This is a genomic window from Pseudomonas sp. 1912-s, from assembly GCF_029269205.1.
Taxonomy (GTDB): Bacteria; Pseudomonadota; Gammaproteobacteria; order Pseudomonadales; family Pseudomonadaceae; genus Aquipseudomonas.
Window position 1 is genome coordinate 57,672 of record NZ_JARIXR010000016.1, and the last position, 100,301, is coordinate 157,972.

The 100,301-nt window shown below is 62.0% G+C and carries 105 protein-coding genes and 1 pseudogene (1 of these 106 only partly in view); 25 read left to right on the forward strand and 81 right to left on the reverse strand.

Annotation, left to right across the window (positions count from 1 at the left end; genetic code table 11):
- Both P3C29_RS19835 and P3C29_RS19840 read left to right on the forward strand, forming a co-directional pair.
- Positions 1 to 1,021: the 3' portion of an MFS transporter gene (locus tag P3C29_RS19835; RefSeq protein ID WP_169385930.1), read on the forward strand. Its footprint begins 176 nt before the window's first position; 1,021 of the gene's 1,197 nt are visible here — the last part of the coding sequence; its start codon lies beyond the left edge, outside the window; the stop codon is at positions 1,019 to 1,021.
- A gap of 239 nt (positions 1,022 to 1,260) precedes the next feature.
- Complete coding sequence (locus tag P3C29_RS19840; RefSeq protein ID WP_275965264.1) at positions 1,261 to 2,139, forward strand: LysR family transcriptional regulator; 879 nt, start codon at positions 1,261 to 1,263, stop codon at positions 2,137 to 2,139.
- 3 nt (positions 2,140 to 2,142) lie between these two features.
- Here P3C29_RS19840 and P3C29_RS19845 read toward each other — a convergent pair whose 3' ends face one another.
- Complete coding sequence (locus P3C29_RS19845; RefSeq protein ID WP_275965265.1) at positions 2,143 to 3,252, reverse strand: cytochrome P450; 1,110 nt, start codon at positions 3,250 to 3,252, stop codon at positions 2,143 to 2,145.
- Between the two features lie 74 nt (positions 3,253 to 3,326).
- Here P3C29_RS19845 and P3C29_RS19850 point away from each other — a divergent pair, with 74 nt between their 5' ends.
- Complete coding sequence (locus tag P3C29_RS19850) at positions 3,327 to 4,013, forward strand: metalloregulator ArsR/SmtB family transcription factor (RefSeq protein WP_201125005.1); 687 nt, start codon at positions 3,327 to 3,329, stop codon at positions 4,011 to 4,013.
- A gap of 66 nt (positions 4,014 to 4,079) precedes the next feature.
- Here P3C29_RS19850 and phnP read toward each other — a convergent pair whose 3' ends face one another.
- The 13 genes from phnP to phnC form a co-directional block, all read right to left on the reverse strand.
- Entirely contained in the window at positions 4,080 to 4,829 is a 750-nt protein-coding gene (gene phnP / locus P3C29_RS19855; RefSeq protein WP_275965266.1) for a phosphonate metabolism protein PhnP, read from the reverse strand.
- The gene (gene phnN / locus P3C29_RS19860) at positions 4,820 to 5,383 is read right to left on the reverse strand and encodes a phosphonate metabolism protein/1,5-bisphosphokinase (PRPP-forming) PhnN (protein ID WP_275965267.1); all 564 of its coding nucleotides are present in this window, start codon (positions 5,381 to 5,383) and stop codon (positions 4,820 to 4,822) included. Before phnN ends, phnP begins: the two co-directional genes overlap by 10 nt.
- Positions 5,383 to 6,531, reverse strand: coding sequence for an alpha-D-ribose 1-methylphosphonate 5-triphosphate diphosphatase (locus tag P3C29_RS19865; protein ID WP_275965268.1), 1,149 nt, complete (start codon positions 6,529 to 6,531; stop codon positions 5,383 to 5,385). Before P3C29_RS19865 ends, phnN begins: the two co-directional genes overlap by 1 nt.
- Positions 6,521 to 7,243 carry a phosphonate C-P lyase system protein PhnL gene (phnL, locus tag P3C29_RS19870; protein WP_275965269.1) on the reverse strand — a complete coding sequence of 241 codons (723 nt, stop codon included), beginning with the start codon at positions 7,241 to 7,243 and terminating at the stop codon, positions 6,521 to 6,523. The genes P3C29_RS19865 and phnL overlap by 11 nt, the downstream gene beginning before the upstream one ends.
- Positions 7,240 to 8,013, reverse strand: a complete 774-nt coding sequence (gene phnK, locus P3C29_RS19875) for a phosphonate C-P lyase system protein PhnK (protein WP_010166179.1) — start codon at positions 8,011 to 8,013, stop codon at positions 7,240 to 7,242. The genes phnL and phnK overlap by 4 nt, the downstream gene beginning before the upstream one ends.
- Positions 8,010 to 8,876: an alpha-D-ribose 1-methylphosphonate 5-phosphate C-P-lyase PhnJ gene (locus P3C29_RS19880; RefSeq protein ID WP_010166177.1), complete on the reverse strand. Its 867-nt coding sequence runs from the start codon at positions 8,874 to 8,876 to the stop codon at positions 8,010 to 8,012. Before P3C29_RS19880 ends, phnK begins: the two co-directional genes overlap by 4 nt.
- Entirely contained in the window at positions 8,869 to 9,945 is a 1,077-nt protein-coding gene (locus tag P3C29_RS19885) for a carbon-phosphorus lyase complex subunit PhnI (protein ID WP_275965270.1), read from the reverse strand. Before P3C29_RS19885 ends, P3C29_RS19880 begins: the two co-directional genes overlap by 8 nt.
- The gene (gene phnH / locus P3C29_RS19890; RefSeq protein ID WP_275965271.1) at positions 9,945 to 10,535 is read right to left on the reverse strand and encodes a phosphonate C-P lyase system protein PhnH; all 591 of its coding nucleotides are present in this window, start codon (positions 10,533 to 10,535) and stop codon (positions 9,945 to 9,947) included. The genes P3C29_RS19885 and phnH overlap by 1 nt, the downstream gene beginning before the upstream one ends.
- Entirely contained in the window at positions 10,535 to 10,972 is a 438-nt protein-coding gene (gene phnG / locus P3C29_RS19895) for a phosphonate C-P lyase system protein PhnG (RefSeq protein WP_201125008.1), read from the reverse strand. Before phnG ends, phnH begins: the two co-directional genes overlap by 1 nt.
- A gap of 11 nt (positions 10,973 to 10,983) precedes the next feature.
- Positions 10,984 to 11,688 (reverse strand): phosphonate metabolism transcriptional regulator PhnF, encoded by a 705-nt coding sequence (gene phnF, locus P3C29_RS19900; protein ID WP_201125009.1) that lies wholly within the window; start codon positions 11,686 to 11,688, stop codon positions 10,984 to 10,986.
- Between the two features lie 36 nt (positions 11,689 to 11,724).
- Complete coding sequence (gene phnE / locus P3C29_RS19905) at positions 11,725 to 12,507, reverse strand: phosphonate ABC transporter, permease protein PhnE (RefSeq protein ID WP_010166166.1); 783 nt, start codon at positions 12,505 to 12,507, stop codon at positions 11,725 to 11,727.
- Positions 12,508 to 12,656: 149 nt separating this feature from the next.
- A complete protein-coding gene (gene phnD / locus P3C29_RS19910) occupies positions 12,657 to 13,658 on the reverse strand; it encodes a phosphonate ABC transporter substrate-binding protein (RefSeq protein ID WP_169385943.1) in 1,002 nt (333 codons plus the stop codon).
- Between the two features lie 32 nt (positions 13,659 to 13,690).
- Positions 13,691 to 14,524, reverse strand: coding sequence for a phosphonate ABC transporter ATP-binding protein (phnC, locus tag P3C29_RS19915; RefSeq protein ID WP_201125010.1), 834 nt, complete (start codon positions 14,522 to 14,524; stop codon positions 13,691 to 13,693).
- 372 nt (positions 14,525 to 14,896) lie between these two features.
- Here phnC and P3C29_RS19920 point away from each other — a divergent pair, with 372 nt between their 5' ends.
- Both P3C29_RS19920 and P3C29_RS19925 read left to right on the forward strand, forming a co-directional pair.
- Entirely contained in the window at positions 14,897 to 15,319 is a 423-nt protein-coding gene (locus P3C29_RS19920) for an NUDIX domain-containing protein (RefSeq protein ID WP_201125011.1), read from the forward strand.
- A gap of 298 nt (positions 15,320 to 15,617) precedes the next feature.
- A complete protein-coding gene (locus tag P3C29_RS19925) occupies positions 15,618 to 15,971 on the forward strand; it encodes a DUF6124 family protein (protein ID WP_275965272.1) in 354 nt (117 codons plus the stop codon).
- A 209-nt stretch (positions 15,972 to 16,180) separates the two neighbouring features.
- Here P3C29_RS19925 and P3C29_RS19930 read toward each other — a convergent pair whose 3' ends face one another.
- Positions 16,181 to 17,077: a LysR family transcriptional regulator gene (locus P3C29_RS19930; RefSeq protein WP_275965273.1), complete on the reverse strand. Its 897-nt coding sequence runs from the start codon at positions 17,075 to 17,077 to the stop codon at positions 16,181 to 16,183.
- A gap of 137 nt (positions 17,078 to 17,214) precedes the next feature.
- Between P3C29_RS19930 and P3C29_RS19935 the strand changes: the two genes are divergently transcribed.
- On the forward strand, positions 17,215 to 18,414 hold the full coding sequence (locus P3C29_RS19935; RefSeq protein ID WP_275965274.1) for an MFS transporter: 1,200 nt from the start codon (positions 17,215 to 17,217) through the stop codon (positions 18,412 to 18,414).
- 185 nt (positions 18,415 to 18,599) lie between these two features.
- On the opposite strand, the gene P3C29_RS19940 is transcribed toward P3C29_RS19935, so the two are convergent.
- From P3C29_RS19940 to ccmA, 10 genes are all read right to left on the reverse strand, one after another.
- A complete protein-coding gene (locus P3C29_RS19940) occupies positions 18,600 to 18,992 on the reverse strand; it encodes a hypothetical protein (RefSeq protein WP_134327105.1) in 393 nt (130 codons plus the stop codon).
- A gap of 15 nt (positions 18,993 to 19,007) precedes the next feature.
- On the reverse strand, positions 19,008 to 20,201 hold the full coding sequence (ccmI, locus tag P3C29_RS19945) for a c-type cytochrome biogenesis protein CcmI (protein ID WP_275965275.1): 1,194 nt from the start codon (positions 20,199 to 20,201) through the stop codon (positions 19,008 to 19,010).
- Complete coding sequence (locus tag P3C29_RS19950; RefSeq protein WP_275965276.1) at positions 20,194 to 20,667, reverse strand: cytochrome c-type biogenesis protein; 474 nt, start codon at positions 20,665 to 20,667, stop codon at positions 20,194 to 20,196. The genes ccmI and P3C29_RS19950 overlap by 8 nt, the downstream gene beginning before the upstream one ends.
- Positions 20,664 to 21,200 carry a DsbE family thiol:disulfide interchange protein gene (locus P3C29_RS19955; RefSeq protein ID WP_010166147.1) on the reverse strand — a complete coding sequence of 179 codons (537 nt, stop codon included), beginning with the start codon at positions 21,198 to 21,200 and terminating at the stop codon, positions 20,664 to 20,666. Before P3C29_RS19955 ends, P3C29_RS19950 begins: the two co-directional genes overlap by 4 nt.
- On the reverse strand, positions 21,197 to 23,185 hold the full coding sequence (locus tag P3C29_RS19960; protein ID WP_010166145.1) for a heme lyase CcmF/NrfE family subunit: 1,989 nt from the start codon (positions 23,183 to 23,185) through the stop codon (positions 21,197 to 21,199). Before P3C29_RS19960 ends, P3C29_RS19955 begins: the two co-directional genes overlap by 4 nt.
- Positions 23,186 to 23,188: 3 nt before the next feature.
- On the reverse strand, positions 23,189 to 23,644 hold the full coding sequence (ccmE, locus tag P3C29_RS19965) for a cytochrome c maturation protein CcmE (RefSeq protein WP_008434786.1): 456 nt from the start codon (positions 23,642 to 23,644) through the stop codon (positions 23,189 to 23,191).
- Positions 23,641 to 23,817, reverse strand: coding sequence for a heme exporter protein CcmD (gene ccmD / locus P3C29_RS19970; protein WP_008434788.1), 177 nt, complete (start codon positions 23,815 to 23,817; stop codon positions 23,641 to 23,643). Before ccmD ends, ccmE begins: the two co-directional genes overlap by 4 nt.
- On the reverse strand, positions 23,814 to 24,569 hold the full coding sequence (locus P3C29_RS19975; RefSeq protein WP_093207520.1) for a heme ABC transporter permease: 756 nt from the start codon (positions 24,567 to 24,569) through the stop codon (positions 23,814 to 23,816). Before P3C29_RS19975 ends, ccmD begins: the two co-directional genes overlap by 4 nt.
- Before the next feature lie 82 nt (positions 24,570 to 24,651).
- Positions 24,652 to 25,320 (reverse strand): heme exporter protein CcmB, encoded by a 669-nt coding sequence (ccmB, locus tag P3C29_RS19980; protein ID WP_003210635.1) that lies wholly within the window; start codon positions 25,318 to 25,320, stop codon positions 24,652 to 24,654.
- Positions 25,317 to 25,952 (reverse strand): cytochrome c biogenesis heme-transporting ATPase CcmA, encoded by a 636-nt coding sequence (gene ccmA, locus P3C29_RS19985; RefSeq protein WP_201125018.1) that lies wholly within the window; start codon positions 25,950 to 25,952, stop codon positions 25,317 to 25,319. Before ccmA ends, ccmB begins: the two co-directional genes overlap by 4 nt.
- A gap of 198 nt (positions 25,953 to 26,150) precedes the next feature.
- On the opposite strand from ccmA, the gene P3C29_RS19990 reads away from it, so the two are divergent.
- The 4 genes from P3C29_RS19990 (at position 26,151) to P3C29_RS20005 (ending at position 29,777) form a co-directional block, all read left to right on the forward strand.
- On the forward strand, positions 26,151 to 27,734 hold the full coding sequence (locus P3C29_RS19990) for a flagellar hook-length control protein FliK (protein ID WP_275965277.1): 1,584 nt from the start codon (positions 26,151 to 26,153) through the stop codon (positions 27,732 to 27,734).
- Positions 27,731 to 28,060 (forward strand): EscU/YscU/HrcU family type III secretion system export apparatus switch protein, encoded by a 330-nt coding sequence (locus P3C29_RS19995; RefSeq protein ID WP_168232867.1) that lies wholly within the window; start codon positions 27,731 to 27,733, stop codon positions 28,058 to 28,060. The genes P3C29_RS19990 and P3C29_RS19995 overlap by 4 nt, the downstream gene beginning before the upstream one ends.
- A 125-nt stretch (positions 28,061 to 28,185) precedes the next feature.
- Complete coding sequence (locus tag P3C29_RS20000; RefSeq protein WP_169385951.1) at positions 28,186 to 28,530, forward strand: Rap1a/Tai family immunity protein; 345 nt, start codon at positions 28,186 to 28,188, stop codon at positions 28,528 to 28,530.
- An 83-nt stretch (positions 28,531 to 28,613) separates the two neighbouring features.
- Positions 28,614 to 29,777 (forward strand): hypothetical protein, encoded by a 1,164-nt coding sequence (locus P3C29_RS20005; protein WP_010166135.1) that lies wholly within the window; start codon positions 28,614 to 28,616, stop codon positions 29,775 to 29,777.
- Positions 29,778 to 29,810: 33 nt separating this feature from the next.
- On the opposite strand, the gene P3C29_RS20010 is transcribed toward P3C29_RS20005, so the two are convergent.
- The 14 genes from P3C29_RS20010 to flhA all read right to left on the reverse strand — a co-directional run bounded on the left by P3C29_RS20010 (position 29,811) and on the right by flhA (position 44,127).
- On the reverse strand, positions 29,811 to 30,206 hold the full coding sequence (locus tag P3C29_RS20010; protein WP_275965278.1) for a DUF2802 domain-containing protein: 396 nt from the start codon (positions 30,204 to 30,206) through the stop codon (positions 29,811 to 29,813).
- On the reverse strand, positions 30,207 to 30,692 hold the full coding sequence (locus tag P3C29_RS20015) for a chemotaxis protein CheW (RefSeq protein WP_003210641.1): 486 nt from the start codon (positions 30,690 to 30,692) through the stop codon (positions 30,207 to 30,209).
- Positions 30,693 to 30,764: 72 nt separating this feature from the next.
- On the reverse strand, positions 30,765 to 31,580 hold the full coding sequence (locus P3C29_RS20020; protein ID WP_275965279.1) for a CheW domain-containing protein: 816 nt from the start codon (positions 31,578 to 31,580) through the stop codon (positions 30,765 to 30,767).
- A 151-nt stretch (positions 31,581 to 31,731) separates the two neighbouring features.
- Positions 31,732 to 32,520 carry a ParA family protein gene (locus P3C29_RS20025; RefSeq protein WP_003210643.1) on the reverse strand — a complete coding sequence of 263 codons (789 nt, stop codon included), beginning with the start codon at positions 32,518 to 32,520 and terminating at the stop codon, positions 31,732 to 31,734.
- Between the two features lie 51 nt (positions 32,521 to 32,571).
- The gene (motD, locus tag P3C29_RS20030) at positions 32,572 to 33,459 is read right to left on the reverse strand and encodes a flagellar motor protein MotD (RefSeq protein WP_275965280.1); all 888 of its coding nucleotides are present in this window, start codon (positions 33,457 to 33,459) and stop codon (positions 32,572 to 32,574) included.
- Between the two features lie 15 nt (positions 33,460 to 33,474).
- A complete protein-coding gene (locus tag P3C29_RS20035) occupies positions 33,475 to 34,215 on the reverse strand; it encodes a flagellar motor protein (RefSeq protein WP_010166125.1) in 741 nt (246 codons plus the stop codon).
- Positions 34,215 to 35,342, reverse strand: coding sequence for a chemotaxis response regulator protein-glutamate methylesterase (locus P3C29_RS20040; RefSeq protein WP_275965281.1), 1,128 nt, complete (start codon positions 35,340 to 35,342; stop codon positions 34,215 to 34,217). Before P3C29_RS20040 ends, P3C29_RS20035 begins: the two co-directional genes overlap by 1 nt.
- 49 nt (positions 35,343 to 35,391) lie before the next feature.
- Positions 35,392 to 37,614, reverse strand: a complete 2,223-nt coding sequence (locus P3C29_RS20045; RefSeq protein ID WP_275965282.1) for a chemotaxis protein CheA — start codon at positions 37,612 to 37,614, stop codon at positions 35,392 to 35,394.
- An 11-nt stretch (positions 37,615 to 37,625) separates the two neighbouring features.
- Positions 37,626 to 38,414 (reverse strand): protein phosphatase CheZ, encoded by a 789-nt coding sequence (locus P3C29_RS20050; protein ID WP_010166122.1) that lies wholly within the window; start codon positions 38,412 to 38,414, stop codon positions 37,626 to 37,628.
- An 18-nt stretch (positions 38,415 to 38,432) separates the two neighbouring features.
- Positions 38,433 to 38,807 carry a chemotaxis response regulator CheY gene (locus tag P3C29_RS20055; RefSeq protein WP_005790040.1) on the reverse strand — a complete coding sequence of 125 codons (375 nt, stop codon included), beginning with the start codon at positions 38,805 to 38,807 and terminating at the stop codon, positions 38,433 to 38,435.
- A 170-nt stretch (positions 38,808 to 38,977) separates the two neighbouring features.
- Positions 38,978 to 39,718, reverse strand: coding sequence for an RNA polymerase sigma factor FliA (gene fliA, locus P3C29_RS20060; protein ID WP_010166121.1), 741 nt, complete (start codon positions 39,716 to 39,718; stop codon positions 38,978 to 38,980).
- Entirely contained in the window at positions 39,715 to 40,548 is an 834-nt protein-coding gene (gene fleN, locus P3C29_RS20065) for a flagellar synthesis regulator FleN (protein ID WP_003192912.1), read from the reverse strand. Before fleN ends, fliA begins: the two co-directional genes overlap by 4 nt.
- Positions 40,549 to 40,669: 121 nt before the next feature.
- The gene (gene flhF, locus P3C29_RS20070) at positions 40,670 to 41,986 is read right to left on the reverse strand and encodes a flagellar biosynthesis protein FlhF (RefSeq protein ID WP_169385956.1); all 1,317 of its coding nucleotides are present in this window, start codon (positions 41,984 to 41,986) and stop codon (positions 40,670 to 40,672) included.
- An 11-nt stretch (positions 41,987 to 41,997) separates the two neighbouring features.
- A complete protein-coding gene (gene flhA, locus P3C29_RS20075; protein ID WP_201125024.1) occupies positions 41,998 to 44,127 on the reverse strand; it encodes a flagellar biosynthesis protein FlhA in 2,130 nt (709 codons plus the stop codon).
- Between the two features lie 395 nt (positions 44,128 to 44,522).
- Between flhA and P3C29_RS20080 the strand changes: the two are divergent.
- Positions 44,523 to 44,741, forward strand: a pseudogene (locus P3C29_RS20080) (hypothetical protein); the annotation flags it as partial.
- Between the two features lie 137 nt (positions 44,742 to 44,878).
- Here P3C29_RS20080 and flhB read toward each other — a convergent pair.
- The 35 genes from flhB to P3C29_RS20255 form a co-directional block, all read right to left on the reverse strand.
- Positions 44,879 to 46,015 (reverse strand): flagellar biosynthesis protein FlhB, encoded by a 1,137-nt coding sequence (gene flhB / locus P3C29_RS20085; RefSeq protein ID WP_063028108.1) that lies wholly within the window; start codon positions 46,013 to 46,015, stop codon positions 44,879 to 44,881.
- A gap of 3 nt (positions 46,016 to 46,018) precedes the next feature.
- Positions 46,019 to 46,795, reverse strand: a complete 777-nt coding sequence (gene fliR, locus P3C29_RS20090) for a flagellar biosynthetic protein FliR (RefSeq protein ID WP_275965295.1) — start codon at positions 46,793 to 46,795, stop codon at positions 46,019 to 46,021.
- 13 nt (positions 46,796 to 46,808) lie between these two features.
- Positions 46,809 to 47,078: a flagellar biosynthesis protein FliQ gene (fliQ, locus tag P3C29_RS20095; protein WP_003214552.1), complete on the reverse strand. Its 270-nt coding sequence runs from the start codon at positions 47,076 to 47,078 to the stop codon at positions 46,809 to 46,811.
- 3 nt (positions 47,079 to 47,081) lie between these two features.
- Complete coding sequence (fliP, locus tag P3C29_RS20100) at positions 47,082 to 47,825, reverse strand: flagellar type III secretion system pore protein FliP (RefSeq protein WP_003214554.1); 744 nt, start codon at positions 47,823 to 47,825, stop codon at positions 47,082 to 47,084.
- A complete protein-coding gene (gene fliO / locus P3C29_RS20105) occupies positions 47,825 to 48,259 on the reverse strand; it encodes a flagellar biosynthetic protein FliO (RefSeq protein WP_029615726.1) in 435 nt (144 codons plus the stop codon). Before fliO ends, fliP begins: the two co-directional genes overlap by 1 nt.
- A gap of 1 nt (position 48,260) precedes the next feature.
- Positions 48,261 to 48,728 carry a flagellar motor switch protein FliN gene (gene fliN, locus P3C29_RS20110; RefSeq protein WP_010166093.1) on the reverse strand — a complete coding sequence of 156 codons (468 nt, stop codon included), beginning with the start codon at positions 48,726 to 48,728 and terminating at the stop codon, positions 48,261 to 48,263.
- A gap of 34 nt (positions 48,729 to 48,762) precedes the next feature.
- Positions 48,763 to 49,731 carry a flagellar motor switch protein FliM gene (gene fliM / locus P3C29_RS20115; protein WP_010166091.1) on the reverse strand — a complete coding sequence of 323 codons (969 nt, stop codon included), beginning with the start codon at positions 49,729 to 49,731 and terminating at the stop codon, positions 48,763 to 48,765.
- A 9-nt stretch (positions 49,732 to 49,740) separates the two neighbouring features.
- Positions 49,741 to 50,241 (reverse strand): flagellar basal body-associated protein FliL, encoded by a 501-nt coding sequence (gene fliL, locus P3C29_RS20120; RefSeq protein ID WP_169385958.1) that lies wholly within the window; start codon positions 50,239 to 50,241, stop codon positions 49,741 to 49,743.
- Positions 50,242 to 50,490: 249 nt separating this feature from the next.
- Positions 50,491 to 51,855, reverse strand: a complete 1,365-nt coding sequence (locus P3C29_RS20125) for a flagellar hook-length control protein FliK (RefSeq protein WP_275965283.1) — start codon at positions 51,853 to 51,855, stop codon at positions 50,491 to 50,493.
- Between the two features lie 928 nt (positions 51,856 to 52,783).
- Positions 52,784 to 53,131, reverse strand: coding sequence for an Hpt domain-containing protein (locus P3C29_RS20130; protein WP_201125026.1), 348 nt, complete (start codon positions 53,129 to 53,131; stop codon positions 52,784 to 52,786).
- 30 nt (positions 53,132 to 53,161) lie between these two features.
- Positions 53,162 to 54,880 carry a fused response regulator/phosphatase gene (locus tag P3C29_RS20135; protein ID WP_275965284.1) on the reverse strand — a complete coding sequence of 573 codons (1,719 nt, stop codon included), beginning with the start codon at positions 54,878 to 54,880 and terminating at the stop codon, positions 53,162 to 53,164.
- The gene (locus tag P3C29_RS20140) at positions 54,877 to 55,182 is read right to left on the reverse strand and encodes an STAS domain-containing protein (RefSeq protein ID WP_010166062.1); all 306 of its coding nucleotides are present in this window, start codon (positions 55,180 to 55,182) and stop codon (positions 54,877 to 54,879) included. The genes P3C29_RS20135 and P3C29_RS20140 overlap by 4 nt, the downstream gene beginning before the upstream one ends.
- 88 nt (positions 55,183 to 55,270) lie before the next feature.
- The gene (gene fliJ / locus P3C29_RS20145) at positions 55,271 to 55,720 is read right to left on the reverse strand and encodes a flagellar export protein FliJ (protein ID WP_008434833.1); all 450 of its coding nucleotides are present in this window, start codon (positions 55,718 to 55,720) and stop codon (positions 55,271 to 55,273) included.
- Between the two features lie 3 nt (positions 55,721 to 55,723).
- Positions 55,724 to 57,082, reverse strand: a complete 1,359-nt coding sequence (gene fliI / locus P3C29_RS20150) for a flagellar protein export ATPase FliI (protein WP_010166057.1) — start codon at positions 57,080 to 57,082, stop codon at positions 55,724 to 55,726.
- Positions 57,072 to 57,836 carry a flagellar assembly protein FliH gene (gene fliH, locus P3C29_RS20155; protein ID WP_275965285.1) on the reverse strand — a complete coding sequence of 255 codons (765 nt, stop codon included), beginning with the start codon at positions 57,834 to 57,836 and terminating at the stop codon, positions 57,072 to 57,074. Before fliH ends, fliI begins: the two co-directional genes overlap by 11 nt.
- 10 nt (positions 57,837 to 57,846) lie before the next feature.
- On the reverse strand, positions 57,847 to 58,866 hold the full coding sequence (gene fliG / locus P3C29_RS20160; RefSeq protein WP_010166053.1) for a flagellar motor switch protein FliG: 1,020 nt from the start codon (positions 58,864 to 58,866) through the stop codon (positions 57,847 to 57,849).
- A complete protein-coding gene (fliF, locus tag P3C29_RS20165) occupies positions 58,859 to 60,634 on the reverse strand; it encodes a flagellar basal-body MS-ring/collar protein FliF (protein WP_010166051.1) in 1,776 nt (591 codons plus the stop codon). Before fliF ends, fliG begins: the two co-directional genes overlap by 8 nt.
- Positions 60,635 to 60,648: 14 nt before the next feature.
- A complete protein-coding gene (fliE, locus tag P3C29_RS20170; RefSeq protein ID WP_010166049.1) occupies positions 60,649 to 60,981 on the reverse strand; it encodes a flagellar hook-basal body complex protein FliE in 333 nt (110 codons plus the stop codon).
- Between the two features lie 129 nt (positions 60,982 to 61,110).
- Entirely contained in the window at positions 61,111 to 62,493 is a 1,383-nt protein-coding gene (locus P3C29_RS20175; protein ID WP_275965286.1) for a sigma-54 dependent transcriptional regulator, read from the reverse strand.
- Positions 62,494 to 62,499: 6 nt separating this feature from the next.
- Positions 62,500 to 63,711 (reverse strand): ATP-binding protein, encoded by a 1,212-nt coding sequence (locus tag P3C29_RS20180; protein WP_207202025.1) that lies wholly within the window; start codon positions 63,709 to 63,711, stop codon positions 62,500 to 62,502.
- A 110-nt stretch (positions 63,712 to 63,821) separates the two neighbouring features.
- Complete coding sequence (locus tag P3C29_RS20185) at positions 63,822 to 65,297, reverse strand: sigma-54 dependent transcriptional regulator (protein WP_010166043.1); 1,476 nt, start codon at positions 65,295 to 65,297, stop codon at positions 63,822 to 63,824.
- Between the two features lie 172 nt (positions 65,298 to 65,469).
- On the reverse strand, positions 65,470 to 65,766 hold the full coding sequence (locus tag P3C29_RS20190; RefSeq protein ID WP_201125029.1) for a flagellar protein FliT: 297 nt from the start codon (positions 65,764 to 65,766) through the stop codon (positions 65,470 to 65,472).
- Positions 65,767 to 65,790: 24 nt separating this feature from the next.
- Positions 65,791 to 66,180: a flagellar export chaperone FliS gene (fliS, locus tag P3C29_RS20195; RefSeq protein WP_026077955.1), complete on the reverse strand. Its 390-nt coding sequence runs from the start codon at positions 66,178 to 66,180 to the stop codon at positions 65,791 to 65,793.
- 143 nt (positions 66,181 to 66,323) lie between these two features.
- Positions 66,324 to 67,721, reverse strand: coding sequence for a flagellar filament capping protein FliD (gene fliD / locus P3C29_RS20200; RefSeq protein ID WP_275965287.1), 1,398 nt, complete (start codon positions 67,719 to 67,721; stop codon positions 66,324 to 66,326).
- Positions 67,722 to 67,801: 80 nt separating this feature from the next.
- Positions 67,802 to 68,164 carry a flagellar protein FlaG gene (locus tag P3C29_RS20205; RefSeq protein WP_275965288.1) on the reverse strand — a complete coding sequence of 121 codons (363 nt, stop codon included), beginning with the start codon at positions 68,162 to 68,164 and terminating at the stop codon, positions 67,802 to 67,804.
- Between the two features lie 75 nt (positions 68,165 to 68,239).
- Positions 68,240 to 69,685, reverse strand: coding sequence for a flagellin (locus P3C29_RS20210; protein WP_275965289.1), 1,446 nt, complete (start codon positions 69,683 to 69,685; stop codon positions 68,240 to 68,242).
- A 268-nt stretch (positions 69,686 to 69,953) separates the two neighbouring features.
- Positions 69,954 to 70,883 carry a ketoacyl-ACP synthase III gene (locus P3C29_RS20215; RefSeq protein WP_003214601.1) on the reverse strand — a complete coding sequence of 310 codons (930 nt, stop codon included), beginning with the start codon at positions 70,881 to 70,883 and terminating at the stop codon, positions 69,954 to 69,956.
- Positions 70,884 to 71,186: 303 nt separating this feature from the next.
- Positions 71,187 to 72,770 carry a flagellar hook-associated protein 3 gene (locus P3C29_RS20220; protein WP_201125033.1) on the reverse strand — a complete coding sequence of 528 codons (1,584 nt, stop codon included), beginning with the start codon at positions 72,768 to 72,770 and terminating at the stop codon, positions 71,187 to 71,189.
- 14 nt (positions 72,771 to 72,784) lie between these two features.
- Positions 72,785 to 74,818 carry a flagellar hook-associated protein FlgK gene (gene flgK / locus P3C29_RS20225; protein WP_275965290.1) on the reverse strand — a complete coding sequence of 678 codons (2,034 nt, stop codon included), beginning with the start codon at positions 74,816 to 74,818 and terminating at the stop codon, positions 72,785 to 72,787.
- Between the two features lie 10 nt (positions 74,819 to 74,828).
- Positions 74,829 to 76,088 (reverse strand): flagellar assembly peptidoglycan hydrolase FlgJ, encoded by a 1,260-nt coding sequence (gene flgJ / locus P3C29_RS20230; protein ID WP_010166030.1) that lies wholly within the window; start codon positions 76,086 to 76,088, stop codon positions 74,829 to 74,831.
- 4 nt (positions 76,089 to 76,092) lie between these two features.
- The gene (locus tag P3C29_RS20235; RefSeq protein ID WP_169389231.1) at positions 76,093 to 77,181 is read right to left on the reverse strand and encodes a flagellar basal body P-ring protein FlgI; all 1,089 of its coding nucleotides are present in this window, start codon (positions 77,179 to 77,181) and stop codon (positions 76,093 to 76,095) included.
- Positions 77,182 to 77,208: 27 nt separating this feature from the next.
- Entirely contained in the window at positions 77,209 to 77,904 is a 696-nt protein-coding gene (gene flgH / locus P3C29_RS20240) for a flagellar basal body L-ring protein FlgH (RefSeq protein ID WP_010166028.1), read from the reverse strand.
- A gap of 53 nt (positions 77,905 to 77,957) precedes the next feature.
- Positions 77,958 to 78,743 carry a flagellar basal-body rod protein FlgG gene (flgG, locus tag P3C29_RS20245; protein ID WP_017477441.1) on the reverse strand — a complete coding sequence of 262 codons (786 nt, stop codon included), beginning with the start codon at positions 78,741 to 78,743 and terminating at the stop codon, positions 77,958 to 77,960.
- A gap of 61 nt (positions 78,744 to 78,804) precedes the next feature.
- The gene (locus tag P3C29_RS20250; protein WP_003214611.1) at positions 78,805 to 79,545 is read right to left on the reverse strand and encodes a flagellar basal body rod protein FlgF; all 741 of its coding nucleotides are present in this window, start codon (positions 79,543 to 79,545) and stop codon (positions 78,805 to 78,807) included.
- Positions 79,546 to 79,851: 306 nt separating this feature from the next.
- Entirely contained in the window at positions 79,852 to 81,417 is a 1,566-nt protein-coding gene (locus tag P3C29_RS20255) for a sigma-54-dependent transcriptional regulator (protein ID WP_275965291.1), read from the reverse strand.
- A 266-nt stretch (positions 81,418 to 81,683) separates the two neighbouring features.
- Here P3C29_RS20255 and phhA point away from each other — a divergent pair, with 266 nt between their 5' ends.
- The 3 genes from phhA to P3C29_RS20270 all read left to right on the forward strand — a co-directional run bounded on the left by phhA (position 81,684) and on the right by P3C29_RS20270 (position 84,133).
- On the forward strand, positions 81,684 to 82,475 hold the full coding sequence (gene phhA / locus P3C29_RS20260) for a phenylalanine 4-monooxygenase (protein ID WP_169385970.1): 792 nt from the start codon (positions 81,684 to 81,686) through the stop codon (positions 82,473 to 82,475).
- Positions 82,476 to 82,580: 105 nt separating this feature from the next.
- Positions 82,581 to 82,937, forward strand: coding sequence for a 4a-hydroxytetrahydrobiopterin dehydratase (locus P3C29_RS20265; RefSeq protein ID WP_010166022.1), 357 nt, complete (start codon positions 82,581 to 82,583; stop codon positions 82,935 to 82,937).
- Positions 82,937 to 84,133: an amino acid aminotransferase gene (locus P3C29_RS20270; RefSeq protein WP_169385971.1), complete on the forward strand. Its 1,197-nt coding sequence runs from the start codon at positions 82,937 to 82,939 to the stop codon at positions 84,131 to 84,133. Before P3C29_RS20265 ends, P3C29_RS20270 begins: the two co-directional genes overlap by 1 nt.
- A gap of 125 nt (positions 84,134 to 84,258) precedes the next feature.
- On the opposite strand, the gene P3C29_RS20275 is transcribed toward P3C29_RS20270, so the two are convergent.
- Positions 84,259 to 85,068 (reverse strand): UDP-2,3-diacylglucosamine diphosphatase, encoded by an 810-nt coding sequence (locus tag P3C29_RS20275; protein ID WP_003214618.1) that lies wholly within the window; start codon positions 85,066 to 85,068, stop codon positions 84,259 to 84,261.
- Positions 85,069 to 85,201: 133 nt separating this feature from the next.
- Between P3C29_RS20275 and P3C29_RS20280 the strand changes: the two genes are divergently transcribed.
- From P3C29_RS20280 to P3C29_RS20290, 3 genes are all read left to right on the forward strand, one after another.
- The gene (locus P3C29_RS20280) at positions 85,202 to 85,999 is read left to right on the forward strand and encodes an AraC family transcriptional regulator (RefSeq protein ID WP_275965292.1); all 798 of its coding nucleotides are present in this window, start codon (positions 85,202 to 85,204) and stop codon (positions 85,997 to 85,999) included.
- Positions 86,000 to 86,157: 158 nt separating this feature from the next.
- The gene (locus P3C29_RS20285) at positions 86,158 to 87,039 is read left to right on the forward strand and encodes a DMT family transporter (protein WP_169385973.1); all 882 of its coding nucleotides are present in this window, start codon (positions 86,158 to 86,160) and stop codon (positions 87,037 to 87,039) included.
- Between the two features lie 131 nt (positions 87,040 to 87,170).
- A complete protein-coding gene (locus P3C29_RS20290; RefSeq protein ID WP_275965293.1) occupies positions 87,171 to 87,452 on the forward strand; it encodes a hypothetical protein in 282 nt (93 codons plus the stop codon).
- Between the two features lie 35 nt (positions 87,453 to 87,487).
- Here P3C29_RS20290 and P3C29_RS20295 read toward each other — a convergent pair whose 3' ends face one another.
- Positions 87,488 to 87,775 (reverse strand): SelT/SelW/SelH family protein, encoded by a 288-nt coding sequence (locus tag P3C29_RS20295; RefSeq protein WP_010166010.1) that lies wholly within the window; start codon positions 87,773 to 87,775, stop codon positions 87,488 to 87,490.
- Between the two features lie 83 nt (positions 87,776 to 87,858).
- On the opposite strand from P3C29_RS20295, the gene P3C29_RS20300 reads away from it, so the two are divergent.
- On the forward strand, positions 87,859 to 90,048 hold the full coding sequence (locus tag P3C29_RS20300; protein ID WP_010166008.1) for a patatin-like phospholipase family protein: 2,190 nt from the start codon (positions 87,859 to 87,861) through the stop codon (positions 90,046 to 90,048).
- Between the two features lie 166 nt (positions 90,049 to 90,214).
- Here the strand turns inward: P3C29_RS20300 and P3C29_RS20305 are convergent, their stop codons facing one another.
- Positions 90,215 to 90,649 (reverse strand): MarR family transcriptional regulator, encoded by a 435-nt coding sequence (locus P3C29_RS20305; protein WP_010166006.1) that lies wholly within the window; start codon positions 90,647 to 90,649, stop codon positions 90,215 to 90,217.
- A gap of 121 nt (positions 90,650 to 90,770) precedes the next feature.
- Positions 90,771 to 92,897: a DNA helicase RecQ gene (recQ, locus tag P3C29_RS20310; protein WP_169385975.1), complete on the reverse strand. Its 2,127-nt coding sequence runs from the start codon at positions 92,895 to 92,897 to the stop codon at positions 90,771 to 90,773.
- Between the two features lie 276 nt (positions 92,898 to 93,173).
- On the opposite strand from recQ, the gene P3C29_RS20315 reads away from it, so the two are divergent.
- Together P3C29_RS20315 and P3C29_RS20320 are read left to right on the forward strand one after the other, a co-directional pair.
- The gene (locus P3C29_RS20315) at positions 93,174 to 93,761 is read left to right on the forward strand and encodes a YecA family protein (RefSeq protein WP_004371163.1); all 588 of its coding nucleotides are present in this window, start codon (positions 93,174 to 93,176) and stop codon (positions 93,759 to 93,761) included.
- Between the two features lie 20 nt (positions 93,762 to 93,781).
- Complete coding sequence (locus P3C29_RS20320; protein WP_201125039.1) at positions 93,782 to 94,165, forward strand: YbaN family protein; 384 nt, start codon at positions 93,782 to 93,784, stop codon at positions 94,163 to 94,165.
- 147 nt (positions 94,166 to 94,312) lie between these two features.
- On the opposite strand, the gene P3C29_RS20325 is transcribed toward P3C29_RS20320, so the two are convergent.
- A complete protein-coding gene (locus P3C29_RS20325; RefSeq protein ID WP_004371166.1) occupies positions 94,313 to 94,999 on the reverse strand; it encodes an HAD-IA family hydrolase in 687 nt (228 codons plus the stop codon).
- 103 nt (positions 95,000 to 95,102) lie between these two features.
- Positions 95,103 to 95,951, reverse strand: a complete 849-nt coding sequence (locus P3C29_RS20330) for an oxidoreductase (RefSeq protein WP_201125040.1) — start codon at positions 95,949 to 95,951, stop codon at positions 95,103 to 95,105.
- Positions 95,952 to 96,048: 97 nt separating this feature from the next.
- Between P3C29_RS20330 and P3C29_RS20335 the strand changes: the two genes are divergently transcribed.
- Complete coding sequence (locus tag P3C29_RS20335) at positions 96,049 to 96,945, forward strand: LysR family transcriptional regulator (protein WP_010165995.1); 897 nt, start codon at positions 96,049 to 96,051, stop codon at positions 96,943 to 96,945.
- 24 nt (positions 96,946 to 96,969) lie between these two features.
- Positions 96,970 to 97,326 (forward strand): DUF2784 domain-containing protein, encoded by a 357-nt coding sequence (locus tag P3C29_RS20340; RefSeq protein WP_010165993.1) that lies wholly within the window; start codon positions 96,970 to 96,972, stop codon positions 97,324 to 97,326.
- On the opposite strand, the gene P3C29_RS20345 is transcribed toward P3C29_RS20340, so the two are convergent.
- Positions 97,313 to 98,281, reverse strand: coding sequence for an SDR family oxidoreductase (locus tag P3C29_RS20345; protein ID WP_201125042.1), 969 nt, complete (start codon positions 98,279 to 98,281; stop codon positions 97,313 to 97,315). The genes P3C29_RS20340 and P3C29_RS20345 overlap by 14 nt on opposite strands.
- A gap of 95 nt (positions 98,282 to 98,376) precedes the next feature.
- On the opposite strand from P3C29_RS20345, the gene P3C29_RS20350 reads away from it, so the two are divergent.
- The 3 genes from P3C29_RS20350 to P3C29_RS20360 form a co-directional block, all read left to right on the forward strand.
- Positions 98,377 to 99,261, forward strand: a complete 885-nt coding sequence (locus P3C29_RS20350; protein ID WP_169385978.1) for a LysR family transcriptional regulator — start codon at positions 98,377 to 98,379, stop codon at positions 99,259 to 99,261.
- Positions 99,262 to 99,315: 54 nt separating this feature from the next.
- On the forward strand, positions 99,316 to 99,894 hold the full coding sequence (locus P3C29_RS20355; RefSeq protein WP_275965294.1) for a DUF4337 domain-containing protein: 579 nt from the start codon (positions 99,316 to 99,318) through the stop codon (positions 99,892 to 99,894).
- 284 nt (positions 99,895 to 100,178) lie between these two features.
- A partial coding sequence (locus P3C29_RS20360) for a transposase (RefSeq protein ID WP_275965296.1) occupies positions 100,179 to 100,301 on the forward strand: 123 nt, incomplete at its 3' end.

Sequence of the window (100,301 nt, forward strand, 5' to 3'; positions counted from 1 at the left end):
GATCGGCTATGCCTTGGGCCTGTTCTTCCTGGTGCCGCTGGGCGACCTGCTGGAAAATCGCCGGCTGATGATCATCACCACCGTGGTGGCCATCGCCAGCTTGCTGGGCGCAGCCTTCACCGAACAGCCGAACCTGTTCCTGCTGGTGTCGCTGCTGATCGGCTTCAGTTCGGTGTCGGTACAAATCCTGATTCCCCTGGCGGCGCACCTGGCACCGGCGGAATCCCGTGGCCGAGTGGTCGGCAGCATCATGGGCGGTTTGCTGCTGGGTATCCTGCTGGCCCGGCCTGTGTCCAGCGTGGTGGCTGACCACTTCGGCTGGCGCGCCATGTTCATGGCTGCCGCAGCCCTGATGGCGTTTATCAGCGTGGTGCTGATGCTGACCATCCCCAAGCGCCAACCCGATCATGCCGCCAGCTACGGCCAATTGCTGGGCTCCCTGGGCACCTTGCTGCGCCGCCAGCCGGTGCTGCGCCAGCGGGCGTTTTACCAGGGCTGCATGTTCGCGACCTTCAGCCTGTTCTGGACCGCTGCCCCACTGGAACTGTCCCGCAACCATGGCCTGAGCCAAAGCCAGATCGCCCTGTTCGCCCTGGTGGGTGCCCTCGGCGCCATCGCCGCCCCCATTGCCGGGCGCCTGGCGGATGCCGGCCACACCCACCGCGCCTCACTGCTGGCGATGCTGTTTGCGGCGCTGAGCTTCCTGCCCGCCTTCGTGCACCCGCTGTACAGCGTGATTGGCCTGGCGGTCACCGGCGTGGTCCTGGACTTCTGCGTGCAAATGAACATGGTCCTCGGCCAACGCGCCATCTACGCCCTCGACGCCAACAGCCGCAGCCGGCTGAACGCGCTGTACATGACCAGCATCTTCATCGGCGGCGCCTTCGGCTCGGCGATTGCCAGCAGCGTGTACGAACACGGCGGCTGGCTGGGGGTGATGCTGGTGGGCAGCGCGTTCCCGCTGGTGGCATTGTTGCGGTTCCTGAGTGCATCGCGCCAAGGGGCGGTGGCCACCGCCTAGTCAAACTTACAACCGCACCAACTTCTCCAAAGCCGCATCCGCCAGAAATGACGAGCGGCTTTTTACTTTGTGCTCGACAGAACCTCTATTCCCTCAGGGCATAAATCCTATGCCAACCGACTGTCTTCTACCCTAATCTCCAAGACACCATCATTCCCGCCAGCCATCCCGATAAACCCGGATTAAACTCATCCTGGCGATGCTGCACGCCTTGCCCCACCAATCCACAAGGACACCCAATGGACCGCCTCACCGCCATGGAAACCTTCGTCCACGTCGTCGAGACCGGCTCGTTTTCCGCGGCCGCAAAACGCATGGGCATTGGCCAGCCCGCCGTGTCCAAAGGCATTGCCCAACTGGAGGCCCGGCTGGCGGTCAGGCTGCTGATGCGTTCCACCCGGGGACTGACGCCCACCGAGGCGGGCCTGGCGTTTTTTGAGAAGGCCAAGCGCGCGGTCGACGAGGCCAACGATGCCGACGACGCCGCCCGGGGCGCCAGCAATGGTCTGTCGGGCACCCTGCGCATCAGCGCGGGCGTGACTTTTTGCCGTTTGCAGATCATTCCCAACCTGGGGCCGTTCCTTGAGCAACACCCCGGCCTGAACGTCGACGTCGTACTCGACGACCGCCTGCTCAATCTGGTGGAAGAAGGTATCGACGTCGCACTGCGCATCGGCAACCTGAGTGACTCCGGCCTGACGGCCCGCAAGATTGGCCAAAGCCCCTGCCGGATTTTCGGCACGCCCGCCTACTTTGAACGCCATGGCGAACCCCGCTCCCCGGCAGACCTCCTGCACCACCAGGCGGTGATCTATAGCTTGAGCGAAAGCACCTGCTGGACCTTCACTCAAGGTGCCCATCAATACCCGGTGGTCGCTCACGGACGCCTGCGCGTCACGTCCTCCGAAGGTATTCGCGCTGGTGTGCTGTCCCACCATGGCGTGGCGATGACCGCCGAATGGATGTTCATGCCGGAGATCGCCAGTGGCGAGGTCAAGGCAGTCCTCACCGACTGGGAACTGCCGCCACGGGACTTGTGGGCCGTGTTGCCCACAGGCCGAATGGTCAGTGCCAAGGCCCGGGCGTTTATCGAGTTTATGGAGGGTGTGTTGCGCTGATCCTTACCCGTGAAAGCGCGGAATGCGCCCATTCAGAGACGGCCAGTAACTGAACGCACACGGGCTGCTCAGCACACCTTGCTGACGACGCTGTAAATCCTGGATCGCCTGCGCGGCAATGCTGAGCGCGATTTTTTGACCCGGACACTGATGCCTTCCCAAGCCGAAACTGAAGGTTTGTCGTTGCTGGCGCTCGAGTAAAAATCGGTCGGGTTCCGGGTTCGCCGCAGGATCCCGATTGGCCGACGCCAGCAACACCAGCACAGTGTCTCCAGCCTCCAGAGTGCGGTCGCCAATGGTGCAGCGGCTGGCCACGAATCGTCGGGTGTTCTGCACCGGAGAATCGTAGCGAGCGACCTCCTCGACCAACGCAATGGTGAGGGGCGGCCTACGCTGGACGAGTTCCAGCAGATCGGGGCGCCGATGCAGTGTGACCAAGGTGTTGCCGATAAGACCTGCACTGGCTTCGCAGGTCTGTGACAGCAGCCCGATCAGGTTGGCGATCAATGCGTCAGGGGCTTCCCAGCTACTGGCTTCGTAGTTGCGAAGGATGTGCTCCCGCAACCCTGTTTGCGCCAGCAACCCGCTGAACATTTCCCTTAGCCGGCTCGCCCCGGTGTGCGCATCGCGGATCTGAGTCTCACTGCTCAGCGGTGAAAGGCAGGCGACAAAATCACGTGTCATCCGGGCGACTTCCCCCAGTTGGTCGCCTGGAAAACCCAGCCAATGCGCGACCGCCGACACCGGTAACGTGAACATAAATTCGTTCAAATCAGCCGCCGGGGGACCGATGCGGGTTATGACATCCGCAGTCACCACCGAAGCCAGCGCCGGCTCAATGACCGCCCTGGGGCACCGATGGCCCGCGCCTTCATTCATGCGCATCAATGACGCAAACACCTGCCCCGCCGCGCCTTGCGCAATGGCCGCAGGCACCGGCTCGTGCAGTGGCCGCACCCGGCAATCGGGATGCGCCAGCACCGCCTCGACCATCCTGGCAGTGCTGGCGATCCATAGCCCGAGACCTTCATCGAACAGCAGCTCGCCGTTGAGCCTCAAGCCTGCGTAATACTCATAAGGGTTGTTGTGTGTCGCAGCTTCCAGCGGGGTCATTCAGTACATCCTGTGCCTAAAGAACCGCTACTATCTGCCACCGCACACGGCAACGATTCGTTCAGGAACGAAATATGAATGCCCACCAAGAAGACTCTGCCCTCTCCCGGGTCGCTGGCGCGATTGCGGAACCTGCACGGACCAAAATGCTTTGCGCACTGATGGACGGCCATGCGCGCACCAGCACCGAAATGGCAGTCATCGCCGAGGTCAGCGCCTCCACCGCCAGCGCCCACTTGGCCAGGCTCAAGGATGACGGGCTGGTGAAGCTGCATACTCAGGGCCGGCATCGGTATTACAGCCTCGCAGGCCCTCACGTTGCCCAGGTGATTGAAGCGCTGATGGTGATCAGCCAAAACACTGCAACGGCGTTCGTTGCAACCACGCCCAATCGCTTGCAGTTCGCACGGACCTGCTACGACCACATGGCCGGGACGTTGGCCGTGCGCCTGCATGACCATTTCATCGAGGCCGGCTGGCTGATGGGTGACGGCACCTACCAACTCACGCAAGCCGGTGTAAAAGCGATGACCGAATTGGGTGTTGATGTGCAAGCGCTTCGCGTCCAGCGGCGTCGTTTCGCCTGCTCGTGCCTGGACTGGAGCATGCGCCGCCCGCATTTGGCCGGGGCGCTGGGGGCGGCTTTTCTGCAAAGCGTGATCAGCCGCCAGTGGGTCACCCAGGACCTGGATAGTCGTGCGCTTGGGCTTACGCCAAAGGGGCGAAAAGCACTGACAGGCCAGTTTGGAATAAAGCTTTGAGAACGATGAAGGCTCAATGTGGGAGCGGGCTCCCACATTGGATCTGCGGCGAGTTCAAGAGTTGGGTTAAATCACCCTGCCATCCCAGCCCACGGTGACGTTGCGGGGCAACTCGCGCCGGTGCTGCATCAGCCACGCATCCAGCGTATGCCCCACATGGGTCAGCACGCCCAACTCGGCGCCGACGTCCTCAATGCACTGCAACGCCAGCGTCAAATCATTGTGATTACGGGGCGCCTGCGGCTGGGGCGGCATGGAGCAGTCGAGTACCAGCACATCCAGCGGCTCGCGTTGCAGCCAGTCGCGGGTGGCGGTTGGCAGGCCGACGGTGTCGGTGAGGTAGGCAATGCGCCGCCCTTCGCCTTCCAGCAGATAACCCAGGGTGGGTTTGGAATGCAGCAGCGGCAACGCGGTGACGCTCAGTTCACCAAACCGGCGGGTTTCAAACTCGCCAAACGGCTGGCTGAAATCCAGGATGCCGGGGTGCTTGTACAGGTCGGACAAACCTTGCGCATCCACCGGCCCATGCACCGGAATCACCAGGCCCTGACCCCAGCGCAAGTGCAGCAGGCCTTGGGCGTGATCGGCATGGTAATGGGTCTGGAAAATCCCGTTGAAGCTGCGCGGCGGGAAGCGTTCGGTGAGGTCGGGCAAGCCGCTGTCGATCAACCAGCGCTGGTCGCCGCACTCGATCAACGCGCTGCACGGGCGGCGCCGCAGGCTCTCGTCACTGCGGGCCAGACCACAAGCGGCGCACTCACAGCCATACACCGGGACTTGTCGCGCGTCACCGGTGCCCAGCAGCGTCAGGCGCATGCGGATTGCCCGTCGAGGCAGCGAAGCAGGCGCTCGACCGTGTGTTCCAACTGGCCGGAGTTGTCGAGCAGGAACACGTCCGGTGCACTGCTCAAGCCCTCGGCGAATCGCGCATTGCGCGCCAGCCGCTGATCGATATCGTCCAGGGATTCGCGGCCCCGCGCCAACAAGCGCTGGCGCAACACCGCCTGGTCCACCGTCAGCAACACCACCAGCAGGTTCGGGTAACGCAGCCGGGTCTGCGCCAGATGGCCACGGGAGCCGTTGACCAGCACGTCGTGCCCCGCCGCCAGCCACTCATCAATCTCCCGGGGGATGCCATAGGACAAGCCGTTGGCGTGCCAGCAGAGGGCAAACGCGCCCTCGGCCTCCATCGCGGCAAACTGCGCCGGGCTCACACCCTGAGCGGCTTCGCCCACCGCTTCTGCCGAGCGGGTGATGACCCGCCGCACGATGCGGCAGCCACGCTCGGCCAAACGCGGTCGTGCGGCATCCAGCAGGCTGTCCTTGCCCGAACCCGATGGTCCGATGAGATAGATCAACCTGCCTGCCATCAAAACACCCTCTTCGCTTGTCGCCAGACTTGTTGGACCACGGGCAGTCCGTCGCGGCTTTTTTTCGCTTGCACCAGGTCGGCCCGCAGGCCCAGGGCGATTTCGCCGCGATCGTCCAGGCCCGCGGCGTGTGCCGGCGCCAGGCTGATCATCTTCACCGCCCGGGAAAGATCGCCGCCGTCCTGCTGATCGGCCAGCACGAACGCCGCCTGCAGCAGGCTGGCCGGGTAGTAGTCACTGGAAAGTATATCCAGCAATCCCTCGGCAGCCAGGCCGGCGGCGGCCACATTACCCGAGTGGGACCCGCCACGCACCACGTTCGGCGCGCCCATCAGCACTTTCATGCTCAGCGCCTGGCAGCCACGGGCGGCTTCCAGGGTCGTGGGGAACTCCGCGATGGTCATGCCGTAGCGCGCCGACTCCTCGACATGCGCCAACGTCGCGTCGTCATGACTGGCCACCGACAGCCCGCGCGCCAGGCAATGCTCGACGATCGCCGCACGGTAACGGTCGCTGTACTCCCTGGAGTTGGCCATTTGCAGCACGATGAATGCATCCATGGTCTCGTCGTTGAGGTGGTACTTGCCCATGTAGTACTCACGGTACTTGGATTCGAGCACGAACTGGCGCTGGCCCGGCGAATGGTCCATCACCGACACCAGGCGCACCAGCGGGTTTTCCACCAGGTCGCGGAACACGCTCAACGTGTCCGGGTGGCACAGCTCGCAACGCAGGTGCAGGTGGTGTTCGGCGCGGGTCAGGCCGGCGCCTTCTGCCGAGGCGATGGCATCGAGCATCGCCGGCAGTTTTTTCATGCGGTTGCCCTTGGGATTCACATCGCCGATGGACACCGCGTCGAACACCGTGGTGATGCCGGCCGCGATGATCTGCGCATCATGGCTGAGCACCGCCGAGGTGGACGGCCAGTCCACGCCGGGACGCGGGGTCATGTGTTTTTCCAGGTTGTCGGTGTGCAACTCCACAAGACCCGGCAGCAGGAAATCACCGCCCAGGTCCTGGGCCTGGGGCAGTTGGCTGCGGCCTTCGGCGATGTCGACGATCAGCCCGTCACGCAGCACCACGCTGCCAAGGAACATGCGGTCAGCCGTCACCAGCTGGGCATTACTGAGGATCTGTTCAGCGGGCATGAGCGTATTCCTCTTGGGCAATAGGCGCGGGGGTCATGTCGAAATGGCGGTCGGCGACCGCTTCACGGGCGGCGCGGTCGTGGAAGATGCCGATCAATGCAGCACCGGCGGCCTTGGCTTCGTTCATCAGTTCCAGCACCACCTGGCGGTTGCTGTCATCGAGGGACGCGGTGGGTTCGTCCAGCAGCATCACCGGCCAGGCCACCATGAAGCCGCGGGCGATATTGACCCGTTGCTGCTCGCCACCGGAGAAGGTGCCGGGCGCGAGCTGCCACAACCGCTGGGGGATGTTCAGGCGCGTCAGCAGGTGTTCAGCGCGTGACTGGGCATAGGCCTTCGACCAGCCACGGGCCAGGGCTGGCTCCATCACCACGTCCAGGCAAGCCACACGCGGGATCACCCGCAGAAACTGGCTGACGTAGCCCAGGGTCTGCTGGCGTACCTGCAGAATGTCCCGGGGCTCTGCACCGACCAGCTCCAGCCACTCGCCGGCATGCTGCACACGGATGCTGCCGCCCGCCGGCAGGTAGTTGCCGTACAGGGTGCGCAGCAACGTGCTTTTACCGGCGCCGGACTGGCCGTGCAGCACCAGGCACTCACCGCCCTTCACACTGAATTCCACCCCGCGCAGCACGTTCAGCACCACGCCGTTCTGCTGGTGCAAGGTGAAGGTTTTCGAGAGATCACGGACCTCGATCAAGGCATTCGTCATGGCTGCAATACCGAAGACACCAGCAGTTGAGAGTAAGGGTGCTGCGGATCGTCGAGGATCTGGTCCGTCAGCCCGGATTCCACCACCCGCGAACGGCGCATCACCATCAAGCGGTCGGCCAGCAGACGCGCCACGGCGAGGTCGTGGGTTACGATCACCACGGCCAAATCCAGCTCGCGCACGAGGCCGCGCAACAGGTCGAGCAAGCGCGCTTGCACCGACACGTCCAGGCCGCCGGTGGGTTCGTCCATAAAAACCAGGCGCGGGCTGGAGACGAGGTTGCGGGCGATTTGCAGGCGCTGTTGCATGCCGCCGGAGAAGGTCCGGGGCAAGTCGTCGATGCGCTGCGGATCGATTTCCACCTGGCCCAGCCAGTCCAGACCGGCACCGCGCAGTTGCTGGTAATTGCGTACGCCCTGGGCCATCAGGCGCTCGCCGATGTTGGCGCCGGCCGAGACGCCCATGCGCAAGCCATCCCGTGGGTTTTGCTCGACAAAGCCCCATTCGGTGCGTAGCAAGGTGCGGCGTTCAGCTTCGCTGGCGCTGTACAGATCCAGCCATTCGCCGTCCTTGCCGCGATAGCCGATGTTCCCGGCCTGCGGCGGCAAACGCCCGCTGAGCAACGAGAGCAAGGTGGATTTACCCGAGCCGGATTCGCCGACAATCCCCAGCACTTCGCCGGGGTACAAATCGAAGCTGACGTCCTGGCAACCCTTCTCCGGGCCGTAGAGCAAAGACAGGTCACGTACGTGTAGCAAAGGCTGGCTCACTGGTTGTTCTCCTTGACCCGCTGGGCGCAATACCAGGTGTCGGAACACACAAAACTCTGGGTACCGGCGTCGTCCAGAATCAGCTCATCGAGGAACGATTCATGGCTGCCGCAGATGGCGCAGTTGTGCTCCCACTTCTGCACTTCGAACGGGTGGTCTTCGAAGTCCAGGCTGGTGACCTGGGTGTACGGCGGCACCGCGTACAGGCGCTTTTCGCGACCGGCACCGAACAGCATCAGCGCCGGGCTCATGTCGAGTTTCGGGTTGTCGAATTTCGGGATCGGCGATGGGTCCATCACGTAGCGCTCGTCCACCATCACCGGGTAGGCGTAGCTGGTGGCGATATGGCCGAAGGTGGCGATGTCTTCGTAGAGCTTTACGTGCATCACCCCGTAATCATTGAGGGCGTGCATGGTGCGGGTCTCGGTTTCCGACGGTTCGATAAAGCGCAGCGGCTCCGGGATCGGCACCTGGTAGACCATGATCTGGTCGGCCTGCAACGGGGTTTCCGGGATGCGGTGGCGGGTCTGGATCACCGTGGCGTCCGGGGTGCTTTCGGTGGTGGCAACCCCCGCCGTGCGCGCAAAAAAGCGGCGGATCGACACGGCGTTGGTGGTGTCGTCGGCGCCCTGGTCGATGACCTTGAGCACATCATCGGCCCCCAGAATCGCGGCGGTCAGTTGCATGCCGCCGGTGCCCCAGCCGTAAGGCAGCGGCATCTCGCGACCACCAAACGGCACCTGGTAACCGGGGATCGCCACGGCCTTGAGCAAGGCGCGGCGGATCATGCGTTTGGTCTGCTCGTCGAGGTAGGCGAAGTTGTACGCCGGGTCGCGCGCAGGCGTTTGAGTCAGGTCATTCATGGCGGGTGCCCTCGGCCGGTTGGCGCAGTTTGCGGATCAGTTCCAGCTCGGACTGGAAGTCCACGTAGTGAGGCAATTTGAGGTGGGACACGAAGCCCGCCGCTTCGACGTTGTCGCAGTGAGACAACACGAACTCTTCCTGCTGGGCCGGCGAGACGATCTCTTCGTTGAACTCGCTGGCCCGCAGCGAGCGGTCCACCAGGGCCATGCCCATGGCCTTGCGCTCGGCATGCCCGAACGCCAAACCGTAGCCGCGAGTGAACTGCGCCAGCTCGGTCGCCGAACCGACGAACTGGTTGACCATCTCGCACTCGGTGACTTCGATGCTGCCCAGGCAGACCGGGAAACCCAGCTCTTGCGGGTCGATCCACACCTCGACCTCACCGATGCGAATCTCGCCGGCGAACGGGTGGTTGCGGCCGTAACCGCGCTGGGTGGAGTAACCCAGCGCCAGCAGGAAACCTTCATCACCACGGGCCAGGGCTTGCAGGCGCTGGGCACGGTTGGCCGGGTATTCCAGCGGGTCGCGGGTGATGTCGGCGACGCTGCCGCTGTCGTCGGACTCGTTCTTGATCAGGCCTTCTTTAGCCAGCAAACCCAGGACTCTCGGGCACGCCTCCAGGGTCGCATCCGGCGTGGTGTGCGGGCCCGGGTATTCACCTTCGGCCAGCAGCGCGAAGTCCAGCAGGCGATGGGTGTAGTCGAAGGTCGGGCCCAGCAGTTGCCCGCCCGGCACGTCCTTGAACGTCGCCGACAAACGCCGGCTCAGGGACATCTGCGCGGTATCGATCGGCAGGCTCGGGCTGAAGCGTGGCAACGTGGTGCGGTAGGCCCGCAGCAGGAAGATCGCTTCCACCAGGTCCCCCGCCGCTTGCTTGATCGCCAGCGCGGCCAGTTCGGTGTCGTACAGCGAGCCCTCGCTCATCACCCGGGCGACCGCCAGTGGCAGTTGCTCGCGGATCTGCTCCACGCTCAATTCAGGAATGGCCGTATCGCCCCGGCGTTTTTTCGCCAGCAGACGGTGGGCATTGTCGATGGCCTGTTCGCCACCCTTGACGGCTACGTACATCAGGCACGCTCCTGTGCAATTCGGGTACTGCGGGGCAGGCCGATCAGGTGATGGCCGGCGGCGAACAACACGTCCAGGCCACGGGGAAACGTCTCGCGGCGCTGGCGTTCCAGCCAGAAGGCCTGGGGCACCGGCAGGTTGACCTGACGCTGGGTCTTGATTCCTGGCCCGCGCCAGTTCAAGGCGCGACCGGCTTCCAGGTCGGTCAACTGGACCAGCAAGGTGCAGGACTGATCGGGGTAGCGATCATTGCCGTGGTCGAAGCCGCTGAGGTCGAGCAGGTCCTGCTCACCGAGCAAGGCGAACGCGGCCTCTTCACGGTTGGCGGTCAGCGGGCAGCCGCAGTGGAAGGCCAGGTTGGCGCGAATCAGCGGCGTGTCGAAACTCGGCGCCAGCCACAGCGGCGTGTCCGTATCCAGCAACGCCAGGCACAGCGCATAGGTGGCCGGCGCCAGGCCTTCAAGGCTGGGGGCAGCGGGCAAGGACTGGATCAAACCGGGCTCGGCGAGGGCCTTGAGGGCCCCGCGAAAACCGCGCTGGGCGTCCAGCACCGGGTCTACAAACGCCGGTTGCAAGCGTTGGGCATTCATCAGTTTTCTCCTCGAACCAGGGTGAAAAACTCGACCTTGGTGGCGGCGGTATCGGCCTCTTTTTGCGCCCGGCGTGCGGCCTGCGCGTTGGCCAGTGAGCGGATCAGATCGCTGAGCCAGAGACTCGGGTGCGCGCCCTGCAAATGCGCATCCGCCAGGGCCGCCAATTCGGCGTGGACCTTGTCGCGCCCGGCCAGGTAGCTGTAGCCGGTGCGGCCGTCGGCCAGGCGCACCACGCAACGGGTCACGCTCATTTCGCCGACGTTGAACGGCGCGCCATTGCCGCCCATGCGGCCACGCACCAGGGTCATGCCGATTTCCGGGGCGCGGATCAGTTGGTAATCCACGTCGCGCAGGGCGTCTTCATGGGGCAGCAATTCACTGCGAAAGGCGCGGGCGAGCACGCCGATCCAGTGTTGACGCGGGGACAGGTTCATCAGGGTCTCCATCAGGTCACCACTTGGTACTGGAAGCGATCCGAACGGCTGGTGGACTGCGCCAGCTCCACCGGGCGGCCGTCGCGATCGCGGGAAAGGGTAAATACGGTGAGCGCCGGCAAGTGCCGGGGCATCATCAGCAGCGCGGCTTCGTCGCGGTTGGGTAACCGCGCGCCGATCAGGCTTTGGGTGCGGGTCAACGGCATGTCGCGTTCACGCAGGTAGTGGCGCAGCGAGCCGCCGTTGTAGTCCGCCAGCAGCGGCGCATGGCTGGCGCAGTAGCGGTGGCGGATCAGGCTGACCGGCTGGTGGTCGAGCTTGCGCAGGGTTTGCAGCTCGATCATCGGCGCCATCTCGGCGATGCCCAGTTGTTGCGCCTCGTCGCGACTGGCGAAGCAGTAGCGGCGCTTGAGCAGCAGCGCTTCCACGCCTACGCCCTGGGCCGACAACGACTGGCTGTAGGAGGTCTCGGCGCCCATCGGGTAAATCAGCGGGCGGTCGAGCACTTGGGTGCCCTTGCCCTGGCGGCGCAACAGGCTGCCTTCGAACACCAGCTCGTCGATGGCGCGGCGCAGGGTGTGGCGGTTCACGCCAAAGCGTTCGGCCAATTGCACCTCGCCCGGCAGGAAGTCCCCGGCGTGATAACTGCTCAGTTCACGGCGCAGGATATCGGCGAGTTCGCGGTACACCGGCTCATCTTGTCTAGACAACTGCATGCTTAAAAAAAAGCGCCCAAGGGCACCCCTCCGTCGTCAGATGAACTGCTTGCGCAGGCGTTGGGACAGCACGTCGATACAGCTCACCACCACGATGATCACCAGCAGCACCGCGCAGGTCTGCACGAACTGAAAGGCGCGGATGTTCTCCCACAGGATCACGCCGATACCGCCGGCACCGACCATCCCCACCACCGTCGCCGAACGCACGTTGGCCTCGAATCGGTAGAGCGCGTAGGACACCCACAGCGGCATCACTTGCGGGATCACGCCGTAGATCACCTCTTGCAGGGCACTGGCGCCGGTGGCTCGGACGCCTTCAACGGGGCCCGGGTCGATGGCTTCGACGGCTTCGGCAAACAGCTTGGCGAGCACGCCGGTGGTGCTGATCCACAAGGCCAGGACACCGGCAAAAGGACCGAGGCCGACCGCGACCACGAACAACATCGCGAAGACCATTTCGTTGATCGAACGGAACGCATCCATCACCCGGCGCAACGGCTGGTGAATCCACCAGGGCGTGATGTTCTCGGCGCACAGAATGCCCAGCGGCACCGAACAGACAATCGCCAGCACCGTGCCCCAGAGGGCGATCTGCACGGTGACGATCATCTCCTTGAGGTAGGAGCGCCATTCGTGGAAGTCCGGCGGGAAGAAGTCGGCGGCGAAGGTCGCCATGTTTCCGGAGTCGCGGTACAGCGCCAGCGGGTTCATTTCGGCGCCGTGCCAGGCCCAGGCCAGCAGGACCAGGAACAGGCCCCAGCCCAGGTATTGCGGCCAAGTCCTTTTGCCCACTGCTTCAGCATGCAAGGTAGTCATGGGTCACTCTCAGTAAATGTGGTAACTGGGCTTGTTGTGGCGAGGGAGCTTGCTCCCGCTGGGGTGCGAAGCGCCCCCAAAAAGCCGACTCCAGCTGCGCTGTCGAACGGGAGCAAGCTCCCTCGCCACAAACGCCTTCCTCCACAGGATCAGCCGTTGGCTGCGGTCTTCTTGTCCAGTTCGGTGATGCGCTCTTGCAGCTTCGCGAGGTCGGCGTCGATGTCGGCGAGTTTCTTGGCCTTGTCGGCGGCTTCCAGGTGGTCGTCGGCGCTGATGGTGGTGCGCTGCTTGAACAGCTCCAGTTGGCGGATCGGCAGCAGTTGGTCGTCGCTGGACTTGAGGAACTTGCCCAGTTGCATGTTCTTCAGCACGGCCTTCTCTTCGTCGGTGTCACCGTAGTTGGCGAAGAAATCGCGGATCTTGGTTTTCTCGCTGTCGCTCAGGGCCTTGCTCCACACCATTGGGTCGGCGGGGATCAGCGGCGATTTCCAGATCACTTTGAGCATGGCGGCCTTGTCCGGCTGGGTGACTTCCAGGCGGTCCCAGCTTTCAGTGTTGAAGGTGGCGACGTCCAACTGCCCTTTGGCCACGCTCAGTGCGTTGACTTCATGGCTGGAGTTGAGGGTGCGTTTGAAGGCGGTGGCAGCGTCGACGTGGTTCTTGGCGAACACGTAGTAGCCGGGTACCAGGTAGCCCGAGGTGGAGTTCGGGTCACCGTTGCCGAAGGTCAGGTTCTTGGCGTTCTTGAGCATGTCATCGACGTTGTTGATCGGGCTGTCCTTGCGCACGATCAGCACGCTCCAGTAACCGGCGGCACCGTTGGCGGCGGCGGTCTGGGCGAAGATTTCGCCGTTGGAGCGGTCCACCGCTTCCATCGCCGCCTTGTTGCCCAGCCAGGCCACGTCGACCTTGTTGAAGCGCATGCCCTGGATCAGGCCGGCGTAGTCGGAGGCGAAGGTGGCGTTGATGGTGAGACCGGTCTTCTTGTGCATGTCATCCAAAAATGGCTGCCAGATGCTCTTGAGGTTCTGCGAAGACTCGGTGGACATGATGCCGAAATTGATCGCCTTGTCGGCGGCCTGGGCATTGCCCATGGCCACGCTGGCTAGCAGGACTGCGGACAGAAACACATGACCGATACGGTTCAACATGGAGAGGATTCCTGTGGGTCGTTATTGGGGTTTCAAGCGCGGGCCAGGGCCAACCGTGCGGGGACGACGGGTGTGCGGGTCTGGTCGGAAAACATCAGGCTGGTGTCGACATCGGCACCGTACAAATCATTGAGGAACTGGCTGCTCAGCTCACTTGCGTGGCCGTCGAAATGAATCCGCCCGCCCTTGAGCGCCACGGCTCGGGGGCAATAACGCATGGCGTAATCTACCTGGTGCAGGGTGACCACCACGGTCTTGCCGTCGCGGCCATTGATGTCGGCGAGGATCTCCATGACCTTGCGCGCCGATTCCGGGTCGAGCGAGGCGATGGGCTCATCGGCGAGGATGACTTCGGCGCGCTGGGTCAGGGCGCGGGCAATCGCCACGCGCTGCTGCTGGCCGCCGGACAAGGTGGAGGCGCGTTGTGCGGCGAGGTCTGCCAGGCCGACGCGGGCCAGGGATTCCATGGCGAACTGTTTTTCCTCGGCATTGAACAAACCGAGGTTGCCGCGCCAGCGCGGCATGCGGCCCAGGCAACCGAGCAGCACGTTGTCGAGCACACTCAGGCGATTGACCAGGTTGAACTGCTGGAAGATATAGCCGATGTCGGAGCGCAGGCGCCGCACCTTGCCATTCAACCGGCCGCTGGCCTGCACTTCCCGGCCCAGCACCTTGACGCTGCCGCCGTTGCTCTTGTCGCAACAAGCCAGGCCCGCGAGGTGGCGCAGCAAGGTGGACTTGCCGGAGCCGGAAGCGCCAATCAGCGCGACCATCTCACCGGTGGCCACGGTGAGTTCGAGGTCGACCAGTGCGGACTTCTTCGCAAAGGTCTTGTTCAGATGATCGACATGGATAGCTGGAGTCATGGGCTTCTCTGTCTGGTTGAACAGCCGTCCGTGGCTGCGTTTGAGTTCAAACGACAGTAGGCGCGGGCTGTGTCAGCCCTATGACTTGCACATGACTGGAGTAAAACCGTTTGATGAAGGTTTGATGAAAGGTTGGAGCTGACGCTGAATACCTAACCTGTGGCGAGGGAGCTTGCTCTCGCTGGGCTGCAAAGCGGCCCCAAACCCGGGTGACACGGTCTGTCGGATGTACCGACCGAGGTGGCTGACTTGGGCCTGCTGCGCAGTCCAGCGGGAGCAAGCTCCCTCGCCACAAGGTCTTCACCCGGCATTGAAAATGTGCCGGACTGTGGTGCAATAGCTGGCTGCGAATAGGTGCAAGAGGGAAACGTGATGGGAAAAGACAAGGCATGTCCGGTCGTTCTGCGAACCCGTCAATCGCTGGAAATCCTCGCATTCAAACACCCACTGGCCGGCCTTCAACTGGTCAAGGGCAGTGTGGAGCCTGGCGAAAGCACCGACGCAGCTGCGATTCGGGAATTACAGGAAGAAGCCGGGATAACCGGCAAGGTGATACGTGACCTGGGCACTTGGCACTCAGCGTCCACGGGGCATACATGGGCCTTTCACCAATGCCAGGTCGCGCAAGAGCTGCCAGATACCTGGACTCATTTCACAGAAGATGATGGAGGCCATGAATTCCAGTTCTTCTGGCACTCACTAGCGAGCGAACCGTCAGAAGAGTGGCATCAGGTGTTTAAAGATGCCCTGGAGTTTCTAAAGCCGCGTCTTGCCGAAGTATCGCTTCAGGAATAATCAAGATCCCGGTAGATCGGTGATTTTTCCTACGATCTCTATGGCTTGCAGCAGCCTTAACTCGCCGCTAGCCTCTCCAAGTCGCTGCTCATCAGCGATCGGGTTTGGTCGCCCGGGTTAGAATGGCGCACAGTGCCGCGCAAGCGGCATTATCGTGTTCGCTTTATGGCGAGCTGTGCGTGGGAGGGCCCTGGCCCTGCCGGGTTTCCATTCCCTGGTCGACCAACCTGCGTACAGCTCGCCACCCTCCTGCTTGGTCGCAGATGTGGTGAGCTCCAATTGAATGGAGAGTCATTGCATGTACAAAGTCACGCCCAATCCGCCAGAAACGTCTGGCTCCAAGTCTGAAAAAACCAAGCTTCAGGACGCCGCCCAGCGGGCTATCGATCACTACCTGAAACCCGCCGAAACCAAAGCGTCCACCAATCAAAAAAACCACTTCAGTCTGTTCACCGTATCAGCCAACGTTGAAACGGAAGCACTGCTGAGCAACGCCTACGAAACACTCCAGTCTGCCAATGCAATGGCGTTGGACCTTTCCGAAAACATTGATGGCAAAGACCGCAGCCTGATATTGGCGATGCAGCAGTTGCTGGAGCTGGGATTGTTGTTGGTGGATAGAGCGCTGGATCGAGAGTGCCCGGTTGCCTGATCAAAACCGAAATCCAACTGGCAACATAAATCCAATGTGGGAGCGGGCTTGCTGTGGTGAGGGGGCTTGCTGTGGTGAGCGGGCTTGCCCCGCGCTGGGCTGCGAAGCAGCCCCATCAATCTGTAGTGAACCCGACGGGGGACAAGCCCCCTCACCACAGCAAGCCAGCTCCCACATTTTGATATTCATCAGGTTCAAATTCGTCGGTGTTATTGGGCGGTGCGCGCTCGCAACCGCGGCATCACAAAATCCAGAAACGCTCGCAGCTTCAGCGGCAACGGCGACTGCCCTTTGTGCACCAGGCTAATGGGCAGCTGCGCCGACTCGAACGCTTCAAGCACCACCGCCAGTGCCTCTTCCCGCACCGCATCCGCCACTTGATACGACAGCACTCGAATGACCCCAACCCCCAGCGTCGCCGCCGCAATCGCCGCTTCTGCGGTGTTCACCGACAACCGCGAATGCACCGGCACCGAGACTCCGGTTTTACCCGCGCCAAACCCCCACGCCCCTTGCGACGCCAGCACTTCAAAGGTGATGCAGTCATGCCCTGCCAAGTCCTGAGGCTCAGCCGGAACGCCGCGAGCGGCCAGGTAAGCCGGGCTGGCACACACCACGCGCCGCACCGCGCCCACTTGCATGGCCTTGAGCGAGCTGTCGGGCAGCTCGCCAATCCGCACCGCCACGTCGCAGTGTTCTTCCATCAGGTGCACGACGCGGTCGGTGAGGATCAGATTGATGTCGATCTCCGGGTACTGCGCCAGGAATTCCGCCACCACCGGCACGATGTGCAGCCGTCCGAATACCACAGGCGCGGTGACCACCAACTCGCCCCGAGGCTGGGAATATTCCCCAGTGGCCGCGCGCTCGGCCTCGCTGATGTCTTCAAGAATGCGCCGGCACGCGTCGAGGTAGGAGGCGCCGGCATCGGTCAACGACAGCTGGCGCGTGGTGCGGTGCAGCAGGCGGGTCTTCAGGTGCGTTTCCAGTTCGGCCACCTTGCGGCTGACGCTGGCCAGCGGCATGTCGAGGCGCCGCGCCGCAGCGGTCAGGCTGCCCGCATCAACCACGGCAACGAAGATGGACATGGATTCAAGGCGGTTCATGGCAACCTATCAAATTCTGGAAGGATGATTCCAAATCCTAGGGGATTATCCTGCCAAGCGCGAGTGCGTAACGTTGGCCACTCATCTCCGTCCCCCGGAGACCTGCATTGAAGGAGAGCGCCGTGAGTGGCCAGCCGATGACATCCCAACCTTCCACAGCGCCTGCGGTCGCGCCGCGCGGCAAGATCATCATGATGGCGGTGATCGCCGGCGCGGTGATCACCAATATTTACTGTACCCAGCCGATTTTGCCGTTGATTGCCTCGGACTTGGGCGTGGACGTGCCCACCGTCGACCTGGTGGCCGGTTCCGCCCTGCTGGGGTTTGCCACCGGTCTCGCGTTGCTGTTGCCGATGGGCGACCGCTTTGACCGGCGCAAGCTGGTGCTGGGGCAGATCGCGCTGGGGTTCTGTTTCGCCCTGGCGGCGGCGTTTTCAGCGGGCATCTGGGCGCTGATCGCGGCGTCTTTTGGCTTGGGGATTGTGAGCTGTGTGCCGCAGCAACTGGTGCCGTTCGCGGCGGTGATGTCGCAGCCTCATGAACGTGGGCGCAACGTGGGCACGGTGGTCAGCGGGATCATGGTCGGCATTCTGCTCGGGCGCACGATCGCCGGCGTGGTCGGTGAGGCTTATGGCTGGCGGGCGGTGTACGCGATGGAAGCGGCCTTCATGATCCCGGTATGGATCGCCGCTGCCAGGTTGCTGCCACGGGGCGTGCCGAGCACGAACCTGTCCTACCCTCGCCTGCTGGCCTCGCTGTGGCCGCTGATGCGCGACAACAGCCCGATCCGCCAATCAATGATGGTGCAGGCGTTGTTGTGGGCTTGCTTCAATGCGTTCTGGGTGAACCTGGCGGCGTTGCTGGCCCACGGGCCGTGGCAGTTGGGCAGCGCGTGGGCCGGCGGTTTCGGGATCATCGGGGCGGCGGGTGCGCTGGCGGCATCACTCGGTGGACGGGCGTCGGACCGGTTGGGTTCGCGCAAGGTGATTGGGGCGAGTATCGGGATTGTGACCTTGGCGTTCCTGCTGCTGGCGGGCGCGCAAACCTCGATTATCTGGCTGGTGCTGGGGGTGATCGTGCTGGATATCGGCGTGCAGTCGGGGTTGGTGTCTAATCAGACCCGGGCGTTTGCGGTAGACCCGAAAGCTCAGGGCCGCATCAATAGTTTGTACATGACGGCGACGTTTTTTGGCGGTGCGGTGGGGGCCACGGTCAGCGGCTGGTTGATGGCGCGGTTGGGCTGGATGGGGATTGTGGAGTTTGGGGTGATGCTGGGGGTGATTGCGGGGGTGATCCATTGGATCAGCGCGCCGAGGCAGACTGAGGAGCTGGCGTAATTTCAAATCAAACGAGATTCAAAATGTGGGAGCGGGCTTGCTCGCGAATGCAGTGTATCAGTGCCGGATTTGTTGGCTGACACACCGTATTCGCGAGCAAGCCCGCTCCCACATTTGAGCTTTGTTGTTGGGTGGACTGTATTCCAAACCAGCCATGAAAAAGGCGACCCGAAGGTCGCCTTTTCTTATTGCGCGTATTGCTTGCTCAACCCCGGCGGTACGCCATGGACGTCGGTCTCTTCCCAAGGCCCGTTCGGGCTGATGGACCGGCTCCAGCCGTTGCTCCAGCGGTAGTACGTGCGCTGGCGATAGAACGTATCCGGCTGCTCGTCCAGCACGTACACCTGCATCTTCCCGTCCCAGTGGCTGGCCGCACCCGGTGGCGGTGCGAAGGTCGGCGAAGAGCTCGGCACCGGCTTCGACGGTTTGATCACCGGGCCGGAAGGCTGGGTGCTCGGCTGGGTCGACGGCCCGGTGGGCGGGATGGTCGGCCCGGTAGGCGACGGTGGCCGATGGACCGCACAAGCACTCAGCCCCAATACCAGGCTGAGCAGGGTGATACGTGCAATGGCGGTCATGGGCATTTCCTCGAATTATTTATCCGGACTGTCGATGGTCAGCTGCTGCAACGCAGTGGTACTGCTGGCCAAGGGTTGGCTGCGGCCGATCCACTCGCCAGCGGTGGGAACACCTGCCCGGGATATGCGCGCAACCAGTTGGACTTCGGGAAAGTTGGACAGTTTCAACTGCGGCATCATCGCGTCGGCATCGCCCAGTTCGACGGTGATTGGCAGGTCGGCCACGGTCACGCGCTTGGCTGCCAAAGGCGCCGGCGGGCCTTTGACGGCGCGGGCGAAGATGAACACGCTGTCGGTCGGCAAGGCCTTGGCCTTCACGTCCGCCGCCAAATCCACGCGCACTTGCATCTGCTTTTGTGCCTTCACGGGTGCCACGGTACCGCCGCTCTCTTTGAGCTTCTCGGCGGCCCGGTCGATCCCGCCTTGCAGCGCGGCACGGGAGTTGTCTTCCGGCGGCAGTTGCGCCAGCAGGCGGTTCCAGTAGTCGATTGCCTCCTGGTACCGCTGGCCTTCAAAGGCCGCGATGCCCAGCAGACCGAGGCTGGTGACTTCTTTCGGGTCGAGTTTCAGGGCTTCGTCGGTCAAGGCCTGGACCTTGGGCGACCACTGTTTGTTGTCGGCAAAGTACTGGGCCTGGGCCCACTGCCCGAGCAACTCCGGCTGGCGACCGGCCAGGGCCACGGTGCGTTCGAAGACTTTCGCTGCGTCGGCCGAGCGGTCCTGGGCCATGTAGGCACGGCCGAGGAAGTACAGGCCTTCCGGCGAGTCCGGTTGGGCCACTGCGGCGCGCTCCAGACGGCGGGTCATGTCTTCCATGGACACCGGCGGCTGGGAGAATTCACGGGTCAGTTCGACCTTGTCGCTGGCACCGTAATGCAGGTACAGCGCCACACCCAACACCGGCACCAGAAACGCAGCCAGAAACGGCAGCGGTTTGCCGAGGCGCGACTCCCGAGGCTTTTCGACCCCTTCGGTGTCCGCCAACAGCTCACGGGCCGCTTCAGCACGACCGCTGTCCAGTTGGGCCGCATCCAGCACGCCTTCGGACTGCTGGGTTTGCAGTTCCGCCACACGTTCTTGATACAGCGCCACGTTCAGCGCGGTGCGATCCTCTTCACGCTGGGCACGACGGCCGCGTAACACCGGGATCAGCAGGAAACTCAAGGCAATCAGAAGCAGCAGACCGGCTGCGAGCCAGAAATCAATCATCAGTTTTTTTGTCCAGCAGTTGGTCGAGGCGTTGACGCTCATCGACGGAAAGCGCGTCCGAACCATCGGCCGGGGCGACACGACGGCGGCGCACAATCACCGCCATGACTACGACGCCAGCGAGCAACAGCCCGGCGGGGCCGAACCACAGCAGCGCGGTCTTGCCGGTGAGCGCCGGCTTGTAGCGCACGAAGTCACCGTAGCGGTCGACCATGAAGTCGATGATCTGCTGATTGTCCTTGCCCTCGCCGAGCATGCGGAAAATCTCTTTACGCAGGTCGGCAGCAATCGGCGCGTTGGAGTCGGCAATGTCCTGGTTCTGGCACTTGGGGCACCGCAGTTCCTTGGTCAGCTCGCGAAAACGCTCGCGGTCCCCGTCCTTGGCAAATTCGTAGGTGTCGATGGCGGCGTGAGCCACGCCGACCATGCTCAAGCCCAATACAGCRGCGGCTAACCAACGCTTCATGGCTTGGCCTCATCCACCAGCGCCTGGTACTTGGCGGCCAGTTGCTCGCGCCACACCACTTCGTCGATCACGCCCACGTACTTGTCGCGGATCACGCCCTTGGCGTCGATGAAGAAGGTTTCCGGGGCGCCGTACACGCCGAGGTTCAGGCCGAGGTTGCCGTCTTCGTCGCGGATATCCAGCTGGTACGGGTTGTGGAATTCTGCCAGCCACTTCAAGGCGGCAGCGTTGTCGTCCTTGTAGTTGATGCCGTAGATCACCACGCCGTTCTCGGCCAGCTTGTTCAGCACCGGGTGCTCGACGCGGCAGGAAATGCACCAGGTGCCCCACACGTTGACCAGAGCCGGTTTGCCCTGCAAATCCGCTTGGGTCAGGGTTTTGTCGCCCTGTACGGTCGGCAGCGAAAACGCCGGGAACGGCTTGCCGATCATCGCCGAGGGCAGCTCGGCCGGGTCCAGGTACAGCCCACGATACAGAAACACCGCCACCACCAGAAACGCCGCCAGCGGTAACACCATCAACCAACGCTTCATACCGCTGCTCCTTGCAGGCCGAGGGCTTCACGCACCCGGCTCTTGACCTTGACCCGATAACGCCGGTCTGTCGCGGCCAGCAAACCACCGAAACCTGTGAGCAGGCCGCCGAACCAGATCCAGCGCACAAACGGTTTGACGTGGACCCGCACGGCCCAGGCGCCATCGCCCAGGGGTTCACCCAGGGCGACGTAGAGGTCACGGGTGAAACCGGCGTCGATCCCGGCTTCGGTCATCATCGAGCTTTGTACGGTGTACAGACGTTTTTCCGGGTGCAGCACCGCGATTTCCTTGCCGTTGCGCACGACGCGTACGGTGCCCTTGTCAGACGTGAAGTTGGGGCCTTCGAAGTGCTTGGCGCCTTCGAAAATGAAGTGGTAACCGGCCAGGTCCATGGACTCGCCCGGCGCCAGACGCAGGTCGCGCTCGGCGCTGTTCTGGCTGGACAACACCACGCCCAGGGCGCACACGGCGATGCCAATGTGCGCGACCTGCATGCCCCAGTAGCTGCGGGTCATGGTAGGCAGGCCCTTGATCAGGCCTTTGTGACGGGTCTTGTCGATCAGGTCGCGCACGCCGGCCAGCAATACCCAGGCGGCGAGCATGAAGGTGGCGAGCACGGCCCAGTTGAAGTCGCCGTAGGCAATCCCGGCGATCACCGCCAGCGCGGCGCTGCCCAGCAGCACCGGAGTCAGCATGCCCACCAGCCATTTCACCGGGGTGTCTTTCCAGCGCACCAGCACACCCACCGCCATCACCACCATCAACAATGCCATCAACGGGATGAACAGTGCGTTGAAGTACGGCGGGCCGACGGACAGCTTGGCGCCGCTCAGGGCATCCAGCACCAACGGGTACAGGGTGCCGAGCAGGATCATCGAGGCCGCCACCACCAGCACCAGGTTATTGCCCAGCAGCAAGGTTTCCCGGGACCAGAGGTTGAAGCCGACGTGGCTCTTGACCACAGGCGCGCGCAACGCAAACAGCGTCAGCGAGCCGCCGACCACAAACAGCAGGAAGATCAGGATGAACACGCCGCGCTCCGGGTCGGAGGCAAACGCGTGAACCGAGGTCAGCACGCCGGAACGCACCAGGAACGTACCCAGCAGGCTCAGGGAGAACGCGGCGATGGCCAGCAACACGGTCCAGCTCTTGAACACGCCGCGTTTTTCCGTGACCGCCAGCGAGTGAATCAGCGCCGTGCCCACCAGCCAGGGCATGAAGGAGGCGTTTTCCACCGGGTCCCAGAACCACCAGCCGCCCCAGCCGAGTTCGTAGTAGGCCCACCACGAGCCCAGGGTGATGCCGATGCCGAGGAACGCCCAGGCGACGATGGTCCAGGGTCGCGACCAGCGCGCCCAGGCCGCATCAAGACGCCCACCGAGCAACGCGGCGATGGCAAACGCGAAGGCTACCGAGAACCCTACATACCCCATGTAGAGCATCGGCGGGTGCACGATCAGGCCAATGTCTTGCAGCAGCGGGTTGAGGTCATGGCCGTCTACCGGGATCTGCGGCAGGATGCGGGTGAACGGGTTGGAGGTCATGATCAGGAACAGCAGGAAACCAATGCTGATCATGCCCATCACCGCCAGCACCCGGGCCAGCATCACTTGCGGCAACTGGCGGGAGAAGATCGATACGGCAAAGGTCCAGCCGCCGAGGATCAATGCCCACAGCAACAACGACCCTTCGTGGGCACCCCAGACGGCGCTGAACTTGTAGTACCAGGGCAAGGCGCTGTTGGAGTTATTGGCGACGTAGGCGACGGAAAAGTCGTCGGTCATGAAGGCGTAGGTCAGGCAACCGAAGGCGAACACCAGAAAGGCGAACTGGCCCCAGGCGGCCGGCTGGGCCAGGCTCATCCACAGACGGTCACCGCGCCAGGCGCCCAGCAGCGGGACCACGGCCTGGACGATGGCAAAGCACAGGGCGAGGATCATCGCCAACTGGCCCAACTCCGGAATAAACAATGCGGACGTCATGACTTAGCCCTCCTTGGCAGGGGTCGGGGCGGATTGGCCGCTGTCTTTGAGGGCCTTGGTGACTTCCGGCGGCATGTATTTTTCATCGTGCTTGGCCAGCACTTCATCGGCCACCACCACGCCGTCGGCGTTGAGCTTGCCGAGGGCGACGATGCCCTGCCCTTCGCGGAACAGGTCCGGGAGGATGCCGCGGTAGGTGATGGTCACGGACTTGTTGAAGTCGGTGACGATGAATTTGACGTCCAGGGAGTCGCCGGAACGTTGCAGCGAGCCCTTCTCGACCATGCCACCGGCACGGATTCGTGTGTCCAGCGGCGCTTCGCCGTTGGCGATCTGGGTCGGGGTGTAGAACAGGTTGATGTTCTCCCGCAGGGCGCTCAGGGCCAGGGTCACGGCAATGCCGACACCGGCCATGATGGCCAGGATGATCAACAGACGCTTTCTACGCAGCGGATTCACTTTTCGGTCTCCCGGCGCAAACGACGCGCCTCTTGTTGCAGGTAACGCTTGCGGGCCAAGATCGGCGCGGCGACGTTGAGGGCCAGCACCGCCAGGCAAATGCCATAGGCCGTCCAGACGTACAGGGCGTGATGGCCCATGGCGAGAAAATCACTGAAAGAGTTGAAGCTCATCCACGTGCTCCCAGGCTGTTTTGCACTTCGGCCTTGACCCAACTGGTGCGGGCTTCACGCTTGAGCACTTCAAGGCGCATGCGCAGCAGCAGCACGGCGCCGAAGAAGCAGTAGAACCCCAGCACCATCAGCAGCAGCGGCGCCCACATTTCCACGGGCATGGCCGGCTTTTCGGTGAGGGTGAAGGTGGCGCCCTGGTGCAGGGTGTTCCACCACTCCACCGAGTATTTGATGATCGGGATGTTGATCACGCCGACGATCGCCAGCACGGCGCAGGCCTTGGCGGCGCTGTCACGGTTGCTGATGGCGTTGCCCAGGGCGATCAGGCCGAAATACAGGAACAGCAGGATCAGCATCGAGGTGAGGCGCGCGTCCCAGACCCACCACGAACCCCAGGTCGGCTTGCCCCAGATCGCACCGGTGACCAGCGCCACCGCAGTCATCCAGGCACCGATGGGCGCGGCGCATTGCAGGGCCACGTCCGCCAGTTTCATCTTCCACACCAGGCCGACGACGCCGCACACCGCCAGCATCACATAGCAGGACTGGGCCAGCATCGCGGCGGGAACGTGGATATAAATGATGCGAAAGCTGTTGCCTTGCTGGTAATCCGGCGGCGCGAAGGCCAGGCCCCAGACCAGGCCGATGCCGATCAGCAATACAGCGGCGATGCTCAACCACGGCAGCAGTTTGCCACTGATGCCGTAAAACCATTTGGGCGAGCCGAGCTTGTGAAACCAGGTCCAGTTCATGCTGTTTCCATCACGGTTGCTTCTCGTCAATGCGAGGAGCTTAGGGTCTTTACTGACTAAGACAACGCTTGGTCAGACCTCATTATTCGCCGACGCTGATCTTCAGGCCAGCCGCTATAGCAAAGGGTGTCAGGGTTACCGCCAGGGCGGCCAGGCTGCCAAGCCACAGGAGGTAACCGGTCGCCGGCATGCCCTGGAGCGCGGCTTGCAACGCGCCGCTGCCCAGGATCAACACCGGGATGTACAAAGGCAAAATCAGCAGGGCCAGCAACAGGCCGCCGCGCTTCAAACCCACTGTCAGCGCCGCACCCACGGCGCCCAGTAGACTGAGAACCGGCGTGCCAAGCAACAAGGAAAGGAGCAACACCGGCAGGCACTCGGTGGGCAACCCCAGCATCATCGCCAGCAGCGGCGCGAGCAATACCAGCGCCAGGCCGGAAAACGCCCAGTGTGCCAGTACCTTGGCCAATACCAGAAGTGGCAGGGGGTGCGACGAAAGGACCCACTGTTCAAGGGAACCGTCTTCAAAATCACTGCGAAACAGCCCGTCCAGCGAGAGCAGGACCGACAAAAGCGCCGCTACCCAGACCAGTCCCGGAGACAAGGTTTGCAACAGTTTAGTCTCGGGGCCGACCGCCAACGGGAACAGCGCGATCACAATCGCGAAGAACACCAGCGGGTTGGCCAGTTCGGCCGGGCGGCGACAGAGTAACCGCGCTTCGCGGGCGACCAACAGGGCAAATACACTCATACCGACCACCGGCCCAGATCGAGGTCGCGGTAACCGGCGGGCATGCGCGCCAGCGTGTGGTGGGTGGTGAGGACGACCATGCCGCCCTGCTCGCAGTGGGCCGCCAGGTGTGCTTCCAGCTGGGCGACGCCTTGTTTGTCGAGGGCGGTGAAGGGCTCGTCGAGAATCCACAACGGCGGCCCGTCGAGGTACAAACGGGCCAGGGCCACGCGGCGCTGCTGGCCGGCGGACAGGGTGTGGCAGGGAACGTCTTCGAAGCCCTTCAGGCCGACAGCGGCGAGGGCCTGCCAGATGGCCTCGCGGCTTGCTGGATGATGCAGGGCGCTGAGCCAGCTGAGGTTTTCTTCGGCGGTGAGCACGTCCTTGATCCCGGCGGCGTGGCCGATCCAGATCAGGTTGCGGGCCAGTTCCGTGCGCTGCTCGTTCAGCGGTTTGCCGTTGAGCCGCACTTCGCCCGCCGTCGGCTGCATCAGCCCGGCCAGCAGGCGCAACAGGCTGGTCTTGCCGCTGCCGTTGGGCCCGCTGACCTGCACCATGTCGCCGCCCGCCAGACGCAGTTCGAGGTGTTCGAACAGCATCCGCAGGTCACGTTCACAGGCGAGCGCTACGGCTTCTAGAAGAGGGCTGGTCAAGAGATCGCGGGCCTTTACGGTTCAAGTCGGCGGTGGAACGGCCGTTAAAGAGATGCACATTAACTGCTTTGGCGACCGTTTTTAGAGAGCTGGATCAATCAGTTGTGTTGTTTTTAACGCTCTCTTTGAAGACGGGCGGCATTATACATGTGATGCCCTACTCTAAAGAGGGCAATTTCCCTTGAGACGGCGCGCACGATGACCGGTGAGATCACTCTTCCAACACTTCCCCCGACGCCTCCGGCCGGGCCTGCCCCTGCGCCGGCGACGGGTGAGCTGCTGAAACTGCTGGAGCCGCAGACCGGCCTGATCGACCCTGGAAAAACCGTGAACGCCGAGGTCCTGGCGCTTAAACAGGGTGGTGATGCGTTTCAGTTGCTGCTCAAGCTGACCCTGGAAGGTGGCCGGCAAACCCTGGTGCAGGCCAGCAGCAGCCAGCCGCTGCCGCTGGGTACCCAGGTGGAAGTCAGCCAGACGCCGTCGGGCAATTTGTCCATCAGCCTGCAGCAGGCGCTGAGTTCCAGCGTGGCCGCGCTGACGCGCATCGATACCAGCCAATTGCCGGTGGGCACCCTGCTGCAAGGCAAGGTGCTGACCACCCAGGCACTGCCCCAGGGCGCCAACCAGCCAGTGGTGTATCGCTCGCTGGTGTCAGTCCTCAATAACGTCCTCAGCGGCGCGACCCTGACCGTCGAAAGCCCGCAACCGTTGCGCATCGGCAGCCTGCTCAGCGCCGTGGTGCAAAGTGCGCAAACCCTGAGTTTTGTGCCGCTGAGCGGTCTCAAGGACCAACTGGCCGTGGCCCAGCAACTTTCCACCCAGCAAAGCCGCCAGGGTTCGCTGGACGTGGTGTTCACCGCACTGCAAAGCCTGCCCGCGACCAGCAGCGACAGCACCTCGGTCGACCTGCGCGCCGCCGCCGCGCGTTTGCTGGCAGCCCTGCCCGACCTGGCCCAGGTGAGCAATCCCAAGGTGCTGGCCCAAATCATCCAGAACAGCGGGACGTTTCTCGAAGCCAAGTTGCTGGCAGGACAAAACCCACAGATACCGCCACTGGACATGAAAGGCGCCCTGCTGCGCCTCGTCGCCGACCTGATGCCTGCCCTGCCCGCCAGCACCAACCTCAACGCAGTCCTGGCGGCCAACACCCTGGCGCAGATGCTCCCCAGCTTCGTGCGCAGCCCGCTGGGTACCCTCGGCCAGGTCGGCGCCCGACAAACCCCCGCTGGTTTTCCGTTGCCGGATCGGCTGATGCAACGCCTGGAAGGTGAAAGCGACCTGGAAAACCTGCTGCGCCTGGCCGCCGGGGCCATTTCGCGCCTGCAAAGCCATCAGCTGTCTAGCCTGGAACAGACCGGCACCACTGCCGACGGCAAGCTCTTGACCACCTGGCAGTTGGAGATCCCGATGCGCACCTTGCAGGACATCGTGCCGTTGCAGGTCAAGTTCCAGCGGGAAGAACCGGCCCCCGACAAGGAACAGCCGGAACGCAAGGACAGCAAAGACCCCAAACACATGCTCTGGCGCGTGGAAATGGCCCTCGACATGGAGCCGCTGGGCCCGCTGCAGGTCCAGGCCCAATTGAGCCAGGGCAAACTCTCCAGCCAACTGTGGGCAACCCGACCCTACACGGCCAGCCTGATCGAAAGCCACCTGGGCAGCCTGCGCGAACGCCTGGTGTCGTCGGGGCTCAACGTCGGCGACCTGGACTGCCACCTCGGCACGCCGCCACGGGGCCCGAAAACCGGGCTGGAACAACGCTGGGTGGATGAAACCGCATGAAAAACCCCAACCCGCCGCGCCAGGCCATTGCCCTCAAATACGACGGCCAGCAAGCGCCGACCCTGACCGCCAAGGGCGACGACGCCCTGGCGGAAGCCATCCTGAAGCTGGCCCGGGAAAATGAAGTACCGATTTATGAAAATGCCGAGCTGGTCAAATTACTGGCGCGCATGGAATTGGGCGACAGCATCCCGGAAGAGTTGTACCGCACCATCGCCGAGATCATTGCGTTTGCCTGGACGCTGAAGGGCAAGTTCCCGGTGGGATACGACCCGGATGCGGGGCCGGTGGAGCGGGATGTGACGGAAAGAGGCGACGATTATTAATGTGGGAGCGGGCTTGATTTGCCCACATTAAGCCGTAACAACTGGGAATTAATCTGTCGCGACCCCTTAATCCCGGAGCACGGCAGTTGAAACGGACTTCAATCCTGGTAGCACTGAGTCTCTGTGTGTTTTCCCTGACGGCAACGGCCAGCAACGAGGCCCATGAATACCTTGCGGCCTGTCGCGAAGCCAGGGAAATGTCGCCGGATGCGCCACCTTCCTACCCGTCAGCCTATTGCCTTGGCATCACCACGGGCGTGCTGAGAACACTGGAATACCTGGACGAATTCACCCCCAGAAACCGCCGCCTTTGCCTGCCGGAAAGCTTGGAGCCAGGGCGTTTGGTCGATAGGGTTCTGGCGTACAGCAAGAAATACCCTGCGGCAGAGCGAGGCGGCACGGCCCGGCTGGTCAGGGGTGCAATTACCGAACATTATCCTTGCCCAAAGAAAGGCACCAACTCGCTATAGCGGGAAGCCGCAGCCGCTGATGTATAGCAATTATATCTTTCAAGGTATAGATTATCTCGAACCCGATAGTTCAGGATAACGTCATGAGCCCGACCCGCCCGATCCTCAGTCGAAAGCTACTCGCCGAAGCCCTCGCCCGTGATTTGGCGGGCGAGTCATTTGCCGATTACAGCTCCGGCATGTTCCTCGCGGCCCCTCGCCGCACGGGCAAGAGCACGTTCCTGCGCAACGACCTCATCCCTGAATGCAAGGCGCGCGGCTGGCTGCCGGTTTACGTGGACCTTTGGATGAACCGCGAAATCGACCCCGCCGCGCTGATTTCCGGCGCCATCGGCAAAGCCCTGGGCGAATTCGAAAGCGCCGTGAGCAAAGCGGCCAAGAAAGCCGGTATCGACAAGATCAGCCTGCTGCGCACCCTGAGTTGGGATTTCACCAAGCCTCAACTGCCCGCCGGCACGACGCTTAGCCACGCCCTGGACGTGCTGCACCAGGTCTCGGGACAAATGATCGTGCTGATCGTGGACGAGGCCCAGCATGCCCTCAACAGCGAAAATGGCGTGAACGCGATGTTTGCCCTCAAGGCTGCACGGGATCATCTCAACGGCGGCAGCACGGCAGACGGCCTGCGCCTGGTGTTCACCGGGTCCAGCCGGGACAAACTGGCCAACCTGGTACTCAAGAGCAAACAACCCTTCTTTGGCGCCCACATCACGCCGTTCCCGCTGCTGAGCCGGGATTATGTCGAGTTCGTGACGGACCTGTGGAACCAGCGCCTGGCCGCGACCAACCAGTTCAACCTTGAGGATATGGACTACGCGTTCCAGCTCGTTGGCCGACGCCCGGAAATGCTCAACACACTATTGACCGAAGTGAGCGTGGGCCTGGGTGAGGCCAGCAACCTTGGCGAGTTGCTGAGGACTGGGGCACTCAATCACCAGGCGGGAATCTGGAGCGACTACGAGAGCGCCTACAACGACCTCTCCCCCCTGCAACAGGCGGTGCTGGAGGTGATGGGCGAAAGAACCCTGGGCAAGCAAGCGTTCTCGCCTTTTGCGGAAAAAACCTTCCAGGACGTCAACAGCAAGTTGGAGTTGGCCCAGGCTGAGCCGAACGCCAGCACGCCAAACGTTCAGAAAGCCCTGGAGGTGTTGCGGGAGAAGGAGTTGGTCTGGAAAGCCAATCGTGGCGAGTACGCCCTGGAAGACTCAACCATGGCTGAATGGCTGAGCAAACGGCATCAGTTATAAGCTGCAAGCGAGCCCGCTTGCAGCCCGTCACCGTCAACTGCTCTTGTACAACTTGCTCATCAACTGCGCCTCAGCCTGGGTCAAGCCGCAGGACTGGGTCAGCTCATCCACCGTGGCGCCCATGCCCACCAGCTTCGCCGCCTGGGCGAAGGACAGGCTCGACGGGTCGCGCTGCTCCAGTGCCGACAGTTTGTCCGGCAACGGTGCGAGCACCGAACGCAGCTCATGCACTTCGTCACCCACACGCACGGCGCTCTGCTGGAAGTGGTCGACCCGCTTGACCAGTTCCAGAATGCGCCGGTCGCGCGCGGCTTCGCGTGCGACCTGTTGAGTGGCCACCTCCCGTTGCTGGCGCACATAGCGCAGCAGGAAGCCCAGGGTCCCGGCCCACAGGATGGCCAGGACGATCACCGCTACCTCAAGGAACAATCAGATATTCTCCAGGTCCTGCCACTCTTCTTCGCTCATCATCTTGTCCAGCTCAACCAGAATCAGCAGTTCGCCGTTCTTGTTGCAGACACCCTGGATGAACTTGGCCGATTCTTCGTTGCCGACGTTCGGCGCGGTCTCGACTTCAGATTGGCGCAGGTAAACCACTTCCGCCACGCTGTCGACCATGATTCCGACCACTTGCTTGTCGGCTTCAATAATCACAATGCGGGTGTTGTCGTTGACTTCGGTCGGCACCAGGCCAAAACGCTGGCGGGTGTCGATCACGGTCACCACATTGCCGCGCAGGTTGATGATGCCCAGCACGTAGCTCGGGGCACCCGGGACCGGAGCGATCTCGGTGTAGCGCAGCACTTCCTGCACACGCATCACGTTGATGCCGTAGGACTCGTTGTCCAGCTTGAAGGTGACCCATTGCAGGATTGGATCATCCACCAGACCTTGTGCGGACACTGACTTGTTCATACTCCAGACCCCTTCAAATACCGTTGGTTACGGTGTGTGTTCTTGGGCAGCGCCAGCGCGCTGCGCTTGTTATCAAGTGCGTTTGTTGAGCGGCATATCTTTTACCGCGCCGCTGGCAATCAACTCCGCCAATTCGGCGACATCCAGCAACGCGCACATGTGTTCGATCACGGTGCCCGCCAGCCATGGCCGCTGGCCCCGGTGGCTGCGCCATTTGATTTCGTTGGGGTCCAGGCGCAGCGAGCGGCTGACTTGATGCACCGCCAGCCCCCACTCATAGCCCTGGACCGAAATAACGTACTGCAGGCCCTGGCGGAAATCGTCGCGGTAACGGTCGGGCATCACCCAGCGCGCGGTGTCGAGTACCTTCAAGTTGCCCTGCTGGCTCGGCAGGATCCCGAGGAACCACTCCGGCTGGCCGAACAGCGGCGTCAACTCCTGGCCCTCCAGGGAGTAGATCGAACCCAGACACACCAGCGGCACCGCCAGGGTCAGCCCGGCAACGTCGAACAGCAAGCATTCGAACGGCTCGGCGGCCCACGCCGGCCGGCCATCGCCCTGTACCGGCGGCGGCGTGATGCTCGGCGGGAGGTGAACCTCAACCACCGGTTCCACCACTGCGGGTGCGACCACGACCGGCGCGACGGGCACGGGCACGGGCACAGCAACCGGTGCAGGCTCCGCCACGGGCACCACCAACGCATCGCGGGCCTGTTCTTCCAGGACCGCCAACTGAAACTCGTCCAGAGCCGCCGGCTCAGGCTCGATGACTTCATCGAGGATCAGAATCGGTTCCGGCATGTCCTCGGTGGCGTCCTGGAGCAAGGCGTCCAGATAGGACTCCAGCGCCAATTGCGGCCGGGTCTTGAAATCAACGGGACGGTTCATCTGTATGCCCACGCGCAAGCCCCATCAACCCTGTATTCAGAGGTTATCGGCCTGTGGGTGTCCGGACTTGAATCGGGAGCCGGTTTTGTCAGGAAAACCGCGGCGTCTGCATCGCTGGCAAGCCAGGCTCCTACAGGGCTGTCTATGGTCATCACGCCACCTGCGCCACAAGTTGCTGGGACAGCAGATGCTTGAGCAACGCCCGGTAGGCCAGTACGCCACGGCTCTTGCCGTCGAATTGCGACGGTGTAAGCCCGGCCCGGCTCGCATCCCGCAGGCGCGTGTCCACCGGGATGTAGCCTTGCCAGATGGTGTCCGGATAGGCGTCACGCAAGACACGCAAGGTGCCGAGGGATGCCTGGGTACGCCGGTCAAACAGGGTCGGCACGATGCTGAACGGCAGCGCCTGTTTGCGCGAGCGGTTGATCATCGCCAGGGTGCTGACCATGCGTTCCAGGCCTTTGACGGCCAGGTGCTCGGTCTGCACCGGGATCACCAACTGCTGGCTCGCAGCGAGGGCGTTGACCATCAGCACGCCCAGCAACGGCGGGCTGTCGATGATGGCGTAGTCGAAGTCCTGCCACAGCTGCGCCAGGGTCTTGGCGATCACCAGCCCCAGGCCGCTTTGCCCCGGCGACTGACGCTCAAGGGTGGCCAGGGCGGTGCTGGACGGCAACAGCGAGATCTTTTCATTGCTGGTGGGCAGCAACAGTTGGCCCGGCAAATCGGCCGGCACGCTGCCCTTGTGCAGGAACAGGTCGTAGCAACTGTGTTCCAGCGCATCCGGGTCATAGCCGAAATAGCTGGTCATGGAGCCGTGGGGGTCCAGGTCGACCACGACCACGCGCTTGCCGGCCTCGGCCAGCAAGCCGGCCAAGGCGATGGAGGTGGTGGTTTTACCGACACCACCCTTTTGATTGGCAACTGCCCAGACTCTCATTCGGATTGTTCCTCCCGGCAGGCACAGGCTCGACCGAGAAATTGCATGGGGTTATAGAGCCGGTGACGGAGAATTGACGGCATTCCCGCGAACCGGCGCCTTTACGGGCGCTGGTGCAGTTTGTGTGCCAGCCCGCTTCAAGGCGGCATCCGGTGTTGCATTGGCAGTGCCGGTACCGGTCAGGCTGCGGCGCACATCCAGGTTACGCGACACCACCAGCACCACCCGACGGTTGCGTGCGCGGCCTTCCGCCGTGGCGTTATTGGCCACCGGCTGGAACTCGCCGTACCCCACCGACGCCAGGCGCCCGGGGTTCACGCCCTGCATCGCCAGCATTCGCACAATACTCGCGGCGCGGGCCGAAGACAGCTCCCAGTTGGTCGGGTACTGCGCGGTACTGATCGGCAGGTTGTCGGTAAAGCCTTCAACGTGGACCGGGTTTTCAAACGGCTTCAGGATCGCCGCCACCTTGTCGATGATGGTGAACGCCTGGTCGCTGGGCATCGCATCGGCGCTGGCGAACAACAGGCTGGAATTAAGCTCGATTTCCACCCACAGCTCATTGCCGCGTACGGTCATCTGATTGGAGGCGATCAAATCACCAAAGGCCGCGCTGATGTCATCGGCGATGCTTTTCAGCGGGTCGCTGGTGCCACCGATGCCGGCGGCAGTTTCATCGCTGTCGTTGACCAGCGGCTTGGCCGGGGTCACGGTCTTGGGGCGTTCTTCGCCGATCGGAATCGGCTTGAGGGCGCGGTCGGCGTCGTTGAACACACCGATCAGCGCCTGGGAAATGACTTTGTACTTGCCTTCGTTGATCGAGGAAATGGAGTACATCACCACAAAAAACGCGAACAGCAGCGTAATGAAGTCGGCGTAGGACACCAGCCAGCGTTCATGGTTGACGTGTTCTTCAGGCTCGCGGCGGCGACGGCTCACAACAGATACCTCCCATCAATCCATGAAGCCCTGGAGCTTCAATTCGATGGAGCGCGGGTTTTCACCCTCGGCAATCGAGAGGATGCCTTCCAGCAACATCTCGCGATAACGCGACTGGCGCATGGCGATGGACTTGAGCTTGCTGGCCACCGGCAACAACACCAGGTTGGCACTGGCCACGCCGTAGATGGTGGCGACGAACGCCACAGCAATCCCGCTGCCCAGTTGCGACGGATCGGCCAGGTTGCCCATCACGTGGATCAGGCCCATCACCGCACCGATGATGCCGATGGTCGGCGCGTAGCCGCCCATGCTTTCAAAGACTTTGGCGGCGTTGATGTCGCGGCTTTCCTGGGTGTAGAAATCCACCTCCAGGATGCTGCGGATCGCTTCCGGCTCGGCGCCGTCCACCAGCAATTGCAGGCCTTTGCGCGCGTAGCTGTCAGGCTCGGCATCGGCCACGCCTTCCAGGCCCAGCAAGCCTTCCTTGCGCGCCGTGAGGCTCCAGTTGACCACGCGGTCGATGCCGCCCGGCAGGTCGACCCGCGGCGGGAAGATGATCCAGATGAGGATCTGCATGGCACGCTTGAACGAACTCATGGGCGACTGCAACAACGCTGCGCCCACGGTGCCGCCGATCACGATCAACGCTGCCGGGCCGTTGGCCAGCGCGCCCAGGTGGCCGCCTTCGAGGTAGTTGCCGCCGATAATCGCGACAAACGCCATGATGATGCCAATCAGGCTCAAGACATCCATTAGAGGCAGGCCTCCACCAGGTGCTTGCCGATGTCGTCCAGGCTGTAGACGGCGTCCGCCAGGTCGGCTTTGACGATCGCCATGGGCATGCCATAGATCACGCAGCTGGCTTCATCCTGGGCCCAGATGGCGCTGCCGCCCTGCTTGAGCAGGCGCGCGCCTTCACGGCCGTCGGCGCCCATGCCGGTCAACACCACCGCCAGAACTTTGTCGCCGTAGGACTTGGCCGCCGAACCGAAGGTGATATCCACACACGGTTTGTAGTTCAGGCGTTCGTCACCCGGCAGGATTTTGATCGCGCCACGGCCGTCGACCATCATCTGCTTGCCGCCAGGGGCCAGCAGCGCCAGGCCCGGACGCAGAATGTCGCCATCCTCGGCTTCCTTGACGCTGATGCGGCACAGCTTGTCCAGGCGCTCGGCGAAGGCCTTGGTGAACGCGGCAGGCATGTGCTGGATCAACACGATCGGCGCCGGGAAGTTGGCCGGCAGTTGGGTCAACACCCGCTGCAAAGCCACCGGGCCACCCGTGGACGTACCGATGGCCACCAGCTTGTAGGCTTTGCGCTTGGGCGCAGGCGAATGCGCAGTGGGCGCAGCCGGACGCACAGGGGCGACGGCCGGACGCGCAACCGGCGCAGGTGCCGGGCGACCGAAGGTGCTCGGGGCGGCCGGTGGCGGCGTAACCGGTGCCGGCGCCGGCGCCGGCGCACTGAACAGGCTGCGGCGGTTACTGCGGGAGATGCTGTGCACCTTCTCGCAGAGCATCTGCTTGACCTTCTCGGGGTTGCGCGAGATGTCTTCGAAATTCTTCGGCAGAAAGTCCACCGCACCGGCATCCAGCGCATCCAGGGTCACCCGGGCGCCTTCGTGGGTCAGCGAGGAGAACATCAACACCGGCGTCGGGCAGCGCTGCATGATGTGCCGCACCGCCGTGATGCCGTCCATCATCGGCATCTCGTAGTCCATGGTGATCACGTCCGGCTTGAGGGCCAGGGCCTGATCGATCGCCTCTTTGCCGTTGGTGGCCGTGCCGACCACCTGGATATTGGAATCCGATGAAAGAATTTCCGAGACGCGGCGGCGGAAGAAACCCGAATCGTCCACCACCAGGACCTTGACTACCATAAACACTCCGTTAGGCCGGGCGAGGGACAACCGCCCTGCCCGGGCCGAATCAAATACGCCGTGCGGCGTAACGCTTGAGCATGCTCGGAACATCGAGAATCAGCGCGATCCGACCGTCACCGGTAATGGTCGCGCCCGACATGCCCGGGGTTCCCTGCAGCATTTTGCCCAAAGGCTTGATGACCACTTCTTCCTGACCCACCAGTTGATCGACGACAAAGCCGATACGCTGGGTGCCCACGGAGAGAATCACCACATGGCCTTCGCGCTGCTCTTCATGCTTGGCCGAGGCCACCAGCCAGCGCTTGAGGTAGAACAGTGGCAACGCCTTGTCGCGCACGATCACCACTTCCTGGCCGTCCACCACGTTGGTGCGCGACAGGTCGAGGTGGAAGATTTCGTTGACGTTGACCAGCGGGAAGGCGAAGGCCTGGTTGCCCAGCATCACCATCAGGGTCGGCATGATCGCCAGGGTCAACGGCACCTTGATGACGATCTTCGAGCCCTGGCCCTTGGTCGAGTAGATGTTGATCGAGCCGTTGAGCTGGCTGATCTTGGTCTTCACCACGTCCATGCCCACGCCACGGCCCGACACGTCGGAAATCTCGGTCTTGGTGGAGAAGCCCGGGGCGAAGATCAGGTTGTAGCACTCGGTATCGGTCAGGCGGTCGGCGGCGTCCTTGTCCATCACGCCACGCTTGACGGCGATGTTGCGCAGTACCGTCGGGTCCATGCCCTTGCCGTCATCAGTGATCGACAGCAGGATGTGGTCGCCTTCCTGTTCGGCCGCCAGAATCACTTTGCCCTGGCGACTTTTGCCCGAGGCTTCGCGTTCTTCCGGCGTCTCGACGCCGTGGTCGACGGCGTTGCGCACCAAGTGGACCAGCGGGTCGGCCAGAGCCTCGACAAGGTTTTTGTCGAGGTCGGTTTCTTCACCCACCAGTTCCAGGTTGATCTCTTTCTTGAGCTGGCGTGCCAGGTCGCGAACCAGGCGCGGGAAGCGCCCGAAGACTTTCTTGATCGGCTGCATCCGGGTCTTCATCACCGCGGTTTGCAGGTCGGCGGTGACCACATCGAGGTTGGACACGGCCTTTTGCATGGCCTCGTCGCCGCTGTTCAGGCCCAGGCGCACCAGGCGGTTACGCACCAGCACCAGTTCGCCCACCATGTTCATGATGTCGTCCAGGCGCGCGGTATCAACCCGCACGGTGGTTTCGGCTTCACTGGCCGGTTGCTTGTCCGGGGCCGGGGCGGCAGCCGCACGAGCGGGCGCAGGTGCAGCCGTCGGTGCAGGCTTGGCAGCCACGGGCGCAGCGGCCTTGGCGGCCACCGGAGCCGGCGTTGCCACCGCAGCGGCGGCCGCAGCAGCCGGTGCAGCAGTGCCGACGGCTTCGGTGAACTTGCCCTTGCCGTGCAGTTCATCCAGCAGGGCTTCGAACTCGTGATCGGAGATCAGGCCATCGCCAGCCGGTGCAGCGGCAGCGGCGGGTGCTGCAGGTGCAGCGGCCGTTGCAGCGACTTCGGGCAGTGCATCGGCGGCAAACGAGCCTTTGCCGTGCAACTGGTCCAGCAGCGCTTCAAATTCGTCGTCGGTGATTTCATTGCTGGCAGGCGCCGCGGCTTCCGTTGGCGCTGGCGCTGCGGCCACCGCGTCCGGGGCAAACTGGCCCTTGCCGTGCAACTGGTCGAGCAATGACTCGAACTCGGCGTCGGTAATGTCTTCAGTGGTCGGCACCATGGCCGGCGCACTGGCCGCTGGAGCCTCGGCTTCGGCCTTGACGGCGTTCAGCGAGTCCAGCAGTTGTTCAAATTCGCTGTCGGTGACGTCGCCCGCAGGCTCGGCGACAGGCTCAGCCACCGCTTCAACGACCGGTGCATTGGCCGCAGGTTCTGCCAGGCGCGCCAGGGCGGCCAGCAGTTCCGGCGTGGCCGCAGTGATCGGTGCACGTTCGCGCACTTCACTGAACATGCCGTTGACCGCGTCCAGTGCTTCCAGAATCACGTCCATCAGTTCCGAGTCGACGTGACGCTCACCCTTGCGCAGGATGTCGAACACGTTCTCGGCGATGTGACAGCACTCCACCAGCTCGTGGAGCTGGAGGAAGCCGGCGCCCCCTTTTACAGTGTGAAAACCGCGAAAAATTGCATTGAGCAGGTTCGCATCATCCGGTCGGCTTTCCAGCTCGACCAGCTGTTCGGACAGTTGCTCTAAAATTTCGCCGGCCTCTACAAGGAAATCCTGAAGGATTTCTTCATCGGCGCCGAAGCTCATGGGTGTGCTCCTTAGAAGCCTAAACTGGACAGCAAATCGTCTACGTCGTCTTGCCCGGATACAACGTCTTCACGTTTATCGGCATGAATCTGCGGACCTTCACCCTTGGCGAGGTGTTTTTGTGGATCTTTTTCAGAAAGGATCGCTTCGCGGTCATGTTCGATGCCGGCAAACCGGTCAACCTGACCCGCCATCAACACCAGTTTGAGCAGGTTGCTTTCCACTTCGGTGACCAGTTGGGTCACGCGCTTGATCACCTGGCCGGTCAGGTCCTGGTAGTCCTGGGCCAGCAGAATGTCATTGAGGTTGCTGGAAACCGTGCGATTCTCCTGCTCGCTGCGGGACAAAAAGCCATCGACCCGACGCGCCAGTTCACGAAACTCTTCAGCGCCCACTTCCCGACGCATGAACCGACCCCAATCGTTGCTCAGGGCCTTGGCTTCACTGGCCATACCGTTGACCAGAGGCGTGGCGTTTTCCACCAGGTCCATGGTGCGGTTGGCCGCCGCCTCAGTCAGCCTGACCACATAGGACAGGCGTTCGGTGGCATCAGTGATCTGCGAGATTTCTTCGGCCTGGGGCATGTGCGGGTCAATCTGAAAATTGACAATCGCACTGTGCAACTCACGGGTGAGCTTGCCCACTTCCTGGTACAGGCCGCGGTCACGGGTCTGGTTGAGCTCATGGATTAACTGCACCGCGTCGCCGAACTGGCCTTTTTCAAGGCTTTCAACGAGTTGATGAGCATGTTTTTTCAGGGTCGACTCAAAGTCGGCCTGCGATGATTCTTTATGCTCCATAGCTCCCCCGTGGCAGCATCAATGACCGATGCGTTCGAAGATTTTTTCGATCTTCTCTTTCAAGGCCAGTGCAGTGAATGGCTTGACCACGTAGCCGTTAACCCCGGCCTGGGCGGCTTCGATGATCTGTTCACGCTTGGCTTCAGCGGTCACCATCAGCACAGGCAGGCTGCGCAGTTTTTCATCAGCGCGCACGTGGCGCAGCAGATCGATACCGGTCATGCCCGGCATGTTCCAGTCCGTTACCAGAAAGTCGATGCTCCCGCTGTTGAGGATCGGAATCGCCGTAATGCCGTCATCCGCCTCGACCGTGTTAGTGAACCCAAGGTCACGCAACAGGTTTTTTATGATCCGCCGCATCGTTGAGAAGTCATCAACGATGAGGATTTTCATGTTCTTGTCCAATTCGACCTCCAAGCAGTCTTAAACGCGCCCAGCACCTGGGCGCGCCATATCAATCAACAGGCGTTACACAAAAAGGACTACCGGGGGCGCACCACGGGCCAAGCCCGTCCGGGCGCAAGGCCTGGACGGTATCGTTCGCAGTGTCCCCACACTGCCTGTCAGCGCGCTCGCCACTCTCCCAAACGCCCCCGCAAGCGGGCTGCGCACTGGCTGTGTAACTGGCTGACCCGCGACTCGCTGACCCCCAGGACCTCACCGATTTCCTTGAGGTTCAGCTCTTCGTCGTAGTACAGCGCCAACACCAGTCGCTCACGCTCCGGCAAATTGGCAATCGCGTCCGCCAGCGCAGTCTGGAAGCGTTCATCTTCCAGATCGCGTGACGGTTCGAGATGGGCACTCGCGCCGTCCTCGTGCAGCCCTTCATGTTCGCCGTCCTGCAAAAGGTCGTCGAAACTGAACAGGCGGCTGCCCAAGGTATCGTTCAAAATCCCGTAGTAATCGTCGAGACTCAATTGGAGTTCGGCCGCAACTTCGTGATCTTTAGCGTCGCGACCGGTTTTTGCTTCAATTGAGCGAATTGCGTCACTCACCATCCGTGTATTGCGGTGCACCGAACGCGGCGCCCAATCACCTTTACGCACTTCATCGAGCATGGCCCCACGGATACGGATACCCGCGTAGGTCTCGAAACTCGCGCCCTTGCTCGCGTCGTACTTGGTCGACACTTCGAGCAAGCCGATCATCCCGGCCTGGATCAAGTCTTCGACCTGGACGCTGGCAGGCAGGCGCGCCAGCAAGTGATAGGCAATGCGCTTGACCAGCGGCGCATAGCGCTCGATCAATTCCACCTGACTGTCACGTGCCGACTTCTTGTAAAGGTTGTAGCCGCTGGCTGTCATAGCACCGGTCCTGCGCTCGTCTGATGCACCAATCGCTCGACGAAAAACTCCAGATGCCCACGCGGGTTGGCGGGCAACGGCCAGGTATCGACCTTCTGGGCAATAGCCTTGAACGCCAATGCGCACTTCGAACGAGGGAACGCTTCATAGACCGCACGCTGCTTTTGCACGGCCTTGCGTACGCACTCGTCGTAAGGAACTGCGCCCACGTATTGTAAGGCGACATCGAGGAAGCGATCTGTGACCTTGGTCAACTTGGCGAACAGATTGCGCCCCTCTTGCGGGCTTTGGGCCATGTTGGCCAGCACGCGGAAGCGGTTCATGCCGTAGTCACGGTTAAGCAGTTTGATCAGGGCGTAGGCGTCGGTGATCGAGGTGGGTTCGTCGCACACCACCAGCAACACTTCCTGGGCTGCGCGCACGAAGCTGACCACGGACTCGCCGATACCGGCGGCGGTGTCGATCACCAGCACGTCGAGGTTGTCGCCGATGTCGCTGAACGCCTGAATCAGGCCGGCATGTTGCGCCGGGCTCAGGTGCACCATGCTCTGGGTGCCGGAAGCGGCCGGCACGATACGAATCCCGCCGGGCCCCTGCAACAGCACGTCGCGCAGCTCACAGCGGCCTTCGATCACGTCGGCCAGGGTATGTTTGGGCGTCAGCCCCAGCAGAACGTCGACGTTCGCCAGACCCAGGTCAGCATCCAGCAGCATGACGCGACGGCCAAGCTCTGCCAGGGCCAGGGACAAATTCACTGACACGTTAGTTTTCCCGACGCCACCTTTGCCGCCGGTCACCGCGATCACCTGTACGGGATGCATGCTGCCCATTTTATTTCTTTACCTTGTCTTGCTTAGACGCAGGCTACATGACTTGGCCGCGCGAACTGCTGGCAGACCATCGATGTAGATACATTGCACTGTCGTTTTGTGTTGCCTGTTCATGTTGACCTCAGCCGACCCGTTTGTTCGGACTGTGGTAGAGGTCGGCGAACATGTCAGCCATCGCTTCCTCACTCGGTTCTTCCTGCATTTGCACGCTGACAGCCCGGCTGACCAGCTGATGACGGCGCGGCAGATGCAAATCATCCGGGATCCGCGGCCCGTCGGTCAGGTAGGCAACCGGCAATTCATGGCTGATAGCCAGACTCAACACTTCGCCCAGGCTCGCTGTTTCATCCAGTTTAGTCAGGATGCAGCCCGCCAGCCCGCAGCGTTTATAGCTGTGGTAGGCAGCCGTCAGTACCTGCTTCTGGCTGGTCGTGGCAAGTACCAAATAGTTTCTGGATTTGATCCCGCGCCCGGCCAGGCTTTCCAGTTGCATGCGCAAGGCCGGGTCGCTGGCTTGCAGGCCGGCGGTGTCGATCAACACCACGCGCTTGCGCAGCAGCGGGTCGAGGGCGTTGGCCAGGGACTGGCCCGGGTCGACGTGGGTCACCGGCACATTGAGGATTCGGCCCAGGGTCTTGAGCTGTTCCTGGGCGCCAATGCGGTAGCTGTCCATGCTCACCAGGGCGATGTTCTGCGCGCCGTACTTGAGCACGTAACGTGCGGCCAGCTTGGCCAGGGTAGTGGTCTTGCCCATGCCGGCAGGGCCGACCATGGCAATCACGCCGCCTTCTTCCAGGGGCTCGATTTCCGGGGTAACAATCATCCGCGCCAAGTGGGCCAGGAGCATGCGCCAGGCCTGCTTGGGTTCTTCAATCTGGGTGGTCAGTTGCAGCAGGTCGCGGGACAGCGGGCCAGACAGGCCAATGCGTTGCAGACGGCGCCACAGGTTGGCCTGTTGCGGCTGGCTGCCCTGCAACTGGTTCCAGGCCAGCGAGCCCAACTGCACTTCCAGCAGTTCACGCAGGCCGTTGAGCTCGAAACGCATCGAGTCGAATACCCGCTGGTCTACCGCTGCCGCCGGGGCGGGCGCAGCAGGACGCGGCGGTTCGACAAAGGTCGGCTCTACCAAAGGCTCGGACGCCGTCAGCGGCAGGCCGGCAAACAGCTGGCGGTTGGTGGTGGTGTCGCTGTCGCCACGCATGCTCAGTTCGGCCTGGGCCGAGACAATGCGCGAAGCAGTCTTGCGCAGCTCGTCTTCCAGCTCCATGTTCGGCACACGCGGCGCCAGGGCCGAGGGCTTGTAATCCAGGGCAGCCGTCAGCTCGACACCGCCGGCAATACGGCGGTTACCGATAATCGCAGCGTCGGCGCCCAACTCATCGCGCACCAGTTTCATGGCCTGACGCATATCGGCGGCGAAAAAACGCTTCACTTGCATATCCCACTACCTCAGCCGTTGGGCCCTACTGTCGCGACGATAGTCACTTGCTTATTGTCAGGAATTTCCTGGTAAGCCAATACGTGCAAATTCGGTATAGCCAGGCGTCCAAACCGCGACAACATCGCCCGGACGGGGCCAGCCACCAGCAGGATCACCGGATGGCCTTCCATTTCCTGGCGCTGCGCGGCCTCGATCAACGAACGCTGCAGCTTCTCAGCCATGCTTGGCTCCAGCAACACGCCTTCATCAGCGCCCTGCCCAGCCTTCTGAATACTATTGAGCAATATTTGTTCCAACCTTGGTTCCAAGGTGATAACAGGCAGCTCGGAGTCAAGCCCTACAATGCTTTGGACGATTGCACGCGACAATCCGACGCGCACTGCGGCCACCAGGGCGGCAGTATCTTGACTCTTGGCGGCATTGTTGGCGATGGCCTCGGCAATGCTGCGAATGTCCCGTACCGGCACCTGCTCGGCCAACAGCGCTTGCAATACCTTGAGCAGTTGCGAGGTAGACAGCACCCCCGGCACCAGCTCTTCGGCGAGTTTTGGCGAGGCCTTGGCCAGCAATTGCAAGAGTTGCTGGACTTCTTCGTGGCCAATCAGCTCGTGGGAGTGCTTGTACAGAATCTGGTTAAGGTGGGTGGCGACCACGGTGCTGGCGTCTACCACGGTGTAGCCCAGCGACTGCGCCTGGCTGCGCTGGCTGATTTCGATCCATACCGCTTCCAGGCCAAAAGCCGGATCTTTGGCGGTAATCCCGTTGAGGGTGCCGAACACCTGGCCCGGGTTGATCGCCAGTTCACGGTCCGGGTAGATCTCGGCTTCGGCCAGGATCACCCCCATCAGGGTCAGGCGGTAGGCGCTGGGGGCCAGGTCAAGGTTGTCGCGGATGTGCACGGTGGGCATCAGGAAGCCCAGGTCCTGGGACAGCTTCTTGCGCACGCCCTTGATCCGCGCCAGCAATTGGCCGCCCTGGTTACGGTCCACCAGGGGAATCAGGCGGTAGCCGACTTCCAGGCCGATCATGTCGATCGGGGTGACGTCATCCCAGCCCAACTCCTTGGTTTCCTGGGCGCGGGCCGGCGATGGCAGCAGTTCCTGCTGGCGCGCCACTTCCTGCTGGGCAATCACTTTGATCTGGTTTTGCTTTCTCCAGAACAGGTAGGCGCCGCCGGCAGCCATGGCCGCCATGCTCAGGAACGACACATGGGGCATGCCCGGCACGATCCCCATGATTGCCATGATGCCCGCCGCCACCGCCAGCGCCTTGGGCGAGGCAAACATTTGCCGGCTGATCTGCTTGCCCATGTCTTCGGAGCCCGAAGCACGGGTCACCATGATCGCTGCCGCTGTAGATAACAACAGTGATGGCAATTGCGCCACTAAACCGTCACCGATGGTCAGCAGAGCGTAAACCTTGCCGGCGTCGCCGAAGGTCATGCCGTGCTGGAAGATGCCGACCGCCATGCCGCCGATCAGGTTGATAAACAGAATCAGCAGGCCGGCGATGGCGTCACCGCGCACGAATTTACTGGCACCGTCCATGGAACCGTAGAACTCGGCTTCCTGGGCGACTTCAAGACGGCGGGACTTGGCCTGGTTCTGGTCGATCAGGCCGGCGTTGAGGTCGGCGTCGATGGCCATCTGTTTGCCGGGCATCGCGTCGAGGGTGAAACGTGCGCTCACCTCGGAAATCCGCCCGGCGCCCTTGGTCACCACCACGAAGTTGATGATCATCAAAATCGCGAACACCACGATACCGACCACGTAGTTACCGCCGATCACCACCTCACCGAAGGCCTGGATCACCTTGCCCGCGGCGGCGTGGCCGTCCTGGCCGTGGAGCATCACCACCCGGGTGGAGGCCACGTTGAGCGCCAGCCGCAACAGGGTCGCAATCAGCAGAATTGTGGGGAACACCGCGAAATCCAGTGGCCGCAGGGCGTACACGCACACCAGCAACACGACGACCGACAGCGCGATGTTGAAGGTGAAGAACACGTCCAGCAGGAACGGCGGCATCGGCAACATCATCATTGCCAGCATCACCAGCAACAACAACGGCACACCCAGATTGCCTCGCGAGAGGTCAGTCAGGGTGCCACGGGCCGTGCTGAGCATTTGAGAGCGATCCACCGGTATTCCTCGTTTCCTTGAAGCAAACTTTTGACGCCGGGAGGCGTCCTGGAGGCGGTATTGCAAGAAGCCTTCCAACTTTTGCTTGAGGAAGCAGATCGGTCTCACGGACAGCGAAGGGCTACCGCCGCACACACATCACCTGTGGCGAGGGAGCTTGCTCCCGTTGGGCTGCGCAGCAGCCCCAGAACGGCTTACGCGTTTTGCCTGAATAACCGCGATAGCTTGATTGGGGGCGCCTCGCACCCCAGCGGGAGCAAGCTCCCTCGCCACACAAGCTCGTTCGCGGGAGATGGCGAAACGTCCGACAGGTATTTCGGGTTGCTGGTGGCAAAGTCGATCTCTAGTCTTCGGGCACCGCTGCAAACGCAGCGGGCGGGCGTCGCGGCGTCACCATGACCAAAACAACTTCCCATAACCTGCGCAACGCCGAAAAAGGCGCTATCGAAGATAGCCACTCCTCCCCCCACAACGCCCCCGTCGTGCTATTCAGCGTCATCGACGGCATCAGTACCGAAGACCTGCTGGTCAACCTCACCGAAACACTGGCTTCGGCCCATGCACTGACCTGCGACTTTGCCTTTGAACTGGAAGAATCACGACGGGAAGGCGCTCAGGAGATTTTTGTTGCCTGGGCGGACGCCTTCGCGAGCAAGCCCGCTCCCACATTTGACCGTGTACACCCGGTAGAAACACGGTCGAATGTGGGAGCGGGCTTGCTCGCGAAGAGGCCGGCACAGCCACTAAAAAATCAGGAATCCCGACGCAAATCCGGCGGAATCGGCAGGTCTTTGAGCGGATCCGGACGCTTGCCCTTGCCCGCGCGGTACTGGCGGATCTGGTACACGTACGCCAACACCTGCGCCACCGCCAGATACAACCCGGCCGGGATTTCCTGGTCCAGGTCGGTGGAATAGAAGATCGACCGCGCCAACTCCGGCGACTCCAGCAGCAAAATGTCATTGGCCACGGCAATTTCACGGATTTTCAACGCCGTAAAGTCGCTGCCCTTGGCCAGCAACATCGGCGCCCCGCCCTTCTCCGGGTCGTATTTGAGCGCCACGGCGTAGTGGGTCGGGTTGGTGATGACCACGTCGGCGTCGGGCACCGCAGCCATCATCTTGCGCTGGGACATCTCGCGCTGCAGTTGGCGAATCCGCTGTTTGACCTCGGGCCGACCTTCCTGGTCCTTGTGCTCGTCGCGCACTTCCTGCTTGGTCATCAGCAGCTTCTTGTGGCTTTCCCACAGCTGGATCGGCGCGTCCACCGCAGCAATGATGATCAGCCCGCAGGCCATCCATAGCGAGCTCCAGCCCACCACTTGCACGCTGTGGATGATCGCCAGCTCGATCGGCTCATGGGCGATGCGCAGCAGGTCGTCGATGTCGGATGACAACACGGTCAACGCCACAAACAGGATCAGGATGAACTTGGCCAAGGCCTTGAGCAGCTCCACCAGGGCCTTGGTGGAAAACATCCGCTTGAGCCCCGGGCCCGGGTTCATCCGGCTGAATTTGGGCGCCATGCTGCCAGCAGCAAACAGCCAGCCACCGAGGGAGATCGGGCCGATCAGTGCCGCCAGCAGCAAGGTAATCAGGATCGGCTGCACCGCGAGGATCGCGATCTTGCCCGAGTGCAGCAGGTACAAGCCCATGGCGCCGGGACTCAACAGCACGTCACGGGGCAGGGAGAAATTCAGGCGCATCAATTCCATCAGGTCCAGGGCCAGGCCACCGCCGTAGATCAGCAGGCCGCCAGAACCGGCGAGCATGATCGCCAGGGTGTTGAGCTCTTTGGAGCGGGCAATCTCGCCCTTTTCCCGGGAGTCCTTTTTACGTTTCTCCGTGGGGTCTTCTGTTTTGTCCTGGCCACTCTCGCTCTCGGCCATGGCTTACCGCGCCCGCGCCAAGTCACGTAAAAACTGCAAGGCGTCGGTCGCCAGCGGTTGATACTGATTGAGAATGTCAGCCATGCCGACCCAGAAAATCCCCATGCCCAGCACCAGGGTCAACGGGAAACCGATGGAGAAGATGTTCAATTGCGGCGCCGCCCGGGTCATCACGCCAAAGGCGATGTTGACCACCAGCAGCGCGGTGATCGCCGGCAACACCAGCAGCAACGAGGCGCCGAGCACCCAACTGAGGCGACCCACCAACTCCCAGAAATGATTGACCACCAGCCCGCTGCCCACCGGCAAGGTGGTGAAGCTTTCAGTCATCACCTCGAACACCACCAGGTGGCCGTTCATGGACAGGAACAGCAAGGTCACCAGCATCGTCAGGAACTGCCCGATCACCGCCACCGACACGCCGTTGGTGGGGTCGACCATGGACGCAAAGCCCATGCCCATCTGAATCGAGATGATTTGCCCGGCGATCACAAAGGCCTGGAAAAACAGCGTCAGGGAGAAGCCCAGCAAGGCGCCAATGATGATTTGCTCGGCGATCAGCATCAGTGCACTGAGGTCCAGGGCATTCACCGGCGGCATCGGCGGCAAGCCCGGAACGATGACCACGGTGATCGCCACCGCGAAATACAGGCGAATGCGCCGTGGTACCAGGGTGGTGCCGAACACCGGCATGGTCATCAGCACGGCCGTGACCCGGAACAGCGGCAGGATGAACGACGCCACCCAGGTGCTGATCTGGGTGTCGGTCAACGCCAGCATCGAATTCACGGGGTCAGCCGATCAACTGCGGAATACTGCCGTACAGCTGCAGGATGTATTCCATGAAGGTTTGCACCAGCCACGGGCCGGCGACGATCAGGGTGATCAGCATCACCAGCAGGCGCGGCAGGAAGCTCAAGGTCTGTTCGTTGATCTGGGTCGCGGCCTGGAACATCGCCACCAGCAGACCCACCAACAGGCTGGGCACCACGAGCACGGCGACCATCATGGTGGTCAGCCACAGGGCTTCGCGAAACAGGTCGACCGCTACTTCTGGCGTCATGCGCTAAACCCCACCGAAACTGCCGGCCAGGGTGCCGATAATCAGCGCCCACCCGTCCACCAACACAAACAGCATGATCTTGAACGGCAACGAAATGATCAACGGCGACAGCATCATCATCCCCATGGCCATCAGCACACTCGCCACGACGAGGTCGATGATCAGGAACGGGATGAAGATCATGAAGCCGATCTGGAACGCAGTCTTCAGCTCCGAGGTCACGAACGCCGGCACCAGGATGGTCAGCGGCGCCATGTCGGGGCTGGCGATGTCGGTACGCTTGGACAACCGCACGAACAACTCAAGGTCGCTGGAACGGGTCTGGGACAGCATGAAATCCTTGATCGGGCCTTGCGCCTTGTCGATCGCATCCTGGGCGGTCATTTTCTCTGCCAGGTACGGTTGCAGGGCTTGCTGGTTCACCTTGTCGAACACTGGCGCCATGATGAACAGCGTCAAGAACAGCGCCATGCCGGTCAGGATCTGGTTCGACGGCGTCTGTTGCAGGCCGAGGGCCTGACGCAGGATCGAGAACACGATGATGATGCGGGTGAAGCTGGTCATCAGCATCACGAACGCGGGGATGAAGCTGAGCGCGGTCATGATCAGCAGGATCTGCAGGCTGACCGAATACTCCTGCGCGCCCGCCGCGTTGGTGCCCAGGGTGATCGCCGGGATCGACAACGGGTCCGCCGCGTACGCCAGCGGCGCTGCCAGCAACAGCATGAGCGTCAATAAAACGCGCATTACTTCTTATCCTTCTGATCCTTGCCCAGCAACTCCATGAGGCGCTGGGCGAATTCCGGCGTGGCCGCTTGAGTCTGGGCCACTTCCACAGGCGTCTTGAGCACGTGCAACGGGGTGATACGGCCAGGGGTGATGCCCAGCAGAATCTGCTCGTCACCGACTTGCACCAGCACCAGCCGGTCCCGCGGGCCCAGGGCTCGTGAACCCACCAGCTCGATGACCTGCGCATTGCCCGGGCCAATGCGTTGTACGCGGCGCAGCACCCAGGCGAGCACGAAGATCAGCCCCACCACCAGCAACAAACCCAGCACCAACTGCGTCAATTGCCCGCCGACGCCACTGCCCAGCGCCGGCGCGGCCGCCTGGGCGACCGGCTCTGCTGCCATTGCGCTCAAGGGCAGCGTCGATAACAGTCCTACCAATGAGCGCTTCATATCAACGCAACTTCTTGATGCGTTCGCTCGGGCTGATCACGTCGGTCAGGCGGATGCCGAACTTCTCGTTGACCACCACCACTTCGCCATGGGCGATCAGTGTGCCGTTGACCAGCACGTCCAGCGGCTCGCCGGCCAGGCGGTCCAGCTCGATCACCGAACCCTGGTTGAGTTGCAGCAGGTTGCGGATGTTGATTTCGGTGCTGCCGACTTCCATGGAGATCGACACCGGGATATCGAGGATCACGTCCAGGTTCGGACCATCCAGGGTTACCGGCTCGTTGTTCTTCGGCACGCTGCCGAACTCTTCCATGGGAATGCGATTACCCACCGGTGCGGTGGCCGCATCGGCCGCCAACAGAGCGTCGATATCGTCCTGGCCGACGTCGCCGGTTTCTTCCAGGGCAGCCGCCCACTCGTCAGCCAGGGCCTGGTCTTCGGCGGAAGTGTTTTCGTGTTCAGTAGCCATTACATGTCCTCGGCGGAGCAGAAATTAGTGTGGATCAGCGACGGTTGATCGGCTCAATCACTTGCAACGCGAGGTTGCCTTTGTGAGAGCCGAGCTTGACCTTGAACGACGGCACGCCGTTGGCGCGCATGATCAGTTCTTCCGGCAGTTCGACGGGAATCACGTCCCCCGGCTGCATGTGCAAAATATCCCGCAAACGCAGCTGGCGACGGGCCACGGTGGCGCTCAGGGGCACGTCGACGTCCAGCAGGTCTTCGCGCAGGGCCTTGACCCAGCGTTCGTCCTGGTCGTCGAGGTCGGACTGGAAGCCCGCATCGAGCATCTCGCGCACAGGCTCGATCATCGAGTACGGCATGGTCACGTGCAGGTCGCCGCCACCGCCATCGAGTTCGATGTGGAAGGTGGAGACCACAATGGCTTCGCTGGGGCCGACGATGTTGGCCATGGCCGGGTTCACTTCCGAGTTGATGTACTCGAAGTTGACTTCCATGATCGCCTGCCAGGCTTCCTTCAAGTCGATGAAGGCCTGTTCCAGCACCATACGCACCACGCGCAGTTCAGTCGGGGTGAATTCACGGCCTTCGATCTTGGCGTGACGGCCGTCACCGCCGAAGAAGTTATCCACCAGCTTGAACACCAGCTTGGCGTCGAGGATAAACAGCGCGGTACCGCGCAGCGGCTTGATCTTGACCAGGTTGAGGCTGGTGGGCACGTACAGCGAGTGCACGTATTCACCGAACTTCATCACCTGCACACCGCCCACCGCCACGTCCGCCGAGCGGCGCAGCATGTTGAACATGCTGATGCGGGTGTAACGGGCAAACCGTTCGTTGATCATTTCCAGGGTCGGCATGCGTCCACGGACGATGCGATCCTGGCTGGTCAGGTCGTAGCTTTTGACGCTGCCGGGCTCGGCAGCCATTTCGGTCTGTACCAGACCATCGTCGACGCCATGGAGCAGCGCATCGATTTCATCCTGGGACAGCAGGTCCTGCACGGCCATGTCGTGATCCTACTGCAATACGAAATTAGTGAAGAGCACCTGCTCGATCACAGGTTTGCCGACTTCCTTCTGGGCCACTTCCTGCACGCTGGCAGTGACCTTCTGGCGCAGCATTTCCTGGCCCACCGGGGTGGCGAGGGTGTCGAAGGGCTGGGCAGAGAACAGCATCACCAGGTTGTTGCGGATCACTGGCATGTGCACCTTGAGGGCATCCAGGTCTGCCTGGTTACGCGCCAGCAGGGTAATGCTCACCTGCAGGTAGCGTTGGCGGCCGTTCTGATTGAAGTTGGCGACAAACGCCGGAAGCATCGGCTCGAAAATTGCCGGTTGCTTGACGTTGGGGTTGATCTCGGCTGTCGCTGCCGGTTTGCTTGCGGCACTGTGCATGAAGTACCAGGTAGCCCCCACGGACACGCCGATCGCCAGGAACAAGCCTAGAACAATCAGCAGGATAAGCTTGAGCTTGCCCTTGCCTGCGGGTGCTTTTGCTACGTCGTCGCTCTTCGCCATGCCAATAATCCGTCACTATTCGGGGATTCATAGTTCTGGGGAAAGGCAAGAGCAAGTGTTATGCCAGAGTTGTCTGTTCAAACGGGAAGAGTGAGGTGCTCTTACTCACAACGCCGATTAACTGTGGGAGCTGGCTTGCCTGCGATGAGGCCCTGCCAGGCGATATCTTGGTTGCTGACCCACCGCTATCGCAGGCAAGCCAGCTCCCACATGACCCGATTCCAACTGGAAATAAGGCCACTCTTCAGATCAGGCGTAGTAGTCCACCGCACTGGAGCCGATCACGGACTGCACAACCGGCGCTGCGACTTCAGCCACTTCACCGACACCGCCGCCATCAGCCCCATCACCCCGACCGCCATTGCCACTGACGCCGCGGGCCTGGTTCTGTTGTTGCTGGTCCTGGCCCTGTTGACCCTGCCAGCCACGGGACTGGTCGGACACGTTGACGTCGACCTGGCCCATACCCTGCTGGGCGAACATCTCCCGCAGGCGGCCCGACTGGCTTTCCAGGGCTTCACGCACCACCGCGTGGCCGCTCATGAAGGTGACCTGCGCCTGTTGGTCGGCGGACATTTTCACGCTGATGTCCAGGCGGCCCAGTTCAGCAGGCTGCAACTGGATTTCGGCCGACTTGAGGTTGGCACTGGACAGGTACATGACCCGGTTCACCACCTCATCCGTCCAGCCGCTCTGGTGCATGGCCAATGGCGCGTTGGCGACCGGCGGCAAGGCATTCGCGGTTTTCGGCGTGGCAGCCTGGGTCAGCGCGGCGAGACGGTTGGCAAAGTCATCGACACGGGTGTCGCTGCTGGCGTCCTTCAGGTCCTTGAGGCCGCTGTCGATCAGGCCGGTGAAGGCTTTGTCGCCGCCCTGGTCGGTGCTGTCCTTGGCCGCTTGCTGATCGACCATAGTGGCCAGGCCCGTGGCGAAGTTCTGCGCGGCGGTCGGCTGATCCTGGGTCGGGGCCGGGGCGGTTTTTGCCGGGGTTTGGCTGCTGGCGGAAACGTGTCCGCCCTGCTCCATGGCCAGGCGCACGGCGGGCATGGCGTCCAGCGGATCGGCTTCGGGGTCGAAGGCGGGCTTGGCGTCGTCGGTCGCGGCCACCGAAGGTGCCACGACGGGTTGGGCCTTGTCGTCTTTCGCTGCAGCCGGTGCCGGCGTTTCGACGGGCGCCGGCGCTGCGGGAACGGGAACGGGAACGGGGACGACCGCCGCCACAAGCGCCGGGTCGACGGTGGGGTCAACCGGGGGTTGCTGGGCCAGGGTCGGGTCGTCTGCCGGGGGCGCGTCGTCGGTTTTGGCGGTGGTGTCCGGGGTGTCGGACTTGGCAGGCAAAGTCTTGCCGTTATCGGCAACCGATGGGGTGCCGGCGGCAGGCTTATCGTTATTCGCGACAGGCTTGGCGTTGCTGTCCGCAGGCTTGTCGCGGGTCGATCTGGTCGTGGTGTCGGTGGGTTTTGCCGCTGGCGTGGAGGCCTGGTTGGCGAACACCTGAGCGAAGCCCGGGGCCTTGTCCCGCGGGTCCGCAGCCACTGCCGGTGGATTGGCAGCGGGCGCTTGAGGCTTGGCCGCAGGGGCCGCCTGAAGGAGCGAATTCGGGGTGATTGCCATATATAAGAGTCTCCGCCGCACAGGGGTCGAGGGTGCGGTTACAGGAGGTAGAGCAAGAGTTGGGCCAGCTTTTGGTTTTGGTGTGTATATCCGTTGTTTGGGTTAGGGCCGCTATTGGTTCCGCTCTTACAGCGGGTCACTTTTGAAAGGAGCCCAAAAGTAACCAAAAGGCTCTTGCCCCACCACTCGGCACCTCGCCTAGGCTCGGTGTGCCCTCACTCCGGTACTACTCCGCGGGCCGCCGCGACGGGGCGTCCCTGCCCCGTCGCGGCTAAACCGGCGTCCTGCCGGTTTACCCGCTCCGTACTACCTGCGTTCGGCCTCGGGCTGAATGGGGCAGTCAGAGCGAGATCAAGATCAAAAGCAGATCAAGAACACAGCGGCCTACAGGCCGGCTTGAGTGGTGTGGAGCAAAGGCAACATCAAGATCAAAAGCTACAGCGGGCACGGTCAAATGTGGGAGCTGGCTTGCCTGCGATCGCATCAACTGGGTGTACCTGAAAAACCGAGGTGTCTGCATCGCAGGCAAGCCAGCTCCCACAGAAAAGCAGAGCTGCATCAGTTTCAGATTTGGCTTTCGCTCTGGCTTTTGATCTGGCTTCTACCACTCAAGCCGGCCTGTAGGCCGCTGTGCTCTTGCTTTTGATCTTGATCTGGCTCTGACTGCCCCATTCAGCCCGAGGCCGAACGCAGGTAGTACGGAGCGGGTAAACCGGCAGGACGCCGGTTTAGCCGCGCTGGGCCAAGGATGGCCCATCGCGGCGGCCCGCGGAGCATCGCCGGAGCGAGGGAACACCGAGCCTAGGCGAGGTGCCGACAGGCGGGGCAGAGCCCTTTGCTTACTTTGGGGCTTTTCCAAAGTGAGTCGCTGTAAGAGCGAAACCATAAGCCGCCGTTACCGCAGGAATGGATATACACCCCAACAGCGTCAGAGCCCAAACCGCTCCCGCTCATGCTCATACAACGGCCTTACCAACGCGAATTCATGGTCAATCTCATCCACCAACTGCCCCAAATCCGCAACCACAGGCCTGGCCGATCGATCCTCAAGCAACTGACAAAGCTCAGCCAACCGCACGGCCCCAAGGTTACCGCTACTCCCCTTGAAGCTATGGGCAATCCGCCCCAGCGCCTTGGCATCATCCCGCGCCCGGCGCAGCGCCTCTACCCGCTTCTGCGAGTCATCGAGAAACGTGTCGAGCAGCTTCGGATACTCGCCCTCCATGACCTCCTGCAAGCCGGTCAGCACATCGGGGTCCAGATGAATCTCTGCCACTTGTTCGCTCCTTGATCAAGAATCGGCGGATTATGCCAGAGCCTTCCATGAAAACTCCACGCACACACACCGCCCGCCGTCAGACCAGCCTACATCGCTGCTCAACTGACGTACCAGGCTCAACCCCCGACCAGACAGACGGTCAACATCCAGCGGCCTGGCCAACACCTTCTCCACATCAAACCCCGGCCCACTGTCCTCGATCCGCAAGGTCAGGCAACCGCCCTGCCCGGCCGGCACCACATTGAGGTGCACCCGCACATACCCGCTGTTCACCTGCGCCAGCCGCTCATTACGCTCCCGGTAATACGCCGCAAATCCCTGGGCATCCCGCTTCAGCCGCGAATCCAGCCCCAGCACGCCATGCTCCAGGGCATTGGAATACAACTCAGCCATCACCGTGTACAACGCACCGCTCTGCTCGCGCAGCCCATGAATCTCCAACAGCAGTTGCAGCAAATACGGCAAAGGGTTGTAGGACTTGAGCGTCTCGGCACGAAATTCAAAGCTGACCGACCAATCCAGCGGCGACGACTGGCCGCTGTCGGAATACATCACCGACGGCGAGCGCAACACCTCCCCCGCCTGCAGGCTGATTTCCACCATGCTGATGTCATCGCGCACTTCACCGCGAAAACCCGCCAGGGCCTGCTCGATCTCCTCGAACAACCGGTCGGGCTCGCGATTGGCCGCAAACACCTGCTGCAAACGCTCGGCGCCAAACAATTGCTCGTGGGCATCGGCGGTGTCCAGCACGCCATCCGACAACAAGAACACCCGGTCGCCCAGCGCCATCGGCCAGACTTCAGTGCGGTCGTCAAACGCCTCGGCCGCCAGTATGCCCAGCGGCAAATGCCGAGACACCAGCGGCGTGCGCTTGCCGGTGGCGATTTCATGCACGTAGCCCTCGGGCATGCCGCCGTTCCACACTTCCACCACCCGCCGCTGGGCGCTGAGGCACAGCAGGGTAGCGCAACAGAACATGTCCACCGGCAAGATGCGCTTGAGCTTGGCGTTCATCTCCCGCAACGTCTGCGCCAGGCCGTAACCCTTGGCGGTCATGCCGTAGAACACTTCCGCCAGGGGCATTGCGCCGACCGCGGCGGGCAAACCGTGGCCGGTGAAATCCCCCAGCAGCACATGCATATCGCCCGACGGCGTGTAGGCCGCCAACAGCAAATCGCCGTTGAACAGCGCGTAGGGCGATTGCACGTAGCGAATATTCGGCGCGGCGTTGATACAGCCGGAGTGGGCGACCTTGTCGAACACCGCCTTGGCCACCCGCTGTTCCTGCAACAGGTGGTCGTTGTGCCGGGCGATCAGATCGCGCTGCTGTAATACCGTGGCCTGCAAGCGACGCAGGCGGTCCATGGCGTTGATCTTCGCCGCCAGGATCACCTGGTTATAGGGTTTGGCCAGGAAGTCATCACCGCCCGCATCCAGGCACTGGGCCAGGGCTTCGCTCTCGCGCAGGGAGGTGAGGAAGATGATCGGCACCAGCGCCTCCCCCGCCAGGTGCTTGATCTGCCGGGCCGCCTCAAAGCCATCCATGACCGGCATCAGTGCGTCCATCAACACCAACTGCGGCCGCTCGCGGATGAACACTTGCACCGCTTCCTCGCCGTTGCTGGCGGTGATCACCTGGTGCCCCTGGCGGCGTACGATGGTCGACAGCAACAACAGGTCAGCGGCGCTGTCTTCGGCGATCAACACCGTCAGCGCCTCAAGGACCGGGGCCAGGACGCTCAAGTGAGGTCGAACAGTTTGTCGAAGTTGGAAATGGCGAGGATCTTGCGCACGTCGGAGTTGCTGTTGACCACCTGCACTTCGGCATTGTCGCCTCCGGCATGGTCACGCAACAGCAGGAGCATGCCCAGGGCCGAGCTGTCCATGTAGGTGGTTTCCTTCAAGTCCACCACGTAGATCTCGGGCACCTTGTAGAACCGCTCGTAGGCATCACGAAAGGCCTGGTGGCTACCGAAATCGAATCGCCCCCTGACGGTGATCGTCAACTTCGTCCCGTCCAGGGACACTTCTGATTCGACTGACATACGACTGCTTCCTTGTCATTGGCAATGTGCAACAAGGTTTAGCAGGTGATGGGGAAGTGGGCAAATCCATGCAGCAGCGGTGGCGTGGTTAATAGGGGTTTTGGCGGGGAAGACGTTGGGACAGCTCATCGAGCAATTTCTGCTCGCGCTTGTCTTCCAGCGCACGGGCTTCGTCGATGTAGCGCTGCACCAGTTTGCGCAGGCCTTCGACCCGGGCGTAGGCCTGTTGCCAACTGTCGCGGGCCTTGTCGACGTTGGCCTGGTGCCACGCCAGGCTCTGGCGTTGCTGGCCGACAGCGGTTTCCAGTTGATTGAGAAAGCCCTGGTACCCCATCAGCCATTGCCCGGACACGCCCTTGCTGCCGCGCTCGATCCACTGTTGCTGATACTCGCCGCGAAAGCGCTCCAGGTCGCCCAGTTTGCTTTCCGCCAGGCGAACCTGGCCCTGGAAGTAACCCAGGCGCTGGACGGCGGTCTTTTCGGCTTTTTCGGCCATGTCCACCACCGGGGCAAGGCGCGCGGCACGCGTGTTGGCCATGGGTTATCCGCCTGGCGCCGGCGCGAATATGGTGCCCAGGTGCGCCTCGCTTTCACCCATGCTGATCTTGTCGTTGAGGCCCTGGCGCAGGTAGGTCACCAGTTGCGGTTGCAGGGCAATCGCCAGGTCGGTCTCGCGATCGCCACCGGCCACGTAGGCGCCCACGCTGATCAGGTCGCGGCTCTGTTGATAGCGCGACCAGAGTTGCTTGAACTGCTGCGCGCGCATCATGTGCTCGGGTGTGACCACCGACGGCATCACCCGGCTGATGGAGGCTTCGATGTCGATGGCCGGGTAGTGCCCTTCCTCGGCCAAGCGCCGGGACAGCACGATGTGCCCGTCGAGCACGCCCCGTGCCGAGTCGGCAATCGGGTCCTGCTGGTCATCGCCTTCGGAGAGCACGGTGTAGAACGCGGTAATTGAACCACCGCCGGCCTCGGAGTTACCGGCGCGCTCCACCAGCTTGGGCAGCTTGGCGAACACCGACGGCGGATAGCCCTTGGTGGCCGGCGGCTCGCCGATGGCCAGGGCGATTTCCCGCTGGGCCTGGGCGAAACGGGTCAGGGAGTCCATCAGCAACAGGACGTTCTTGCCCTTGTCGCGAAAATATTCGGCGATGCGTGTGCAATACATCGCGGCGCGCAGGCGCATCAGCGGCGCGTCGTCCGCCGGCGAGGCGACCACGACGGAACGCTTGAGGCCTTCTTCGCCCAGGCTGTGCTCGATGAATTCCTTCACCTCGCGGCCCCGCTCGCCGATCAGCCCGACCACGATGATGTCGGCCTCGGTGAAGCGCGTCATCATGCCCAGCAACACCGACTTACCCACGCCGGTACCGGCGAACAGGCCCAGGCGCTGGCCACGGCCGACCGTCAATAAACCGTTGATGCTGCGAATGCCCACGTCCAGCGGCACGCTGATGGGGTTACGCTTGAGCGGGTTGATGGTCGGGCCGTCCATGGGCACCCAGTCTTCCGCCTTCATCCCGCCCTTGCCGTCGAGGGCACGGCCGGCGCCGTCGAGTACGCGACCGAGCATGCTCATGCCCATGGGCAGGCGGCCCGTATCAGCCAGCGGCACCACGCGGGCGCCGGGGGCGATGCCAGCGACGCTGCCGACCGGCATCAGGAATACTTTGCTGCCGGAAAAACCCATTACTTCGGCTTCGACCTGCACCGGGTGGTAGCTGTCGTCGTTGATCACCATGCAGCGGCTGCCCATGGCGGCGCGCAGGCCTTCGGCTTCCAGGGTCAGGCCGACCATGCGCAGCAGGCGGCCCTCCAGGATCGGCTGGCCCGGCAACTCGGTGACGTCGGCATAGCCACCCAGGCGCTTGGCAAAGCTGGTGCGATCAAGGCGCATCGGGGGTGTCCAGCTCGACGCTCAAGTCAGGCTCTGCGGGGTGCAGTGCCTGCTCGTGCAACTGGTCAAACAGCTTGGCCATGATCTGGCTGATGCGCGTCTCGATCGTGGCGTCGATGCGGCTGTGTTCGGTCTCCACCCGGCAACCGCCGGGCAGCAGCGCGGCGTCTTCGACGATGCGCCAGGTTTCTTCATGGCGCTCGCGCAGGGCTTTGACCTGTTCGAAATCCTGCGGGTTGATGTACAACCGCACATTGCCGACGCCCAGGGGCAGCAGCTTGAGGGCTTCGCGCATCACGCTTTCGATTTGCGTGGAGTCCAGCGCCAGCTCGCGCTGAATCACCTGGCGAGTGATGTGTTCCACCAGGCCAACCATGGCTTTTTCGATCTGTGAGTCCTGCTCGGCAATCGGATCGAACAGGCTGCCCATCAGGGTTTCCAGGCTGGCGAGCTTGACGCTCAGCGCCGCCTCGGCTTCCTGGCGGACCTTGAGGGTGGTGCTGCGAAAGCCGTCTTTCTCACCGGTGGAAAAGCCCTCGTTGTAGGCTTCCTGGCGAATGCTTTCCAGCTCTTCCAGGGTCAGTGGCTGGACTTCTTCCAGCGGCACTTCTTCCATCTCGGCCGGCGGTTCTTCTACCGCCTCCGGCTCAGGCTCCGGGCGATGCGGGTCGAAACTGGGCAGCGACCAGACGTCGAACCCTCCGACGTCCCGTGCGCGAATCAGATCGCTGGGCGTCTCATCTTTGTTCGACATGCGCGGCGCCTTAAATCATTTCTTCGCCGCCCTTCCCACCGAGAACGATTTCTCCGGCTTCGGCCATACGGCGGGCAATGGTGAGGATTTCTTTCTGCGCAGTTTCCACGTCGCTGACGCGCACCGGGCCCTTGGCCTCGAGGTCGTCGCGCAGCAGTTCGGAAGCCCGCTTGGACATGTTCTTGAAGATCTTTTCCTTGACGCCTTCGTCGGAGCCTTTGAGGGCCAGCACCAGCACGTCGGAGGAGACTTCCCGCAGCAACGCCTGGATGCCACGGTCGTCGACATCGGAGAGGTTGTTGAACACGAACATGAGGTCTTCGATCTGCACCGACAGGCTGTCGTCGATCTCGCGGATCGAGTCCATCAGTTGGCCTTCCACCGAGCTGTCGAGGAAGTTCATGATGTCGGCCGCACGCTTGATGCCGCCCAACGTGGTACGCGAAGCGTTGGAATTGCCCGAGAACTGCTTCTCGAGAATCGTGTTGAGTTCTTTCAGGGCCGCCGGCTGCACGGTGTTCAACGACGAGACGCGCAGGATGATGTCCAGGCGCACCTTGTGGTCGAAATGGCCGAGCACTTCACCGGCCTGGTCGGGGTCCAGATACGCCACCACGATCGCCTGGATCTGCGGGTGCTCGTAGCGGATCACATCGGCCACGGCTCGCGGTTCCATCCACTTCAGGCTGTCGAGGCCGCTGGTGTTGCCACCCAGCAGGATGCGGTCGATCAGGCCGTTGGCCTTGTCTTCGCCCAGGGCCGAGGTGAGCATCTTGCGAATGTAGCTGTCGGAGCCGACGCCCAGGCTGGTCTGGTCGCCGACGATCTCGACGAACTCGCTCATCACCTGCTCGACTTGCTCGCGGTGCACATTGCGCATCTGCGCCATGGCCACGCCTACCCGTTGAACCTCTTTGGGGCCCATGTGGCGCAGCACTTGGGCGGCGTCGGTTTCTCCCAGGGACAGCAACAGCACGGCGGCTTTGTCGACCCGGGAGAGTTTGGCTACAGCGGCTCGAGCATCACTCATCTGCGTTAATCCACTCTTTCACGACCTGGGCCACACGACCCGGGTCTTCGGCCACCAGGCTCTTGATTGCGTTCAACTGAGCGTCATAACCCTCGCTCGGGCTCGGCAACAGAATGCTTTGCGGGCCACCAAGGCTCACGCGGTCGTTGGCCAGTTCGCCATCGAGGCCACCCATGCCCCCCAACTCGACATCGCCGCCTGCCAAAGCAAGCTGCTTTTTGCCGTGGCCGGTGATGTTGTTGAGCACCGGACGCAGCACGCCGAACACCAGCACCAGGATAAACAGCACACCCAGCACTTGCTTGACGATGTCCCAGAACCACGGCTGAGTATAGAACGCCGCCTCGGCGATGACTTCGCCACGCTCGGCGGAGAACGGCATATTGATCACGCTGACGCTGTCGCCACGGCTGGCATCGAAGCCCACCGCGTCCTGCACCAGGCGGGTGAAGCGCGCCAATTCATCGGCGCTCCACGGTGCACGAGTGACGGCGCCGTCAGCGGCGTTGACCTTGACCTGGTCATCCACCACCACCGACACCGACAGGCGATTGATCCGGCCCTGTTGCTGCTTGGTGTGGCTGATGGAGCGGTCAAGCTCGAAGTTCTTGGTGGATTGTTGACGCTTGTCGGCCGGGTACGGCGCCAGCATCGGCTGGCCGGTGGCCGGGTCCATGATCTGCTGGCCGTTGGCGTCCAGCAGCGGCTGGCCAGGTTGCACCGCGCCTGCGGTAGCGGCAGCGCCACCGGTGGTTTGCGGGGCGGTAGCCGGGGTTGGCGGCTGGTTGCTCAGGGCACCCGGCACACCTTGCGGGCCATTGCTGGCGGTGCGTTGTTCAGTGGTCGACTGCTCGCTGCGCAGGGCCGGTTGGTCCGGGTTGAACTGCTCGGAAGTCGATTCGACCGCGCTGAAATCCACATCGGCCGACACTTCAGCCTTGTAGCGATCATTGCCCAACACCGGTTGCAGGATGTTGTGCACGCGCTGGGTCAGCATGCTTTCCATGCGACGGCTGTAGTCGAACTGCTTGCCGGCCATGGTCAGCGAGGAGTTTTCCGCCATGTCGGACAGCAGGTTGCCCTTCTGGTCGACCACGGTGATTTGCGACTTGCTCAATTCGGGAACGCTGGTGGCCACCAGGTTGATGATCGCCAACACCTGGCCAGGCTCCAGCGAGCGGCCAGCAAACAGTTCGACCAGTACCGAGGCGCTGGGCTTGCGCTCGTCGCGCACAAACACCGAGCTTTTCGGAATTGCCAGGTGCACGCGGGCACCCTTGACGTTGTTCAACGCGGAAATGGTGCGCGCCAGTTCGCCTTCCAGGCCGCGACGGTAGCGGGTGGCTTCCATGAACTGGCTGGTGCCCAGGCCCTGGTCCTTGTCGAGGATCTCAAAGCCGATATTGGCGTCGGAGGGGGTCACGCCGGCGGCCGCCAGTTTCATGCGCGCACGGGCTACATCATCGGCCTTGACCAACAGCGCGCCGGAATTCGGTTCGACGGTGTAGGCAATATCTGCCGCCGCCAGGGTTTCCATGATCTGCTTGGAGTCCATGCCCGCCAGGCTGCCGTACAGCGGGCGGTAATCCGGTTGCTGGGACCACAGCACCACGGCAAAACCAATCGCCACGCTGGCAGCCAGGCCGACCATCAGGCCCACCTGACGCAGCATAGTCATCTCGGAGAGGTTTTCCAGGAACGACAGGCCAAACAGCGGCGGCTTGCCGTCTGCCTTGGCGGGTGCGTTATCCACGACTGCTTCTGCCATGACTCAAATCGTCCTTAAACCGGCATCTGCATGATGTCTTGATAGGCTTGAACCAGCTTGTTGCGCACCTGGGTCAAGGCCTGGAATGAAACGCTGGCTTTTTGCGAGGCGACCATCACGTCGGTGAGGTCCACGCCGCTTTTGCCGATCTCGAAGGCGGTCGCCAACTGATTGGAAGCCTGCTGGGTATCGCTGACCTTGTTGATGGCCTGGCCGAGCATGTCGGCAAAGCTGCTCTGACCCAATTCCGGTACGGCTTGCGCGGCGGATTTCGGTTGAGACATGGCATCCATTTGCATGGACCGCATATCCAACATCAACCGATTGAATTCAACACCTTGGCTCATGAACGTTCTCTCCGACGACCCGCAATTTTTTGACACTACGCAACGGTTACTGGGGTGGTAGCAACAAGGGTGCCAGCTCCGTGGCAATTCGTAAGAAAAGGCGACTAACCCTGTCGGCTTCGAGAATTCTCAAGTGGCGTAGAGGTAGGCTTCCACGTCCATCCCGGCATCGCGCATCTGTGCCAGCTTGTAGCGCAAGGTGCGCGGGCTGATGCCCAGGCGCTCCGCGGCCTCTTTGCGGCGGCCGCGCTCGGAGCGCAGGGTGTCGATGATCATCTGGAATTCGCGGCGGCGCAGATCGTCGCCCAAGGCACCGGCCGACTCGGCGGGCGCGGCTTCAATCAGCGGCGCAACCGCCAGCGTCGGCAAGGGCGCAGCGCCCGTGCCCATGGCCAGGCAGAAATCCTGGGGCTGGATCAGGCCGCCCTGCTGCAAAATCAACGCACGCTGGATCGCATTGTCCAATTCCCGCACGTTGCCGGGCCATGGGTAGCTGATCAGGCAGGCCTGGGCGTCGGCCGACAGGCGCGCCTGGGCATGCTTCATTTTATTGACGTGCTTGCTCAGCAAGCGCTCTGCCAGCGGGATGATGTCTGCCGGGCGCTCGCGCAACGGGCGCCAGGCCAACGGGAACACCGAGAGCCGGTAGAACAAATCCTCACGGAAGCGCCCCGCCGCCACTTCGCCCGCCAGGTCGCGGTTGGTGGTGGCAACCACGCGAATGTCCAGCTGGATCGGCTTGCGCGCGCCCACCCGCTCCACTTCGCGCTCCTGCAATACCCGCAGCAACTTGGCTTGCAGGCCCAGGGGCATTTCGGAGATTTCGTCCAGCAGGATAGTGCCGCCGTCCGCCTGTTCGAACTTGCCGGCCTGCGCCGCGATGGCGCCGGTGAACGAGCCTTTCTCATGGCCGAACAAGGTGGCTTCGAGCATGTTGTCGGGGATGGCCGCGCAGTTGATCGCAATGAACGGCTGGCTGGCGCGATGGGATTGCTGGTGAATGTAGCGCGCCAGCACTTCCTTGCCGGTACCGGACTCACCGGAGATCAGCACGGTGGAGTCGCTGCGGGCCACACGGGCGGCCAGTTCCAGCAATTGCGCACTGGCCGGCTCGAAGGCAATCGGACCTTCGCCATCGGCGGCGCCCAGGGTGCCCAGGGCGTGCCGGGCGACCAGCTCGATCAAGGCTTTGGGCTCAAAAGGTTTGACCAGGTAATCCGCGGCGCCCTGGCGCATGGCATCGACGGCACGCTCTACGGCACCGTGGGCGGTCATCAACAGCACCGGCAACTGCGGCTGGCGCGCACGCAACAGGCCGAGCAACTGATGGCCGTCCATGCCCGGCATGTTCACGTCACTGACCACCAGGCTGAAGGACTCCTGATCGACCGCCTCCAAGGCTTCTTCGGCCGAACCGACCGCCCGGTAGTCATGGCCCGCCAGCAGCAGCGTGTCAGCCAATGCTTCACGCAGGGCGCGATCGTCTTCAACCAATAAAACCTTGATAGCCATGACCTTTTACTCCGCGCTGACGGCGCATGAAAACAGCGGCAGCGTGATCAACGCGCACGTGCCTCGACCCAACCGGGAATGCAGCTGCAATTCTCCCTGATGCGCACGGGCGACCGCCTTGACCACGGTCAGGCCCAGGCCGGTACCGTTGGTTTTGGTGGTGAAAAATGGCTCGCCCAGGCGTTGCAGCACCACCGGGTCAATCCCGCTGCCACTGTCGCTGATGCTCAGGCGCAAGGTGTCGCCACGGTTGTACAGGTGCACTTTGAGCCGCGCCCCGGGGCCACTGGCCTGGGTCGCGTTTTCGATCAGGTTGAGCAGCGCGCCCACCAGGGTGTCGCGGTTGCACAGCAACTCGCCGTGATGGCTGTCGCACTGCCAGCGGACTGAGGCTTCCTGGATATGCGTGGCGGCGGCAGCTTGCAGCGACTGCATCAACGCGGCCGGGGTGACGCGGTCGGTCAGCGGCAATTCGCCACGGGCAAACACCAGCATGTCGCGCACTTGATGTTCCAGCTCGTGCAGGCGCTCTTTGAGGCGACCGGCAAAACGCTGGTGGGTGGCGGCCGGCAATTGCTCATCAGTCAAATGACTGGCGTAGATCAGCGCGGCGGACAACGGCGTACGAATCTGATGCGCCAGAGAAGCGACCATCCGCCCCAGCGATGACAGGCGCTCATGGCGAGCCAACTGGTCTTGCAGATGACGGGTTTCGGTCAGGTCGTTGAGCAGCACCAACTGGCCGGGCTCGGCATCCAGGGAACGGGTGGCGATGGACAGGCGGCGCCCGTCCTTGAGGGAGATTTCGTGGCCGTCGTCTTCTCGCGGCGCAAAGCAGCGGGTGATGACTTCGCGCCACAGCTCGCCTTCCAGGGGCAGGCCGAGCATGTCGCAGGCTGCCGGGTTGGCTTCGCGCACGCGGCCCTGGTCGTCGATGACGATCACGCCACCGGGCAACAGGTCGAGGAGGTTTTGCAGACGGTTGGCCAGGCGTTCTTTCTCGGCCAGCTCTTCCATGCGCTGGGCACTGACCACCGCCAACTCGCCTTTGAGCTCGGAAACCCGGGCCTCCAACAGGCTGTAGGAGTCAGTCAACTGGCTGGACATCTGGTTGAACAGGGAAAACGCCTGCTCAAGCCCAAGGCGGCTGATCTGCTCTACGGAGGGGGCAGGCCCCTGAATGTCAGGGACCGAAGATAGTTGGGCGGCGTGGGGCATCATGCTCTCTCGCTTGGCTGACCGTCAGTTAAACGGAACGTTGCGAGTGCTGTAGCAATACCCGTGCCTAAAAAAATAGGCTTAGTTTTCAGTCAGTTGAAAAACAGGCGTCAATCATCCGCCTGTTCATCACCTTCGCGACGGCTCATGCCGTACTTGCGCATCTTCTCCACCAGGGTGGTGCGGCGGATGCGCAGTCGTTCGGCAGCGCGGGCGACGATGCCGTTGGCGTCGTCGAGCGCTTGCTGGATAAGGCCTTGTTCGAGGCTACCGAGGTAGTCCTTCAAGTCCAGGCCTTCGGGCGGCAGCATGGCGGTGGAACCGAAATCCGGCGTATGGCCGTTGATGGCCACGCGCTCTTCCAGGTCGCTGCGCAGGCTGTCGACCAACTGCTCGTCTTCGTCGTCGACGTAGCGGAATTTCTTCGGCAGCTCGACCACGCCGATCACCCCGTACGGGTGCATGATCGCCATGCGCTCCACCAGGTTGGCCAGCTCGCGGACGTTGCCCGGCCAGCCGTGGCGGCACAGGGACATGATCGCCGCCGAGTTGAAGCGAATCGAGCCGCGCTTTTCGTGCTCCATGCGCGAGATCAGTTCGTTCATCAGCAGCGGGATGTCTTCGACGCGCTCACGCAGGGGCGCCATTTCGATCGGGAATACGTTGAGGCGGTAATACAGGTCTTCGCGGAAGCTGCCGACCTCGATCATGCTTTCGAGGTTTTTGTGGGTGGCGGCAATAATGCGCACGTCGACGCTTTGGGTCTTGTTGCTGCCCACGCGCTCGAAGGTGCGCTCCTGCAGGACCCGCAGCAGCTTGACCTGCATCGGCAGCGGCATGTCGCCGATTTCGTCGAGGAACAGGGTGCCGCCGTTGGCCAGTTCGAAACGCCCGGCACGGCTGGTGATCGCCCCGGTAAAGGCACCCTTCTCGTGGCCGAACAATTCGCTTTCCAGCAGTTCTGCCGGGATCGCCCCGCAGTTGACCGGCACAAAAGGCCCGTCGCGGCGCTTGGAATGGTAATGCAGGTTGCGCGCGACCACTTCCTTGCCGGTGCCGGACTCGCCGAGGATCAACACGCTGGCATCGGTGTCGGCCACTTGCTGCATCATCTGGCGCACGTGCTGGATCGCACGGCTGGTGCCGACGAGGCTGCGGAACAGGTTGGGTTCGCGGTGACGACCGCGCTCGCGGGCCTGGTCGTACATCTCGCGGTAGACCTGGGCACGGTGCAGGGAGTCGAGCAATTTGCTGTAGCTGGGAGGCATTTCGAGGGTGGAAAGGACGCGGCGGCGCTGGTCTTCCGGAAGGTCCACAGAAGAAATATCGCCCATTAGCAACACCGGAAGGAACTCATCCCAGGTTGACAGTGTCTTTAACAAGCCCAGAACGGCGCCAGGAGCATTTACCGTCCCGATCAGCACACAAATGACTTCACGGCTCGACGTCAACGAGCTGACCGCCTGCTGCCAGTCATGGCTGCCGCAGGGTAGATTTTCTTCGCCAAGAAAATTCAGGATCACCGCCAGGTCGCGGCGCCGAACGCTATCGTCATCGATCAGCAGGATTTTGGTTTCACGCCACATGCAATAGCAACTTCCCTAGTAAAACTCTAATGCCCTCGAGTTGGGGCAATCTAGAAAAGCTGTAGGCATTTTCTGCGCTACAGCTTTCTGACGTCTGAAAATAGCACTAGTTAAGTCAAAAAATCGTGCACAGTCAAATTTATGACGCGCTTTGTTCGGATTAACTGAGCCTTCAGCCGAACAGATGGTAAACCTTTGACGCGCTTTCCGCTCGGTTGATCTGCGACATCTCCTCGAATATCGCCTGACGCTCCCCGGTTGTCACCTCAAGCAGCTGCTGATACACCGCCAGCAGACTCTCCAGTTTTTCCCGCAGGGCATCCTCGTCCACCGGCGCATTGCTCAGCGCCTCATCGATCACTGCACGGCACCCCAGGTCCAGTTCGCCGATGGCGTCCCAGTTACGTGCGGCCAATGCATCCATCAAGGCTTCGCGGGTCTCGTCAATCCGTTGCAGGGCGTGACTCATGACATCTTCCTCAGGCCAGCAGGCCTACAGTGTTGCAATACCGTCCCAGCCTTCCTTGAGCGTAATCATCAGGCCGGCGACTTCGTCGATCATCGCGACATCGCTCTTGGTATTGGCTTCGAGCAAGCGCGTGGTCATGTAGGCGTACAGATTATCCAATTGCTGCAAGGCGGCCGGATCATCGGTTTTTTCCGGGTTCAGGCCGTCACGCAAACCAATCAAAATATCGATTGCCTTGCCCAGCAACAGGCCTTTTTGCGCGATGTCGCCACGAGCCATGGCGCCCTTGGCCTGGGCCATGCGGTCCAGCGCGCCTTCCATCAGCATTTGAACCAGACGGTGCGGGCTGGCCTCGGAGACCTGGGCATGGGAATTGACCTTCTGGTATTGGCGAAGGGCTCTCATGGGATTCATGTTTCTACCTCGTGACAGGCAACAGCTAAAAAGAATGGGCTCTGACTATTATGTCGACGGCGTCGCAAAAAACTTTAAGCCGGCGGTCTGCTGAAGGTCGCGCCCGATAAAGCCTTCACTTCAGCGGGCGACCTCATCGAGGATCAGGTGGTCTTGGGATTGTTCAGCGCATCGAGGGTGGTCATTACGCTGGAGCGTTGAGCGGTGAGCTGTGCCACCAGGCTGTTCATCGTGGTGTATTTGGCCGTCAGGCTGGTCTTCAGGGCGGCCATGCGGGCGGTCAGGGTGTCCTGCTGGTTTTGCAGGTCCTTGAGGTTTGCCGAGAGTGTCGAAGAACGTGTGGCCAGGACGCCGGTGTTGGTCACCGCATAGCTGTCGGTCGCGGATTTCATACGCGCCAGCAGGCCATTGTCACCGTTGAAGATACCGCCGATGTCGGTGGGGTTGGTCAAGATAGCCGCACTGAACACCTTGTCGTCGATGCTCAACTTACCGGTGGTCTGGTCAGTGTTCACACCAAACTGGGCCAGGGATTTCAACGTGCCCGAACCCGCCAAGGCGTTCAGCTGAGCCCGCAAAGCGGTCTGCAGGCCGCGCATGGTGGAATCGCCCGTCAGCGCAGCCGCGGTGGTGGAACCGTCCGCGTTGGTGGTGACGGCGGTCTCGGTGTTGATCGCGGTTACCAAGGCGTTGTAGGTGTCGACAAAACCCTTTACCGAACTCTTGAGAGTATCGGTACTGCGCGTGACGCTGATGGTCGAGGCTATCCGATTGGCGTCTCCTGTTGCCCCTGTAGGCAAAGGCGACACGGCAGTCAACTTGATACTCACGCCACTGATCGCTTCGGTCAGGGTATTGCTCTTGGATTCCTGGGCGGTACCGTCGATGGTGTATTTCGCATTCACCGGCGCGCCGCCGACGACGGTAGTGCCGGTTTCCAGGCCGGTATTACCGCCCAGGGTAATGTCCGTGCCGGCGCCGGTATTGGACGACGTCACGACCAGGCGGGAACCGGTGGCGTCAGTCAGGATGTTGGCACTCAGGCCGGCGCTGCTGTATTGCGCGTTGATCGAGTCACGCACTTGCTGCAACGTCGCGCCCGGCGGAACGCTGACACCATAGCTCTTACCCGATTGGGAAATCTCCAGGGTCGTCGCGGTAGAGCCTTTATTGACGACTGCATTCGCCCCCGCGGCGTACGTCTGGGTGGCAATCTTCGAGGCAGTCGCCAGCTGAGTGACCACCAACTGGTAACTGCCCGCAGAAGCACCGGCACCCAAGGTAACCGTGGACACGTTGGCATCCGTGGTCGCCGCCGTCAGGCCACCGATACTGGCGTCCTTGGCCATGTTGTCCATGGCGCCGCGGAACGCATCGAGCGCCGCCTGAATCTTGCCAATCGAGGACAACTGGGCGGTCTGCGTCTGCGTTTGCTTGTTGATCTGCGACTGCTTGGGCGCCTGCTCAGCGTTCACCAAGGCCGTAACGATAGACTGGGTATCAATGCCCGTGACCGGGCCGCTGACGGATATATCACCCATGATGTTTCTCCTGATACGGGGCTGGCGCTTTCTTGACGGACGGCGCCTCAAGCAGCTACAGCAACAAAATTCATGCCAGCTCAGACTTTGGCGTCAAACAACAAGCTGCTGGCGTCGTGAAGACTTTGTGCAAGTTTCAATGCGGTTTCCGAAGGGATCTGGCGAATGACTTCGCCGCTTTCGGTCGCAATGACTTTGACCACCACCTGATGAGTGGAGTCATCAATGGAAAAATCCAGTTTGCGCTGGGCAGCCTGGACGAATTCGCGAATATCCTTGACGGCCTTTTCCAGGTCGTCCGGTTTCGTTTCCTGCTTGGGCTTTACTGCTGCGACGGTTGCATCGACCTTGGGGGTCTGCGCGTCGGCAGTCACAGGGGCAGGCGCACTCTGTGGCGTTGGGGCAGCAGGATAAGACAAGTTCAACTTGACGCTCATGTCCATGTCCAATCTCCTCATCACGCAAAAGACAAAAGGGCACGTAAACGCGCCCTTCCGTCAGTCATCTACCGGTCGCTATTACTGAAGCAGCTTCAGTACAGCGGAAGGCAGTTGGTTGGCCTGGGACAGGATCGCAGTGGAAGCCTGTTGCAGGGTTTGTTGCTTAGTCAGCTGAGCAGTTTCTGCAGCGTAGTCAACGTCCTGGATCTGACCGCGAGCGGCGCTGGAGTTGTCCGAGATGCTCTGCAGGTTGGCAACGGTGTTGTCGAAACGGTTTTGTACAGCACCGAGGCCAGCACGCTGGGAGTCGATGTCGGAGATCGCTTGAGTGATCACGTCGATCGAGTTCTGTGCGTTGGCAGCAGTGGTGATGTCGGTGTTGTTAACGGTGGTTTTGGTGGAGTTGGCAGCAGTACCAGTCGCTGCGAACAGACCAGTCACACCGGCGCCGCTCAGGGAGTAGCTGCTGGAGGAGTTCAGGGAAACTGCACCCGTGGCGATGATCGCGGTGGCAGCCAGGGCAACGGCAGTGCCGGCAGTACCGGTACCATCCAGGGTGGCAACCTTGATACCGGCAACAGCACCGGCGTCGCCAGCGTTGAAGGTCAGGTTCTCACCGGTATCGGACTTGACCGACAGTGCCTTGGTGGTCGAATCGAAGTTAACGGTGATGCCCAGCTTGGCAGCGTTGGACTTCAGTTGGTCAGCCAGGTCAGAAGCGCTGGTCACGCCAGTGAACTGAACCGCAGCACCGCTACCGACTTGCAAGGTGAAGTTGGCGCTGGCAGGGGTTGCACCAGCAATGGCAGCGGAGTCAATGGTGAACTGGGCAACAGTGCTGGCAGTAGCAGCCAGGCCGCCTACAGCGCCGTTCATTTGCGCAGCGATCTGCCCGGCCGAAGCACCGGCAGCGATGGTCAGGCTCTTGGACTGGCCGCCACCGGTAACGGTGAGTGCGCCGCCGGCAACGCCTGTTGCGCTTGGAGCAACGCCTTGAGATTTCAGCTGCTGCGAACCAATGTTGTTGGCTGCAACGTTACCGATGCTCATGTCGATGGTCTGGTTGGCGTTGGCGCCGACCTGGAACGAAGTGGTACCGAAAGAACCGTCCAGCAGGTTCTTGCCACCGAAAGTAGTGGTGGTAGCGATACGGGTCAATTCAGCAGTCAGTGCTGCGTATTGAGCCTGGTTCGACTTACGGTCGTCAGCGCTTGGCGAGCCGTTGGCGGATTGCAGAGCCAGGGTACGCATGCTTTGCAGGATGTTGGTGGACTGCTGCATGGCGCCTTCAGCGGTCTGAGCAATCGAGCTGCCGTCGTTGGCGTTCTTGATTGCAACGCCCAGGCCGTTGATCTGGCTGGTCAGACGGTTGGAGATTTGCAGGCCGGCCGCATCGTCTTTGGCGCTGTTGATACGCAGGCCGGAGGACAGACGCTGCATGGAAGTTTGCAGGGCGCCGGAAGCCTTGTTCAGGTTGTTCTGAACGTTCAACGAAGCAAGGTTAGTGTTTACTGTTAAAGCCATGACGAAATCCTCGTGGGGTTGTTTACTGCGGCTTCCGGCCCTGGCAACCGCCGGGTGTGGCCTAGAGAACCTTCGTAATAGTTATCGTCGTGAATGCAGGTTGCTTGAGGACTTTTTTGATTTTTTTTACTAGCACCGTGCCACCCCTTGTAATTCAAGCATTTACGATAGCCCAACCCCCAGCAATTGCTGGATTTTTTGGCGTCAAATAAAAAACGCCCATGATCTTTCGATCATGGGCGTTTTTGTGTGCAGCGCCTTTAAAGCTTCAAGGGCGGTGCAGAATCGCCGACCCCCAGGACAAGCCCACGCCAAAACCGCTGATCGCGACGCGCTTCCAGGTGGAATCGAGCATGTGCTTTTCCAGCAGCAGCGGAATGCTCGACGACACGGTGTTGCCAGTCTCGACCATGTCCTTGATGAATTTATCTACCGGAGCATCTTCAAAACGCCGGGCCACGGCGTCGACAATTGCCGCACTGCCCTGGTGGATGCAAAACGCATCAATCTCGTCGGCCTTGAGGTCCGATTCGTTGAGCAGCTCGTGCAGGTGCGCCGGTACCTTGAGCAACGCAAAGTTGAACACCTGGCGGCCGTTCATGAAGAATACGCCGTCGCTGACCTTCAGGTGCGGCGCACCGGAGCCGTCAGTGCCGAACTTGGACTTGCCCAACTGCCAGGGCGCGTCTTCACCCATCCAGGTCGCCGTCGCGGCATCGCCGAACAGCATGGTGGTGTTGCGGTCTTCCGGGTCGACGATCTTCGAGTACGGGTCGGCAGTCACCAACAGGCCGTTTTTCAGGCCGGTGGCTTCCATGAAGCCCTTCATCGCATAGATGCCGTAGACGTAGCCCGAGCAGCCCAGGGAAATATCAAAGGCCGCCACGTGCGTCGGCAGGCCCAGTTTGTCCTGGACGATGGCCGCGGTGTGAGGCAAACCCTCTTCGTCACCGTTCTGGGTCACGACGATCAGCGCGTCAATGGATTCGCGCTTCAAATCGGGGTTGTTGGCAAACAAGGCGTTGACCGCCTCGACGCACAGATCGGAGGTTTCCTGCGCGGCATCCTTGCGCGGCAGGAACGCCGACCCGATCTTGCCAATGATGAACTCTTCATCCTTGGCGAATTTGGCACCCTGGGCGTAGTTATCGATCCCGTCTGCCGGCACGTAACTGGCGATGCTTTTTATGCCAATCATTGTGGCTTCCCAATACTAAATAGCTGGAGAACACCCCGCGAGACACGTCGCCGGGTGCTGACAATAATGGGGATAACCCCGCAAAAAACTCGCCGAAAACCGCCTTTATACCCTGGCGGCAGGCCCTCGCAGAGACCTGGCGACGACCTATCCTTTTCACACGATACAGTGAAGATGCGCTTTATGACTCACAGGTCACTCAATTTTCTGCGCTTTATGCGAAACACGGGGACATACAAGCCCCAAAAACAACAACGGCCCACCCCGTTTCCAGGGTGAGCCGCCGGGTGCCGCCGCCGAAAATCACATCTTGCTGAACAGGCTCAGCTGGGAGATTTTCACGAACGCCAGTTGCGAGGCCTGCAACATAGTCTGCTGCAAGGTCAGGTCAATGGCGGCCTGCCCCATATCAACGTTCGCCAGCGACGACATGGTGGAGGTATTGGCCAGGCCCAGGCTGGTGTTTTCCGTGCTCTGGATATCCATCGCATTCTGGCGCGCGCCGATGGAGCCGCGCACCTGGTCGATCTGCGCCGAAGCATTGCCCAGGTTGCCAATGCTGGTGGCGACCACGTCCTTGAGGTTGTTCAAGGCGACCGGGTTGCCGTCTGCCGGGGTTTCCAGGGCCTTGCGCAACTGGCTCAAGGTGTCCAGGGCATTCATGTTCTTGTTGCTGGTGGCACCGACCGAGAACTGGTCACCGGCGCCGGGCGTGCCACTCACCCCAAAGGTCACGCCCGCCGTGGTGATCGACGTCGCGCCGGCCGCCATGGTCCCGGAGGCAATGGCCTTGCTGTTGGCAGTGTACGGCTGGGCGAACACCTGGTAATCGGTGCCACTGGTGAACTTGATCACCGCACCCGAGTTGGGAAAGGTGTTGGTATACGCCGCCTGGTCCGTGACGCTGCCACCGGTCAGTTGCGCGGTGGACGCATTGCTGGCCGTGCGCGAGACACTGAAGCTGTCCGGCTTGGTTGCCAGGCTGAATTCCTTGCCTGCCACCAGCGCATCAGAGGCCGCGCCCGGCGCAACGTCCTTGCCGAGGTTCAGCCGAATGTCGAACGTAACGCCCCGCAGGTTGATGCTGGAAGAGCCTTCCTTGGTGGAGTCGAACGTACCGTTACCGGTGATCTCCGAGGTGACGTCGTTGCCGTCCTTGTCGGTCACGCTGTACTGGGTGCTGCTGGAGAAGGTCAGCTTATACGGCTGGCCATCGGAAAAGCTCTTGGCAAACGTCGTGCTGGAGGTGATCAGCCCTGCCGAGATGCCCACCGTGCCGTCATTCACCGCAGGCGGCAGCAACGTGGCCTGGGTGCGACCGGTGTTGGAAGAGCTCTCAAGCAGCGCCTTGCCGGTATCGCCCATGGAGATCGACAGGTTGTTCGAAATCTGCAGGCTCAGAGGCGTCTCGTCACCCTGGTACGAGTAGGTACCGTCGTTGTTGCGGCTGTACGGCGGGGTGTCGGTCTTGGCACCGGAGAACATGTAGTTGCCGCTGGAGTCCTTGGAGTTGAGCAAGCCCAACACCTGGTCTTCCAGCGCGCCAACCTGGGCGGCCAGGGCCTTGCGATCGTCGTCGCTCTTGCCGATGTTACCGGCCTGCTGCGCCAATCCCTGGGCGGTTTGCAGCGCGGTATTGATGCTCTGCAGCACACTTTCTTCGTTGGTCAGGGAGTTTTGCAGGGTGGTGATGTTGGTGTTGTACTGCCCCAGCATGTCTTTCTGCTGCTGCAGCATCAGCAATTGGGCGGCGGCCACCGGGTCATCGGAGGCGGTCTGCACCCGAACGCCGGAGCTCGCCTGGTCCTGGGCCTTCACCACACCGGAATAGTTGTCCTGGTACTTGGCGGAGCTGGTGTCGAAATACTGCTGTGTAGAAATACGCATCGTCCCAGACTCCCTTAAAGTGCGTTGATCAGTGTGCTGAAGGTTTCCTGCGCCGCCTTGATGATCTGCGACGACGCGGTGTAGTACTGCTGGAACTTGATCATGTCGCCCGCCTCTTCATCCAGGTTGACCTGGGACACCGAGTTGGCTGCGGCCTTGTTCGCCGTCAGCAGCGCGCCGGTGGCGGTGCTGTCGGTATTGGCCTGGGCGGCCTTGGAACCCACTTGGGACACCAGGCGGCTGTTGGCACTGACCAGGCTCACGCCCCCGTTGCCGTCCGTCACGCCGACGGTTGCCTTGGTCTGCAGGTCCAGCAGCGACTGGGCGTTACGGCCGTCGGAAGTTGCGCCACTGTTGAAGGAGAACGTGGTGCTGTCGTCCTTGGCAGGCGAGCCGCCAACGGTGGTATCAAAACTGAAGCTCTTGCCCGTGATCACCGCGCCGCTGGCATCGCGCATCGGCACGTTGATGGTGATCTTGTTGCCCTGGCCCGGGATGATGCTGCCGGTGCCGATCGGGTTACCCTGGGCGTCGCTGACCGTGTACGGCTGGGTGCCGTCCGCGGCCTTCTCGCCAAACACCATTTTCACCGGCATCGAATTTTCGATCCCGGTACGCAACTGGGCCGTATCGGCACCGCCGTGAATATCCAGCGGCACACTCAACTGCGGCGGCGTGAACGTGCCGGTGCCGCTGTTCTTGCCGGCAACGCCGGCCAACGGCCCGGCGAACGCGAGTTTATTCGGGTCTGTGAGGTCGACACCGATGCCGGTGGCGCCATTGGTGGTCGGGCTGACCTTGAAGTTGTCACCGGCCGCCATCGGCCCCTTGCCATCCAGCGCCAGGGTGAAACCGTCGATAACCGGCGGCGGCGTGGTAGTGGTGTCGAACGAGCCCATGGCCTTGCCGTCGGAACGGACCACGTTGTACTGGTTGCCGCTGGTAAACGTGACCTTGTAGTCGTAGGTGGTCAGCTTGCTGCTGTCGGCAATCGACACGTTCAGGTTGCCGGAGCCGACACTGTTACCCGCCGCTGCCTGGCTGCGCTGGGAAATGGCAGCGGCCGTGTTGATGTCGGTGAACAGCGAGGAGCCGAAATCACCGTTGAGGTCCAGGCCCTGGCCCAGCTGATTGTTGACGGTATCGGCGGTGACAATGGCCAGCCGGCCCAGGTCATTGATGGCCGGCATCAGCACATCGCTGCGATAGCGCATCAGGCCGCCAATGCTGCCGCCGCTGACCACCGAACCGATGTCCATGGACGTACTGCCCATGTTGATCTGGATGGTGTACTGGCTGTTGTCGGTCTTGCTGGGCACTGCTGAAATGGTATTGGCGATATCACCTTCTACCAGCGACTGCCCGGTGCCGGTGGTCACGCTGAGCTGGCCGTTCTTTTCGGTGGCCGTGACGCCGATCAGCTCATTGAGCGAACGGACCGCTTCGGTGCGTGCATCCAGCAGGTTGGCGGGCGCGCTGCTTGAGGTGCCCTGGGCCTGGGCAATCTGTTTGTTCAGCGACGCAATCGAGGAGGTCAGTTTGTTGACCTGGTCGCTCATGGTGCTCAACTGGCCGTTGATGCTTTCTTTCTGCTGGCTCAACTGCGAGGAGATGGCGTTGAACCGGTTGCTCAAGGTCTGGGCACTGGTCACCAACAACTGCCGGGCGGACACATCACTGGGGGTGGCCGCAGCGGTCTGGGCTGCCGCGAAAAAGGCGCTGAGTACCGCCGACATGCCGGTGCTCTTGTCCGACAGGGTCTTGTCGATCGCACTGGCCTGGCCCAGGTAGGCGTTGGCATCGCTATTGAGGGCGGTGCTGTTCTGGTAGGCGGTGTTGAGGAAATCGTTGTACACCCGGCGCACATCCGCCAGGGTCGTACCGGTGCCGATATACACACCGCCGAACGCGTTCGAGGCGTTGGCGTTCTGGGTGGTCTGCTGACGCGAGTATCCCGGGGTGTTGACGTTGGCGATGTTGTTACTTAAGACCGACAACGATCCTTGGGCGGCATTGAGCCCCGACATCCCGATATTGAGCAAACTCATGATTCAGACCTTATAAATGAGTGGAAGCGCCCGCGGCAGCGTAGTTCTGGTAGCTGTTCATCGTTTTTGCAATCTGCGAAATCTTGCTGGCGTAATCCGGGTCGGTTGCATAACCGGCTTTTTGCAACTCGCGCACAAACTGTTCCGGGTTGTCGGCTGATTTCACAACTTCTTTATAGCGATCATTGCTTTGCAGCAACGTCACCAGGTCATGGAAGCTGTCCTGGTAGGAATTGTAGGAACGGAACTGCGCCGTCTCCTTGACCATCGCGCCATCACGAAACTCGCTGGTGATCGCGCGGGCCTGTTCACCCTGCCAACTCTGGCCGGCCTTGATGCCGAACAGGTTGTGGCTGCTGGTGCCATCCTCGGCACGCATCACCGACTTACCCCAACCGGTTTCCAGGGCGGCCTGGGCCACCAGGTAGCGTGGGTCGACGCCAATCCGCGCGGCAGCCTGCTTGGCCATCGGCAACATGGTGGCGACAAATTCATCCTGCGAGCTGAAGGCTTTTTTCGCCGGCGCCAACGGTGGCTGCGCCACGGCGCGACCGTAAACCTGCATTTGCCCGCGAGGCAGTGCGGCAAGGCTGCGGGCGGTGCTGTTGACCACACCGTCATCGGCGGCACTGTTACGCAGCGGCGCGGCCTTGGCGGCAGTGGTGGCCTCGGCGCCCGGCACAATGCCGGCCAGCAGGCGATCGGTGAGCTTGCTCGGCAACGAGATGCGGCGCTGGTTCATCAACGCGATGTCGTTGGCGTGGGAGTTGGTGCCCTCGGGCACCGCCACCCGATACGCCCACAATGGCCGCTGACCATTGCTGCGGCCCAACGGGCCATCGGCCTTGGTGCCAGCGGCAATTTCGGTGGGCACATCCACCTTCTTCTCAGCTTTATCCGGGCCTTGCAACGTGGCCGCCTGGGCGTCCACCGGCTTGTTCTTCTGCATCTGGCGCAGCAACACGTCGGCCAGGCCGATACCGCCGCCCTCGCGAGACAGCGAGACCGCCAATTGCTGGTCGTACATTTCCTGATACTGCTTGGCCGCCGGTGTATTCAGCGGGTTGTCCTTGCCCAGGGCTTCAGTGGCCGAACGCATGGACTTGAGCATCTCGCCAAGAAACAGCGACTCGAATTCCTGCGCGACCTTGCGCATGTTGCCGTCGCTGTTCTTGTCGCCGACCTTCAACTGGTTCAGCCGGTTGAGGTCGGAGTAAGAACCCGAATCCGCCGTGCTGCTCAGGCCGCTCTTGCGCATGTCCATGGCCATGGCGTCAGATCACAATCAGGTCGGCTTGCAAGGCGCCGGCCTGTTTCAAAGCTTCGAGGATCGCCATCAAGTCGCCGGGCGCTGCGCCCACCTGGTTCACCGCACGGACAATCTCGTCCAGGGTGGTGCCGGGGCCGAACTTGAACATCGGCTTGGCTTCTTGCTGGGCATTCACCCGCGAGCGTGGCACCACGGCGGTCTGGCCGTTGGACAACGGGCCAGGCTGGCTGACGATCGGGTCTTCGGTGATGGTCACGGTCAGGCTGCCGTGGGTCACGGCGGCCGGCGAAACCTTCACGTTCTGGCCGATCACGATGGTACCGGTACGCGAGTTGATGATGACTTTGGCCACCGCCTGGCCCGGGTCGACCTCAAGGTTTTCCAGCAGGGACAGGTAATCGACACGCTGGCTTGGGTCCAGCGGTGCGGTGACGCGAATCGAGCCGCCGTCAATCGCCTGGGCCACGCCCGGGCCCAGCAGGTCATTGATCTTGTCGACCACACGCTTGGCAGTGGTGAAGTCCGAACGGTTGAGGTTCAGGGTCAGGCTGTTGCCCTGGTTGAAGCCGCTGGGCACGGTGCGCTCCACCGAGGCGCCACCGGGAATCCGGCCGGCCGACGGCACGTTGACGGTGATCTTCGAACCGTCGCGGCCTTCGGCATCAAAACCGCCCACCACCAGGTTGCCCTGGGCAATGGCGTAGACGTTGCCGTCGATACCTTTAAGAGGCGTCATCAGCAAGGTGCCGCCGCGCAGGCTTTTCGAGTTACCCATGGACGAGACGGTGATGTCGACCACTTGCCCCGGCTTGGCGAACGGTGGCAGGTCGGCACTGATGGACACCGCCGCGACGTTCTTCAACTGCACGTTGCCCGAGCCCGGCGGCACCTTGATGCCGAACTGCGAGAGCATGTTGTTGAAGGTCTGCAGGGTGAACGGGGTCTGGGTGGTCTGGTCACCGGTGCCGTTAAGCCCCACCACCAGGCCGTAGCCGATCAATTGGTTGGACCGCACGCCGGAAATGCTCGCGATGTCTTTCAAGCGCTCAGCCTGGGCGCCTGCGCTCAGGGCCAGCAGCAACATCGCAGCCATCAGCTGTTTGAAGTTCAAAGTGATCACCTAGAAAGGGAACAGCGGGCTAAGGAAGAAACGGTCAAACCAGCCCGGCTGACTGGCGTCAGCAAACGAACCCGTACCCGAGTAGGTGATGCGTGCATCGGCAATCCGTGTCGACGGCACGGTGTTGTCGGTGGAGATATCGTCTGCGCGAACCATGCCCGCAATGCGCACCAGCTCGTCACCGGTGTTGAGGGTCATCCACTTTTCGCCGCGTACGGCGATGATGCCGTTGGGCAGCACGTCGGCCACGGTCACGGTGATCGAACCGGTCAGGCTGTTGCCCTGCCCGGCCGCACTCTTGCCGTTGGTGGCGCGGTCGCCGCTGTAGCCGGCGTCCAGGCTCAGGTCACCGCTGCCCAGCGGGTTGTTGGTGTTCGGTACACCGCCAAACAACGAGGTCAGGCCGATGCTGGTCTTGCTGGTCTTGCCGATCTGCGAGTTGGCGTTCTTGCTCGCCTGGGTCTTCTCGTTGAGGGTGATGGTGATGATGTCACCGACCCGGAAGGCCTTGCGGTCGCTGTACAGGTTCTGTTCGAAACCGGCCTGGTAGATCGAGCCATTGTTGGCGGCCGCCGGCAACGGCGTGCGCGGCAACACCGGCGCATAGTACGGGTCATTGGGCTTTGGCGTCGGGGCGACACAGCCCGCGAGCGCAGCAATCCCACTCAATGCCAGAACAGAAACATAGCGATTCATGACCCATACCTCACGGTGTTGCAGGCGCCGTCAATGGCGCCCCATAGACTTGATTACAGATTCTGCGTTACGAACGAAAGCATCTGGTCGGCGGTGGAAATCACCTTGGAGTTCATCTCGTAGGCGCGCTGAGTGGTGATCATGTTGACCATCTCTTCAACGGTGCTGACGTTGGACGTTTCCAGGGTGCTTTGCAGGGTGGTACCAAAACCGTTGAGGCCCGGGGTGCCGATTTGCGGCGCGCCGCTGGAGGCGGTTTCCAGGAACAGGTTGTTACCGATTGCCTGCAGGCCGGCCGGGTTGATGAAGTCGGCGGTTTGCAGGTTGCCGATCACCTGGGACGCCGGGTTGCCGGCCACGGTGATCGACACGGTGCCGTCGTTGCCGACGGTGAAGGTCTGGGCGTTGTTGGGCACGACAATCGCCGGCTCCAGCGCGAAACCGTTGGCGGTCACGACCTGGCCGTTGGCGTCCAGGTGGAACGTACCGTCACGGGTGTAGGTGGTGGTGCCATCCGGCTGCAGAATCTGGAAGAAACCTTTGCCGTTGACCGCCAGGTCCAATGGCTGGCCGGTTTGCTGCAGGTTACCGGCGCTGAAGTTCTTCTGGGTGCCCACAATCGCCACACCGGTACCCAGTTGCAGGCCCGACGGCAATTCGCTGTCCTGGGTCGACTGCGCGCCCGGCTGCTTCTTGATCTGATAGAGCAAGTCCTGGAACTCGGCGCGGTCACGTTTGAAACCCGTGGTGGACACGTTGGCCAGGTTGTTGGAAATGGTGGTCAGGTTGGTGTCCTGGGCGGACAAACCTGTTTTGGCAACGTATAGAGCCGGAAGCATGTTCTTCTCCTTCGTGCGCCTGTTTTATGGCGCCGCGCTACAAAAATTAGTGTGGCTGCTATCAGCTCATCGCCAGGACGCGGGTCATGGCCTGGTCGTCTTCTTTGGCGCTGTTCATCATCTTGATGTGCAATTCGAACTGCTTGGACAGCGCCAGGACCGCCGTCATTTCTTCGACCGCGTTCACGTTGCTTGCCTGCAGAAAGCCCGACGTCAGCTTGACGTTGGCGTCGGCTTGCGCCGGCTGGCCATCCTTGGTGTGGATGGTGCCGTCGAGGCCCTTGGTCATGTTCTTGAGGTCGGGCTGGACCAACTTGATCCGGTCCACTTCAGCCATCACCCGCGGGCCTTCACCCATGGCGCGGATGCTGATGGTGCCGTCCTGGCCGACTTCGATCTGCTGCTGGGGCGGCACCGCGATCGGGCCACCGTTGCCCATGATCGGCATACCGTTGCCGGCCCGCAGCACGCCCAGCGCATCGACGTTCATGCTGGCACTGCGCACGTAGGACTCGCCGCCATCCGGGTTTTGCACGGCCATCCAGCCGTCGCCGCTGACGGCCACGTCGAGGTCACGGCCGGTTTCAATCATGGCGCCAGGGGAAAAGTCCGTGCCTGGACGCTCGGTCAAGGCAAAGGCCCGCGCCGGAAAGCTGTCACCGAACACCGGCATCGAGCGCGCCTGCTCCAGGTCACGCTGGAAACCATTGGTGGAAACGTTCGCTAAGTTGTTGGCGTGGGCCTTCTGCGCCAGTGCATTCTGGCTGGCGCCGGTCATTGCCACGTAAAGGTACTTATCCACGCTCTTTCCTCTTTCTGACGGACGCTTGCCGCCCACCGCTGTACTGATGAGGCTTAAGCAATTTGCGAACCAACTTTTTGAAATGAGGGAAAGTCCAGGCGGGGCGGGGGTTTGCGGAATGCGGGCTGCGTGGGACCGAAGGTGGAGAGTCGAAAAAACGGCGGACTTATGCCGCTTACGGCAAGCGCAGGTATCAAGAACGACAAAGATCAAATGTAGGAGCTGGCTTGCCTGCGATGGCGGAGTATCAGCCACTACCTGTTTTGCTGACCCACCGCCATCGCAGGCAAGCCAGCTCCTACAGTTCTAACCGCGCTCGGCCTTGAGGACTTCGTAGTCCCGCAGTTTATTGGCAATGGTGGTGTGGGAAACCCCAAGCCGCTTACCCAACAGCCGACTGCTGGGATGTTCGGCATACAGCTGTTCCAGCACTGCCTTTTCGAAGCGACCGACAATCTCTTCCAGGCCGCCTTCCAGGGAAAAATCCCCCAGCGGCTGGCGCACGCCATAGTCCGGCAGGCGAATGTGCTCGGCCTTGACCGTACCGCCCTCGCACAGCGAGACCGCCTGGAACAGCACGTTCTCCAATTGCCGCACATTCCCCGGCCAGTGGTAATGACTGAGCCGCTCCATCGCCCCCGGCGCCAGCTTGGGCAGCGGGCGGCCAATTTGCCGGCTGGCCTGATCCAGAAAGTGCTCCACCAGCGGCGGCAAACCGTCGAGGCATTCGCGCAGTGGCGGGATATGCAGCGAGAGCACGTTGAGACGGTGGTAGAGGTCCTGGCGGAATTCACCCCGGGCGCACAGTTCGGAAAGGTCGACCTGCGTCGCGCAGATCACCCGCACGTCGAGGTACACCTCTTCATCGCTGCCTACCCGACGAAAGCAGCCGTCCTGCAAAAAGCGCAGCAACTTCACCTGCAATCGCGCGCTCATTTCCCCGACACCGTCGAGAAACAGCGTGCCGCCCGCCGTCAGCTCCAGCAGCCCCAACTTGCCTTCCGCCCTCGCCCCCTCAAAGGCGCCCGGGCCATAACCGAACAGCTCGGTCTCGGCCATGGACTCCGGCAAACCGGCGCAGTTGAGGGCCATCAGCGGCGACTGCCCGCGCGGGCTGGCGAGGTGACAGGCGCGGGCCAGCAGCTCCTTGCCGGTGCCGGTTTCGCCTTCTATTAATAGAGGCGCATCCAGCGGTGCCATGCGCCGAGCCTCACGCACCACGGCGGCCATGACTTTTGAGCTTTGGAAAATGCTGTCGAAGCCGCGCAATTCTTGTTTGCGCACATTGTAGATACGCTCACCGACCCGGTCGGCACGGTGCAGGGTCAGCACGGCGCCGGCCATGGCTTCGCTGTCGTCATGCTCGGAGGATTGCAACGGCGCGATATCGGCCAGGAACACATCGCCCTTGACCTTGACCCGCAGGCCATTGATCCGCGATTTACTGGCCCGCACCAGTTCCGGCAAATCAAAGTCTTCGGCATAACGCGACAATGGAATGCCGGGCACTTCATCCACTCGCACGCCGAGCAACTGCGCCGCCGCACGGTTGGCAGCGACGATGGAGCCGCCCATGTCGATGGACAGCACCGGAAACTCCAGGGCACCCAGCAGAGCGTTGAGCTCCATATGCCGACGTTCACTGGGCATTAGCCCTACCCGCTTCACACCAAATACCCCGGCGATCGCTTCGAACTGCGGGCGCAGTGCCTGGAACTGCAGGTTCACCAGATTCGGGCAGTACAGGTAGATGGCGTTGCCATGCTCGCCGCCGACCTCGCCCTTGGCCACGTTCACGCCGTACTCCACCAGCAGGTTGAGGATGTCCCGCAGGATGCCGATGCGGTTCTGGCAATGCACTTTGATACGCATGAGAAGGCCCGAAGAGGTGGAGGCGCCGCGTCTTTTTGCCGCTGGGCGCAGATAATCGTCAAGATTATGTGACAGCTGCGAGGCGATTCACACTCAGAATACGCCATATACAGAACGATTCGGCCTAACCGTAACGAAAACTTTACGAAACGCAGTAACTTTTCCTACAGAACAGTGACCACAGAGGATGGCTTCCTGGCCCAGGCGGCGTATCAATAGGCTCATCGCAGGACATAACAAGAACGAATGCCTAGCAGGAGAGCAGTATGAAGCAGACGCAGTACGTGGCCCGCGAGCCCGACGCGAACGGTTTTATCGACTACCCGCCCGAAGAACACGCGGTGTGGAACACCTTGATCACGCGCCAATTGAAAGTGATCGAAGGCCGCGCCTGCCAGGAATACCTGGACGGCATCGACAAGCTCGGCCTGCCCCACGACCGCATTCCGCAACTGGCGGAAATCAACAAAGTGCTGGCCGAAACCACCGGCTGGCAAGTAGCCCGGGTACCGGCGCTGATTCCCTTCCAGACCTTTTTCGAATTGCTCGCCAGCAAACAGTTTCCCGTGGCGACGTTTATTCGTACCCGTGAAGAGCTGGATTACCTGCAGGAACCGGACATTTTTCACGAGATCTTCGGCCACTGCCCACTGCTGACCAACCCCTGGTTCGCGGAATTTACCCACACCTACGGCAAGCTCGGCCTGGCCGCCACCAAGGAACAGCGCGTGTACCTGGCGCGCCTGTACTGGATGACCATCGAGTTCGGCCTGGTGGACACGCCCGAAGGCCGGCGCATCTACGGCGGCGGCATTCTGTCTTCGCCCAAGGAGACGGTGTACAGCCTCTCGGACGAGCCCGAGCACCAAGCCTTCGACCCGCTGGAAGCGATGCGCACGCCGTATCGCATCGACATCCTGCAACCGCTGTACTTCGCCCTGCCCAACCTCAAGCGCCTGTTCGAAGTGGCGCAGGAAGACATCATGGGCATGGTCGAGCGCGGGATGCAGCTGGGCCTGCACGCGCCGAAATTCCCGCCCAAGCCCAAGGCGGCGTGAACCGCGGCTTTTAAGGCCAGGTGAGTCTGTTCCCTGGCCGCGCGTTGCTTTAGGGTGACGCCACTGACGACCGTTTTCCAAACACTCGATTTCAGGAATACCCACATGACCACGTTGAACCAAGCCCACTGCGAAGCCTGCCGCGCCGACGCCCCGCAAGTCAGCGACGAAGAGTTGCCGGTGCTGATCAAGCAGATCCCCGACTGGAACATCGAAGTACGCGATGGCGTGATGCAGCTGGAAAAGGTCTTCCTGTTCAAGAATTTCAAATTTGCCCTGGCCTTCACCAACGCCGTGGGCGCGATCTCCGAAGCTGAAGGCCACCACCCGGGCCTGCTCACCGAATGGGGCAAAGTCACCGTGACCTGGTGGAGCCACTCCATCAAGGGGCTGCACCGTAACGACTTCATCATGGCCGCGCGCACTGACGAAGTGGCGAAGGATGCCGAGGGCCGCAAGTAATGCATTTTGACGCAATTGGCCGGGTGCCCGGGGACCCGATCCTCGGGCTGATGGAGCTGTATGCCCAGGACCCGAACCCGAACAAGTTCGACCTCGGCGTAGGCGTGTACAAGGACGATCAGGGCCTGACGCCGATCCCGCATTCGGTGAAGCTGGCCGAACAGCGTCTGGTGGAGCAACAGACCACCAAGACCTACATCGGCGGCCACGGCAATGCCGCGTTCGGCACGTTGATCAGTGAGCTGGTGCTGGGCGCCGGTTCGCCGCTGCTGAGCGAACGTCGTGCCGGCGCTACCCAGACGCCTGGCGGCACCGGCGCGCTGCGCCTGAGCGCCGACTTTATCGCCCACAGCCTGCCTGGCCGTGGCATCTGGCTGAGCAACCCGACCTGGCCGATCCACGAAACCATCTTCGCCAAGGCCGGGCTCAAGGTCAGCCATTACCCGTATGTGGGCAGCGACAACCGACTGGATGTGGCGGCGATGCTGGCCACGCTGTCCACGGTGCCAAAAGGCGATGTAGTGCTGCTGCACGCCTGCTGCCACAACCCGACCGGCTTCGACCTGTCCCGGGACGATTGGCGCCAGGTGCTGAAAATCGTCCGCGAACGCGAACTGCTGCCGCTGATCGACTTTGCGTACCAGGGCTTTGGTGACGGCCTGGAACAGGATGCGTGGGCGGTGCGGCTGTTTGCGACCGAGCTGCCTGAAGTGCTGATCACCAGTTCCTGCTCGAAGAACTTCGGCTTGTACAGCGACCGTGTAGGCGCGTTGATTGTGTGTGCGACGAATGCCGAGAAGCTGACGGATGTACGCAGCCAGCTGGCGTTTATTGCGCGTAATTTGTGGTCGACGCCGCCCGATCATGGTGCCGCTGTGGTGGCGACGATTCTTGGTGATGCCGGGCTGAAAAAGCAGTGGGCCGAAGAAGTTGAAGCGATGCGCGCACGGATTGCACAGTTGCGTTCCGGGTTGGTGGAAGCGTTGGCGCCCCATGGTTTGTCGGAGCGGTTTGCACACATCGCGGCGCAACGCGGGATGTTTTCCTATACCGGGCTGAGTGCCTCACAGGTGCAACGACTGCGGGAGAAACACAGCGTGTATATGGTCAACTCCGGGCGTGCGAACGTGGCGGGCATTGATGCGACGCGGTTGACGCTGTTGGCTGAAGCGATCGCGGATGTTTCCAATACCTAATTGAAGAAACCGGATCAAAATGTGGGAGCTGGCTTGCCTGCGATGCAGACGACTCGGTCTGTCTATAAAACCGAGTTGATGCTATCGCAGGCAAGCCAGCTCCCACACTTGGACCGAGCCAATCTTTAACCAGCCACCATCTCGGCCTTGAGCTGCGCCTCTTTGGCCTGGGCATCCGCCAACCGATACAACTCGATATGCCCGTCCCAGTGCTCGATCAACGCCGTGCACGACTCCACCCAATCCCCGCAATTGAGGTAATCCACCTCGCCCACCTTGCGAATCTCCGCGTGGTGAATATGCCCACACACCACGCCGTGCAATTCGCGCTTGGTCACTTCGTGGGCAATCGCTTCTTCAAAATCACTGATAAAGCTGACCGCCGTCTTGACCTTGTGCTTGAGGTACGCCGACAACGACCAGTAGCCGTAGCCATAACGCGCCCGCCAGTGGTTCAGCCAGCGGTTGAGGGTCAGGGTGAACTCGTAGGCCGAGTCGCCGAGGAACGCCAGCCAGCGGTGATAACGGGTGATCACGTCGAACTGGTCGCCATGGATCACCAGCAAATGCCGGCCATCGGCAGTCACGTGCACCGCTTCGTCCACCAGTTGGATATTGCCGAGGATCAGCTTGGAATAGCGCCGCAGAAACTCATCATGGTTGCCGGTGACATAGATCACCTCGGTGCCGCGCTTGCTCATGGTCAGCAGGCGGCGGATCACGTTGGTGTGGGCCTGTGGCCAATACATGCCGCTGCGCAGTTTCCAGCCGTCAATGATATCGCCCACCAGGTAGACCTTGTCGGCGTGGTAGCCCTTGAGAAAATGCGAAAGGTGTTCGGCCTGGCAATCCCGGGTGCCCAAATGCACGTCGGAAATCCACAGGGTACGCACGCGTTGCTTACGGCTGGGCTTGGCGAGTTCGGCGCTGGTCATGGGCATGCCTCACGGTGTTTTCGCGAGCTTGCGCCCATGGGATTAATAGCCCATGACAGTGTTGCGTCAGTCTGATGACAGCGCCCAATACGGCCGAAGCGATGTAAACTGCGGGCCTGCACAGGAGATTGCGATGAGACCCAACCTCACGCTACGCCACTACGTCGAAGAGCCCATCGCCCACAGCCACGACCACGCGCAGCTGGTGTTTGGCCTGTCCGGGCATCTGGACTTCGAGGTGGATGGCCGAGGCAGCCAGGTGCAGCACAGCAGCGTGATGGTACTGCCCTACGCCGCGCACCACGCGTGCATCAGTCGCGATGGCAGCCGCTGCCTGGTGCTGGACGTGCCCGATGAACACTGGTTGGCGCAGTCTCTGGGCGAGCATGCCGACGCCAGCCGCCGCTTGCTCGGCCAGTCCGCACACCTGACCCTCGACAACCGCCAAAGCCAACTGGTGCAGTGGCTGGCGAGCAGCCCGGTGGACGATCCGCTGATCGTCCAGCAAGGCGCCGTATTGCTGCTGGCCAGCCTCAATCTCACACAGTTGCCGGCGGGCAAGCGCCTGCCGTACGCCGCATTTAATGCGCATATCCAGCGACACGCCGCGCACCCGCTGCAAGTCGCGGACCTGGCAAAGCTCGCCGACCTTTCCGTGGCCCGCCTGCATGCGCGGTTCATGGCGGAATGCGGACAGACGCCGATGGACTACATCCGCACCCGCCGCCTGCAGATGGCCCGCGACCTGTTGCGCGACAGCCCGTTGCCCATCGGCGAGATTGCAGCGCGGGTCGGCTATGGTTCGCAAAGTGCGTTTGCCGCAGCGATGTTGCGGGAGTTTGGCGCATCGCCCGGCGCCATTAGACGAGCGCGGTCTCCCGTGGGAGCTGGCTTGCCTGCGATAGCAGTGGATCAGTTAATAATTGATTGACTGGCCCTCCGCTATCGCAGGCAAGCCAGCTCCCACATTTGATCTCCTCTGCTTTTGAAACAAGAGCCCTGCGACAAAATCCGCGAGCCCGACGACAGACGCGAACGCGTACAACCCTCTAGACTGCGATCCTGTAAACCCGTTGTTTAAGGATCGCGATGACTCCCCGCACAGCCCTCGGCGCCCTGCATATCGGCGCATTGATGTTTGGCCTCACTGGCGTGTTCGGCAAACTGGCGGCCGCTTCGCCGGCGATTATCGTGTTTGGCCGCGCCGCGTTCGCGGTGATTGCATTGGCGATCTTCGCGCGCTTCGCCAGCAACACCACCTGGCAAACGCTGCAAGCCCGGGACTGGCGCCGCCTGCTGGTCAGCGGCCTGCTGCTGGCCGGGCATTGGGTGAGCTTCTTTATTGCGGTGAAAATCGCCGGCGTGGCCATCGCCACCCTGGGCTTCACCACGTTCCCGGCGTTCACGGTGATTCTGGAAGGCCTGATTTTCCGCGAGCGGATCCGCGCCAATGAAATCCTGCTGGTGGTACTGGTGAGCATCGGCCTGGTGCTGGTCACACCGGATTTCAACCTCGCCAGCCAAGCCACCAGCGGCCTGTTGTGGGCGGTCGGTTCCGGCTTGTTGTTCTCACTGCTGTCACTGAACAACCGCGCCAGCGGGCGCATCCCGCCGGTGCAGGCCGCCTTGTGCCAGAACGTGGTGGTAGCGCTGTGCCTGTTGCCGGTTGCCGCGCCCGGGCTGGCCGAGGTGCGTGCGCTGGACTGGCTGTGGATCGGCCTGCTCGGGGTGTTCTGCACCGGCCTCGCCCACAGCCTGTTTGTCGCCAGCCTCGCGGTGCTCAAGGCGCGTACCGCGGCGGTGGTGTTTGCGATGGAGCCGGTGTACGGCATCACGGTGGCCTGGTTGCTGTTTGCGGAAACGCCGACCTTGCGCATGCTGATGGGCGGCGCGCTGATCATCGTCGCCATCGTGGTGTCAGGGTTGATGGGCAGCGCCAAGCCGGCCAAACAACCCGCCGCCACGGCCTGATCTATACTTTGGGTGTCCGTGACAGTGTGTGGTCGTTCAACGGATCCAGACTTCTCGACGACAGCCCGGGTGCTTTTTGAAGTTGCTGCAAGCGAGTGGTCATTCCATCAACGCTATGCAGGGGTTGCACCATGGAAATGCTCATCAGCCTGGTCCTTCAAATCATCAGCGGCGCCATCGGCGGGCAGATCGCGGGCCTGGGCAAACAAAGCCTGGGTACCGGCCTCAATACGCTGGTCGGCGGGGTTGGCGGCCTGGTCCTGGGCCAGATCGTCTCCCTCATCACCGGCACTGAAACCGCCAGTGACCTGACGCTTGCCGCCCTGGCCAGCAACATTATCGGCGGTGGTGTCGGCGGCCTGGTCCTCACGCTGGTGGTCGGCTGGCTCAAACAGCGGATGGCCACCAAGTAGGCACGCCGCAAGGTCACCGCCAGCGGCGGTGGCCTTTATTGCACGCGGTCGTTATGCCCCAGGTCCCGTTGCGGGTCGATCTGGTCGCGCACCCGTTGCTTGAGCACCTTGGCTTCCGGGAAGCCACCGTCAGCCTTGCGCTCCCAGATCTGCACGCCGTCGCAGGTAATCCGAAACGCACCGCCCGTAGCCGGCTCCAGGGACACTTTGCCGAGGTCATCGGCGAACGTGCTCAACAGCTCCTGGGCCAGCCAGGCGGCGCGCAGCAGCCACTGACACTGGGTGCAATAGGTGATGACAATCTCGGGTTTGGCCGCAGACATGAATTGACAGGCTCCTGCTTGGCGGGTTGAAAGGATCGAGTGGCTATAATACCGGCCTTTATCGTCCAGCCTTGAGATTGATGATGCGCCGCCTGTTGTCCTGCCTGTTGCTGTGCCTGTTCCCCGTCCTCGTCCAAGCCGTCGAAAACCCGCGCCCGAAGATCGGCCTGGTGCTCTCCGGCGGCGCCGCCCGTGGCCTGGCGCACATTGGCGTGCTCAAGGCCCTGGAAGAGCAAGGCATCCACATCGACGCGATTGCCGGCACCAGCATGGGCGCGGTGATTGGCGGGTTGTACGCCTCGGGCTACAAGATCGACGAGCTGGAAAAGCTCGCCCTGAACATCGACTGGAAGCTCGCCCTGTCCGATGCGCCGCCACGGGAAGACGTGCCGTTCCGGCGCAAGCAGGATGACCGGGATTTCCTGGTCAAACAGAAACTCAGCTTTCGCGATGACGGCAGCCTCGGCCTGCCACTGGGCGTGATCCAGGGCCAGAACCTGGCCCTGCTGCTGGAAAGCATGTTCGCCCACACCAGTAACGTCCGGGATTTCGACAAGCTGCCGATCCCCTTCCGCGCCGTGGCCACCGACATTACCAGCGGCGAAAAGGTGGTGTTCCGCAAAGGCCACTTGCCCCAGGTGATCCGCGCCAGCATGTCGATCCCGGCGGTGTTTGCCCCGGTGGAACTGGATGGCCGGCTGCTGGTGGACGGCGGCATGACCGATAACATCCCGCTGGATGTGGCGCGGGAAATGGGGGTCGACATCGCCATCGTCGTCGACATCGGCACCCCGCTGCGCTCACGCAAGCAACTCAACACCGTGGTGGACGTGCTCAACCAGTCCATCACCCTGATGACCCGGCGCAACTCCGAAGAACAACTCAAGGCCCTGGCCCCACGGGACGTGCTGATCCAGCCGCCGTTGGCCGCCTACGGGGTGACGGATTTCGGCCGTGCCAAGGACATGATCGACGCCGGCTACCGCGCCACTCGCGCCCTCGACGTGCGCCTGGCGCACCTGCGCCCGGCCGAGCCGGTGGACCCGTCACTGGTAGCGGCCCGCACGCCCGGCGAGCGCAACCCGGTGATCACCGCGATCAAGGTAGAGAACGACTCCAAGGTGGGCGACGAGGTGATCCGCTACTACATCCGCCAGAACCTCGGCGAGCCTCTGGACCTGGCCCGCCTGCAAACCGACATGGGCACCCTGTACGGCCTGGATTATTTCGAACAGGTGCAATACCGCGTAGTGAAAAAGGGCAAGGACAACACCCTGGTCATCAGCGCCCGGGGCAAACGCAGCGGCACCGACTACCTGCGCCTGGGCCTCAACCTGTCGGATGACATGCGCGGCGACAGCGCCTTCAACCTCGGCGCCAGCTACCGCATGAACGGCATCAACCGCCTCGGTGCCGAATGGCTGACGCGGGTGCAGATCGGTGACAAGCAAGAGCTGTACAGCGAGTTCTATCAGCCGATGGACACCGGCTCGCGCTACTTCGTCGCGCCCTATATCAGTGCCCAGGCGCAGAACGTTGAACTGATTGAAGACAACAACCCGATCTCCGAGTACCGCCTGGAGCGCTACGGCTTCGGCCTGAACGTGGGCCGGCAGATCGGCAACAGCGGCGAGATTCGTTTCGGCGTCGGCGAGGCCTGGGGCAAGGCAGACGTGCGCATTGGCGACCGCAACTCGCCGAGCATCAACTTCAGCGAAGGCTTTTACGAGCTGAAGTACTCCTTTGACTCGTTCGACAACGTGTACTTCCCCCACACCGGCGAAGACATCGGCCTGGCGTTCCGTGAGTTCGAACCGGGGCTGGGCTCTGACCAGCGCTATCGCCAGTGGGAGTTCAAACTGGACAAGGCCATGAGCAGCGGGCCGGACACACTGATCCTCGGCGGGCGCTATGGGCGCACGCTGGATCAGTCGGACGTGGTGATTTCCAGCTTCCTGCTGGGGGGCGCGCGGCAGTTGTCGGGGTTCCGCGAGGATGCGATTGCCGGGCAGAACATCAGCCTGATGCGCGCGGTTTACTATCGCCGGCTGACGCCACGGTCTTATTTGCCGCTGGATTTCCCGTTGTACCTGGGCGCGTCACTGGAACGTGGGCGGGCGTGGAACAACGACAATGAGTACGACAGCGGATACATCAACGCCGCCAGTATTTTCCTGGGGTTTGATACGCCGCTGGGGCCGTTGAATTTCAGTTATGGGTTTAACGATGACAGTCAGCAGGCGGTGTATCTGAACCTGGGGCAGACGTTCTAATTACACCGCAAAACCAATGTGGGAGCGAGCTTGTTGTGGTGAGCGGGCTTGCCCCGCGTTGGGCTGCGAAGCAGCCCCATCAATCTGCGGTGAACCCGACGGGGGACAAGCCCCCTCACCACAACAAGCCCGCTCCCACATTTTTTGATCATCGGTGTACTAGGGATCAGGACTTTTCGAGGTTTCCGAGGATGTGCTCATGAACCCGCATGCACACCCGCAGATCCTCTTCATCGACGCCCACAAACAGCTCATGGCGCAAGGCCGTGGCGATGGTTTCGATCTGTTCGATCAAGGGCTTCGCGGTGTCACACAGCACGATACGCTTGGCCCGGCGGTCTTCCACCACTGCCTGGCGCTCCACCAGGCCCTGCCCTTCCAGGCTGTCGAGCAAACGGGCCAGGGTGGGACCCTCGACTCCGACGCTCTGCGCCAGCTCACGTTGGGTAGGCGGCTCGGTAAAACGCGCCAGGTGCAGCAGCACCAGCCAGCGTGCCTGGGACAGGCCCAAACCTGCCAGGCGACGATCCAGTTCGGCACGCCACCCTCGGGACATCTGCGCCAACTGCATGCCAAAACGGTGTTGATCGGTTAACGGCATAAAAAACTCATGGATTAGACTGAAAATAAAGTGTGGCTAATTATTAGTCAGCTAAGCATGACCCATGCCAGTAGGCAAGACCCGGTATGTACTGATTCGTTACATTGTCGTAATTGGCACATCAAATCTCGAATTCCGACTGCAAAGCAGCCCTCACGCAGTACAAAACGCCTTCGGGAACCCGGCCAGTAAACAGTGGTGAGATCTCGGAAACAGGTGGCAATTCGCCTTCTCCGTCGAGAAATGCATCCTGGATCTCTCCGAGCAAATCTTCCGGCAAATCAAGGGCCTGCTCCAACGACAACTGCTGCTTGCCGATGGACTCGGCGAGCAAGGTGTAGACGTTCTTTTCCGAGCATTGCAGTTGCCCGGCGATCTGGATCGGGGTCATGCCGGCACGGGCCAGGCTGATCAGCTCGTGGCGAATGTCGGCGACTTCTTTCGGCGCCTCGACCTGCCCGCCGAGCACTTCGAGGAAGGCCTGGCCATAACGCTCCAGCTTGCGCGCTCCGACGCCGCTGACCCTGGCCATTTCGCCCAGGGTGGTGGGATGCTCGCGGAGCATTTCCAGCAAGGTGGAGTCGGGGAAGATGACGTAAGGCGGCACGCTGTGTTCCTGCGCGAGCTTCTTACGCAGCGCGCGCAAGGCTTCCCACTGTTCGCGCTCTTCGAAGCGCACCAGTTGGCTGGCCTGGCTGGTGCTGCTCTTGGCGGTGGTTTGCGGCTTGAGGTCGCGGCGCAGCTCCAGGCTGACTTCGCCCTTGAGCAACGGCCGGCAACTGTCGTTCAGGCGCAGGCCGCCGTAGCCTTCCAGGTCGATATCCACCAGCCCACGGGCGACCATCTGCCGGAACAGCGAGCGCCACTCGCCTTCGGCGCGGGCCTTGCCGACACCGTAGACCGAGAGTTTTTCATGGCCGAAGCTGCGGATCTTTTCGTTGTCCTTGCCCAGCAACACATCCACCAGATGGCCGACGCCATAACGCTGGCCGGTGCGGTAGATCGCCGACAACGCCTGGCGCGCAGGCTCGGTGGCGTCCCAGGTCTGTACGCCGTCCACGCAGTTGTCACAGTGGCCGCAGGGCTCGGGCATGTCTTCGTCGAAGTACGCGAGCAGGGTCTGGCGACGGCAGCGGGTTTCTTCGCACAACGACAACATCGCGTCGAGCTTGTGCTGTTCCAGGCGCTTGTGGCGCTCGTCGCCTTCGGAGTTCTGCAGCATCTGCTTGAGCATCACCACGTCCTGCAGGCCGTAGACCATCCAGGCATCCGCCGGCAGGCCGTCACGGCCGGCACGCCCGGTTTCCTGGTAGTACGCCTCGAGGGATTTGGGCAGGTCCATGTGGGCCACGAAGCGCACGTTGGATTTGTCGATGCCCATGCCGAACGCGATGGTGGCGACCATGATCAGGCCTTCCTCGTTGAGGAAGCGCTTCTGGTGGAACGCACGCAGTTCATTGGGCAGGCCGGCGTGATACGGCAGCGCCGGGTAGCCTTGTTCACTGAGGAACGCGGCGACCTCGTCGACCTTCTTGCGCGACAGGCAATAGACAATGCCGGCATCGCTGCGTCGATCGGAGAGGAACGCCAGCAACTGCTTGCGTGGCTGCTCCTTGGGCACGATGCGGTAAAAAATATTGGGACGGTCGAAGCTCGACAGAAAACGCTCGGCGTCCTGGAGGTGCAGGCGCTCGACGATTTCTTCACGGGTGCGTTTGTCGGCGGTGGCCGTCAGGGCAATACGCGGGACGTTCGGGAACAACTCCGCCAGTTGGCCGAGCTGCAGGTATTCGCGACGGAAATCGTGGCCCCATTGGGACACGCAGTGGGCTTCGTCGATGGCGAACAGGGCGATTTCCAGGCTCTGCAGGAACGCCAGCATCCGCGGCTGCACCAGGCGCTCGGGCGCCAGGTAAAGCATCTTCACTTCGCCGCGCTTGATCCGGGCGGCGAGGTCGCGCTGCTGTTCGGCGCTGAGGGTAGAGTTCAGCGACGCGGCAGCCACACCGAGTTCTTCCAGGGTGGCCACCTGATCGTCCATCAGGGCGATCAACGGCGATACCACCACCGCGAGCCCGTCCCGCAGCAAGGCCGGCACCTGGAAACACAGCGACTTGCCGCCGCCGGTAGGCATCAGTACCAGGGCGTCGCCACCGTTGGCCACGCGCTCAATGATCGCACCCTGGCGGCCACGAAAACTGTCGTAGCCGAAGATGTCCTTGAGGACGCGTTGAGCCTGCTCGAGCATGAAAAACTCCAAATATCGCCGAAATCCCTCTGTACAGGCTGGTCGAAAAAGCACGCCTGGTCGGGAAATAATCCGTAAGCGAACTTTTCCCGCGCCAGGCGCTTGGCCTGTAGGGGCATCACAAAACGCGGCAGTATACCCGAGCGTTACCCGGCAAAGGGTGCCGTTGGTGAATTGCCGCCGGGCTCAAATACCTCCCAAATCTGTGCTGCGGCTGGCCTGGGCGCTCAAGAAAGCCTAGAATTGCCCATCGTTTATTCCCAAGGTAGTCCGTCAATGTCCTTCGCTGAGCAACTAACCCGCCTGCAAGCCTTCCTCGATGCCGATGAGCTGCACGACGAGGCGCTGGACTACGTGGCCGCCCACGGCTATCTGACCGCGCTGTCGATCTGCTCCGATGTCGTTCCCGACCGTGAATGGATCGACGCACTGTTCTCCGAAGAGCCTCACTACAGTGATGCCGCCCAGCGCGAAGAAATCGAATCCACCCTGCTGGCCCTCAAGGCTCACATCGGCCGCCAACTGGCGTCCGATGAAGAGTTCGAACTGCCTTGCGACCTGGACCTGGGCGAAGACCCGGACGACTCCGAACTGCGCGGCTGGTGCATCGGTTTCATGGAAGGCGTGTTCCTGCGTGAAGAGGCCTGGTTCGAAACCGCTGAAGAAGAAGTCAGCGAAATGCTGCTGCCGATCATGGTCGGTTCGGGCCTGTTCGACGAGCAACCCGAGTTCTCCGACATCGCCGCCGACGCCAACCTGATGGACGACATGATCGTTCAGATCCCGGAAGCGCTGACCGCGCTGTACCTGCTGTGCAACGCACCTGACGAAAAGCCGGCGATCCTCAAGCCTCGCCACCACTAAGACCGTTGCCCGTGGCGCCCATGGGCAACCGCTCTGTGATCACGCGCTACGTTCTGCTGGCCATCGGCTGGCTGAGCGTGGCGCTCGGGGTCATCGGCATCTTCCTGCCGGTACTGCCCACTACGCCCTTCCTTCTGCTGGCTGCCGCCTGCTTCGCCCGTAGCTCCCCGCGCTTCTACCAATGGCTGGTAGAACACCCGCGCCTGGGGCCGTGGATCCGTGACTATCTGGATGGCAACGGGATTCCGCTCAAGGGCAAGGTGTATGCCATTGGGTTGATGTGGTTGAGTATCGGGTTTTCCTGCTACCTGGTGCCGCTGGTCTGGGCGCGGGGGTTCATGCTGACCAGTGCGGTGTTGGTGACGGTTTATATCTTGCGGCAGAAGACGTTGCCCAAGCGTTGAAGGTGTGGTGAAGGGCTTGTCTGTGGCGAGGGGGCTTGTCCCCCGTTGGAGTGCGCAGCGCTCCCGTTATTCTTGGGGCCGCTGCGCAGCCCAACGGGGGACAAGCCCCCTCACCACAAAAGCCCTACCCAGCCAACAATCTCGGAGTTAGCGCATCGGCGGCAAGCCATACGCCGCCAGGTCAAAATCCGCCAACTTGCGAATAATCTGGTCGGCATGGTGATACTTGCTGTCCGCCATCGCTTCATCCGGCACGGCAATCGCGGTCATGTGCGCCGCCTTCGCGGCCGTCACGCCGAAAGGCGAGTCCTCAAACACCAGGCAATCCTCGGGTGCCACACCCAACCGGCGCGCCGCCGTGAGGAAGATATCCGGCGCAGGCTTGGCGGCCCCCACTTCCGGGTCATCCGCCGTCACGATGGTGTCGAACAGCCCAAACCACTCGCGGTGCAACGTGGTCTTGTGGCCAAACGAGTTGCGCGACGAGCTGGTGCCAACGGCGATCGGAATGTTATGCGCCTTCAAGTGCCGCACCAGCGCCTCAGCGCCCGGCATGCCCAGCGCCTTGGGGAAACGCTCGCTCATCAGCGGCTCGCGGATCACCAGAAATTCTGCGGGCGTAATCGGCAGGTCGAGCGCCTTGACCACGTAGTCGGCCAGGTCCTGGGCGCCGCGACCAATGATGTGCTGCTTGATCCCCCAGTCATAGGTGCGCCCGTAACGTTCGGCGATGATCTGTGTGACTTCGGTGTAGATGCCTTCTGTGTCCAGCAACAACCCGTCCATATCGAAAATCACAGCCTTGATCGGGACAGCGGTACGCGGTGCATTCATCACTACAGATCCGTGGGCAAAGAACTAAAAGGATTCAGCACAATAACGGCCCGCCTTGCCTGCAAGCAACCGTTACGAACTTGTGCCGAACCCTGTCAGCGCTTCACTCAGGAAAGTCCGCCCCTTCAGTAACGTCAGCCCACGCGTCAAAATCCGCACTCAACGCCTTCACCTTGATCCGCGCAAAGTTCAGCGCAGCCTTGCCCAACAACAGGCGCAATGGCGGCTGCTCAGCCTCAACCGCCTTGACGATGGCAATCGCCGCCCGCACCGGGTCACCCGGCTGCTTGCCGCTGTAGCTGCGAACCATGTTGGCCCGGGCCACCGCCGTTTCCTGGTAGTCGGCAATCCCATGAGCCGCCTCGTTGGCCGAACGCCCGGCCCAGTCGGTACGGAATGGGCCCGGCTCGACCAGCAACACCTTGATGCCCAACGGCGCGACTTCCTGGGACAACGCCTCGGAAAGCCCCTCGACCGCAAACTTGGTGGCGTTGTAGAAACTCAACGACGGGAACGCCGCCACACCGCCCACCGAGGAGATGTTCACGATGCTGCCCGAACGCCGGGCGCGCATGCCCGGCAAGGCCGCGCGGGTCATGGCGCTCAAGCCCCACACGTTGATTTCGAACATGTTGCGCACATCATCCAGGTCGCTTTCTTCGAAGGAGCCGAAGTAGCCGACACCGGCGTTGTTGACCAGCACATCGATATGCCCGAAGCGCGCTTCAGCCGCTTTCACGGCGCCTTCGACCTGGGCCTGGTCGGTCACGTCCAGCGTCAGGACCAGGGCGTTGTCTTCGTGACCGGCGACGATGTCCTGCACCTGTTGCGGATTGCGCGCGGTGACCACGGTCGGGTAGCCGAGGCTCAAGGTGTGCAACGCCAGTTGGCGGCCGAAACCGGTGGAGCAGCCGGTGATGAACCAGACGGGTTTTGCGGTGGAAGTCGTCATGAAGGGCCAATCCTCGTGTGTGTAGGAAAAGTATGCGCGCCGCTGTTCTTGCTAAAAAGATGCATAATCCGCAAGGCCCTTTCGGAAATACCACACAATGGACACGCCCGATTTCCAGCAATTACGCCTGTTTTTGCAGGTCGCCCGCTCGAAAAGCTTCACCCAGGCAGCCGACGCCAACAGCCTCTCGGTGTCGACCGTCAGCCATCGCGTGCGTGCCCTGGAAAAACAGCTGGGCGTGCAACTGCTCAACCGCACCACCCGCAGTGTCAGCGTGACCGAGGCCGGCGAGCAGTTGATCCAGAAGATCACCCCGCTGCTGGAAGAACTGCAAACCAGCCTGCACAGCGTAGCGGCGGCCACCGTCGACGCTGCCGGCACCTTGCGCCTTAACATTCCCTCCACCGCCAGCCGAATGGTCCTGCAACCATTGCTCCAGCGCTTCCTGCGCAAATACCCGGGCATCAACCTGGAAGTGGCGGTGGACAACAGCCTGGTGGACATCGTCGCCCAGGGCTTTGACGCGGGCATCCGCTACGACCACGTGCTGGCCGAAGACATGGTGGTGGTGCCGGTGGCGACGCAACTGCGATTCGTCATCGTCGCCACGCCGGAGTATTTGCAGGGGCGCAAGCTGCCGACTCATCCCCACGATTTGCTGGAGCATGAGTGCGTCAACTACCGCAGCGCGCAGACCGGCTCACTGCACCGCTGGGACTTTGAAAAAGCCGGCAAGCAAATGCGGGTGACGGTAAAAGGCCGGCTGGCGACCAATGACGTGGAGTTGATGGTGCGCGGTGCGCTGGACGGGTTTGGCTTCGCCTATGTGGCGCGCTCCAGCGTCGAGCAGTACCTGCAACGCGGTGAGTTGGTGGAGGTTTTGGACGACTGGATTGCCCACAGCGCACTGTATTTGTATTACTTCAACCGCACGAACACGCCGAAGAAACTGCGGGTGTTCATTGAGTTCCTGAAGGAAGAATTCGGGACCTGATCCATTCAAAAAGCGAACCCCATCATGCTCTACCGTTTTGCCGCCGACGGCCTGGTGCTGTTTCATCTGTTGTTCATTCTGTTCGTGCTGTTCGGCGGCTTGCTCGCCCTCAAATGGCGACCGGTCATGTGGCTGCATTTGCCTGCCGCCGCGTGGGGCGTTGCCGTTGAAGTGTTCCATCTGCCCTGCCCGCTGACCCGCTGGGAAAATCTGTTTCGTCATTTGGCCGGGCAGGATGGTTATGGCGGCGGGTTTATCGAGCATTACATCCTGACCCTGATCTACCCGGCCGGGCTGACGCCGCAGATCCAACTGGGGCTGGGCGCGCTGGTGCTGTTGATCAATATCGCGGTGTATGTGCGGCTGATCAGGCGCGCTTAGGCAAGCAGCCGATACCCACCAATGTCGCCTCAACCGCCTCGTCCAAAGGCGTGTGCGGTTCGCTGCCCAATATCTGTACGAGGCGGCGGTTGTCCATGCGCACCTCGGTTTGCCACAGGTAGCGCATTTCCTGCATCTCGCGGAAGGTGGTGACAAAGGGCGCGGCCAGTTTCAGCAGCCACCACGGGAAAGCACGTACAGAAGGCTGCTGGCCGGTCCGGCGTGACACCACCCGCTGAATCGCCTGGCTCATCTGCCGGCCATCGGCGTCAATATGCCCCGCCATATGAAAACGGGCAAAGGCGTCCAGGGTGTCGCGGCGTGCGATCAGCTCGACCATGGTGCTCGCCACGTCAGGCAGGTAGGCCCACTGATGCCCCACGCCTGGCGCGCCCGGATAACTCACGCTGGCCACCGGTTTTGCGGGCTTGATCAACCCTTGGGAGAACCAGCTACTGCCGGCCTTGGCACCGAAGAAATCGCCGGCGCGCACGATCAATACCCGGGCGCCACGCTCGGTGGCCTCCCGCAAACGCTGCTCCATCTCCACCCGGATCGCGCCCTTGCGGGTAAATGGGCTCTGCGGTGAGTCTTCTTCTAATCGCGCAAATGCGTCGGGACCGTAGTTATAAACCGTGCCCGGCAAGACAATCATTGCCCCTTCCGCGATTGCCGCCGCGATGCTGTTGTCGATCATCGGCAACACCAGCTCCGCCCAACGCTGGTAGCCGGGCGGGTTGACGGCATGCACGATCACCGAACAGCCCTTCGCCGCAGCAACCACTTCCTCGCGGTTCAGGGCATCACCTTTTATCCAGGTGAAATCGGCGTTCTGGTTGTGGGCCTTATCCACATCCCTCGTCAGCGCACATACCTGCCAGCCGGCAGCAAACAACTGCCGCGCCACTTCGCCACCAATCCCGCCTGTCGCGCCCAACACCAGAACCTTGTTCATGCTTTTCCCCTTGGGGTGGTTTGATGAAGCAATTCTGTTCGCCGGCGGGCTATAGAGGAATTGCCGAAGATCATCCAGACGCTATACATTTATGCATGGCATCGACTATTGGTTGGGAGCTTTACCGGTCATTCCTCGGGGTACTCAAGGAAGGATCGCTGTCGGGGGCCGCACGGCAGCTCGGCATTACGCAGCCCACCGTTGGGCGGCACATCGCTGCGCTGGAAAAATCCCTGAACGTGGTGCTGTTCACCCGCTCCGCCAGCGGCCTGCTGCCCACCGCCGTCGCCCTCACCCTGCGCACCCACGCCGAAACCATGGAAACCACCGCCGCCGCCCTCGAGCGCGCCGCCTCGCCCCAAGGCCCCGAAGTGCGTGGCGTGGTGCGGGTGTCGGCCAGCGAAGTGATCGGCGTGGAAGTGCTGCCGCCGATCATCACCCGCCTGCGCCAGCAGCACCCGCACCTCAAGGTCGAACTGGTGCTGAGCAACCGCCTGCTGGACCTGCTGCAACTGGAAGCCGACATCGCCGTGCGAATGGTCCGACCCAGCCAGGAACAACTGCTGGCGAAACGCATCGGCGTGATCGAAGTCGGCCTGCACGCACGTAACGACTACCTGCAACAACACGGCACGCCCCAGAGCCTGAACGACCTCACCACCCATTCAGTCATCGGCTACGACCAGGAAAGCGCTTTCATCCGCAGCCTGGCCGTCAAAGGGTTCGAGCGCAGCGCATTTTCACTCAGCAGCGACAGCGACCTCGCACAACTGGCCCTGATCCGCGCCGGCGCCGGCATCGGCGGCTGCCAGGTCAAACTGGCCCGGCAAGACGCCCGCCTGAGCCGGGTCCTGCCGGACGCATTCGCCCTCCAGCTCGACACCTGGGTCACCATGCACGAAGACCTGCGCAACAGCCCGCGCTGCCGCGTCACTTTTGATGCCCTGGTGGCCGGTTTGCAGCATTACGTACAGGATTGAGACAGCTTCGCTGGTGAAGAATCAGAGTCCCTCAAACCCTTCATAGACGCCCCCATGTCCGAAGCCTTCGAAGTCCCCAGCCCCCACGAAAAACACGTCGAACACGCCACCGAACATGCCCACAGGCAGGGCGACAATTTCGCCAGCCGCATCGCCGTGATGACCGCCATCATGGCCACCGTCGGCGCCATGCTCAGCTACCAGGCCGGCTCCACCGAAAGCGAAGCGGCGATGGACAAAAACAACGCCGCCATCTTCAAGACCGAAGCCGCCAACCAATGGAACTACTACCAGGCCAAATCCAGCCGGCAGAACCTCGCCGAACTGGCGACGCATATCCCGGGCGTGGACGCCAAGCACTACGCCGACGAGATCGAGCGTTATAAAACCCAGAAGGAAGACGTGCGCAAACAAGCCGAAAAGCTTGAAGCCACCTCGAAAGAATGGGATGAAAAATCAGAGCAGGCGCTGCATCAGCATCACCGCTGGGCACAGGCAATGACCGCGATTCAGATCGCAATTTCGCTGGCGGCGATTACCTTGCTGACAAGGAAGGAATGGTTGAAGCGCATGGCGTATACCGCCGGGGGCGTGAGCGTGGTGTTGGGTGGGATGGCGTGGCTGCATATTTGAGAGCTGGATTTTCATCGCCCCTCGAAAGCAGAAATACGACGTCACGTATCGTCGTATTTCGCTGATAGCTATCACCAAACCAAACCGACTATAAAACTCGCCATCGCTCGCAACCTGGAAAGTTGACTATTGATGGGAGAAAACGAATTCAGTCAGTGCGTCTCGGATGCCAGAAGCGCTGAAACGTTGAACACCTCACTGGATGATTACTTCGCGGCAGAATGAATCGCCCCGGGTTTCGTAGACACCTCTTTGCCTTAAACTGAGGTCAATTAGGAGGTGCCATGAGCAACCCGCGTTACCCCGAAGAATTCAAAATCCAAGCGGTCAATCAAGTGACCGAAAAGAAGCTGCCTGTCGCTGATGTGGCGGCGCGTCTTGGCGTGTCGTCGCATAGCCTCTATGCC

Bases quoted from the DNA above. Each gene is read 5' to 3' on its own strand.
- P3C29_RS19840 (WP_275965264.1), top strand. From the start codon at position 1,261: ATGGACCGCCTCACCGCCATGGAAACCTTCGTCCACGTCGTCGAGACC.
- P3C29_RS19845 (WP_275965265.1), bottom strand. From the start codon at position 3,252: ATGACCCCGCTGGAAGCTGCGACACACAACAACCCTTATGAGTATTAC.
- P3C29_RS19850 (WP_201125005.1), top strand. From the start codon at position 3,327: ATGAATGCCCACCAAGAAGACTCTGCCCTCTCCCGGGTCGCTGGCGCG.
- phnP (WP_275965266.1), bottom strand. From the start codon at position 4,829: ATGCGCCTGACGCTGCTGGGCACCGGTGACGCGCGACAAGTCCCGGTG.
- phnN (WP_275965267.1), bottom strand. From the start codon at position 5,383: ATGGCAGGCAGGTTGATCTATCTCATCGGACCATCGGGTTCGGGCAAG.
- P3C29_RS19865 (WP_275965268.1), bottom strand. From the start codon at position 6,531: ATGCCCGCTGAACAGATCCTCAGTAATGCCCAGCTGGTGACGGCTGAC.
- phnL (WP_275965269.1), bottom strand. From the start codon at position 7,243: ATGACGAATGCCTTGATCGAGGTCCGTGATCTCTCGAAAACCTTCACC.
- P3C29_RS19880 (WP_010166177.1), bottom strand. From the start codon at position 8,876: ATGAATGACCTGACTCAAACGCCTGCGCGCGACCCGGCGTACAACTTC.
- P3C29_RS19885 (WP_275965270.1), bottom strand. From the start codon at position 9,945: ATGTACGTAGCCGTCAAGGGTGGCGAACAGGCCATCGACAATGCCCAC.
- phnH (WP_275965271.1), bottom strand. From the start codon at position 10,535: ATGAATGCCCAACGCTTGCAACCGGCGTTTGTAGACCCGGTGCTGGAC.
- phnG (WP_201125008.1), bottom strand. From the start codon at position 10,972: ATGAACCTGTCCCCGCGTCAACACTGGATCGGCGTGCTCGCCCGCGCC.
- phnF (WP_201125009.1), bottom strand. From the start codon at position 11,688: ATGCAGTTGTCTAGACAAGATGAGCCGGTGTACCGCGAACTCGCCGAT.
- phnE (WP_010166166.1), bottom strand. From the start codon at position 12,507: ATGACTACCTTGCATGCTGAAGCAGTGGGCAAAAGGACTTGGCCGCAA.
- phnD (WP_169385943.1), bottom strand. From the start codon at position 13,658: ATGTTGAACCGTATCGGTCATGTGTTTCTGTCCGCAGTCCTGCTAGCC.
- phnC (WP_201125010.1), bottom strand. From the start codon at position 14,524: ATGACTCCAGCTATCCATGTCGATCATCTGAACAAGACCTTTGCGAAG.
- P3C29_RS19920 (WP_201125011.1), top strand. From the start codon at position 14,897: ATGGGAAAAGACAAGGCATGTCCGGTCGTTCTGCGAACCCGTCAATCG.
- P3C29_RS19925 (WP_275965272.1), top strand. From the start codon at position 15,618: ATGTACAAAGTCACGCCCAATCCGCCAGAAACGTCTGGCTCCAAGTCT.
- P3C29_RS19930 (WP_275965273.1), bottom strand. From the start codon at position 17,077: ATGAACCGCCTTGAATCCATGTCCATCTTCGTTGCCGTGGTTGATGCG.
- P3C29_RS19935 (WP_275965274.1), top strand. From the start codon at position 17,215: ATGACATCCCAACCTTCCACAGCGCCTGCGGTCGCGCCGCGCGGCAAG.
- P3C29_RS19940 (WP_134327105.1), bottom strand. From the start codon at position 18,992: ATGACCGCCATTGCACGTATCACCCTGCTCAGCCTGGTATTGGGGCTG.
- ccmI (WP_275965275.1), bottom strand. From the start codon at position 20,201: ATGATTGATTTCTGGCTCGCAGCCGGTCTGCTGCTTCTGATTGCCTTG.
- P3C29_RS19955 (WP_010166147.1), bottom strand. From the start codon at position 21,200: ATGAAGCGTTGGTTGATGGTGTTACCGCTGGCGGCGTTTCTGGTGGTG.
- P3C29_RS19960 (WP_010166145.1), bottom strand. From the start codon at position 23,185: ATGACGTCCGCATTGTTTATTCCGGAGTTGGGCCAGTTGGCGATGATC.
- ccmD (WP_008434788.1), bottom strand. From the start codon at position 23,817: ATGAGCTTCAACTCTTTCAGTGATTTTCTCGCCATGGGCCATCACGCC.
- P3C29_RS19975 (WP_093207520.1), bottom strand. From the start codon at position 24,569: ATGAACTGGACCTGGTTTCACAAGCTCGGCTCGCCCAAATGGTTTTAC.
- ccmB (WP_003210635.1), bottom strand. From the start codon at position 25,320: ATGAGTGTATTTGCCCTGTTGGTCGCCCGCGAAGCGCGGTTACTCTGT.
- P3C29_RS19990 (WP_275965277.1), top strand. From the start codon at position 26,151: ATGACCGGTGAGATCACTCTTCCAACACTTCCCCCGACGCCTCCGGCC.
- P3C29_RS19995 (WP_168232867.1), top strand. From the start codon at position 27,731: ATGAAAAACCCCAACCCGCCGCGCCAGGCCATTGCCCTCAAATACGAC.
- P3C29_RS20005 (WP_010166135.1), top strand. From the start codon at position 28,614: ATGAGCCCGACCCGCCCGATCCTCAGTCGAAAGCTACTCGCCGAAGCC.
- P3C29_RS20015 (WP_003210641.1), bottom strand. From the start codon at position 30,692: ATGAACAAGTCAGTGTCCGCACAAGGTCTGGTGGATGATCCAATCCTG.
- P3C29_RS20020 (WP_275965279.1), bottom strand. From the start codon at position 31,580: ATGAACCGTCCCGTTGATTTCAAGACCCGGCCGCAATTGGCGCTGGAG.
- P3C29_RS20025 (WP_003210643.1), bottom strand. From the start codon at position 32,520: ATGAGAGTCTGGGCAGTTGCCAATCAAAAGGGTGGTGTCGGTAAAACC.
- P3C29_RS20035 (WP_010166125.1), bottom strand. From the start codon at position 34,215: ATGGATGTCTTGAGCCTGATTGGCATCATCATGGCGTTTGTCGCGATT.
- P3C29_RS20040 (WP_275965281.1), bottom strand. From the start codon at position 35,342: ATGGTAGTCAAGGTCCTGGTGGTGGACGATTCGGGTTTCTTCCGCCGC.
- P3C29_RS20045 (WP_275965282.1), bottom strand. From the start codon at position 37,614: ATGAGCTTCGGCGCCGATGAAGAAATCCTTCAGGATTTCCTTGTAGAG.
- P3C29_RS20050 (WP_010166122.1), bottom strand. From the start codon at position 38,414: ATGGAGCATAAAGAATCATCGCAGGCCGACTTTGAGTCGACCCTGAAA.
- P3C29_RS20055 (WP_005790040.1), bottom strand. From the start codon at position 38,807: ATGAAAATCCTCATCGTTGATGACTTCTCAACGATGCGGCGGATCATA.
- fliA (WP_010166121.1), bottom strand. From the start codon at position 39,718: ATGACAGCCAGCGGCTACAACCTTTACAAGAAGTCGGCACGTGACAGT.
- fleN (WP_003192912.1), bottom strand. From the start codon at position 40,548: ATGGGCAGCATGCATCCCGTACAGGTGATCGCGGTGACCGGCGGCAAA.
- flhF (WP_169385956.1), bottom strand. From the start codon at position 41,986: ATGCAAGTGAAGCGTTTTTTCGCCGCCGATATGCGTCAGGCCATGAAA.
- flhB (WP_063028108.1), bottom strand. From the start codon at position 46,015: ATGGCCGAGAGCGAGAGTGGCCAGGACAAAACAGAAGACCCCACGGAG.
- fliR (WP_275965295.1), bottom strand. From the start codon at position 46,795: ATGCTGGCGTTGACCGACACCCAGATCAGCACCTGGGTGGCGTCGTTC.
- fliQ (WP_003214552.1), bottom strand. From the start codon at position 47,078: ATGACGCCAGAAGTAGCGGTCGACCTGTTTCGCGAAGCCCTGTGGCTG.
- fliP (WP_003214554.1), bottom strand. From the start codon at position 47,825: ATGCGCGTTTTATTGACGCTCATGCTGTTGCTGGCAGCGCCGCTGGCG.
- fliO (WP_029615726.1), bottom strand. From the start codon at position 48,259: ATGAAGCGCTCATTGGTAGGACTGTTATCGACGCTGCCCTTGAGCGCA.
- fliN (WP_010166093.1), bottom strand. From the start codon at position 48,728: ATGGCTACTGAACACGAAAACACTTCCGCCGAAGACCAGGCCCTGGCT.
- fliM (WP_010166091.1), bottom strand. From the start codon at position 49,731: ATGGCCGTGCAGGACCTGCTGTCCCAGGATGAAATCGATGCGCTGCTC.
- fliL (WP_169385958.1), bottom strand. From the start codon at position 50,241: ATGGCGAAGAGCGACGACGTAGCAAAAGCACCCGCAGGCAAGGGCAAG.
- P3C29_RS20125 (WP_275965283.1), bottom strand. From the start codon at position 51,855: ATGGCAATCACCCCGAATTCGCTCCTTCAGGCGGCCCCTGCGGCCAAG.
- P3C29_RS20140 (WP_010166062.1), bottom strand. From the start codon at position 55,182: ATGTCAGTCGAATCAGAAGTGTCCCTGGACGGGACGAAGTTGACGATC.
- fliJ (WP_008434833.1), bottom strand. From the start codon at position 55,720: ATGGCCAACACGCGTGCCGCGCGCCTTGCCCCGGTGGTGGACATGGCC.
- fliI (WP_010166057.1), bottom strand. From the start codon at position 57,082: ATGCGCCTTGATCGCACCAGCTTTGCCAAGCGCCTGGGTGGCTATGCC.
- fliH (WP_275965285.1), bottom strand. From the start codon at position 57,836: ATGTCGAACAAAGATGAGACGCCCAGCGATCTGATTCGCGCACGGGAC.
- fliG (WP_010166053.1), bottom strand. From the start codon at position 58,866: ATGAGTGATGCTCGAGCCGCTGTAGCCAAACTCTCCCGGGTCGACAAA.
- fliF (WP_010166051.1), bottom strand. From the start codon at position 60,634: ATGGCAGAAGCAGTCGTGGATAACGCACCCGCCAAGGCAGACGGCAAG.
- fliE (WP_010166049.1), bottom strand. From the start codon at position 60,981: ATGAGCCAAGGTGTTGAATTCAATCGGTTGATGTTGGATATGCGGTCC.
- P3C29_RS20175 (WP_275965286.1), bottom strand. From the start codon at position 62,493: ATGGCTATCAAGGTTTTATTGGTTGAAGACGATCGCGCCCTGCGTGAA.
- P3C29_RS20180 (WP_207202025.1), bottom strand. From the start codon at position 63,711: ATGCCCCACGCCGCCCAACTATCTTCGGTCCCTGACATTCAGGGGCCT.
- P3C29_RS20185 (WP_010166043.1), bottom strand. From the start codon at position 65,297: ATGTGGCGTGAAACCAAAATCCTGCTGATCGATGACGATAGCGTTCGG.
- P3C29_RS20190 (WP_201125029.1), bottom strand. From the start codon at position 65,766: ATGAGTCACGCCCTGCAACGGATTGACGAGACCCGCGAAGCCTTGATG.
- fliS (WP_026077955.1), bottom strand. From the start codon at position 66,180: ATGAATCCCATGAGAGCCCTTCGCCAATACCAGAAGGTCAATTCCCAT.
- fliD (WP_275965287.1), bottom strand. From the start codon at position 67,721: ATGGGTGATATATCCGTCAGCGGCCCGGTCACGGGCATTGATACCCAG.
- P3C29_RS20205 (WP_275965288.1), bottom strand. From the start codon at position 68,164: ATGGACATGAGCGTCAAGTTGAACTTGTCTTATCCTGCTGCCCCAACG.
- P3C29_RS20210 (WP_275965289.1), bottom strand. From the start codon at position 69,685: ATGGCTTTAACAGTAAACACTAACCTTGCTTCGTTGAACGTTCAGAAC.
- P3C29_RS20215 (WP_003214601.1), bottom strand. From the start codon at position 70,883: ATGATTGGCATAAAAAGCATCGCCAGTTACGTGCCGGCAGACGGGATC.
- P3C29_RS20220 (WP_201125033.1), bottom strand. From the start codon at position 72,770: ATGCGTATTTCTACACAGCAGTATTTCGACACCAGCTCCGCCAAGTAC.
- flgK (WP_275965290.1), bottom strand. From the start codon at position 74,818: ATGAGTTTGCTCAATATCGGGATGTCGGGGCTCAATGCCGCCCAAGGA.
- flgJ (WP_010166030.1), bottom strand. From the start codon at position 76,088: ATGGCCATGGACATGCGCAAGAGCGGCCTGAGCAGCACGGCGGATTCG.
- P3C29_RS20235 (WP_169389231.1), bottom strand. From the start codon at position 77,181: ATGGCTGCGATGTTGCTGCTGGCCCTGAGCGCAGGCGCCCAGGCTGAG.
- flgH (WP_010166028.1), bottom strand. From the start codon at position 77,904: ATGAATCGCTATGTTTCTGTTCTGGCATTGAGTGGGATTGCTGCGCTC.
- flgG (WP_017477441.1), bottom strand. From the start codon at position 78,743: ATGCTTCCGGCTCTATACGTTGCCAAAACAGGTTTGTCCGCCCAGGAC.
- P3C29_RS20255 (WP_275965291.1), bottom strand. From the start codon at position 81,417: ATGCGTATCAAAGTGCATTGCCAGAACCGCATCGGCATCCTGCGGGAC.
- phhA (WP_169385970.1), top strand. From the start codon at position 81,684: ATGAAGCAGACGCAGTACGTGGCCCGCGAGCCCGACGCGAACGGTTTT.
- P3C29_RS20265 (WP_010166022.1), top strand. From the start codon at position 82,581: ATGACCACGTTGAACCAAGCCCACTGCGAAGCCTGCCGCGCCGACGCC.
- P3C29_RS20270 (WP_169385971.1), top strand. From the start codon at position 82,937: ATGCATTTTGACGCAATTGGCCGGGTGCCCGGGGACCCGATCCTCGGG.
- P3C29_RS20275 (WP_003214618.1), bottom strand. From the start codon at position 85,068: ATGACCAGCGCCGAACTCGCCAAGCCCAGCCGTAAGCAACGCGTGCGT.
- P3C29_RS20280 (WP_275965292.1), top strand. From the start codon at position 85,202: ATGAGACCCAACCTCACGCTACGCCACTACGTCGAAGAGCCCATCGCC.
- P3C29_RS20285 (WP_169385973.1), top strand. From the start codon at position 86,158: ATGACTCCCCGCACAGCCCTCGGCGCCCTGCATATCGGCGCATTGATG.
- P3C29_RS20290 (WP_275965293.1), top strand. From the start codon at position 87,171: ATGGAAATGCTCATCAGCCTGGTCCTTCAAATCATCAGCGGCGCCATC.
- P3C29_RS20295 (WP_010166010.1), bottom strand. From the start codon at position 87,775: ATGTCTGCGGCCAAACCCGAGATTGTCATCACCTATTGCACCCAGTGT.
- P3C29_RS20300 (WP_010166008.1), top strand. From the start codon at position 87,859: ATGCGCCGCCTGTTGTCCTGCCTGTTGCTGTGCCTGTTCCCCGTCCTC.
- P3C29_RS20305 (WP_010166006.1), bottom strand. From the start codon at position 90,649: ATGCCGTTAACCGATCAACACCGTTTTGGCATGCAGTTGGCGCAGATG.
- recQ (WP_169385975.1), bottom strand. From the start codon at position 92,897: ATGCTCGAGCAGGCTCAACGCGTCCTCAAGGACATCTTCGGCTACGAC.
- P3C29_RS20315 (WP_004371163.1), top strand. From the start codon at position 93,174: ATGTCCTTCGCTGAGCAACTAACCCGCCTGCAAGCCTTCCTCGATGCC.
- P3C29_RS20320 (WP_201125039.1), top strand. From the start codon at position 93,782: ATGGGCAACCGCTCTGTGATCACGCGCTACGTTCTGCTGGCCATCGGC.
- P3C29_RS20325 (WP_004371166.1), bottom strand. From the start codon at position 94,999: ATGAATGCACCGCGTACCGCTGTCCCGATCAAGGCTGTGATTTTCGAT.
- P3C29_RS20330 (WP_201125040.1), bottom strand. From the start codon at position 95,951: ATGACGACTTCCACCGCAAAACCCGTCTGGTTCATCACCGGCTGCTCC.
- P3C29_RS20335 (WP_010165995.1), top strand. From the start codon at position 96,049: ATGGACACGCCCGATTTCCAGCAATTACGCCTGTTTTTGCAGGTCGCC.
- P3C29_RS20340 (WP_010165993.1), top strand. From the start codon at position 96,970: ATGCTCTACCGTTTTGCCGCCGACGGCCTGGTGCTGTTTCATCTGTTG.
- P3C29_RS20345 (WP_201125042.1), bottom strand. From the start codon at position 98,281: ATGAACAAGGTTCTGGTGTTGGGCGCGACAGGCGGGATTGGTGGCGAA.
- P3C29_RS20350 (WP_169385978.1), top strand. From the start codon at position 98,377: ATGGCATCGACTATTGGTTGGGAGCTTTACCGGTCATTCCTCGGGGTA.
- P3C29_RS20355 (WP_275965294.1), top strand. From the start codon at position 99,316: ATGTCCGAAGCCTTCGAAGTCCCCAGCCCCCACGAAAAACACGTCGAA.